Consider the following 115,343-nt stretch of genomic DNA (forward strand, 5'->3'; position numbering starts at 1 on the left):
GTTTCGAGGCTTGCTATACAGCGGTTCGTGACCAAACAACATTAAAGCTTTATTTGTGCTTTTCGCTTTTTCAAGCGCTTCGATCATTTCCGGCTCTGTTAATCCAGTGTCCTCATCGATCAGCAGCGCATCCACAATATCTTCATTATCAAATGAATAATAAATCCACGGCATGAGTCGTGGCGCCAATGCATACATTTGAAAACCCATTATTTTCCGTCGTGATATGGCTACGTCGCGAAGGATTTTAAATCCACTGGCCAGCAGCACAGAATCCACCCGATTGTTATGATCGCCGCCCGGATGCGCGTACGAGGTTGGTTTGAAGCCTGCCTTCGCCATATACGAAAGGCCGGGTGTTATTTCAATTTCTTTATATTTTTCAGGGCCTGCTGCAATCAATTCAGTTGATTTGCCATGAATCGTGCCATGAAAGCCGATTTCGTGACCATCGCTTTGCAGTAATTTCAGCTTAGCAACTTCATCATTTGTAAGGCTATCCGGACAGGTTACGAAGAAAGTGACCTTCGCATTATATTTTTGGAACATTGGCCTTAATGCAAACCATTCGTTGATAAAATGATCATCAAAAGAAATGGCTACACCCGCTTTTTCGTGCGTTTCCGCGCCATTTTGGCATTGGATCATACTCATGCCGATAAAAAGAATAATGCACTTAAACAGGCAATGACGCAAGAACGTAGCAGCTGAATATTTCAATACTTACCGGATGAAATGTTATTTTCGCTAAATTAATCACACAAAATGAAAATCCTCCACACGGCTGACTGGCACATTGGTAAAAAGCTCGATAATTACCCAAGACTGGAAGAACAACGCCAGGTGCTCGAAGAAATTTGCCAGATTGCTGAAAATGAGCAAGTCGATGCAGTAGTTGTTGCAGGTGACCTGTTTGATAATTTCAATCCTTCTTCCGAGGCCACAGAGTTATTATACAGCACATTACATCGCTTATCAGCCAATGGGAGCCGCGCCGTAATCGCCATTGCTGGAAACCACGATTCTCCTGAGCGCATTCAGGTGCCGGACGCATTAGCGAAAGTTTGCGGGATCATTTTCGTAGGTTTTCCAAATACAGAAATTTCGCAATTCTGCACGCAGGCAAAGGTCGATATTTTGCGCACGGCAAAAGGATTTATTGAAATAGGACTTCCCAATGCGAGCTTCCCGTTAAGAATTCTCCACACCCCTTATGCCAACGAGCAGCGTTTGAAGACTTTCTTAGGCGTTGAAGATTCGGAAGAAGCGCTTCGGGTTCATTTGCAGCAACATTGGCAGGAGCTGGCAGATCAATATCTGGATGACGCTGGTTTCAACTTGCTCATCACCCACTTGTTCGTCATGAAAAAAGGCGGCCCCATGCCCGAAGAGCCTGAGGAAGAACGTCCTATCTTGCACATTGGCGGCGCACAAGCCATTTACACAGAAAATTTCCCTGATAAAATACATTATATCGCGCTTGGACATTTGCACAGATATCAGGTTGTTGACAAAAATCCGGCACCGGCTATTTATTCCAGCAGCCCGCTCGCTTACAGTTTTTCAGAAGCCAATCAGACTAAGTACGTGGTTTTGATCGAAGCTGAACCCGGTAAGCTCGTCTCCTATCGCCCGATAGAACTGACAAAAGGAAAAAAATTACGCAGAAAAAGCTTCAACGACATTGATAAGGCAATTGAATGGCTAGGCGAGCACAGCGAAGATCTGATCGAGCTAACCATTATTTCCGATAATTACCTCGAAGCGTCCGACAAAAAACGCCTCAACGATGCACATTCCGGCATCATCCAGATCATCCCCCAAATCAAAAAAAGCGAGCTCTCCACCGCCAACGCAGAAATCGACCTTTCGCTAAGCATGGAAAAGCTATTTCAAGAATACTTCAAAACAAAAAACAAAGGCCAGGAACCTTCGGACGGATTAATGGAGGTTTTCAGGGAGGTTTTGGGGACTGAGGAGGAAGGGTAAACAACAAAAAAGCGACAGGCAATCCGTAGATCACTTGTCGCTCGATATGAAGGTTTTCAACCCTTAGCTAGCTCTTTTTAGCTTCGCTTCGATGGTCTGCTGTGTATGAGGGACGATTCTTAGTCTTTCTTTTGGGATTAATTTGCCGGTGTCGATGCAAATTCCGTATGTGCCGTTTTTGATGCGAACCAATGCATTTTCCAATTGAATGGAGTATTTCTGCAGTCTGGCTGCCAGCTGGCTCAGGTTTTCACGCTCGCTGGCGTCGGCTCCGTCTTCAACAAGTTTGGCCGAACCGGCTGTAATGTCGGTGCCGCTGTCGTTCTTCTTACTTAAACCTCCTTTGATGTAATTAAGCTCACTCATTGTTGCTTCCAATTTTCCGCGAATGAGTTCTTCAAATTCCCTCAGTTCTTCCTCTGAATATCTTGTGCGTTCTTCTTGCATAATCTTAATTGATTTGTAAATCGTTATTAAGGAGCGTTTCAAAGTACAAAAGTACTAGTATTCTGCCTATTTCGGAATTATTTAATAGAACAAAGCTGCCGACTAAAAAAATCTAACTTGAAGTGACATCAGGCACTTTAACTGACAAAGCCACAACCTGGAAGAGGAAATGGCTTTGTCATGTTTGTTATCTTATTACTTGTAAAGCACCGACTTTACAGCTTCCACCACTCGTTTCACGCTCGGCAGGATCTCTTCGATCAATGTCGGCGCATAAGGAAGCGGCACATCGCGGTTCGTTACGCGGATCACCGGGGCGTCCATATAATCAAACGCGTGGCGCTGAATGTGATAGGTGATTTCCGTTGAAATGGATGCAAGCGGCCAGGCCTCTTCTACAACCACACAACGATTTGTTTTCTTAACTGATTCGATGACAGCAGGATAGTCAATAGGACGAACTGTTCTCAAATCCACAACTTCTACATCAATTCCTTCTTTTTCCAATTGCAAAACGGCTGGCATAACAACCCGTGGGATCATTTTACCAAAAGAAACGATGGTAACATCTTTTCCCTGACGTTTTATGTCTGCTTTACCAAGGGGGATCAGATATTCTTCCTCAGGAACCTGCATTTTGTCTCCGTACATCACTTCTGATTCCATGAAAATAACCGGGTTATTGTCACGGATAGATGATTTCAAGAGCCCTTTTGCGTCATATGGGTTCGAAGGAACAACCACCTTCAACCCGGGGGTGTTAGCAAACCAGTTCTCGAAATTCTGAGAATGCTGTGCTCCCAATTGTCCCGCATTACCGGTTGGCCCGCGGAAAACGATAGGGCAGCCATATTGGCCGGCAGACATGGAAAGAATTTTCGCGGCACTGTTGATGATCTGATCAATTGCAACCAGAGAAAAGTTGAAAGTCATGAATTCAACAATGGGGCGAAGTCCGTTTCCGGCAGCTCCTACCGCAATCCCGGCAAAGCCAAGCTCTGCGATAGGCGTATCGATTACGCGCTCGGGACCGAATTCGTCCAACATTCCCTGACTTGCTTTATAGGCGCCGTTGTATTCTGCAACTTCCTCTCCCATTAAAAAAATACTCTTGTCAAGGCGCATCTCTTCCGACATGGCGTCGCGAATGGCATCTCTGAATGCTAATTCTTTCATTCGTAATTTTATAATTATTTAATTCTTAGAAGAAACCATTGCTAATCCATGCGATGTGTAGGATTTAATCTGCTCGGTTACATTAAAAGAGGTTTTGTATACTTATTTCAAAATGATCTGGTAAAATTAGAGAAACGAGGCCAATTCTCAAATTCTTTATATTAACTATTCTTTACACCGGAATTACATCCACTTCGACATTAAGCATGTGTTTTCCATAACTAAAAATGATCCCCTTCAAAGGCGGCACGTCGCTGTAATCCCGGCCCCACGCAGTTACAATATGCCGCTCGCCCGGAACAATGTTATTTGTCGGGTCAAAATCACACCAGCCGTAATCGGGAATGTAAACCGAGATCCACGCGTGCGACGCATCCGAGCCCTGCAATTTGGGCCTGCCGGGCGGTGGCAGCGTTTCCAGATATCCGCTTACGTAGCGCGCTGCAAACCCGTAGCTTCTTATACAGGCAATGGCCAAATGCGAAAAATCCTGACAAACGCCCTTTTTGGCAGCTAAAACATCCTTAATTGGCGTATGTACAGTTGTGAAATCAGGGACAAAATCGAATTCACTGTAAATTTTCCGGCAAAGCGCTTTTACACATTCATATAGCGGCACCCCCTCCTGGAAACAATCTTTGGCAAAATTCCTGACCTCTTGGTCCCATTTTACCATCGGACTTGGAAGCATGTATTCCAGCAAAGAAATTTTCAATGCACGGTCACCGAGCAGCCGCTGACGCGCTGTTTCACTGGATTCCTCCGAAGGCAAAAACAATGATCCGGTGGCATCCGTAATCCGCTCCACCATTGCCGTAGTGAGCACAGTGAGCGTTTTGTGCGGTGAATGCAGGGAAAAATAATGGGTTGTATTACCGTAAAAATCCTTGCGTGCAATAATGTGCGAGGGTTCCGGCGAAATATTAATTGTGAAATTCTGACATAACTGATCGGGCAATGACCGCGGCGCGAGACATACCAGACTATGATAATTATTGACCGCCTCTGCGTATTTATATTCCGTTTTATGAACCAGTTTATATTTCATCCGTATCGTATTCCTTGGGGTCGTAAAATGAATGATGCATGAGCGTATGGCTGAAATACATGTTGGTCAAATTCACAGAGACCGAACTGATCAGCCTGGAAACCTCCGAAAGCAGGTGAAACAATTCCTGCCTTTCATAACCTACATTGCTTTTGCTCAGCTCTGTAACATCCGCCAGTTTTACTAATGTTGACGCTTGCAAAACATATTTCTGGGCCTCATTCAGGCGCTCGCTCCGGGTTGTTACGGGTAACCTGCCAATGTTGTTTTTCAACTCATCGAGCATATAAACCAGCGAGTAAGGCAATGTTTTTTCCAACAAAACCATATCCAGCATCGCTTCCACACTTAAATGTGATTTATAGATCTGCCGGTAATTGACCAGCAAATGATGGTTGATCAATGTGGCCTCGATCAGTTCATTTTCCACGCCGGGTGCATTTTTAACACCAAAATTTGATTGTATCACACTCACCCGCGACAAAATCCGCTCGATCAATTTACCCGTTTCCAGCAATAAAAAGCTGTTGTCGCGCGGCATACTCTCGGCGATTACACCCAAAAAAGTGAACATATTGTTGAACAATCCATCCAATGTCTTCTGAATGTTGTTATTATGCATTGATGAAGCGTTCCGGATCTCGTGATAGCCATTATCAATCAAATCAACAATGCGCCATATTTCCTGGTCCCACTGGTTTCTTACGGCTCCTACGGCATTCAGAAATGAGCCTATATTAGCTGCAATGCTGCCTGGCCTGTTTGTATTTGAAATCAAATCAATGATCTCAGTATAAGGATCAGACATCAGATCTTCCTCTTCCAGAAAACCCGGATAAGTGGAAGAAAGATGGGTCAACGATTGCAGCAAGATCTTAATGTGCTCCTGTTTGGCCGAACCACCGAAATTCCTGTCCAGGTTAAGCACATTGATGGTAATGTTCATAAACTTGATCACAGCCATCGTCCGCTCGCAATAACGGCCGATCCAGAAAAGATTTTCCGCACTGCGGCTGGGGAGCGAGACGTGCTTGTTAACAGAAACAGGAGACGTAAAAACAATCTTTTCCTGAACTTCCTCGGTTTTATCAGATACAATCCAGGTGTCCTTCGACAATCCGCCGTATTGATTCGAAATCACAAACCGGTCCTTAACAGGCGAACTTCTCGTTAATCCGCCCTGCATAACGTGATAACCGTTTTCATCAGCAACCATGAATGCCCTCAATGCGGCATAGCGCGGCTCAATGTTGCCATTGATCAGCGACGGAGTTGTGGATAAGCTTACTTCCTGTTGGGCAATGAACTCGTGCGGCCGCTGAATGATCATCTTTTTCAGCTCTTCTTTTTCGGCATAGCTGAGCAGCCTGCCGTATCTGGACCTGAACTTAGTCTTGCGGTTTGCTTTCTTAATGATCAGTTCGTCAAAATGTTCGAGCACATAATTGAGCTCTTTCACATGGCCGCACCACCAGGTGGCAACGGAGGGCATAATGAGCTTTTCACCTAAAAAATAAGTGCAGATATTGCCCATAAATGCATGAAACGCATGATTTTCCAAAACACTTGTTCCCGGCGGGTTCAAAACCTGCACATTACCAAGCCTTATTGCCTGTAACAATCCAGGGACGCCTAATCTCGAATCTTCCCGCAGTTCCAGCGGATCGCACCAATCGTCGTCGATCCGGCGAATGATCACGTCCACTTTTTGCAGACCATCGATGGATTTAAGCCAGACACAACCGTTACGTACGAGCAGATCGTCGCCCTGCGCGAGCGTATAACCCAGGTAAGAGGCCAGATATGCGTGCTCGAAATAAGCTTCGTTATTAGGCCCTGGCGTCAGATAGACAATGTTGGGCGCATCTTTGCTTTTATCGGATAGTTTCAGAACTGTGTTTTGAAGACTATTGAAATAAGGCGATAACTTGCTCACATACATTCCCTCGGCGAGCTCAGGAAGCAGCTTACTCATTACCACGCGGTTTTCCAATGTATAGCCCGACCCCGAAGGCGCTTGCGTCCGGTTATCAACGATCCACATTTGCCCGTCCGGCCCACGTGCCATATCGGCGGCAAACATGGTCAGCTGGTTTTTAGCAGGTATTTTTATATCAATGCACGGGCGGAAAAAGCCGGTGTTATCAAAAACGAGTTCGGCGGGAATAATGCCATCTTTGACCAGATTTCTTGGGCCGTAAAGGTCTTTCAGGATCAGATCGAGCAGGATAGCGCGCTGTTGCAGGCCTTTTGCAATGCCGTTCCATTCTTTTTGTTCAATTAAAAAAGGGATCGGGTCCAGCTGCCAGGGACGGTTAAGGCCATCAGGCGTGCCGTAAACATTATAGGTTACCCCATTTTCCCTGAGCTTGCTAATGATCTCCTGATTCCTGCTTTTGAGCTCGTTTAAGCCCAGTTTTTCGAGTTTTGAGAAAAGCGCTTTCCAGTACGGCTTTATATTTCCGTTCATATCCAGCACTTCGTCGTAAGAACTAAGCCCGCTTTGATATGATTGTAAAAGATCCACGGGAGCCTCGGTAAGCATAATTCGATCAGTAGGGTTTGCCCTGAAAATCTATTTTGATTTCCAGTATTTACGTAAATCCAGTGTATTTGGATACTCCGGATTGATTAATTCTATCGGCGTATCGCTTTTCATTTCTTTTTTGGTCTCAGCAATAAACCGCGAAACACTGCCTGTACTTTTTTCCAGAATAGGCACTTCCTGTTTGGCAGACGGCGTATGTCCAAAACCCTGGAAAAGGCTGATTTTACGCGATTCTGCTTCAAAACTGTTAACGGGGTAAGTATCAAAACTGCGCCCGCCAGGATGGGAAACGAAATAGGTGCAACCGCCTAAGATACGGTTATTCCAAGTATCCACAATGTCAAAAACCAGCGGCGCATCCGCCCCGATGGTCGGATGTAATGCAGATGGCGGGTTCCACGCTTTATAGCGGATCCCGGATACAAATTCGCCCTTAATCCCCGAACTTCGAAGCGGAACGCGGCATCCATTACAAACCAGAATGTGCCTGCCTTCCACAAATCCGCTCACTTTTACCTGCAAGCGCTCCAAAGATGAATCCACAAAACGGGCTGTGCCGCTGTTCGATAATTCTTCTCCCAAAACATGCCACGGCTCAATGCCAAGGCGCAGGTCGAGCTGGATATTATCGACAGTGATTCCACCATAATGCGGGAAACGGAACTCGAAGAATGGATCAAACCACGAAATGTCGAAGTTATACCCCGCATCTTTCATATCCTTCACCACATCCACCATATCGAGATACGCAAAATGCGGGAGAAGGAAGCGGTCGTGCAGCTCGGTTCCCCAGCGTATCAGCTTGTGTTTATAAGGTTCTTTCCAAAATTTAGCGATTAACGCACGCACGAGCAGCGTCTGCACCAGGTTCATGTGCTTATGCGGCGGCATATCGAATGCACGGAATTCAAGAATCCCCAGTTGTCCCGTTGCGGAATCAGGCGAGTAAAGCTTATCCATGCAAAACTCGGAACGGTGCGTATTGCCCGTAATGTCCACCAGCAAATTCCTGAAAATTCGGTCAACCATCCAGAATGGCACTTCTTCACCTTCCGGGATTTGTTCAAATGCAATTTCAACCTCATAAAGGCGCTCGTCCCGGCCCTCATCAATGCGCGGCGCCTGGCTCGTAGGACCAATAAATGGCCCCGCAAAAAGGTAACTCAGCGCAGGATGATGTTGCCAGTAAGTCAGCAAGCTCCTAAGCAGGTCTGGACGCCGTAATATAGGGCTGTCGGCTGGTTTTGCACCGCCAATCGTCACATGGTTTCCGCCGCCGGTTCCGGTATGGCGACCATCGACCATAAACTTATCTGTGCCCAATCTCGAAAAGAAAGCCTCTTCGTAGAGCGCACTAATATTATCAACCAATTCCTGCCAGTTTTTTGCAGGATGAATGTTCACCTCGATAACCCCTGGATCGGGCGTCACAATTAGTTTCTGAACCCTGGAATCTGACGGCGCCGCATAACCTTCGATCCGTACGGGCATTTGGAGCTTTTCAGCTGTGGCCTCAATGGACGCCATCAAGTCCAGATAATGTTCCAGATAATCGGTTGGCGGTAAATAAACATAGATAATGCCGTCCCGCTCTTCCACACAAAGCGCCGTTTTGATAATCGGAATTTCAAACAGCAATTTATCCTCAGCCTCTTTTTCCGTTAATATTTTTTCATCTTCCTCATCCTCAAAAATCGCATTGACCGGCAGCTCGTAAGGCGGCGCAACCGAGCCATAGCGCGACTCCACAACCGGCTTGAAATCAATTAATGGTGGCAAATCCTCAAATGGACTGCGCTCCACCGGCTGCTCGCGATGCGCCTTGGCAACTTCCGGCAAAGATTTGAGTGGTAGCCTGAAACCAATAGCGGAGTTCCCGGGAATCAGGAAGCAATGATTACGCTTGAACTGCCATGCAGAACTCGACCAATGTTGTCCTTTTTCGTTCCACTTTATTGGTAAAACAAAGCCTGCAGGGTTATTAAGGCCTTTTTCAAGCAACTTCGCTAATGTTCTTCTTTCGATAGAATCTTTTAGATTTACCTTTAATGGATCAACATTAACCGGCAATTTCCCTTCTTCCATCGCCCAATAAATAGGGTCCTCGTAAGCAGGCGTAATGTTATTTGTATCTAAACCAAGATATTTGGTAAGCTCGGTTGTGAAAAGCTCGGCTTCACGGAATGTGTATTTTGTTTGTCCTTCCTTCGTCACCAGATCATCATTGCGCCACATCGGAACGCCATCGTTTCGCCAGTAAAGCGCATATTGCCATCTTGGAAAAGGTTCGCCGGGATACCATTTGCCTTGACCAAAATGTAGAAGTCCACCGTGCGCAAAGCGTTTTTTAAGTCTTAGCGACAAGTCGTAGGCCAATTGTCTTTTCAACGGCCCGTCCGCAGCAGTGTTCCATTCGGGCGACTCAAAATCATCGATGGAAATGAATGTTGGCTCGCCGCCCATGGTCAGACGCACGTCGCCTTCCTGCAAATCTTTTTCCACATCATGGCCAACCTGCATCACCGCAGCCCATTGTTCTTCCGTGTAAGGCTTGGTAACACGCGGATCTTCATGGATCCGGAAAACTTTGTTATCAAATTCAAATGTAACCTCGCAAATGTCCGTTGCACCCGAAACCGGCGCAGCGCTGGCATAATCAGGCGTGCAGCAAAGTGGAATATGGCCTTCGCTGGCGAATAAACCGGATGTAGGATCAAGCCCGATCCAGCCTGCGCCAGGCACATAGGCTTCCGTCCAGGCGTGCAGATCAGTAAAATCCGCTTCCGGGCCAGAGGGGCCATCAAGTGATTTAATGTCAGAAGTGAGCTGCACCAGGTAACCCGAAACAAACCGGGAAGCGATGCCCAAATGTCTCAATATCTGCACAAGCAGCCACGCGGAGTCACGGCAGGAACCGCTTTTGATATTTAATGTTTCCTCGCAAGTCTGGACGCCCACTTCCATGCGAATGTTGTAATGTATTGCATTGTAAATCTGCTGGTTAAGATGAACCAGAAAATCTACGATCTTAATGTCTTTGTCGACTTTTGCCTTTTCAACCCATTCCATAAGGGCAGGCCCGGCTTCCCTGGGTTCCAGATATGGCCCTAATTCCTTCTTTAATGTTGCTTCATAAGAGAACGGATACATTTCCGCGTATTCTTCTACAAAGAAATCAAAGGGGTTAATGACCTGCATTTTGGCAATCACCTCCACTTCCAGACTCAATTCAGTCGTTTTTTCGGGGAAGACGACCCTTGCCTGGTAGTTGCCAAAAGGGTCCTGCTGCCAGTTTATAAAATGATTTTCGGGAGTAATTTTTAATGAGTATCCTTCAATGGCCGTTCTGGAATGTGGGGCCGGGCGAAGCCGGAAAATGTGCGGTGAAAGTGAAACGCTCCGGTCAAACTGATATTTGGTTTTATGAGAAATAGCAACTTTTATAGCCATAATTGAAGTATTACAATAGTCTTAGGTTAATTCGGCACCAGGAAATTTCAGGACTTTAAAAAAATGTATTATACCAATTTTTCAAAACATTCCGCTTGATAAAAACAATTATACGAAATATTATTTTTCACCTTGCCTGAATTTCGGAATCCGCGATTTGAGCAATGCAATAACGGCATATGTTTTCTAACATGCCTCACGTCTGATTCATTCCTCCGGAAATTTTCTCAATTTGTTTTTCCAAAGCCGATAATTGTTTAAAAGTTACGTAATTCGCTCAAAACCTTACGATACAAATACATTATCCTTCAAATGAAAATTGCAATAATCGGCTGCGGAAATATGGGAATGGCCTTTGCCCGTGCCTTCCTGAAATTTGACCTGGTAAAAAAAGAAGACTTTTTACTGGTTGAAAAAAGCGAAGACCGCATGGAGAGCCTTAATGCATTCCAGCCAGGCGTTATTACGGGCGTCATAGGGCCGCAAATAAGCGAATATGATCTGATCATTTTATCGGTTAAGCCTCAGGATTTCACCTCTGTTTCAAATGCTTTGCGTGAAGTTGTGAAGCCAAATCAGGTTGTGCTGTCCATTATGGCAGGTGTAACCATTGAAATTATACAAAATTCACTGGATCATAAGGCAGTAATCCGTGCCATGCCAAATACGCCTGCCATGCTTGGAATGGGCATTACGGCTTATTCTGCGTCGCCGGAAGTGGACATTAACCAACTGCGAAAAATCGAAAACCTGATCAATGCAACCGGCCGTTCCGTGTTTTTGGAAGATGAGGACCAATTGAATGCCGTAACTGCTTTGAGTGGCAGCGGGCCGGCCTATTTTTTCTATGTCGTGAAAGCAATGATTGAAGCAGGTAAGCAAATGGGCTTTGAAGAGTCCGTGGCAGCATTATTGGTAAAACAAACCATGCTGGGCTCTTTTCATTTGATCAATACAGCGGATAAGTCTCTGGATGAGTTGATTAAGGCGGTTGCTTCAAAAGGAGGAACAACGGAGGCAGCATTGAGGCAATTTGAAGCCGGGCATTTAGATGAAACATTGAAAAATGGGATCATTGCCGCGCAGGTTAGGTCAACGGAATTATCGAAGGGATAAAGTTTGAGATATCAGCATACCTATAACCAACTGCTATGGGCCAATCAGATAAATTGAAAACGCTGGACACTGTGCTGAACGGATTGATGCGCAGATACAAAGAACGCGTCCCGGATGTGGGCATAATTCTGAATGCAATGGTCTCCAAAGACATTGTAAGTAATTCGGATAACATTGAAAATGACCACATTGCATTTCGGACAATGGGTGTCCCAAATCTTGGGGTCCAATCATTTGAGAAGATTTTCCTGCATTATGGATATGAGAAGCGGGACCATTATTATTTCGAAGGCAAAAAGCTCGACGCCTGGTGGTATAGTCCGCCCAGAGAAGCCGATCCGCGCATTTTCGTCAGCGAACTGCGGGTTAATGATCTCTCCGAAGAAAGTCAGCGCATTATCAAAAGCTACACCAATGAAGTGACGAGTGATCCGGTTGACTCACTGGACCTTGACAACGGCGAGGAAGTGGATGCATTCCTCCATCAGCCATTGTGGCGCACACCGACTGTGGCCGATTACAAATCGCTTTTGCAGGAAAGTGAATATGCCGCCTGGGTTATTTATAACAGATACTATCTTAATCACTTCACAATCAGCGTTCATAACCTGCCCGATGGCTATAATACAGTGGCAGCGTTCAATGAATTTTTGGAACAGAATGGCATCCGCTTAAACACTTCGGGCGGAAAAATAAAAATCAGCCCTGACGGCGGACTTCTCCAAAGCGCCACCGTCGCAGAAATGATCAACGCCGAATTTGCAAACGGTGAACATTTACAAATATCCGGTTCCTACGTTGAGTTTGCAGAGCGCAAGGTTTTGCCTCATTTCCTAAACATTCCCCCAGCAGAAATCCAAAGAAAACACCGCCGTGACGGCTTCGAAGCCGCGAATGCCGATAAGATTTTTGAAAGCACCTACACCACGCAGACCGGGAGGTGAGTTAGTCCGCAAGCACAGATTGTTCAAATAACACGTCCGGGCAAAAATCCAATGGTGCGGGGATAAGTTTGCCGTCGTAGTCGACCATTTCAGATACATCGTCCCAATAAATGGTTCTGCCGTCGGTTTTAGCTTCGAGAAAACGCTGTTCGTTCAGTATTTTATAATAATGACTTTGCTCCTTTTGAAAATAGTCCGAAAGGAAAGATCCAAAATCAATCTTCCTCACCTTATCATCGCTCCATAAAGCTTCAATAATGTACGGCTTAATCGATAATATTTCTTTCACTCTGGGATTCATTATTGCAAAGGTCTAATTTTTCGAAACTGCCCGTTGTCCTTTTGTGATTCCTGATAATTGATCGTAAGATCATCGCGATAAAGCTCAACCCAGGCTTGAATTAGCCGAATCTGCTTCCTCGGTAGATCTCCGACTATAATATTGCCGGTTTCAATGGAGAATTGCGCTTCATAATCGCCATATTCCGCGTGAAAATGGGGTGGAAGATGATCTTTGAAATACATGTAAATCACTATTCCGAAAAAACGGGAAATTTCAGGCATCGGTTCGTATTTAAGTGTGTGAAAATGAAAAATATGAAGCTTAACGCTCAGCCAAATTTATATAATCATTCATTCACTAAAAAATAAACGATCCGACAAGCATTTCCTGTGCTCTTTTCATTCTTGTCATTGGCGATGGTTAGGTGCAGTTTATGCTTCCCGGGGGAGAGTTCGTCGCCCAGCATGAGATACCAGGGTAAATGCAGCTGGTTGCTCCATGGGGTAAAGAGGTCAAGGGGCTGGGATTTTTTGCCGTCGATCGTGTAGGTGATTTTTCCTGCGTCTGGGCCTGAGATGATGGCTATGCCTACGCCGCGGCCTTTGAATTCAAGGTCCAGCGAGGCGTTTGGCTGCTCGCCTACCAGCATGGGAACATTGACAAACCCGGGCCTGGTGGGCGTTTTGTCCGCTGGTTTCCAATCGGGGTTGACAGAAAATCCTTTTAGATTTTTGGATTCCGTAATCTCATGATAGCTTCCTTTTTCGTAAGAAAATTTGTCCAGCGCTGCCGGAAGTGTGATCGCGTCTGTAACCGTGCCGCTATCCGTTTTGATCAATTCCTTAATGGTTTGAAAATACACTTCCTGACCATAAGGCGACGGATGCAGGTCTTTGAAATCGTATTTCCACGAAAATTCCCCTGCTGCGATACGATCGTAAACTTCTTTGGCTAAATTAATGTAAGCGGCTCCATAATGTTTTGCAACACGCTCATGCACTGCAACTTCCAGAGGCTCTTTTCCATTTTCATAATCTGTATTTTTCATTGGCTCGGCAAATGCCATTAACACAACATTGGCCTTTGGATTAGCTGCATATAGATGTCTCAAAATCCCTTCCAGGCCTCTAATCTGTGCTTTTTCGCTAAAACCATTCCCCCGGTCATTCACGGCAGCTTCCAGGAAAAGCAAATCGGGCGTGCCTTTTGCCAGCACGTCGCGGGTAAAACGAAATGCGTGCGGCGTACTTCCCAGTGACGGAATGCCTGCCGCAATAAAGGTAAAGTCGGTATCCGGAAAATGTTCTTTCAGATATTGCGCCGTTTTGTCGCGCCAGCCCGGATTATGCGTGATGGAGCCACCTAAGAATGCGACCGTGCCTTTTTTCTCTTTTTTGAATTTATCAAAAGCATTGCCCAAGCCCTTATTAACCTGAATATAAGGCTTGTGAGCCAATGGTTTTTGAACCGGAACGCTATGCTGTTCAATGAAATTGGCAAAATACTCAGGATGCTCGATGGGAAAATGATGCCCTTCCATTTCCTGCTCGCCGCGCGTCATCGGGTAAACGCTGATGGGACCGCCGAGTTGCATATAGTTTTTGACCAACAAATCACTGTTCTCCTCGGCGGGAACATGCTTGTCTTTCAGGCCGATAACATGAATGATCGGCACTTTAAATGCCGCTAACCCGGCCAGATCATTTAACGGAATGTCGGTAAACTTTGCGGCTTCTTCCTCCGATAAATTAAAGAGTTTCAGCCAGGCTGCCCAGTCTTTTTCAGATCCCGGCCCTTTTCCCTTTCCTCCCGGCCAACTTTTTGGATCGCAAACCGGGGCTTCGGCATAAATGCAGCTAACTTTGTCGGGATTACGTTTTGCCCAGCCATATACATACAATCCGCCCCGGCTTACACCTTCAAGCGCGACCTTGGGTGCGAAGTGCTTTTGATTTACCAGATAATCATAAAAAGCATCCCAAACTTGCATGGCTTTGGGGTGCGCAAACATATCATTGGTGTTGATATAGGCAATATGAAACCCTCGAGAAAGCAGAATACTGTCCATTTCTGTGTGCCAGGTTGGGAAATGTGCGCGCCACACCCAGGGGTTTCCGGCAATGGCCTTTTGCGGTTTTACAAACCAGGCATTTCTGTTTTCGAAAGTGAAATCTATCTTCTCAAATCCCTTCCAGGTTGACACTTTCTCGGCAGGCTGAGCTACGATAAATGGCCCTGAGACCATTAGAACGGCAAACCATATTCTAATTAAATTTCTCTTCATCATGCCGGATAAAGGAAAATGCAAACCGGATTTACCGGTAAAATTTCACGGTTGGTATGATATTTTAAGTGTTGGTACCAAACTATATAAGAAGACTTATGGATAAGATCGAAAAGTTTAAGACCATGGAGAAGATTCTCCGTGAAATCGAAGATTTAAAAAACAGTGAGACTGCGGTGATCAAAAAGATAGGTCAGATCGAAACGGAAAATATGAATGTGAACGTTCAGAACCTTGATAAATCGCTAAACGAGATTTATGACGGTGTTTATAAAAATCTTCAGCACGTGGAAGATCTGCAGACTTCGTTCACTGAAACAGTCGCTGACTTTAAGGAGAAGAATAATATAACTGATGAGATGTTACTTGAATTTAGTGAGAACAATTAATTGCTCACTAAATGGTGAAAAAGGCTGCATATGCAGCCTTTTTTTATGCCCCGGCGTCATCAGAAGCGCCCTGGGCCAGCGCGCTCCAGTCCAGGTTATCCCTCTTTTTTGCAAGTGCTGAAATAAACCGGTTACGAATGAGATCAGCCATAGGCATAGGAACATTGGCGTCCGACGCAGTTTGTAATGTAAGGTTAATGTCTTTGAGCCCTAGAGCAAGTTTAAACGCAACCGGTTCATAAACGTTATTAGCAACCAATTTTCCGTAATTCTGGAATATCGGCGCCGCAAACAATGTCTGGGTTAGCATTTCGTAAATGCTTTGTCTTGAAATCCCGTTCTTCTCTGCCATTGTGAATGCCTCTCCCATCATTTCCAAACTCGCCGCAATCATGAAATTTCCAGCCAGCTTTACCACATTGGCGGCGCCGGGATCTTCTCCGAAATCGTAAATTCCTTTTACAAAACCCTGTAAAATAGGCTTCACAATTTCCTTCGCGGCCGCCTTCCCTGAAATGGCAATGTTCCCTACTCCGGCGACAACCGCTTCCGGTCTTGCGAAAATTGGTGCGGCAATGTAAGTGGCTCCATACCAGTCGTGTATCTGGCTAAGTTGGCGCGAAGTTTCCGGTGAAATGGTGCTCATGGAAATGTGGATGCCGCCTTTGCCCAGCTTCTCAACCAGTTCCATGGAGAAAATTTCTTCAACAACTGCATCGTCGGCCAGCACTGAAATGACGATTCCCCCTGTCTCAATGGCATCAATAGCGTTCTCAACGACTTTTGCGCCTAATTTAGTCAAAGGTTCCGCTTTTGAAGCCGTTCTATTCCAAACGGTCAACTCGTAACCCGCATTTATCAAACTTTCTGCAATCGGTGTCCCGAGGTTACCTAAACCCAGGAATGCTATTTTTTCAGACATAATTATTAACGTTTAGTAGAATCAAACCTGCATGACCCCAACATTAAAAGGCTTCTCGATCGGAGCCTGATCTGCTGCTGCAATGCCAATAGAGATAATTTTCCGGGTTTCCACCGGATCAATGATGCCATCGACCCATAATCGTGCCGCGGCGTAATAAGGTGATAATTCCTGATTGTAACGATCTGTGATTTCGTCCAGCAATGCCTTTTCAGCTTCTGGTGTAATGGTTTCGCCTTTCGCTTTTAATGTTGCTGTTTGTACTTGCAGCAACGTTTTAGCCGCTGTTGCGCCGCTCATAACCGCCATTTGCGCTGTGGGCCACGCAAAGATCAGCCGCGGATCATATGCTTTTCCACACATGGCATAATTGCCGGCACCATAGGAATTCCCTACAATAAATGTGAATTTTGGAACAACCGAATTGGCAACCGCATTCACCATTTTGGCGCCGTCTTTAATGATCCCACCCTGCTCGGCGCGGCTTCCAACCATAAAGCCCGTCACATCGTGGAAGAAAATGAGCGGGATTTTTTTCTGGTTGCAGTTCATGATAAACCGCGCGGCCTTATCAGCCGATTCGCCATAAATGACACCGCCCATCTGCATTTCGCCTTTGCCGGATTTAACCATTTTACGCTGATTGGCCACAATTCCGACAGCCCAGCCATCCACACGCGCATAAGCGCAAATCAATGTCTTTCCATAGTCCGGCTTGTATTCATCCAGTTCCGAATCGTCCACGATGCATTCCAGAATGTGGCGCATGTCGTACGGTTTCAGTCGGTCGGTGGGTAAGAGTGTATAAATTTCTTCGGGAATGCGCTTGGGTTTTATAGGTGTTTTTTTATCAAAACCTGCGGAAGCGGGCCTTCCTATTTTATCAATGTGTCGCTTAATGGCATCCAGGCAAGATTTATCGTCTGGAAACTTGTTATCGGTCACGCCGGATATCTCACAATGCATCGAAGCACCGCCCAGCGATTCTGAATCCACATCTTCGCCAATAGAAGATTTCACCAAATAAGGCCCAGCGAGATAAACCGAACCGGTTCCTTCAACTATAAATGCTTCGTCCGACATGATAGGTAAATATGCCCCGCCGGCCACACAACTGCCCATAATAGCCGAAATCTGTACGATTCCCATGGCCGACATTTGCGCATTGTTCCTGAAAATTCTTCCAAAATGCTCCTTGTCCGCAAAAACTTCTGCTTGCATGGGCAGATAAACGCCCGCGCTATCCACCAGATAAATGACTGGTAAGCGGTTTTCCATAGCGATTTCCTGCGCACGGAGATTTTTCTTGGCGGCAATCGGAAACCAGGCACCCGCCTTCACAGTGGCGTCGTTAGCAACGATCATGCATTGTTTTCCTGACACATAACCTATTCCTGCGACCACTCCGCCAGACGGGCAGCCACCTTCCGCTTCGTACATGCGGTCGGCAGTGAAAGCGCCTATTTCAAGAAAATAAGACTCCGTATCGATCAGATAATCAATCCGTTCTCTGGCAGTAAGCTTTCCTTTTTTATGCTGCGCTTCAATTTTTTTCTGACCGCCGCCGAGTTTAACCTGCTCGTATTTTTGCTGAAGAACCTGGATCAATTGAGGAAGACTGTCTTGACTGGTCATATTGATGAAGTAATGTAATTCGTCGCTGACGGGAAGGTCAGGTTTATTTTCAAAAATAAAAAGTCGTTTACCCGTAAGCAAACGACTTCAATTTTATTTAGCAATACTTGAAACTGAAATTTCTATTTAATAACAGTGGTTGTGTCAAGCGGCGATTCTACTGGTCCTTTGTCTTTTTTACCAAAAACAGAAATGTTAATGTAACGTTTCGGATGTTCACGCAGGTTTGTCAAAAGCTTGTTAAGGCTTACCATTGTGCGGTCAATGTTGTTATAAAGCGTTTCGTCTTTAATAAGCTTTCCGGCGGTTCCTTTGCCCGATTCAACACTCGCCAGCAATGTGTGCAACTCTCCGATAGTCCTGTTTGCATTCTGGACCGTTTCCCCGAGCCGCAATGCATTCAGCGAATCTGCTAATGTGCCGGTTTTGGCGAGAAGCGGTTTCAATTCTTTCTCCGTTTCCACCAAAGAAGTGGAAAGTTTGTTCAAATTAGAGGTTAAGGCGACCAGATTCGTGCGGTTTTCATTCAGTAAACCCTGTAAATTGGTGCCTGTTTGATTATAATTTTTGAGAACCTGATTCAGAATCAGCCCTGTTTCCTTAAAGCCCATCACAACCACATCCAGATTTTTAATGAGCGAATCGGCATGATTAACCAAGGGTAAAGCCTGTTCCTGCAAAACAGCCGAAATACCCGCTTCCTTGCGAGAAATCAATGTATCACCTTCCTGCAACGCGGGCCCGGTGCCTACTGCCAGATTAATGACTTTTCCACCCAGCAAACCACCGTCGGCCAGGATAGCAGCCGTTCCGCCCGGAACGACAACTCCTTTTTGAACGTCGATGGTAACCAGTAACTGATTTTTCCGGCTCTGTAATAATTTGATTTCCTGCACGCGACCCACATTCAACCCATTCAGTAACACGGGATTGGACGCGGTAAGGCCGTCGATGTTGTCATAAACCACGTAATATTTATGGGTTCTGGAAAAAACGTCGGAGCCTTTTAGGATGTGAAAGCCGAAATATAACATGACGATAGCGACGACCGCCATGATTCCAACTTTTGTTTCTCTTGATATTTTCATGGGCTAATTAATTGAAATCGAAATTTAAGATATAACCTTACTTATCGGTCCATATCTTTTTTATAAGCCATAAATGCCTGGTGAATGGACTCGGCCACTTCCCTCTGGCCATCCTCGGATCCCAGATATCGCTCTTCATCGGGAGTGGATAAGAAGCCTGTTTCAATCAGCACGGCGGGCATAGCACATCTCCACAACACCAAAAACCCGGCTTGTTTCACGCCCCGGCTCTCGCGGTCAGACACGGATTGAAATTTTTTTTCGATCAGATCTGCCAGGCGGAGACTGCTGGAAATAAATGCACTCTGATAATTGGCAAGCATAATGTGCGCCAGCGGAGAATTGGGATCAAAGCCCTTGTATTTTTGCTTATAGTTGGTTTCCTGCAAAATAACAGAGTTTTCCCGCTTCGCAACGTCGAGGTTTCCTTGTGTTTTGTGCAAACCCATAACGAAAGTTTCAGTCCCTCTTACCGATCTGGAACTCGGCGTGGCATTGCAGTGGACAGAGATAAAAAGGTCTGCATTGTTGCGATTTGCAAAAGCGGAGCGCTCGCCTAACTCAATAAAAACGTCAGTTGACCTGGTATATAGTACTTTTACGTCAGGAGTTTCTTCTTTGATCATTCGCCCAAGTTCCAGAGCAACTGCTAACGCAACGTCTTTTTCCTTGGTAACACGCCCCCGGGTCCCAGGATCTTTTCCTCCATGGCCGGCATCAATTACGACCGTGTTAACTTTACTGGATTTTGCCGGAGCGGGATCATCTTGAATAACAAAAGCGAGACTTGCAAAAAGGGTGCTTGCGACAATTACTAATTTAAGAACTTTTAACATTATTTTTTAATTAGGGCGTTACTCGTTAGAGGTTTCTCTGCTAATTTTGAAATTCGTTATGCAAAAATACGCTATTTGTTAGAACTGAAAAGAAAGGCGATTATTATATCGTCAGTAGTTGCGGCGTTTCTTATATTCAGCACAGTGGCCTGTGTACAGCAACGCACCAAGAGGACCGGGAAAAATCAGGGCAAGCCGAACGTTACAACTTCTGCCAAACAGTCAGCGGATTCTCTTGTTGCTGCTAAAAAACAAGCTGGCATCGACACAACCGGTGCTGGGAAGAATGCTGCGTCCAAGAGTGGTTCGGTCACATTAGGCGATACTTCGCTCACTAATAAAGGATTAACAGACTCCACTGCGGTAGATTCGCTATCAAATCCCGACGATCTTCAAAACACCGTTCAATATACTGCGGAAGATTCAACGATTATGGACGCGGTGCTCAAACAGGTGCATTTGTACGGAAATGCCGAAGTTACGTATGGGACCATTAATCTGAAAGCCTCTTATATCCGCCTCAATTGGGTCACCAACGAGGTTTATGCTATCGGAACCACCGATCCTGCCGATTCCACTTCCAAAAAAACGGTGGGCGATCCGATATTTCAGGATGGGCCGGAAACTTACAACACCAAGGAAATCCGCTACAATTTCAAATCCAAAAAGGCTTTGATCCAGGGCATTGTAACGCAGGAAGGCGATGGTAACATTAGGGGTGAAAAGGTCAAGAAAGACGCTGAAGGGAATTTTTACATTCGCCATTCCATATATACAACCTGCAATCTGACGCACCCGCATTACTTCATTAATGCGCCGAAGATTAAGATGGTGAATAAAAAGCAGGTTATTTCCGGGCCTTTCAATTTGGTTATCAGTGATGTCCCGCTTCCAATTGCGCTTCCTTTCGGCTTTTTTCCTTTTCCAAAAAAGAAAGAAAATGGCACCTCGGGAATTCTCTTTCCTACATATGGAGAAGAACCTAATGGGCGTGGATTTTACCTGCGGGAAGGCGGTTATTATTTCGCGATCAGCGAATATATTAATGCATCAGTTACCGGCCAGATTTATTCAACAGGAAGCTGGGGATTGGGCGTTGCTTCCACTTATACCAGACGTTATCAATACAATGGTAATTTCGCTTTGCGCTTCAATAAAAATAAATCTAGCGATGAGGTTGACAGGGACCTGGGCCGGGGGCAAACCAATGATTTCAGCATTATCTGGTCCCACGCGCCGAGGCCGCGCGGAAACTCGCAATTTTCTGCGAATGTGAATGTTAGTAGTAACAGCTACAACCAGTTGCAGGAATTTGAAACCAACAAATATATCTCGAATGTGGCCAGTTCATCCGTGCAGTATAACCGCACTTTCGGACAATTTATGCGTGCCGCAGCGAGTTTACGGGTGAATCAGAACTTTGGACAGATTGATCCTGATCCTGCTGCTAATGGAAGAAAAAAGGACGGCAAAACGAACATATCAACGGATTTCAGCTTTGGCGTAAACCAGATCGCTCCCTTTGCGCTGAAAGGCGGACGCGGTAGATGGTATGAAAGCTTCCGTTTGGGACTTGATTTCAGTGGGAATTACGAATTGACCAACTCGCTGACCCCGATAGATACAAACTCTGCAAGTCTCGGTTTCTCAATCATTAACAATGTCGATCCTACGCGTCAGACGACAAAAATCGTCCCATTTAACCTCAACAACCTTCCTGAAATGTTGAAGGACGCGCAGTTTACAGGCCGTTACAGCTTGCCCATTTCGCTTCCCAACTTTAAGGTTCTAAGGTTTGTGAATGTTACGCCGAGCCTTTCGTTACAGGGTGAAGTTTTTACCAAACAATATGCGTATTCAGTTGAAAAAAACCAGGTCCGGATTGATACATTAAGGCAGGCCGGAACAGAATATTCTTACAATTTCGGTGCGGGCGTGAACACCCGTTTTTACGGGACATTCTTCGTCAAAGGCAAGCGGCTTGAAGCGATCCGGCATACTGTTATTCCTTCATTATCATTTACTTACACGCCGGATTTTACGGGTGATGCTTTTGGTTTTTATCAAAAAGTGAACATTAAAAACCGGGGATTGGACGAAGAATATTCGTTATCGCGGTTCAGAGGTGTAGGGACAGGCGTAAGCAACGGGCGCGCTTCGAGTGTCATTTCTTTTAGTTTGAACAACTCATTTGAAATGAAACTTAAAACCAAAAGTGACACTGCTGCACAGCAATTTGAGAAAGTGTCGTTGCTGGATAACCTGAGTTTGGGAGGAAATTATAACCTGCTGGCCGACTCGCTCAACTTGTCCAACATTACGGTGAATGCTAACGCGCGGATTGGAAAAAACCTGAATCTGAACTTCAATATGAACCTGGATCCTTATGCATATGAGGCAAATCCACGGATTTTAAGCAATCAGGTTGGGACTAAAGTTAACAAATATGCCATTACACAAGGACAAGGATTGGCAAATCTGCAAAATCTGGGCTTCACAGTTGGAACGAGCTTTGCGCCGAAAAGCTCGGATAAAACCAAACCGGTTACACCTGCAGCAAACGGAAACCCGACAGTTACCGAGGAGCAGCGCGAATTCATCGCCCAGAATCCAGAATTGTATGTGGATTTTAATATCCCCTGGAATGTTTCTTTGAACTATAACTTTGGCTTAACCAAACCCGGACTTTCGAAAGCGCAGCTTATCCAGGCTGTTCAGGTGACGGGTGACCTGAGCTTATCCAAGAATTTCAAAGTGAGTGTGAACACAGGTTTTGATTTTACCGCCTTTGAACCTACAATCACTTCCCTAACTCTTTACCGCGACCTGCATTGCTGGGACATGAGTTTCAGCTGGACGCCCTTTGCCGGAAGCGCCTCCCGGGTGAGCAATTATAACTTTACATTAAAAGTAAAATCAAGCATTCTGCAGGATTTGAAAGTGACGCGTCGCCGCTCATTCTACGACAGATCTGCTTATTAACATTGCGGTAAGGGCATAAAAAAATGGCCGCCCACTCAGGACCGCCATTTTCACCAAATACCGTCTCGGATTATTTGGAAGATTTTGCTGCTGCTTTCGGAACCACTTCACCGTTCAGGTACAAAGTAATTGAACCTCCTTCGGTGTTACTGAAAACCGTTACAGGCTTGTTAAAAGGACCTGCCGCAGCTGCATTGAATGTTGCTTTTACAGAACCCGTTTTACCTGGAAGTACCGGCTCTTTTGACCAAACTGGTGTTGTACATCCGCAAGACACAGTTACATTAGAAAGTACAACCGGATCAGATCCTGTGTTAGTAAACACGAATTCATGCGTTACAGGCGTTCCTTGTGGCACTTTACCAAATTTGTGCGTTTCTTCTTTGAATTTCAACACACCTTTTTGCGCAAAACTAACGGTGGACAAGCCTACCAATAAAACCAGCGCGGAAAAAAATACTTTCATGATACTAACTATACATTTAGTGGTGAAAAAAGTAACTAGCAAACAAGATTAAGTTATAAAAGTTAAATTTAATAATCATTAACCAATATTAACAATGCCCTCGAAAGTTATACGTGCCACTGCGGTGTTTATTATTTTCCTGCATAATTTTGGCTTGCATTCAAAAAAACGTAATTTAACTACGGATTCATTCCAAGTAAATTTTGCTTATGCTTCAAAATGATAGTTTGACCGGTTCCAGTGTGTTGAGTAAGGAGAGTATCACCAAAGATTATCGCCTTGCTTGCGAAAGTCGTCAGGTGAGTTTGCTGGGAAGGAAGGATACCATGGGCGGCCGTTCTAAATTTGGCATTTTCGGAGATGGTAAAGAGGTAGCGCAGATCGCATTGTCGAGAGCATTTAAGCTAGGAGATTTTCGCTCCGGATATTACCGGGACCAGACGATTGAAGCCGCTGTCGGTAACATTACCTGGCAACAATTTTTTGCGCAAATGTACGCCCACGCGGATCTCGAACACGAGCCAAGTACGGGCGGGAGATCCATGAACGGACATTTCTCCACCCGGTGGCTGGATGAAAACGGTCAGTGGCTGGATCAGACAAAACTTTATAATTCGGTTTGTGACATATCTTCTACGGCCGGGCAAATCCCCAGGGCTGTCGGCCTTGCCTATGCTTCAAAATTATTCCGGGAAAACCCGGATCTACACCATCTGACGAATTTTACACGGCAGGGAAATGAGATTGTTTTTGCAACGATTGGCGACGCGTCCACCTCTCAGGGCATGTTCCTGGAAGCGATGAATGCGGCCGGAGTTTTGCAAATTCCACTGCTGACGTCCGTTTGGGACGATGGTTATGGCATCTCCGTTCCTGTTGAATATCAGACTACAAAATCAAGTATTTCCAAGGCGCTGGCAGGTTTGCAACGCAATGAGGAAGAGCTTGGATTAGAAATATTTACAGTAAAAGGCTGGGACTATCCGGCTATTATTGAGACTTACCAAAGGGCTGCGAAGCTTTGCAGAGAAGAGCATGTTCCCGTTTTAATCCATGTTACTGAGCTTACGCAACCTCAGGGCCATTCCACTTCCGGGTCGCATGAGCGATACAAATCGAAGCAGCGATTGAAATGGGAAAACGATCGCGATTGCAATCTACGATTTCGCAACTGGATCCTGCAAAACGGCTACGCAACGGACGAGGAGCTCGAACAAATAGAGGTTGAGGCCAAAGAAACTGCCCATAATGCGCGTAACCTGGCTTGGCAGGCTTACCGCAAGGAACTCGATAAGGAATATCTCGAAACGATCCAACTCTTGCAGGACGCCATGCGGTCGAGTTCGCATTCCAACGAACTGAGCAATATTATCCTGGAACTCTCTAAAACTTATCTCCCGGTAAGAAGGGATATGGTTTCCAGCGTTCGAAAAGCTTTGCGACTGCTCGGAAGAGAAGATAATCCAATGAAAGATGCGCTGAAAGCATCGCTTCAAAGTAGCCTGAAAGACAACGCTCTGCGTTTTAGCACCCATCTTTACAGCGAATCTGCCGAATCTCCTTTAAATGTTGCAGAAGTAAAGCCTGTATTTACAGAAGACAGCCCAACCGTGGATGGCCGGGAAATTATTCGTTCGTATTTCAATGCACTTTTCGAAAGAGATCCTCGTGTAGTGACGTTGGGCGAAGACGTTGGTTTCATCGGTGACGTAAATCAGGGACTAGCAGGTTTGCAGGAGAAATTTGGTGAATTAAGAATTACAGACACGGGAATCCGGGAGACGACGATCGTGGGACAGGGCATCGGGATGTCCATGCGGGGATTAAGGCCGATCGTAGAAATCCAGTATTTTGATTATATCTACTATGCGCTGGCAACGCTTACGGACGATCTGGCAACATTACATTATAGAACTGCCGGTGGACAAAAAGCACCCTTAATCATTCGTACGCGCGGGCACAGGCTCGAAGGAATCTGGCATTCCGGTTCTCCGATGGGCACTATGTTGAGCAGCCTTCGCGGGATCCATGTTATTGTACCACGAAATTTTGTGCAAGCCGCCGGATTTTACAATACATTAATGAAAGGCGACGACCCCGCTTTAATCGTTGAGCCGCTTAATTCTTACCGCCAAAAAGAAATTTTACCAAACAATATCGGCGAAATCTGCGTCCCACTGGGTGAACCTGAAATAATTCGTGAAGGAAATGACATTACCATTGTGACCTATGGCTCCATGTGCCGTATAGTAATGGAAGCCGCAGCTCAATTGCAAAAATCAGGCATAGAAGCAGAGGTTATTGATGTGCAGACTTTGTTGCCTTTTGATATTAACAGCCGCATTGCCGAATCTGTTAAAAAAACCAACAGGGTTATTTTCGCTGACGAGGATTTGCCGGGAAGCGCTTCTGCTTATATGATGCAGCAGGTGGTGGAAAAGCAAAATGTTTATCGCTGGCTGGATTCTGCGCCCATAACCGTTTCGGCGAAAGATCACCGTCCTCCATACGGATCGGATGGCGATTATTTCTCTAAACCAAACGCAGATGACATTTTCGAAGCAGCCTACCGAATCATGCGAGAAGCCAACCCGGAACATTACCCGGAGCTTTTCTGACATTGTTAATGCTGTTTATTTCAAAATAGGAAAAAGAGTTTTAGATATATTTTTAGCGGCGACCGGACTAATCATCCTGTCGCCGCTTTTTGTTTTAATCTCTTTATTGATTTGGCTGGAAGCCAAAGGTAATGTGTTGTTCATTCAGTTGAGGCCTGGATTGAATGGGAAGGTTTTTGTTTTGATCAAATTCCGCACATTAACTGACGTTCAGGCTACACCAAGCACAAAGACACATGGCATGTCGCCATTCGGCAAATTCCTCCGCAGAACTTCACTGGACGAAATCCCGCAGCTTTGGAATGTTTTGAAAGGCGATATGAGCCTCGTAGGACCAAGACCGCTGCTTCCTGAGTATCTCGAACTGTACAATGCTGAACAACGCATGCGTCACGATGTTATGCCCGGCATCACAGGCTGGGCGCAGGTTAACGGACGCACCGCGATCGCTTGGGAAAAGAAATTTGAACTGGATGTCTGGTATGTAAAGAACAAATCTTTCAGACTGGATATGCAGATCTTGTATTTGACCTTCATAATGATATTCAAAAAACCAGGGAAACAAACACATGCCTCATTCGAAAAATTTAAGGGTTTATAAAAACATCATATTTCACACACATTTCAACAATTTATGCTCATATACGGTGCAGGCGGTCACGCCAAGGTTATTATTAGTTTACTGAGGAATTCAGGCACTTCTGTAAAAGCGATTTTTGATGATGATCCAGCAAAAAGGACATTTGAAGAAATCTCAGTTACAGGTTCCTACGATCCCGATTTGCATGTTCATGAAACATTGATCCTGGCAATAGGCGACAATGCTAAGCGCGCGCAGCTGGCCGCAAAAATCGTTCACCGCTTCGAAAACGTATTTCATTATTCCTCTCTGATTGACCGCGATGTTCGCTTCGGCTTGGGAAATGTGATCCTGCACTGCGCTGTTATTCAAACCGATGCGATCATTGGTAATCATTGCATTATTAACACGAGCGCAATAATCGAACATGAATGTAAAATTTCAGATTTTGTCCACATCGCTCCCGGCTCGGTGCTTTGCGGCAATGTTACGGTTGGCGAATGCACGCTGATCGGCGCAGGAAGCGTCGTCGTTCCCAATGTTGTCATTGGAAAAAATTGTCTGATCGGCGCGGGAAGCGTCGTCACGAAAAATATCCCCGACGGGGTCATTGTCCGCGGAAATCCTGCACGAATCATTACACAAACACACTATGGAAAAGAAAATCTGGCTCTCGCCACCGCATATGGGCGGCACGGAAATGACTTACATTCAGCAGGCATTTGAAACAAACTGGATCGCGCCTATTGGTGCCAATGTTGCTGCTTTCGAGAAGCAGATTGAAGAGTTTATCGGTTTTGGACATGTTGCAGCATTGTCATCGGGGACCGCGGCGTTGCATCTTGCACTGATCATGCTCGGTGTTGGGAAAGGCGACGTCGTGATTTGCCAGTCTCTCACATTTGCAGCTAGCGCCAATCCGATTATTTACCAAGGCGGCATTCCCATTTTTGTCGATAGTGAGCCAGTCACCTGGAATATTTGTCCGGATGCATTGGAACATGCCATCCGGCATTGTTTCAATAAAGGAAAAAGGCCCAAGGCCATCATTATCGTGCATCTGTACGGAATGCCCGCGCGTATGGATGAAATTCTTGCGTTATGCAATCGCTATGACATTCCACTGATAGAAGACGCTGCCGAGGCGCTTGGCTCCGAATACAATGGTCAAAAAGCCGGTTCATTTGGCGCGTTCGGTATATTCTCTTTTAATGGCAATAAGATCATCACGACATCGGGAGGCGGAGCGCTTTGGTCTGCCGATCGCAAGCTCATTGAAAAAACGAAGTTTCTGGCTGCCCAGGCAAGAGATCCCGCACCGTATTACGAGCATTCGGCAACGGGTTATAATTATGGCCTAAGCAATATTTGTGCGGGAATAGGAAGAGGGCAAATGCAGGTTTTAGAAACACGAATCGCCCAGAGAAGGGCTATCTATGATTTTTATCAAAAAGCATTACAAAATTTACCGGGACTAAGCTTTCAAAACGAGTTTGCGGAATGCTTCTCGAATCGTTGGCTAACTGCTTTATCAATCGATTTTCAACAATCAGAAATTTCGCCACAAATGCTGATTGCGGAGTTAGAAAGCAGGAACATTGAATCCAGGCACTTGTGGAAGCCAATGCACTTACAGCCTGTTTTTAAGGACGCTCTTTACTTTGGTGGCACCGTGGCTGAGCAATTGTTTCAAACGGGAATTTGTTTGCCCTCTGGTTCAAGCCTGTTACCGGGGGATCTGGAACGGGTTAGAGGCGCGATTAGTAACCTTTTTACATAAAAAATGTCCGCGAACAGGCTTCGCGGACATTCCGTAATTAACTGATATTATTATGGTTGCAGAACCTCAATTTCGAATTGCAAAGGTGTATAAGGCAAAATCGTATTGAATCCGGTTTTCCCATAGCCAAGAGCAGAAGGGAAAATGATAATCGCTTTTTCTTTAAAACGCAGTTTGCGGAGCGCCCGGTCAAATCCCGGGATTGTTCCAGCCGATCCGGTCGTGAAACTGCTCGTTCTTTCATCAAATTTTGTGTCATCGAGTAATCTGCCAACGTATTTGACACTCACCGCTCTTCCAACAGGTATCGTATCGCCGGTTACGGTATTTGTCCGGATGATCACGAGGTTATCAGAAGTTCTTTCAATGTTTGCGGGTTTATAACCTTTCGCTGCAATAAAATCATCAATTTGCTGCGACTCAGAGCGGGTTTTGATAAATTCAACTTCCAGACGGATCGGTGAATAGGCCGGGATATTTACTTTATCCACATTTCCGGAAGCCAGATAAAATGGCAAAAAGAATGTTGTTTTTTCGCCTGTTCTCATCAAAAATATGCCTCGTTCTATGCCACCCCAATATTGGTAACCCTCAACCGGAAAAGTAAATGTTGTTTTGCTGTCCACCGTGGATGACACAACCTTGGTTCCGTCGAGCAGGTAACCTGTGTATTTGATCGTTGCCGCATCGCCTCTTTTTGCTAACACGCCATTTGGATTGGCGACCCGGGTGATATAGTATAGTCCCGAGCTGTCTCTGATGGCTTTTGAACCTGAGCTGTCCGTTTTAAGATAGTTCTCGATAGCAACTTCGTTCTCTTTTACTTTCGCAGTATCATCCGTATTGTCCGAATCCATACAACCCGACAAACCGATAAGCAGGGCAAATACGATGATCAATGATAAATTAATTCGCTTCATTTCTTTTCCTTCTTCTTTAAATTAGTGGGAACTGTTGTTTTTAGACAGAGATGCTTGTAACCTTGAAATGGTTGTAATCAGGAATGAAAAAGAGGAACATTCACATTCTTTTCAAAATATCTACAACTCGGCGACAGCGGGCATTCCAGACATTTGGGATTGCGTGCAAGACAAATGTAACGGCCATGCAGAATGAGCCAGTGATGCGCTTTGTGAACGAGATTTCTGGGAATGTATTTCAAAAGTGCTTTTTCTACTGCTAATGGCGTGGTTGCAGTAAGCGGAACAAGTCCGATTCGCCTTGAAACACGAAAGACATGGGTATCAACAGCCATTGCAGGCTGATTGAAAATGACAGAAGCGATCACATTCGCCGTCTTTCTCCCTACGCCCGGCAACTTTTGTAAGTCTTCGATCGAAGCAGGAACTTCCGAATTGAACTGCCCAACAAGCATTCTTCCCATCCCAACCAAATGTTTTGCTTTGTTATTGGGGTAAGAAATGGAGCGGATGTACGTAAAAACTTCTTCAACATTAGACGCAGCCAATGCCTGCGGGTCGGGAAACCGCTCAAAAAGTGCAGGCGTGACCATATTCACGCGCTTGTCTGTGCATTGCGCAGAAAGGGCTACGGCAACGAGCAACTCGTATGGACTTCCGTAATGCAGCTCGGTCTCAGGTTCAGGAAAGTTATTGGTAAAATAATCAAGGAAGAACTTGAATCGGTCTTTTCTAAGCATACAGAAATCCTGGCCGCAAATGCATGCGGTCGGTTACAGATTGGAATAAAAAAAGACCCACCTCTTAAAATGAAAGAGCGGTGGGTCTTTTTTGTGAAAACTGTTGAGAATATTTGAAGACTTTTGAAACCGTGAGATCCGAAGGGGTCCGAACGATTTTGTCCATCTGGCTCTGAATATCGAGTGAGTCCAGATAAAAGCTCATCAAATCATTGTCAAGCGCTAGCGCCTCAACAATCAGGTCATTTTCAGTCTCTGTTGTTTCGGCATATAAATACCTTACAACGTCATCGTAGGTAAAAGTTTTTGTCATACTGTGGGGCACGTTGGTTGAATTGCTTACGCAAGTTTATCAACGCGTAACGCATCCTGCCCAATGCCGTATTAATACTCACTCCTGTCGCATCCGCAATTTCCTGAAAGCTCATGTCCTCGTAGTGGCGCATGATCAAAACTTGCTTCTGAACATCAGGTAACCGCTGGATCATCTCCCGCAGTTGCTCATGTGTTTCCTGCCGAATCTGGATTGACTCTACGGAATCTTCCGAAAAATCCAGCGTATTGAAAACACTGCTTCCATCTTCAAATACTACATTGGGGTAGCGTTTATCGCGTCTGAAATAATCAATGGCGAGGTTGTGTGCGATACGTATAATCCATGGCAGGAATTTGCCCTCATCATTATATCTACCACCTTTTATCGTGTCAACGGCCTTAATAAATGTATCCTGTAATAAATCTTCGGCTACATACTGGTCCTTAACAATTAGATAAATAGTGGTGTATATTCTTGATTTGTGGCGCTGAACAAGCTTTTCAAATGCCTTTTCATTACCGCGGATATACAATGTTACCAACTCACTGTCGCTAACTTGGACTTTCTCCATTTTTACTATTCGATTTAGTTAACGTAGAGCGGTTCGTCGATATTGTTTCTCCTTTCTGTTTAGTGAAATAATGAACTGTCTTTTCTGTATTTTGAATTATACATATCAAAGAAATGGATTTGAAAAATAATTTGCAAATCTTTAGGTTTCTTTTTTTTGTAAAATAAATTTCATTAACAACTGTTAACAACAAACCCTTCATTTGAAGAATATACGCGTGCTGACCAGGCACCGTGTTCTTATTGCAATAATTAATAGAACTTATCGAATGACTTACGTTACCGATATGGTGTTTGGATCACTTCTTATTTTTTATTTATGATTTTTACCGAATAAAAATTAAATTTCACTTTTCTAATAAAATTTGAATTTTTACCAGATATGAAATACCGGCATCTTTTCTTCGATCTGGACCATACACTTTGGGATTTTGAAAAAAATTCTTCCGAATCTCTGGAAGAAATTTTTCACACGCTTACCCTGATTCAGTACGGCGTATCGTCTCTGGACTCGTTTATCCAGTCTTTTTTGAAAATAAATACCGCATTATGGGACGCCTTTGACCGTGGGAAGGTGCACCATACCTATATACGCGAGAACAGGTTCAAGATGGTTTTTGAAGAACTTGGTGCGCAGCTGCCACCCAACCACTCGGAAATTGGCGAAGCCTACCTGCGCACACTTCCTGATAAAAAACATTTACTGGAAGGAGCACTTGATCTGCTCAACTACGCAAACTCCGCTGGCTATGCCATGCACATCATTACCAACGGTTTCAACGAAATCCAGGCGAGAAAGATAGCAAGCTCGGAAATCGGCCATTTTTTTGAAAACATCATCACTTTCGAGACCGCGAATGCGAAAAAGCCGGATCCTAAAATTTTCGCATATGCGCTTGAGACCGCGCGGGCTGTGCCTTCGGAAAGCATTATGATCGGGGACAACTGGATCGCGGACATTATGGGCGCGAAACAATTTGGAATAGACACGGCTTACTACAATCCTGCCGGACTGCGGTTTGATGAAAGCCCTACATATGATATCAGGCGCCTGGAAGAGTTGATGCTGATTCTCTAAACTTCTTCTTCGTAAAAAGTCACTTTCTTTTCACGCAAAAACTGCTTGATAACGTCCACATGCACGCATTGGCCTACATTGAGGAACGGATAATTTGAGACACGTTTCCGGTGACCTTCGGTGATCACTTCCCTGTTGACCTGATCAAAGCCCAGATGCAGGTGGCGCGTTGAGCTTTGCATGCCGTAAATAATCCCGTTTTTATCAAAAAGCGGCCCTCCGCTTTGTCCTCGTAAACCAGGCGTGCTCATTTCAATGCCAACCACACCGTTGCTTTCGCCAATGTGACGTGTAATAATGCCATCTATCGGAAAGCTGGGCGTGTTAATGCGGCCTGTGTTGAGCCACTCAATGTCACCTGTATTTTTGTTGTACTGATAATTTGTGAATTCTGGAAAAGGATAACCCAGGCGGCAAAGATATCTTCCCTGCTTTACCTGCCTGGAATCTTTCAAAAAACGCGCATAACCTTGATATTGCTTACTTTCAAATTCCCGGAAATGAATGATGGCGAGATCCTGGGTCGGGTGCAGATGGATCGCCATGCCTTTATAGGCTGTTACACAATTGATGAAATTGAAAAGTATCCTGATTGGATTGTCGCCATTGATCCTGTATTTATTTTCTAAAAAACCACGTTGCGTTTCAAAGCCGGGATCTTTTTCGAACTTCCTTAGCTCACTTTTGAATTTCAGGAAATTTTCATAAATGGAGCTTGCATATAAGATCTGCTGGGCAACGTGCCGGCAGGTGATAGCAAAGCCATTTTCATTTACAAAAAACAATGTAGCAGTGCCCGGCACGATGTCGCTGCCGGTGTAATAACGCAGTATAAAGTGAATGGGACGGGTGTACTGATCTACTTTTTCAATAGCTTCAACAAACATAGGGGCTGCAGGCGAGCGGTTTACTTAGTAATAGGGACCAATGCTTCTGTCTGGTCCCAACTCAAAATCATGTTTACACCGCCCGGTATATCTTCAAAGTAGATTGTAAATAATTCTTGCACAGTGGGCCGGATGCGAATAGGCACTTCCACATTCAGAATATCTTTGCCATCATTGTATTCGGTACCCCATTGACCGATCTCTGAATTCAAAATAATTTTCCAGGTGCTTTGTTCAGGGACTGAATAAAGGGAATAAGTGCCTGCCTTAACCGGTTTTCCGCCGATTGACAAACCTTCGCCAAGTTCGATAAGTGTGGCCTCATTAGCTCCCGTCCGCCAGACCTTTCCGTAGGGTGAAAGCGCTTTATCCTGCTCTCGTCCGAAAAGCAACCTTCCTTTTTTGCCCGGCTTACTATATGTGACTTTTACATGCACACCATTATTTGTCGTCTCGGCCACAGCTTCCGGGCTGAAAGATTTGGTATACTTTCTCATGCCAAAAAATCCGGCTAAACCAACAACAACCAAGACAGCAACAATAAGGAGAACTCTTTTCATAGGATCAGGGGCAAACGATTTTGTAAAATGTGTATGTGACAGATAGTCTCAAATAATAGTAATTGTCCTTTAAAGACGGATCGCCTTGCTGCAATTTATCCGTGTTCACCGCATCGCCCCCCAAATTATCAAGATAATCGGAATAGGTTTTTCGGGCGCCATATTCAATGCCAATGTTCCAGGGACGGCGCACCTGATACTTAATTCCTACCCCGTAAGGAAGAATAAATGTACTTGTCTTGTAATTACCAACCTGCGGACTAGGATTGAATGTGGAATAACCAATTCCGCCAAAAAGATAAGGACTCCAGTTCACGGCAAAACGGCGCTCCTGAAAATTAAGGAAATTATACTCCGCTACGGCGCTTCCCTCAAAGATGCGGGACGTAAAGGACATATTTCTCGCTCGTTGAAACGGGTCTTTACTATGCTTGTCATCAGCACCGATAATGCCCCCCATCAACTCAGCCCGGAGGGAAACTGCCTGGTTCGGGTTATAGCGAAAAAAAACGCTCCCTGCTGGTTTGAAAAACCGAAGCCTGAGCGATGGCGAAATGTCGCCTTTGTAATTTAAACCCCCTAACCCTGCTCCTATCTCGATTTTCTGCGCGCGGGCCTCATTTCCGATTGCCACAAAAAAATAAATACCTGCCGCCAGATTTAGCAGCAAGTATTTAGCATTTATAAATTTCAAAGAAGACTTCAATGGATGCCTTAGTTATTTTAATGGAGGACATTTGATCTGGGATGGCAACATATAATTGATATGGATCATACCAAATAAATAGTTGTCCGTATAGCTAGGGCTGTTTCCCCGGTCGGTTCCAGGAGCTCCGAATCCTGTGGTTGGTATCGCTGCCAAAGGATCATTTGTTTCAAGACTATAATTAACAACCAGGAACTTCTTCAATGCCTCTGTCCTGTCAGCGCCCTTTCTGGCTGCATAACGCTCGGTTGTTCTGTTGCTTAAAGCCAGCGCGGTTGGATTATCCGCGAACAGTGCCGGATCTGCATAAGCACCATGTGCATCATCCAGGTAATCGGTAAATGTCTTGCGGAAACCTAGCTCGGCGGAAATATCCAGCTTTGAATTGATCTTGTAACGAACGCCGATTCCGATGGGTATAGCGAATTGCACCAGTGAATATGGTTTAGCATAACCTTCATTTCCCTGGCCTTCTGTTCCAAGCGGTTGCAGTTTAATCCAGTCACCATTCAAGGAATCGAGCGCCTTGGGATTGTGCGCCGTAAGTGCTATCCCTGCAAATAAATAGGTGCCGAACTGCGGCCTTCTGTCGTAACTCCTGTTATCCGGGGTGAGTTTAAAAATCCCCTGCACAGAGAACTCTTTCAAATCGTTTCTGAAATGTAGGTTTCTCGCATAAAAAATGTTTGATTCGTGCTTCTCGCTGCGATTCATAATGTAGTCATCACCCGCAATCCGTGCATAAATAAAGCTTGCTCTGGCAGCCAGACGCGGGGTGAAATGGCGTGTGTAATTGCCTCCGATGCTCCACCGCATCATCTTAAAAGTGGAAGCAAGTGGCCTTCTGTAAGGTGCGAAATCTCCAAAATAGCTAGAAGTTCCGAGCCCAAATCCCGCTGTCGAATATGGAACAAAAATGCCCCTGCTTTGCGCCTGGACGTCCTCATTCATAAACAAAAGCCCAAAAGTCAAGATGAATACCAACGCTCCGGAAACTTTTTTTAATTCAGATTTTCTACGCATTTGTGAGATCAATTTTTTGCAAAAATAGAACAGTTGTTGGTTTTATTCAGGGTATATCACCATTTCAACGTATTTCCCATTGATTTATTTGTAAGAGTAATTTTTTTTAATGCTGTCGAAAACAAAACTTCCTTATCATTGCAAATGATAAATAGCCTTTGCAATGATTTCAAGCACTAATCTTCGCTTTTCCTATTCCCCCCAAAAGAAGTTCAGCTTTCCTGACATTCAGTGCAAGGATAAGGAAACGCTGCTTATTTTGGGACAATCCGGAAAGGGAAAGACCACATTGCTTCATTTGCTGGCATTGCTACTGCAACCGGAAACAGGGCAAATTTCGATTGCCGAAAGGCCTGTGACGAACCTTTCTCCGGAAGAGGTTACCAAAATCAGGGCTAAGAATATCGGCATTATCTATCAAAAACCACATTTTGTCAGCTCGCTTTCTGTCCTGGATAATATATTGTTATCCAATTACCTGGCGGATCGGAAGGAGAATATTCATAAAGCCAGGCTGCTGGCTGAAAAACTGGGATTTGCGGAACATTTGCCCAAGAAAACCAGTCAATTAAGCCAGGGCGAGCAGCAGCGTGTCAGTATTGCACGCGCTTTAATGAATGAGCCTAATGTAATCCTCGCGGACGAACCAACTTCCAGCCTGGACGACAGCAATACGCAAAATGTAATCACACTATTAAAGGAACAATCGGCTTCCATTGGCGCAAGCCTGATCGTGGTTACGCACGACCAGCGTTTGAAGGATGAATTTTCAAATCAGGTTCACCTTTAATCCGCCATTAACTAATCCCGAACGGAATGAATGTTGTTAAAATAAGCCTGGCCAATCTCAAAGAGAAAAAACTCAACAGTTTTCTGAGTGCGTTGCTCCTGACGCTCGGCATAGGCATGATCTCACTGCTTTTATTACTTAACAAACAACTAGACGAGCAATTCCGGCGAAACATCCGCGGCATTGATATGGTTGTGGGCGCTAAGGGAAGCCCGTTGCAACTGATCCTGTCAAGCATTTATCAGATTGACGCGCCTACGGGTAATGTTCTGCTGGCGGAAGTGGACGCATTGCGCAAAAACCCTTTTGTCAAAACAGTGATCCCGCTATCCATGGGCGACAGTTACCAGGGGTTTCGGATTGTAGGCACCACGCTAAAATATATCGAGCATTTTCAGGCAAAGATTTCACAGGGACAACTTTATAATGCATCTATGGAAGTAACCATAGGCAGTAAAGTGGCGGCTGTTTCACAACTTAAAATCGGCGACACATTTGCAAGCTCTCACGGTCTGGATGCTGAGGGAGAGGCGCATAAGGAAAAAAAATACAAGGTTACCGGCATTTTTGAAGCCAATGGATCTGTGGTTGATCAGCTAATCCTGACCCGGCTGTCAAGCGTTTGGGATGTTCATGCGCATGAAGATGAAGGAACTGGAAAACATGAGGAACACGACGACCATGAAGAATCCGAGGCAGGAAAACAGGTTACCAGCGCCTTGATCCAATTCAGGAACCCAATGGGCTTAATGACGATCCCACGGCAGATTAATGACAACACATCCATGCAAGCAGCGCTGCCTAGCATTGAAATAAACAGGCTTTTTTCCCTGCTCGGTGTCGGTATTGAAACGCTTCGTGCATTGGCCTTAATCATCATCAGCATTGCCGGGATCAGCGTTTTTATCTCACTCTACAATTCATTAAAAGAGAGAAAATACGAAATGGCGCTGATGCTTTCCATGGGCGCGACGCGTACGCGGCTTTTCCTGATGCTTTTGCTGGAAGGCTTAATGCTGGCGGTCATTGGTTATTTCGCCGGGATCATTCTGAGCCGCGCGGGTCTATGGTTATTTTCAAAAGCAGCTGAGCAGGATTTTCACTATTCGTTAAGGAAATTTACCATTCTGCCGGAAGAAATTTACCTGTTTTTTGTCGCCCTGTTCATCGGATTTTTAGCCTCAGCACTTCCTTCGTTAGGCATTTACAAGCTGAATATCTCCCGGACACTGGCGGAGGAATGATATTCTGTGTAAATTTGTTAACTTAGTTAAATCCTAACCAAGACAAAATCAGGCCCGATGAAATCTGTAAGAATCATAATATTGCTTTTTTGTTTCACCTCCTTATTTGCTTTTACCCCAGCTTCTAATCCGGTAAAAGTGACATGGGAAACATTGCGTGATGTGACTTTCAAGAAGAAATGGTACGCCGAAGAATCCATTTATATGCTGCACCCGACTTTCGGGCCAAGCGTTCAAAAGCTCAAAAATCAGCAGGTTACCATTACCGGATATATCCTTCCTGTGGACCTGGATGCTAATTTATATGTGCTATCAGCATTTCCTTTCAGCGCGTGTTTTTTCTGCGGAGGAGCTGGCCCTGAGACGGTTATGACATTGAATTTCAAGAAAAAAGATGGCCGCAAGTTCAAAACAGACGAGCGCCTGACTTTTGTAGGAACACTGAAATTGAATGCGGATGATATTTACCAGATGAATTATATTCTGGACGGCGCCGAAATCACTGAATAATTTTTAGATCCCTATCAACTTCCAAACGCCGGAGATAAAGAAAAGCACAAGTCCGACAGGCGTCAAAACTTTCCATCCCAGATACATTAGCTGATCTACGCGAAGGCGCGGAAGTGTCCAGCGTGCCCACATTTGGATTAATATGCCAAATATCGCTTTACCCAGCAGCCAGAAAATCCCGGTAAGATAGCCAAACCACGTTCCGGGCTCTCCGCTTGTCCAGTCTGCCAGTTTCAACGGGCCGATGTTAGGAAAAGGCGTGTTCCAACTTCCTAAGAATAAAATGGCGCCTAATAGACACACCAGCAGCATCATTCCATATTCCGAGAGCATAAAAAGCGCCCAGCGCATGCCCGAATATTCAGTGTGAAATCCCGCTACCAATTCCGATTCGCCTTCCGGCAAGTCAAATGGGGCCCGGTTACATTCAGCCAGAGATGCGATGAAGAAAACAATATATGCCAACAACAAAAAGGGATTTCGGACAATGTTCCAGGACAAAAATCCACCCACATTGGTCACATCAACCCCCAGGTCTTTTATCCCAAAAAGATAGACAGGCTCATTGGCATAAATGCCTTGCTGGAAGCTTATAATTTGAAGATCAAGCGTTTGCGTGAGCATTACCACGCACAGTATAGATAATCCCAGCGGAATTTCGTAGGAAATAATTTGCGCCACCGCACGCATGGCGCCAAACAATGCAAATTTATTATTGGAACCCCAGCCGGCCATTAAAAGCCCTATAACGTCCACAGAAACAATGGTCAGCAAGAAAAAAACGCCCACTGACGCACCCGAACCAGCCAGATCAGGAGCTAAGGGAACAACCGCAAATCCAGCAAAAACAGATACGAAAATGACGAATGGTGCAAGCAGAAAAAGGCGCTTATCTGCTGCTTTTGGAACAATATCTTCCTTTTGAAGCAATTTGAGCAAATCGGCAAAAAGCTGTAAAAGCCCCCATTTGCCCACTTCCATTGGCCCCATACGATCCTGGATAAATGCAGAAACCTTGCGTTCCAGATACACGCCGATTACCACAAAACCCGGCACAAGAAGGAGGAAAATGATGAGTGTAAACGGTATCAACGGCTTTTAGGAATCTTAGTGACAGCCGCAAAAGTAAACAAAAAACTTACTCCTCTTCGTCCGGCTCGCCGTTATATCCCGAATCCTGCAAAATCTGTGCAGCGTTCTCCATTTCCATTAATTCGGGCAGGGTTACTTGTGGATTTTCTGCGCGGAAACGGTTAACGATCCGCCAGCCCACCCAACGCGCAATGGCACCCGGCACTTTCTGCCCGATCTCCGTTGTAAAAGGCCTTTCTTCAATAAATTTTTTCTTTTTCAGATCAACGGATTCATAAAGCAGCTTTCCGGCAATGAAATAAGCCCATATATCATGCTGACTGGCATAGGTCCTACGCAAATTATCCGCAGAATAGCCAATAATGAGGCTATCCGGCGTGGTTGGCATCACTTGTTTTACAAACGCAAAACCCTTTCCATAACCCACTATGTCCGCCAGCAGCGTCTTGTCAGTTGGGTCCATTTTGTTGAACCGGTTGGATTCGAAAAAGACGATAGAGGGAACAATGTATTCTTTTCGAAAACGACGCAACTGATAATCAAACACATCCGGCCGATACATGGCTTCGGGTCCACCGAAATAATCTAATCCGATAATGATCAGCGAATCGGAAATGTATAGATCGTTGCCTGTAAATCCTGTAATCATGAATTGGATTTTGGGCGCTCTGAATGTCGGGTAATGATATTTTATTTGTTTGAATGCCTCCGCTAATGGATCCAAAATGTTCTTTTTACGGTCGCCGATCAGTTCATCAAGCTGCTTCCGAAAAGCCAGGAAATCAGGATTTTGTAGAATGTTGAATAAATGCGCTGCAAGCTGGTTGGGATTCATCTGCGAACTGGCAAAATATTCCCTGGCTAAATAAGGATGCTTATCGAGGAAAATTTGCACATCTTTAACGGATTTGCACGCAAATAATGCCTGGTCGAGATTTTCAGATTCCAGATTGACCACGGCATTGCTGGTATCCGTTTCTTGCCGGTTATCTTTTTCACATGAAACGAAGAAAATAGAAAGCAGAAAGCAAGCGAAAGCGATTCTAAAAAAGAACATAGCCTTGATATCAAATGTCGGATAAAGATTCAAAAGTAGAAAAAAAACAAATAAGCATTCTGGGATGCGGTTGGCTGGGATTCCCATTAGCTCAACGTTTGCGGAGCCGGCATAGTACATGGCAGATAAAAGGCAGCACAACATCTGTATCGAAGATTGACACATTCGTGGAAAAAGGGATTGAAGGCTATTTGCTTCCCCTTGACCCAGAATTTAATGTAGAAAATTCCTGGTTGCATTCGTTTTTCGATGTTGATACGCTGATCATTTCGCTGCCCCCACGCCTGTATAAGCATGAGCCGGGCTTTTACATAAAACAAATCGAATCGATTATTTCGGAGATTAAGACTTCGAAGATCAATGACATTATCTTCATCAGCTCCACTGGGATTTACCCTGAGCTGAACAGGACCGTTGTTGAGGATGACGTTAAAACGCCAAAGGAATCGGCTTCGCCTGAAATGGTCGCGGCAGAAAACCTTTTAACGGAATTACGTCCCGACCATAATGTTACCATCCTCAGGTTAGGCGGCTTACTGGGTTATAACCGCATTCCGGGAAAATATGTGCAGGGACAAAAAGATATGACAACCGGCTCAATCCCTGTTAATTACATTCACCGGGACGATGCGGCGGAAATTATCATAACAATTCTGGAAGCGGGTGTTTTCAATGAGACATTTAACATTGTGGCTCCCGGTCACACGACAAGACGGGAAGTTTACGAAAAATCCTGCACGCAATTTGGCTGGGAAACGCCAACATTCGCCAAAACTGACGAAAAGCCCGATTTTAAGGTTATTTCAGCTGAAAAATTCAATCAGCATTACAAATACGACTTCAAATTTGCTGATCCTTTGCAATTTTATTACAGTCTGGAAGACCATGAGGCATAAAAAATCCGCAAGACACGTCCTGCGGATTTTTGACTACATCTAATCTATTACTATTGAGCGCCCAGCAATTCGGTAAGCTTACTTTCCAAAGCTGGTCCGCGTAAGTTCTTGGCAATTATTTTCCCTTCTTTATCGATCAGGAATGTGGCTGGAATTGCATTTACACCATAAGTCTGTGCTACGCCGGAGTTCCATTTCTTCAATTCCGATCCGTGCAGCCATTTTAGTTTATCACGCTCAATGGCCGTTTTCCAGGCTTTTTCGTTGTCGTCCAGTGATACGCCGTAAATGTCAAACCCTTTGTCCTTAAACTTGTCATACATGCGCACAACATTCGGATTTTCCATCCGGCAAGGGCCGCACCAGGAAGCCCAGAAATCGATCAAAACGAATTTTCCGCGTAATGATGACAATGCAACCGGCTTACCGTCAGGACTGTTCAATGTGAAATCAGGCGCCTGCTGTCCAACCGAAACGCCCGCAATCCTTTTGATCTGACCAATAAAACCTTTTGCCAGTGTCGGCGTCGGTTCTACTTTTTCGTAGTCATCCGCCAGTTTTTTTAAGATTTCGATATCTGTATCCGGATTCAGAAAGTTATTTGCTGTAAATAACGCAACTAACGAAGTGCCCATTTCAGGGAGCAATTTCTTGATAACATCCAGCCTTTCTTTGTCCGCGCTTGCAAATGATTGCTGCACTTCCAGAATTTTCTTAGCGTCTTTTTTCTCTTCTGCCTTGGCATACTCTTCATTCCAAACGGTCACCTTGCCGGCAAAAGACCGCATTAGCTTGTCTATTTGGGCATAGTAATCCATATTTTTGGAACCTGTAATATCCGCGTTTCCGCCGTTTCCTTTGGCATCCCTTGTGGTCCCGTCCGCCAGCACATTGAATTTTTCTCCACCTTCCACAAGCAAGATCACTTTCTGACGATCCGCAATGTTCAATGAAAAGAAGCTTCCGCGGTCGTTTTCAGTGCCTTTTAATGCGAAAGAGCCGTCTGCCGAAAGTTGCGTGGAATCTAGCTTAACGGACGATCCGCCCGCAGTTGAGCGAAGCAATGTTATTTTTTCTCCTTTTGCACCATTTTTTACCTTACCATTGATGGAAAAATCTTTGGGCGGAAGCTGCTGTGCCTGAGATTGAAGGCTCAAAAAAGCAATGCTAGATATGAAAATACTTTGTCTTAATATTCCTTTCATGACCTTCATAATGGTTTTGTTAGGCGTAACGATCAGAGTTTAGCGCTCAGCAGTTGGCTTACCAGCTTTGGATCAGCAGTGTTATTTGATTTTTTCATGACTTCTCCCACAAAAAGACCGAGTAACCCTTTTTTTCCTTTTCTATAAGCCGCAACCTTGTCGGGCATTGCGCTAATAACCTCATCTACCAACGTTTCAAGCTCGTTTGTATTGCTATTTTGAATCCAGTTATTTGAAGACGCGATCTCTTTCGGGTCGCGTTGCGGCTCGGCCAAAAGCACCGGAAATATCTTTTGCGTAGCCACAGAATTGCTCACAATGTTTGACTCGCTCAGATCAATCAATGCTGCCAATCCTTCCGGGCTGATCGGAAAACGGTCAATGTTCCCTTCGTGATCATTCAGATATGATTTCACCGGGCCCATCAGCCAGTTTGAAGCGGCCTTAAATGCATTTGTTTTGGCACAAACTGCTTCAAAATAAGCTGCAATTTCTCTTGTGTCAGTCAGCACAGCCGCGTCATAAGCAGGAATTCCATACTGATTCGTAAATTTCTCGCGCAGCTCATGCGGCAATGCCGGCATATCCGCCTTAATGCTGTTCAGCCATTCATCTGACACGACAACCGGGCTTAAATCCGGATCGGGAAAATAGCGATAATCATTCATCGTTTCCTTCACCCGCATGCCGTAAGTCTGTCCGCTTTCTACGTCAAACATGCGCGTTTCCTGCTGGATCGTCTGCTCGTTCTCCAACATGGCCACTTGCCTTTTTTCTTCAAAACTAATGGCACGCATCATGTTTCGGATCGAGTTCATGTTCTTGATCTCCACTTTGGTGCCCAGTTTTTCTGCTCCTTTCTTTCTGAGCGAGACATTAACATCGCAACGCAGCGAGCCTTCTTCCATATTGCCGTCACTAATGTGCAGATAGCGCACCAAACGGCGGATCTCTGTAACAAATGCCCCTGTTTCCTCCGCAGACCGCAGATCGGGCTCTGAAACCATTTCAACCAAAGGTGTTCCGGCGCGGTTATAATCCAGCAATGTTTCGGTAACACTGCCGTCATGAACAGATTTGCCGGCGTCCTCTTCCAAATGTATATGATGGAACCGAATGATCTTTTCAATCATTTTCCCTTCCTCATTCTTTGTAGAAATAGTCACGCCACCGTTTTCGCAGATCGGTTTTTTGTCCTGCGAAATCTGGTAACCCTTTGGAAGGTCGGGATAAAAGTAATTTTTACGGTCAAAAATGGTTCTTCTGCTGATCGAGCAGCCACAAGCCAGTCCGAGCCGGATTGCATACTCAACCGCTTTTTTATTGATTTTGGGTAAAGTCCCTGGTAATGCAAGCGTAAGCGGACCAATGTTTGTATTAGGCTCAGCACCAAAAAGGTTTCTGTCCTGGGCAAAAAGTTTGGATTCCGTCAAAAGCTGACAATGTACTTCGAGCCCGATTACTGTTTCATACTGGGCCAAAAGTTCATCCGTGATATCAGCAGGTTGCAGTGCGTTTTGAGTCATATAAAATAAAAATGCTTTCGCAAAGATACGAATACGGGCCGTCCATAGCATGAACGGCCCGTATTTTCTAAAATTGACAACCTTATATTATAATGAGTTGATCCAGTTGGCGATCACCACAATGTCGGCTTTGGGAACATGCGCAAGTGGCGCCATTGGAGGATAACCTGGCCAATGTTCCGGTTTTGGATTGTGAACCAGCTCTACGATCTGATCCGCAGTATATTTTTTCTTAGCAACTTCCGAGTAAGCAGGCCCAATCACCTTATCATATGCCTGATGGCACGCAAAGCAAGCGTGTTTGTTAAGCAATGCTGAAACATCCGCAGGCACAGGCTTGCGTTTTGGTGGTGTTGCCGCAGCCGGAGCTGCCGGTGCTGCCGAAGCAACTGCCGCTGTATCACCAGAAGCCGTTTTTCCCGAATCTCCGGCCGCGGGAGCCGCAGCAGGCGCTGCCGCTTGCACAGGAGGTGTCGCAGGTTGATTTTTTCTTTCGTTTTGTAATGCTACAAGCGCCGTTTCCTCTCTTGATTTGCTTCCGGATCCATAGTAATGATCATATTTATCCTTGTCTTCCTGAGAGGAGCAGCCGATGAGTAAGAAAACCGCCAGAGCAACAAGCGCCAAAGGGGTACTTTTTTTAATAGTCATTGTTTTAAATTTAAGAATTTCCGCCAGATTATGGATTTGCAAATAAATCGCACACGAAGAAAGTAAGTTTGTGCTAGATTTCCTTCAAATTTAAGACAGAAATTGAAAGTGTGCAGATTATAACCTCAACTTATTTATTTGTCTAGCAAGATCTTAAAGTCATTGGGCTTAAATTATTTTTTTCAAAAAATACACTAAATTTAGTAGACAGCATTGTGTATAAAACTAAATGTTATTACTTTTGCAGTCCTATTTGTAAAAACGATGTAAAGCAATGGCTAAGAAAGGTAATAGAGTACAGGTTATATTGGAATGCACAGAACAAAAAGATAGTGGTGTTCCTGGAATGTCACGTTATGTGACTACAAAAAATCGGAAAAATACGCCTGGCCGTATGGAGTTGAAAAAATTCAATTCATTCCTGAGACGCTATACAGTCCACAAAGAAATTAAATAAGGTTTTACACTTTAAAAATATACAGACATGGCAAAGAAAGTAGTTGCTACCCTGAAAAAAGAAGGCGGAAAAGCATTCGCTAAGGTTATTAAGGCTGTAAAATCTCCAAAAACAGGAGCTTACACCTTCAAAGAAGAAATCGTTCCTTTAGACGGTGTTCAAGGTGCCCTGAAAAACTAGTCTTCGACCGCCGGGCGGCCCCGGACGCTCAGACTGACATTATTGATGGTTTTCTCATGAGCAAAGCCAACGGATTATATTCAGTTTTCTAAAAAGTCCCTTTTGGGACTTTTTTTGTTTTATTTTTGGGCACATATACACAGTTACAGATCTTACTACATTCACACCGTTATGAGCTTATTTGGTTTTTTTTCAAAAGAGAAAAAAGAAACATTGGATAAAGGCCTGGAAAAAACCAAAGACAGTTTCTTTGGCAAACTTTCCCGCGCCATCGTTGGTAAAACCACAATCGACGAAGATGTTCTGGATGAATTGGAAGACATTCTTGTAAGTTCAGATGTAGGCGTTGAAACCACAGTTAAGGTCATTAAACGCATTGAAGAAAGAGTCGCACGAGACAAATATGCAACCACAGCCGAACTGGATGGCATACTTCGGGAGGAAATTGCAGCATTGCTGACAGAAAATAAATCCGTTGATATCAAAGACAGCTACGAAACCGAGCATCTTCCTAAACCATTCGTAATCATGGTTGTGGGCGTGAATGGTGTCGGGAAAACGACCACGATCGGAAAGCTGGCACACCAGTTTCATCAACGCGGTCACAAAGTGGTGCTAGGCGCTGCCGACACATTCCGCGCGGCGGCAGTGGACCAGCTCAAACTCTGGGGAAAACGCGTTGACGTCCCGGTTATCGACCACGGCATGAACACCGACCCTTCCGCAGTGGCATACGATGCATTGAAAAAGGGGATGGAAACGGGCGCCGACGTGATCATTATCGACACAGCCGGACGTTTACACACGAAGGTCAATCTCATGAACGAGCTTTCAAAGATCAAACGCGTCATGCAGAAGATCATTCCCGATTCCCCGCACGAAGTATTACTGGTTCTCGATGGCAGCACAGGCCAAAATGCTGTAATTCAAGCCAGAGAATTTACCAAAGTCACGGAAATCACTGCATTAGCAATCACAAAACTGGACGGAACAGCGAAAGGCGGCGTTGTAATTGGCATATCCGATGAATTCAAAATCCCTGTAAAATATATAGGCGTCGGAGAAAAAATGGACGATCTCCAAGTTTTCGACCGGGATGAATTTGTAGATTCTTTATTTAAGAAGATTGGCTAAGCAATCAATTTTTCCGAACTTTGCACCCCGTTTCGCCGTTCATTATCAGTCACTTTCACATGAACGGCAACTGCATTTCAAAATTCACTTAAAGCTAAAAGCTTCTCGCAGATAGCTAAAACCAATGAAAACCAAAGGAATAGTTAAGAATAAAGTCAACATTGTTACGCTGGGATGTTCCAAAAACCTGGTGGATTCAGAAGTGCTTTACACGCAACTCAAAGGAAACGGATTTGCCGTTGCCCACGAATCAAAAAAGGACGATTCACAGATTGTTGTCATCAATACCTGCGGATTTATTGATAATGCAAAGGAGGAATCCATTAATACAATCTTGCGCTACGCTGATGCAAAAGCGGCGGGAATGGTTGATAAAGTTTACGTTACGGGCTGTTTATCACACAGATACAAAGACGAGCTTTCGATAGAAATTCCAACGGTTGACGCCTGGTTCGGAACCAATGAGCTGCCGCGCCTGCTCAAAACATTAAAAGCAGATTACAAGCACGAACTCGTTGGCGAACGCCTGCTAACCACACCGACGCATTACGCATATTTAAAAATCGCGGAAGGTTGCGATCGGCCTTGTAGCTTTTGCGCAATTCCCATTATGCGCGGCGGCCATGTTTCCCGCTCCATTGAAGAATTGATCAAAGAAGCTAAATCCTTGGCTAAACGTGGCACAAAAGAATTGATACTGATCGCGCAGGACCTGACTTATTATGGTCTTGATATTTATAAAAAAAGAAATCTATCCGATCTGCTGGCGCAGCTTTCCGATGTGGAAGGCATTGAGTGGATCAGGCTGCAATATGCTTATCCAGCCGGATTTCCGATGGATATATTGGATATCATGAACGATCGCAGCAACATTTGCAAATATCTGGACATGCCGCTGCAAACCGGCTCGACCGAGATTTTGAAATCCATGCGCCGCGGGATCACACGTGAGAAAACAGAGGCATTGATCGAGACTATACGCGCAAAAGTGCCTGATATTACATTAAGGACAACATTGATCGTCGGTCACCCCGGAGAAACGGAAGCGTTATTTGATGAGACCTATGATTTCGTAGAAAAAATGCGTTTCGACCGTTTGGGCGCATTTCAATATTCTCATGAAGACAACACGCATTCCTATACAATGCCGGACGACATTCCGGCAGAGATCAAACAGGAACGTGCAGATGCCATCATGGAGTTGCAACAGGGCATTTCCTATGAATTGAATCAGCAAAAAATTGGTAATACATATAAAGTCCTTTTCGACAGGAAAGAAGGCGGGCATTTTATAGGAAGGACTGAATTTGATTCACCAGAGGTTGATAATGAAGTACTTGTGCCTGCCAGCCAATATGTGCGCTTGGGTGATTTTGCCAATGTAAACATTACTTCGGCGGAGGAATTTGATCTATACGGCTCTGTTATTTCCTGATAATGCTTTCCATCTGGAAAAGTCTTTTATTAAATTCGCGGCTTCATGAAGCCAGTTCACAATATTTAGAAATATGTTACAAAGAATTCAGACCGTTTTTCTAGCCCTGACAGTCATTGGAATGGGTATTTTTCTCGCCTTCCCACTATGGACAAAAGTTGCTGTCGAAGGTGAGCAGCGTGCCGACCTTACAGCAATTAAGCTTACACATCAGGTAAATGCTGTGCAATCCAACGTTCAGCCGGTTTATTATCTGATCATTCTCGGCATTCTGGTTGCTGGAGTTGCAGCATATGCCATATTTCAATTCAAAAACAGGGTTTTACAGTCCGCACTTTGCGCCGTCAATTCCATTTTGATGACCATCATTATGGGACTCGTGATCTACTTCACTTTTTACAAAACAGCTAAGCTTTTTGATCCAAACTTACCTGGAAGCTATGAAATAGGGTTTTATGGCTTAGTAGGCGCAATGTTGGCCAATGTTTTCGCCAATCGATTTATTAGAAAAGACGAGCGGGAAGTACAGCAGTCGAAGCGGTTTAGGTAACACCCTCGTCAGCCTGAATGCATCTTGCTTGTCAGCCTGAGCGGAGTCTCTCACCTGTCAGCCTGAGCGGAGTCGAAGGCGCGCTACTCCTGGGTAACGTGCCTTCGTCTCCGCTCAGGCTGACAAGCTTGTAACGAGTCACACCAACCCTTCCCGCAAAAGATCGTGTAAATGCACGAAGCCCAGAATTTCATCCTGCTCCACAACAACAACCTGCGTAATGCTGCGGGACTGCATGAGTTCCAGGGCTTTAACAGCATATTCATCAGGCGAGACGGAGATAGGTGACTTCGTCATAATGTCGCGGGCTTTTAAGTGCAGAATTTCGCCTCCGTTATGTTGTTTGAGCATTCGCCTCAAATCTCCATCCGTGATAATGCCAGCCATTTTGCCGTCGGCATTATTGACGGCAGTGGCCCCCAGCCTTTTGGAAGTCATTTCCAAGATAATTTCCTGCAAACCAGCACTTTCAAGGACAACTGGCAATGCATTATGCGGGTAAATGTCACAGATTTTAAGATAGAGCCTTTTGCCCAAAGCGCCTCCCGGGTGGAACTTTGCAAAATCATCGTGTGTAAAACCTCTTGCTTCCAGTAAGCATATCGCTAATGCGTCACCCAATGCCATGGTCACGGAAGTGCTTGTAGTAGGCGCAAGATTGAGTGGATCAGCCTCTTCCGGCGCATAAGCATGCAGAATGTGATCCGCATTCTTGGCCAGGTACGAATCCCTATTGCTTACCATCGCGATCATTGTCACGCCGGTCCGTTTTAAGAGCGGAATAAGCACCTTAATTTCGGCAGTATCGCCGCTCCGGGAAATCACAATGGCCACATCATTGTCCTGGATCATGCCCAGGTCACCATGAATGGCGTCCGCGGCATGCATAAACAATGCGGGTGTACCGGTTGAGTTGAGCGTAGCAACTATTTTTTGCCCAACGATGGCGCTTTTACCCACACCAGACACAACTACTCGACCTCCGCAGTTAATAATGGCATATACGCAGTTTTCAAATTCTTCATCAATCAATCCGATCAGATTATGCAATGCTTCTGCCTCTTGCCGCAACACTTCTTTTGCTATTGACTGAATATTTTTTATTAATTTCAAATCTGAAACACAGTTTTATTGGGAACCAATGGGATTTTTAATTTCAAAAGCAAAGATATAGAAGTTTGGGATAACCATTTTGTTAACAGAGTATGGTAAAGAATGTTGATGCAGTCGTTTTAGACACGTTGAAAGAAAGGCTTAAAGAAATTTTTGGGTACAGTCAATTCCGGGGTGAGCAAGAAGTAATCATTCAAAACATCCTGCTTGGTAAGAATACTTTTGTGATCATGCCCACCGGTGCGGGAAAGTCACTTTGCTATCAACTGCCTGCTCTTGTCAGCGATGGTCTGACCATCGTCATCTCGCCGCTCATTGCATTGATGAAGAACCAGGTTGACCAGCTGACTGCTTTCGGTATTAATGCACAGTTCCTCAATTCAACGCTTACCAAATCTGAAATGACGCGGGTTAAAAGTGATGCGCTGGATGGCAGCTTAAAATTACTTTACATTGCTCCTGAGTCACTTACGAAAGAAGATAACCTCGATTTTCTTAAAAGAGTTAAAATATCCTTTGTTGCCATCGATGAGGCACATTGCATTTCCGAATGGGGACATGATTTCCGTCCGGAATACCGCCGCATTTACGGCATTATCGAAAATATAGGCAGGCTTCCTATTATCGCTCTTACGGCAACCGCAACGCCGAAAGTGCAACAGGACATCCGCAAAAACCTGCAAATGGAGGAAGCTGAGACCTTCAAATCTTCATTTAACAGAAAAAACCTTTACTACGAAATCCGTCCTAAAAAGGATGTTAAAAAACAACTGATCCGCTATGTCCGCAATAATAAGGGTAAGTCCGGAATTGTATATTGCCTGAGCAGAAAGACGGTTGAAGAAGTGGCTGAACTGCTTACTGTTAATGACGTTCGTGCATTACCGTATCATGCCGGATTGGACAGCAACACGCGTATGGCCAACCAGGATGCGTTCCTGAATGAAGAAGCAGATGTGATCGTTGCGACCATTGCATTCGGGATGGGAATTGACAAGCCGGATGTTCGTTTTGTGATCCATTATGACGTTCCGAAATCGTTGGAAGGTTATTATCAGGAAACGGGCAGGGCCGGACGGGATGGTTTGGAAGGAAATTGCCTGATGTTTTACAGCTATGAGGACATTCAGAAGCTGGAAAAATTCAATAAGGACAAAACGGTTACTGAACGCGATAATGCACGCCATTTGCTGAACGAAATGGTGGCCTATTCAACATTGGGCGTTTGCCGCCGCCGGCAATTGCTAAGCTATTTTGGGGAGTATCTTGAAAAGGATTGCGGGTTTTGCGACAACTGCATTAAGTCAACTGAGAAAACAAAGGTTCAGGACGGCGTTATACTCGTTCTGAGAGCTGTTCAGCTTACCGAACAACGATTCGACTGCGAACACATTGCGGACGTCCTGACGGCCACTGAAAACCAATATGTTAAAAGCTACGAGCATGATCAGCTGGATGTATATGGCAAAGGACTGGAAATCAATGAGTCACGCGACTACTGGATTTCGACCATTCGCCAGCTTGTGATCTTTAATTATCTTGAAAAAGACATTGAAAATTATGGAGTGATTAAATTGGGCGAAAAAGGTGCAAATTACCTGAACGATCCTTATCCGGTAACGCTTCATAAAGACCATAATTTCGATGAAGAAGAAGTAAAACCAGAAGATGACGACAAGGATGCAGCCACTGGCGGAAGCGCGCATGCTTATGACGAAGCACTTTTGGGAATACTTAAAGCGCTTCGTAAAAAAGTTGCAAAGGAGAAAAACCTGCCTCCTTATGTTATTTTCCAGGATCCGTCATTGGAAGAAATGGCAACGACCTACCCAACCACCCAGCAGGAAATGGCGCAGATTAATGGCGTCGGAATGGGTAAGGTTCAGAAGTTCGGTCGTCAGTTCATTGAGGTGATCACCCGATATGTTGAAGAAAACGAGATTGAGACAGCAAAGGATGTCGTTATAAAATCGACTGTCAATAAATCTAAAATCAAAATATTTATCATCCAGCAAGTCGACCGCAAGGTAAGCCTGGATGAAATCGCTGAAGTTAAAGATCTGGCCCTCGCCGACGTTATTGAGGAAGTTGAACATATCTGCTACTCGGGAACCAAGCTGAACCTCGATTACTATATCAATCAGGTAATTGACCGGGAAAGACAGCAGGATATATATGACTATTTCATGACCGCTGAAACAGATAATATAGCCGCAGCATTAGGGGAATTTGCCAATGACGAAATTAGTGAAGAAGAATTGCGGCTTATGCGAATCAAGTTTTTATCCGAACTGGCGAATTAATCGGCCGGGAAAACTTGTTATCAGTGTTTTTGTGAAACAATTAACCATTTATGAATATACTAATATTGGGATCAGGCGGAAGAGAACATGCCTTTGCCTGGAAAATAGCCCAAAGCCCTCTTTGTGACAGTTTATATGTAGCTCCCGGGAACGCGGGAACTGCGGCTGTTGCAACCAACCTCTCTATATCTTATAATGATTTTGATGCCATCGCAAATGCGGTGTTGGAAAACAGAATTGAGCTGGTGATCGTAGGTCCGGAAGAACCATTGGTCAACGGCATTGTCGATTATTTCGAATCGAGAGCAGATCTCTCAAAAGTAAAAATTATAGGCCCGAATAAAGCAGGGGCACAATTGGAAGGAAGCAAGGATTTTTCCAAACTGTTTATGCAGAAATACGGCATCCCAACTGCTTCTTCCAAAACATTTACTGTTGAAACATTAGAACAAGGACTGGAATATCTTGAAGCCCAGCCACTTCCTATTGTTTTAAAAGCTGACGGCCTGGCAGCCGGCAAAGGCGTTATCATTGCCGAGAAGCATTCGGAAGCAGAAACAGCTTTCAGAGAAATGCTTCTGGACCGGAAATTCGGGGATGCGGGTAACAAAGTTGTGGTAGAACAATTTTTGAAAGGGATAGAATTATCCGTATTTGTCCTTTCAGATGGAGAGCATTATAAAATTTTACCCGAAGCCAAAGATTACAAACGCATTGGCGAAAACGATACAGGCCTTAATACAGGCGGAATGGGCGCTGTATCGCCAGTGGCTTTTGCGGATGCCAATTTTTTGAAAAAAGTGGACGAAAAGGTGGTTAAACCCACTTTACACGGTCTGAAAAGTGAAGGGATCAAATATGTTGGCTTCATTTTTATTGGCTTAATGAACATAAAAGGCGAGCCTTTTGTGATCGAATACAATGTAAGGATGGGTGATCCGGAAACGGAGGTTGTGATCCCGCGCATACAGTCGGATTTTGCTATGCTCATGGCCTCAACGGCGAAGGGGACTTTGAACGATTTTGAACTACAAATCTCCCCGCAAGTGGCCGTGACGACCGTGGTTGTGTCAGGAGGTTACCCAGGAGATTATGAAAAAGGAAAGGTAATTTCCGGCAGCCAAAAAGTAGAAGATGTGTTTTTATACCACGCGGGCACTACTTTCAATGGAAACACCGAAGTTGTGACAAATGGAGGAAGGGTTATGGCACTTACAGGCCTGGCCAATTCCCTCGAAAATGCGGTTCATAAATCGCAGCGCGCAGCCCAGGCTGTGCAGTTCGAAGGCAAATATTTCCGGCATGACATCGGTGTGGATTTAATACGTTATAACGATTGAAGATATGAGTAATTATGGGATGTGGATCATGTTCATCCGGCGGATGCGGTTCTAGTGGATCGACTGTCTCGGGATGTGGAAGTAATGGAACCTGTGGAACAGGCGGATGCAATAAAATGAATGTCTACGATTGGCTCAGCCACATGGATGTGCCTGTTAGTCAACGTTTTGATGTTGTAGAAGTAAAGTTTAAAGGAGGAAGAAAAGAGTATTTCAGAAATATAAATCAGCTGGAATTCATCACAGGCGACTATGTGGTTTGTGAAATGGCTTCTGGCCAGCATATCGGGACTGTTTCTTTGCAAGGCGAGCTGGTGAGGCTTCAAATGAAGCGTAAAAATGTGGTTATCAACGATGATATGCACGTTCTTTACCGGATTGCGACGGAAAAAGACCTCGATAAACACACCCAGGCGATGGCGCGCGAGATGCCGACGCTTTATCGTACGCGTGAAATAATCCGTGAGATGAAGCTGAATATGAAGCTCTCAGACGTTGAATTTCAATCTGATAATACCAAAACAACATTCTATTATTCCTCCGAAGAACGCGTCGATTTCCGCGAGCTCATCAAATCATTGGCCTCGGAATTCAAGGTAAGGATTGAAATGCGCCAGATCAGCCTTCGCCAGGAAGCGAGCCGTTTAGGCGGACTTGGTTCTTGTGGGCGTGAACTATGCTGTTCAACCTGGCTTACAGATTTTAAAAATATATCAACCGCAGCAGCGCGTTACCAGAATTTATCGTTGAACCCTGCAAAACTTTCAGGACAATGCGGACGCCTGAAATGCTGTCTGAACTACGAGCTGGAAACGTACATTGATGCTTTGCGGGACATCCCGACTGTGGATGTGCCTTTGAAGACCAAAAAAGGTGTCGCTGTTTTGCAAAAGACAGATATTTTCAAGAAGATCATGTGGTTTGGTTTTGATAAAGACACAAACTGGTATCCGGTGGCAATCAGTAAAGTGCTCGAAATCATGGAACTGAACAAAAAGGATATCATTCCGGAATCATTGGAAATCCTGACGCCGCAAGCCGAAAAAACGGCGGTGGACAGAGCACCGGGAAAGATCAATAGTGATCTGGAAAACCTGGACAAAAAATACAGCGAAGAGCAGAAAAAGAAGAAAAAGAAGAAGAACAGGTCTGGTAAGAATAAGAACAATGCCAACAAACCACAGGCTTCTTCTCCTCAAAATGGCTTATGAAAAAGCATATTGAGAAACTCTGTCAACTTTCCGGCAAACCATCCCGCAGAATTATCGGACTAATGTCCGGTACTTCTTTGGATGGGCTGGATGTGGCTGTTTGCAATATTGAAGGAAGCGGTACGGAAACGGTTTTGGACCTGGAATTTTTCACAACAGTGCCATATTCCGACGAGTTCCGCAATGAAATCCTACAAATTTTCGCAAAAAGACAGATTGATTTTCAACAGCTTTGCCTCCTGAATCCTTTCATAGGCTCTACGCATGCAAAAATGATCCTGGATTGTCTGAAAAGCTGGGACATTGATATTGAACACATTGACCTTATTGCCAGTCACGGCCAGACCGTTTTTCACGCTCCTAAAAAACAGCATAAGCTTCCCGGATTCCCTAATGCAACATTGCAAATCGGTGACGGAGATCACATTGCAGCCAAAACTGGCGTTATTACATTGAGTGATTTTCGTCAAAAACACATAGCGGCAGGTGGAGAAGGTGCTCCGCTGGCGGTTTATGGGGATCATTTTCTGTTTTCCAAAGCAGGTGAAAACCGAATCCTGCTCAACATGGGCGGCATTGCTAACTTTACATTCCTGCCGGGAACCCTTGACACCACGAAGATATTTACCACCGACACGGGCCCGGGAAACACGCTTTTGGACGCCTATACCAAGCGATTTTATCATAAACCTTTTGACGAAAACGGCGCAATAGCAGCAAGCGGGAAAGTGAATGAGACATTACTGGCAGCATTAAAGTCTTTTCCATTCTTCAAAGCGCCTTTTCCGAAGACAACCGGCCCCGAAGTTTTCAACTTCGATTATGTGGAAACAGCCATTCAGCAGTCTAAACTGATCTCCGTTTCAAGGCAGGATATCATTGCAACATTGACACAGCTTAGCGCTGAGACCATTGCTGATGCGATTAAGAGCGTGATGAACGAAGATGACGCCTACACCATTTACGCAAGCGGCGGCGGCGCACATAACCCGGTGTTAATGTCCGGGATTTCACATGCATTGAATCGTCCGGTTTTGAAAATTGATAAGCTCGGCATTTCCGGCGATGCCAAGGAGGCGGTTTTGTTTGCCGTTTTGGCGAACGAAGCGGTGGCCGGTGAGCAAATGCATTTTGGGGAAAAAGAGGGAGTACCCGGCGTTTCAATGGGGAAAATCTCGTTTCCTGGCTGACTGGCACTTTGAATTTAGTAATTAAAAATCCATGTACGACATTACCATCATTGGCGGAGGCATTGTAGGTCTTGCCACAGCATTGCGACTAAAAGAGCAAAGGTCTTCACTGAAAATTTTGCTGCTGGAAAAGGAAAACGAAGTTGCCAAACACCAAACAGGCCATAACAGCGGCGTAATCCACTCCGGGTTATATTACAAGCCAGGCAGCCTCAAAGCCACAAACTGCATCCGCGGTTATCAAATGCTGATCGATTTTTGCAATCGGGAAGGCGTACATTATGATTTGTGCGGCAAGATAGTAGTCGCAACCAGCGAGGATCAGCGGCCGTTGCTACGGAATCTGTTCGAAAGAGGAAATCAGAACGGTCTTACTGACAACCGAATGATCTCGCAAGGAGAAATCCGCGAAATTGAGCCGCATGTAGTTGGTTTAGAAGGGATTTGGGTTCCTTATACCGGCATTATCGATTACAAAACAGTTTCAGAAAAATACGCAGAATGCTTTCAGAAGTTGGGCGGAGAGATCCGTTTTGGAGAAAAAGCAATTGATATAAAAGACCGCAATTCCTATTCAGAAGTCGTTTCGGCGACAGGAAAAGTATTTGAAACGAAACTAATCGTCAACTGTGCCGGGCTTTATTCTGACAAAGTGGCTCAATTAACTCAGGCTGAAAACATTAAGGTCAGGGTAATTCCTTTTCGAGGTGAATACTATAAGATCAGACCCGAAAGACATCATTTGGTCAAAAACCTGATTTACCCTGTTCCAGATCCTAACTTCCCTTTCCTGGGCGTACATTTCACGCGCATGATTGAGGGAGGAATTGAGGCGGGCCCTAATGCTGTGTTTGCATTTCGTCGCGAAGGTTACGATAAGCTGGACTTCAATTTTCCTGAATTGATGGAGTCATTGGCCTGGCCGGGTTTCAGAAAAGTGGCGATGAAATACTGGAAAACGGGCATGGGAGAATATTACCGCTCATTTTCCAAAGCTGCCTTCACAAAAGCATTACAAGGTTTAATTCCAGAGATCCAGAGCGATGATCTTGTGCCCGGTGGGGCGGGCGTGCGCGCGCAGGCTTGTGATTACGACGGCGGATTGCTTGATGATTTTTCTATTATCGAAAACAAAAACGCTATTAATGTTTGCAACGCCCCGTCCCCTGCTGCAACATCGTCCCTTTCAATAGGCCAGACAGTTTCGGAGCGGGTTTTAGCGAGAATCTGATAGGCCACATATAACTAAAAAGCCTCTGTTCTCAATTGAGAGCAGAGGCTTTTTTAGTTATATAAATAAACTATTCTTTTCCCAGCTTACTATGTTTCTTGCCATAACCGAAATAAACTGCAAGTCCGATCGCCAGCCAGATCGCGAGGCGATACCAGCTTTCAACAGGCAGAGAATACATCAGGTAAAGACAAACGACGATGCCCATAATTGGCACAAATGGAACCAAGGGTGTACGGAATGAGCGTTCCAGATCTGGTCTCTTCACACGTAGCATCCACACGCCCACGCATACCAGGCAGAATGCGAAAAGAGTCCCGATACTAACCATATGGCCCAAATCACTCACAGGAACCAGCCCCGCAAAGATGCTTACAAAGCCCATGAAGAAAATATTGGTTTTCCATGGCGTTGAGAATTTAGGATGCACATCGCTGAAAAACTTAGGCAAAAGTCCGTCCCTGCTCATAGAATAGAACACACGGCTCTGGCCTAAAAGCATCACTAACATTACAGACGTGTAACCAGCTAGAATTGCAATGATCAGGGCAGTTTGCAATGAGTCATAACCCGTTTTGGCAAAGGCAGTTGCAGCAGGCTTTGCATCGTTTGCGAATTCAGTATACTTTACCAAACCAGTCATTACGTGCGCAAAAAGCACATACAGAATCGTACATACAACCAATGATCCAAGGATCCCGATTGGCATTCCTTTTTGCGGGTTTTTCGCTTCCTGAGCGGCTGTTGAAACCGCATCGAAGCCAATAAACGCAAAGAATACAACCGCGGCTCCGGTTGCGATACCCGACCAGCCAAAGTTTTCGTATTTTCCCGTATTTTCAGGAATGTACGGCACATAATTTTGTGGATCGATATAGCTCCAACCCAGGGCAATGAAAATCAAAACGACTGCTACTTTCACCACAACCAGAACATTATTCAAAAAAGCTGATCCTTGCGTTCCTCTGATGAGTAACAACGAAAGCAGGCATACAATAATGATTGCAGGCAAATTGACAAGGCCATTGTCGATAACTGTCCCATCGCTCAATTTAACCACTTCAAACGGCGAACAAACAAGTTGTGCAGGAAGATGAATGCCAAATTTGTTTAAAAATTCAAGCAAATAACGCGACCAGCTTACAGAAACGGTTGCCGCTCCCAGAGCATATTCCAATACCAGGTCCCAGCCAATAATCCAGGCAACAAACTCTCCCATAGTGGCGTAGGAGTAAGTATATGCACTTCCAGCAATGGGTATCATGGAAGCAAATTCAGCGTAGCAAAGGCCGGCAAAGCCGCAACCCACAGCTGCAAGTATGAATGAGATTGTAACTGCTGGTCCTGAGTGTTCAGCAGCGGCAATTCCTGTTAAAGAAAAAAGCCCGGCTCCTATGATCGCGCCGATACCCAGTGCAACCAAACTGGTTGAGCTAAGTGACCGCTTTAATTGGTTTCCTTCCCCTGTTGATTCTAGTAATAATTTGTCAATAGGCTTTTTTACCCAAAGTTGATTTGCCATATAATGCGTTTGTTGTAGTTATATTAACATCTGTTAAAACTAAAAAGAAAATTTGCCATTTGCGTATATAGACAAAATAAAAAGGGGAAAGTATAAAACTTAACCCCTTTTTATTCTAAAATATCTTTATGCTTTAATCTTTTTGCCTCCGACCGGTGCGACAGGTTCCGCCACCGTTAACGCAGGCTCTTTTCTTTTTTCGCGTTGCAGCAAGTCAACTACGATTGGCGCCGCCACAAATAGAGATGAGTATGTTCCCACGATTACTCCAAGAAGCATACAGAACGTAAATCCGCGAATTACGGCTCCTCCAAAGATCATCAAAACGATCAGAACAAGGATTACCGAAATACCAGTTACGGCCGTGCGGCTCAATGTACTGTTCAATGCATTGTTAATAACTGTTGGCAGGCTTTGGTTACGCGCTTTGTCGTCTTTCAGATAGTCGCGGATACGGTCATAAATTACAACCGTGTCATTCATCGAATAACCGATCATAGTCAGGATTGCACCGATAAACGCCTGATCGATATCCAGTGACCATGGCAACCAGCCGTTGAATAACGAGAAGATGGCCAGGATGATGATCACGTCATGCCCAAGTGACACAACCGCTCCGTAACTGAAAGCAACTCTTTTGAAACGAATAAAGATGTAAACGAAGTTGGCAGCAAGTGCAAGCAAGATCGCGTAAACAGCTGACCAAAGCGTATCGCTTGCCATTGTAGGCCCTACTTTGTTAGAGCTTACGATCTTCGCCGGATTGTTAGGAATTTTCTTAACAGCTTCCATAACCTTAGTCTCAGCTTTTTGATCGGCGTCTGTTGAGGTTTCTTCAATCAGATAAGCAGTTGTGATTTTTACCTGATCCTGTCCACCGAATGTTTTCACCTCAGTAGTCGAGCCAAGTGTTTGGTCCATAATGCTTCTCAGCTTATCCGCATCAACGGATTCTTCAAAACGAACTACGTAAGAACGTCCGCCTTTGAAGTCGATTCCCAATCCAAATCCTTTGAAAATGAATGAACCAACTCCAATGACAATGATGATTGCAGAAATAATGTAAAAGCGACGACGCTGGGAGACAAAATCAAAATGGTTGTCTTTGAACCAGTTTTTGGTCAAACCAGAATAAAAATTGAAGACTTTGCCTTTTTTAATCTGCTGCTCAAGGAACAAACGTGTAATAAATATCGCGCAGAACAAAGAGGTTAGCAAACCAAGAACCAGAGTCGTTGCAAAACCAAGAACAAGCCCTGTTCCGAATGTATAAAGGATGATACCCGTAAGCAGCGTCGTAACGTTGGAGTCAATGATGGCTGTAAGCGAATGTTTGAAACCATCCCGAACAGCTTGTGCGAAAGGTTTGCCTTCTTCCAGCTCAACCTTTATACCCTCGTAAATAAGCACGTTCGCATCCACCGCCATACCAATGGAGAGTACGATACCAGCGATACCCGAAAGCGTCAGAACTGCTCCAAGAGAAGCCATAACCCCTAACAGGAAGAATAAATTGATCAGCAATGCGATATCGGCAATCCAACCGGCGCGGCTGTAATAAGCCACCATGAAGACCAAAACGATAAGCAAACCAACCGCGGATGAAATAAGTCCGTCATTGATCGCCTCAGCACCCAGCGAAGAACCCACAACGGCTTCTTCAACAATGTGCGTAGGAGCAGGCAATTTACCCGCTTTCAAGACGTTGGACATATCTTTTGTCTCTTCAACGGTAAAGCTTCCCGTAATGCTTGAGTTACCGTTTGGAATTTCGCCCTGTACGGTTGGAGCGGTATAAACAAGATTATCAATGATGATAGCAACCGGACGGCCTACGCTGCGGGCAGTTAATGTCCGCCATTTACGCGCCCCTTCACCATTCATACGCATGGTTACTTCCGGGCGGCCACGCTCATCGTAGTCGTGGGTTGCGTCCACGATCACGTCACCTTCCATAGCAGCCTCGCCATTTGATTTTTTGATGAAATACAATGGCAGGATCAATTGGTTGTTTACGCCTTCTGTTCCTTTACGGTCCCACATAAACACAAGGTCAGCAGGGAACAACGATTTCACTTCCGGGCGACTCAGGATCTCGCTTGCACGTGCTGTATCTTTCAGGAAAACGCCCAGGCCTTGTGGCATCGGAACAAATAAGTTGGTCAAAGCAGCGCTTTGGGCGGCCAGTGCGGATGAGTCAGTTGCAGTAGAATCAGCCGATTTTTGAGCTAACTGTGCAGCCAGACCTCCGTCTGTTTTCTTGGTAGTATCCGTTATAGCAGTGGTGGAAGCCGTTGGTTTTGCAGTTGCTTTTTTCAATTCTTCCTGCTTAGCAAGATATTTTCCCAAACCGTCCAATCCTGAAGCCAGTTCGTTGGTTAGATAAACCTCAGAAAATTCAAGTTTCGCAGCACCTGAAAGCAAACGACGCACACGTTCAGGGTTATCAACACCAGGAAGCTCAACCAAAATACGGTTCTGACCTGGCAGACGCTGAATGTTTGGGTTGGTTACACCAAATTTGTCAATACGAGCCTGTGTGATCTGGAATGCGCGGTCGATAGAACCATTCACTTCAGTATTCAGCATTTTGATCACATCGCCGTCAGACGAGCTGCTGCTGATCTTGCCTCTGTTGGAACTTGTTGCAAAAATGCTGGCCAGACTTGAATTAGGCGCAGCTTCTTTATAAGCGGCTGCAAAGCGATTAATAAATGCGCTGTTGCTTGCCGTTTTGTCCTCGCCTGCTTTTTTCAATGCAGCCTGGAAAGCCGAGCTGCGTGCATTTCCGCCAGCCATTCCTTTCAAAATGTCAGCAGGAGCCACTTCCATTACCACGTGCATACCACCTTGCAAATCAAGACCAAGGTTCAGTTCACGTTCCATTACTTCCTGCAAGGTATGACCGATATACACGTCCTCGCGCCATAGCGAATCAATGTAACGTTGTTTTTTTGCCAGGTCCACTTCTCCTTTTGCATCCGTCGCAAAAGCCACAGATTTGGCTTTAATGTTGCGTGAAACGAATGTAAATGAGAGATAATAGACGCTAATCAGGGCGATCACGATGGTTAGCCCGATAATTCCGTTCTTATTAGTCATTATTATGTATTGAAAAAATTGAAATTATATTCCTGAAAGATTAAAAGAAGTAGTTCCGAATATTCCTGCGGCAAATTGGTCGACATTAAGAATACAACAGGCACTCAGCCCTTTAGTGAGATCCAATATCAGTGAAAAGAATAATGTCTGCCCGGAGAAAACGGCATTAAGGGGCGTTGGTGACTATAAACCGCCCGAAGATCCTGTGAAAGTAGGAAAAGAGAAAGACCGATTCCTTAACAACAACCGGGACAACCGATTCACTGGCTACGAAATGCCAGATAGGCTGGGGTAAAAAGTAGAAATAATGGGAAAAGTCGAATGATAATGCTGGCGTAATAACCGCATCCAGGGACAATGCACTAACTTTTGCCTGGCTTTGCTCCGTCGATTGGGAAGCATTTTTTGCAAGATCCTTGCCAATCTCTTTGGCGTGCGCAAAGTGCTTTTGTACCGAATCCGATTGATCAGACCATGAACGCATTCCTGCAACCATCAAAAGCATGATGGCAAGCATGAAGCTCATTGTCTGATTAATAACTCTTTGCGCTTTCACTTCGAATTCGGGTCTCTTATTAAACCGCAAATTTTAATCTAAAAAATTACAAACGCAAACTATTTTTTCAAACGCCGCCACCTGGCTGATCGGCGCGACATTATTTTAATCTACCATACTTCTTCATAATTTCAAGAAGCTGCTCTTTGGGAAGTTCTTCTACCTTATGCCCTTGCGTCCCTTCACTGGTTTGCGCCATCAGCAGTGAATTGATGATCGCTTCTTCCGTAGATTCTATCGCGGCCAAAAAAAGAGGGCTGATGGCATCATTATGCAGGTAAGTTCCACCATATGTCCGTTCCGGCATTTCGTGAAGCATGCGATTGGCCGTTGAAAAAGCAATAACATAGTCTCCACTGCCATTCGATGCAATCCCTCCGGTTTGCGCCAGCCCCATAATTGCTCTTTTTGCAAGCCTTTTCAAATTTCTTGCATCAAGCGGCGCGTCGGTAGCCAGCACCATCATGCACGAGCCGTCGGAAGTTTTGTCGAGCGATTCTTTAAATGCAAATTTTCCGAGCTCCTCTCCCACCGGAACGCCATTCACTTTTAGAACCCCTCCAAAATTGGTCTGCACCAGAACGCCAACTGTATAGCCGCCGAGATTGGCAGGAAGTTTTCTGGATGCGGTTCCGATACCGCCTTTGAAATTAAAACAAACTGTCCCCGTTCCTGCCCCTACATTGCCTTCCGCAACCGGGCCGTTCTGAGCTTGCGCCAATGCATTGAGCACATGCTCCTTACGTACGTGACGACCGCGAATGTCGTTCAAAAAACCATCATTGGTTTCGCCTACAACCGGGTTCAGCGATCTGACATTTTCGTTGCCCTGCTGCCCCAATGTCCAATCAATGATCGCATCGGCGACGGTGGGGACGCTTAATGTATTGGTGAGCAGAATGGGCGTTTCAATAGTGCCCAGCTCCTCGACCTGAGAATAACCCGTAAGTTTGCCAAAGCCGTTGCCTATATAAATAGCTGCCGGCACCTTCTGCTGAAACAAATTTCCGTCGTGCGGAATGATGGCCGTAACGCCTGTGCGCACGTCTGCGCCCTCCCGCAATGTTACCTGCCCTACTTTCACGCCCGCCACATCCGTAATCGCATTCAGCGAGCCGGCAGGCAGCACACCAATCTTGATGCCCAGTTCGCGCGCCCGTTTCTGAGCAAAGGAAGGCATTGCAAAAAGCACGAGGAGGATCAGCAAATTCCGTTTCATCATGATATTTTATAAAAATGAAATATAACAAAAAATCCACTGGCAAAACGGGGTTACCAGTGGATCAGCTATGTTCTTCGAGATTAATCCTCGTCCGGACGCGCCTTTTCAGGATCGATCACGGTTTCTTTGCGGCTTACAGCCGAAGTGCCGAATAAACCAAGCGCCTTGGGACCATTCGGGTCTGCATTAACAACATTGGACTTAATGTTCGAGATCGGGACGGCGAAAAGCCCGCCGTTAGCTGCCTGTTCACGAATTTGTTTTAGATATTCAAAGGTTTCGTTTGTGATGCTGTGTAATTCGACACCAACAGATGCCCCGGCAGAGTAAAGTGAATCCGTTGTGAGCGATTCGCGAATGGGCAGGATGAAAATCAGCCCGTCGGAAGGAGCGCCGGACCCGAATGCTGCGTCATATGCGATGGAAATGTTGACTGCTTTTTCAACCTTCGGTTTTCCATTGATAACAGGCTTGATCCAGTAAGTATCGCCTTCGCCAACAAAATCTCTCGCATAAAACTGCACAACATATCCTTCTTTTGGCCCCTTATCCGGCTCAAACGGCAGCTTTTCTTTACGGTAAACAATGGAATCCACTTGTGGAACGCGTTTTAATTCGCTGGACGCTGTGTAAGTGGCTGCCTCATTAACAATTTTCAAATTATAGGCCCTTCCGATGCGGGCCAATGTATCCGTGTTGGTTTTTCCCCAAACATACTGGCCGTTTCCAGCCAGATCTTTAAATTCATAAACCTTACCCTTGTCATCAGTAACAGTTACCACTGCGCCTAAAACCGGTTTTGCAGGGCCATTGTTGAAATAGCTCGCCGACCAGGAAAGTTTGATCGTCTGCGGGCCAGCCTCATTCGTGATCCAACCGTCCACAACGAGCTGATCCGGCCCTGTTTTCGTTTCCAGATCAATTACATCTTCACAGCTCGTAAGCACTACGAACATCATGAAAAACAGCGATAGCAACCCTAAGTGCTTGATATTTGGAATATTATTGGATCTTCTCATGGCAATTATTTTCATCAATCTGATGGATTTGATCTCTTTAAAACTTGAAATTGTAAGTAATAGCGGGAATAAAATTGCCGATCACCGAGTAGCGAACCGCCTCCGTTTTGAGCGGCGTATCCTCATTAGCGCGGGTGTAAACCGAGAATGGGTTACGGCGATTATATACATTATATACCGAGAACACATATTCCCCCTGGCCAACTTTAAACAACTTCTTCTTGGATTTTAATGTGGCTGCCAAATCCAGGCGATGGTATGCCGGAATGCGGTTGTTGTTTCTTGCGCCATCATAATTGTTGCCAATCGGCCAACCGCCCCACTCGTAGCGGTTCGTCGGGAACGTTGCTGGTGTTCCGGATGTGATGGTGAAGTTGGCAGAAAGTGACAATCGCTTGTTCATCTCGTAGATCGCAACGGATGTGAAATTATGGGGTTTGTCAAACCTTGCAGGGAACCAATCGCTGTTGTTGATGGTTTCAACCAGCCTTTCGGTCCTTGATAATGTATAACTTATCCAGCCTGTAAGCTTTCCTTTGTTCTTTTTTAAATAAAATTCAGCACCATATGCACGGCCTTTTCCGAAAAGCAGGTCGCCGGCCACGAATTCATTCAAAAGCAATTCCGAACCTGGAACGTAATCGATCTGGTTGTAGAGTTTTTTGTAATAAACCTCAACGGATGCTTCATACATGTTATTCTTGAAATTCTGGAACCAGCCTAATGCAACCTGATCGGCTTTTTCAGGAGCAATGTTGATAGAGCTTAGCGTCCATACATCCAATGGTGAGCTGGCAGCTGTGTTGGATAACAAATGCAGATATTGGGCCGTGCGGTTGTAGCTGGCTTTAATAGAAGCATCAGCAGTGATACCAATGTTCAATGATGCCCTCGGCTCCCAGTTTCCGTAACTTGTGATTACGTCGCCTTTCTTGTACGTTTTTCCCGGAAAGGCAGGGATTTTCCGCTGTCCTTTTTCAATTTCCAGATAATCGTATTCAGTTCCTGGCCCCAAGCTCCTGAAATAGGAATAACGCACACCGTATTGCAGCGAAATCCTATCCCCAAACTTCTGTTCGTTACCAATATATAATGCGGATTCGTCGGCATAGCGCGGTTCCAAACTGATATCCGTGTTTTCACCTTCCGAAACAGCGATGGCTTTTCCCGGACGCGTATCATAATAAATATACTGTCCGCCAAATGTAAGCTGATTGCTTGGTGTGATATAAAATGTAAAATCAGGCTTGATGCTGGTGCTGATAATTTTCGATTTCCAGTCAAACTTATCTTTCGCGTCCGGCTTGTTTTGGTTTTGCCCCAAATTGTAATCGTAATTGCTGTAATAACCAGTCAGGTTCATAAACAATTTATTGGAAAAAACGTGGTTCCAGCGCGCTGTGGCAGTTGCATTGCCCCATCCGAAACCAAAATCGCCCCCGCCAAAAACATCTTTCCCGAAATAACCCGATGCAAAGAATGTATCCTTCTCCCCGATTTTATAATTCACTTTGGCCGTGAGGTCATAGAAAAAGAACTTTGAATCTTTCAGGTCCGAATTTAAAAACGGTTTGGCTAAAACGTCAATGTAAGACCGGCGACCGGCAACAATGAATGAGCCTTTCCCTTTTGCAAATGGCTGTTCATAAGTCAATCTTGAAAAAATAGTCCCGATCCCACCATTAATCTCCCGTTTTTTGGCATTCCCTTCTTTCATCCTGACATCCAGAATAGAAGAAATACGACCGCCATAAAGCGAGGGAATTCCGCCTTTTATCAACTTCACATCTTTAACCGCATCCGGATTGAATACGGAGAAGAATCCGAATAAATGGGACGAGTTGTAAACCGGCGCTTCATCCAGGAGCACGAGATTTTGAGAAATATCTCCCCCACGCACATTAAAACCGGAGGCTCCTTCACCAACAGAAGTTACTCCGGGCAATAATTGGATGCTGCGGATAAGGTCCACCTCGCCCAACAGTGCGGGCATCTTACGGATCGTTTTCATTTCTACCTTATTCACAGACATTTCAATGCTCTTCACATTCTCATCTTCTTTTTGTGTAGAGATTGTAACTTCCTGCAAATCGGTGCTTTCGTCAGACATTTCAATGCTAACGGTTTTGTCTGCATCCAGATTTACCTGCTTTTCGACTTTCTGGTAACCTATATACGAGAACACAAGCGTATAATTCCCTTCTGGCAATGTTAGGGAATAAAAACCGTAAGGATTGGTCACGACGCCGGTTTCTGCTTCGCGAACGTAGACGGAAACCCCGATGAGGCCCTCCCCGTTTGACTGGTCTTTTACATAACCGCTAACAGTGTGCCGGTTTTGCGCAAACGCGCTGATACAGAAGAAGAGCGAAAGAATAAATGGAGCGAGTACTTTGTTTTTCATGGGCTTTAATTTCATTATTGAACTTTTCCTATTCTGATGACAACCTTAGAGACGTATACCCTTTGTAAATACTTCAAAAGTTTTTTTGAACTCAATTCTAGGAGTCGGCAAAGCACGTGTTAATCAACTTAATATGATAGAAAAAAGTGATGAACTTGCCAAAAAAGGGAATAAGTGGCTAGGAGTCAAAAACAGAGCGCGAAAAAAGAAATGGTATTTTTTTATGAAACTTTTGACACAACCCCATTGTCCGTGCAAGATTCCAGTAATTCCAATGATGTTTTTTTCAGAGAGGGATGAACGAAAGCCGGTGCTATTTCAGCAAGCGGGATTAGGTTAAAAAGGCGGTCTTGGAGGCGGGGATGCGGTAATGTAAGCCTGGCGCTATCAAGCACCAATGCATTGTAATACAGCAGATCGATATCAATAACACGGGCTCCCCAGCGCTCGTAACGGACACGGCCGAGTTCGTGCTCAATGTCCAGGATGATTCTCAAAACTTCTTCGGGAGCAAGTTCGGTTTCGACACGGATAACCTGGTTCAGGAATGCGGGCTGATCGGGCAGGCCCCAGGGTTCTGTTTCGTAAACGGAAGATTTGCTGGATATCAGACCAACTCTTTTCGCAATTTGTTCTCTTGCGGATTCCAGCACAACTTTCCTGTCGCCCAAGTTAGAGCCTAGCGAAAGGAAAATACTTTCAGAATTAGCCATGACCCTGCAATCGTTTTGAATGGTAAGCACGATGCATGAAAAAAGGACTTCCCGGATAGGAGAAGTCCTTTTTAAAACTCGTAAATATTTTTAGAACGTAAGCGTTCCTTTATCGTATGCTTTTTGAATCGTTGCTTCGATACCATTCTTGTTGATAGTACGAAGAGCAGATGTAGCTACTTTCAACGTAACCCACTCTCCTGTCGAAGGAAGGAAGAAACGTTTCTTTTGCAAATTCGGGAAGAATTTACGCTTTGTTTTATTGTTAGCGTGAGAAACGTTATTTCCAACGCGAGTTCTTTTACCTGTAATTTGACAAACCTTAGCCATAACCTTACTTTTTTTCCAAATGAGGGTGCAAAGATGCGTAATTAATTTTTTTTGAGCAAACTTCTGTAAAACAAATTTTGAAAAAAAACCGGCTTACCACCTCATTCTAAACCCTACGCCGTGAATATTGTCAATCTTAATGTCCGGATCTGCCGACAAATACTTTCTTAACCTCGAAATAAACACATCCAGGCTGCGGCCCATGAAATAATCGTCGTCACCCCAGATCGCTTTCAACAACTCATCCCGCCTAATCACCTGGTCGGGCCTTTCTGCCAAATATTTCAGCACTTCCGCTTCTCTGAATGTTAAGTTTTGGCTGCTGCCGTTAATGGCTAATGTCAGCTTCTGAAAGTCGAAAATATATGTTCCCACCTTGCTGGAATCTGCTTTTGTTACCAACGGCTGCTCGGATTTGCTACGCCTTAGGAAGACGTCGATGCGCAATTTGAGCTCTTCAATGCTGAATGGTTTTGTAATGTAATCATCGGCACCGAGTTTGAGGCCTTTGATCTTGTCCTCCTGTAAAGCCCGGGCAGTGAGAAAAAGGATAGGAACCTGGCTGTCGGAATTGCGGATCTTTTCGGCCAATGTAAAACCGTCCATTTTGGGCAGCATAATGTCCAGCACGCAGATATCGAAATGGTCTTTTCCGAAATATTCCAATGCTTTTACGCCATCCGATGCATGAACTACCTCATAATCATATTCTTCCAGATTATCCTTTGTCGCAAATGCCAGGTTCGGGTCGTCTTCGACGTACAATATTCGTTTTTTCATTTAGCCTTGTTTCTGAGGAATTGATATCTTAAATGTACTTCCTTTTCCCAGCTCGCTTTCAAGGTCCAGCTTCCAGTGATGCGCGCGGACGATCTGTTTGACATAGCTGAGGCCAATACCAAATCCTTTTGCATTGTGCACATCGCCATACGGAATGCGGAAAAACTGGTTGAAAATTTTCTTGCGATATTCCGGCGCTATGCCTATGCCATGATCCTGAACCGCGATAACCAAGCATTTACCTTTATTATACGTCTCGATTCTTACATCGGGGGTTTCATTGGAATATTTTAAGGCATTGTCTATCAGGTTATTGATCATGCATCGAAAATGAAACGGATCTGCGTCGATCAATGTATTTTCTGCATGGTTCAGGAAAGTAAGTTTATTTTCAAATGGCAGCAAAACCGATTCGATAATGTCCTCTGCGCGCATTACTTCTTTCTGTAATGTTAATGCATTGCGCTCTGCTTTTGCCATGGACAGCACCATTTCCACTTGTCCCTGTAACCTCAAAATCTCATCCTGCACAATCTGGACGTATCTTTTATGTCGCTTCGGCTGATTTACAATGTTATCGGAATTAAGAACATCCGCCGCAATGCGAATGGTTGAAATGGGCGTTTGCAGCTCGTGGGTCATGTTATTCACAAAATCCCGCTGCACCTCCGACAATTGTTTTTGTCTCAAAATCACAAAAAGCGCATAAGCAAAAAAGGAGACCGCCACTAAAACCAGAATAGACGACCAGATCGCACCATTAATCGTGCCCGCAAAATACGTGTCCTGCTCAGGAAAGCGCACGCCGAAATAGTAGGGATACTTATCTGTTTTGATCCAATTGGAAGTGGGTGTCGGGATTTTATCATTGTTTTTCGTGCTCAGCGACATCCCGTAGCGCATCCGGTTGGTGGTGCAATCGTAAATTCCAACTTCAAAATCAGTAATCAGGTTATTTTTTTGGAAACTGTCTTTGATGAAATTTTCGAGCAGATCCGGCTGTGTGGTTGCATTGGTGTTCACCAAAAAATATTGAGGCGAAAGTTGCTCCACCGGATTTACACTTTGCATTACGCCGTTCACTTTCGCCAGTTTAGTGGCCACATCTTGTAAAGCAACGTGTGCATTCTGGTTGAACTCCCTGTGCCTGAGATCCAACGCCTGCTTCACCCAATAGATCTGCGTGATTACCACACCAATGATGAGCAGGGCAGAAAAAACGGTGAGTGACTGAATGGTACGTCTTGACATTGCGCAGGATTAACGTTCGTTGCTTTTATTATTGTGAACAGATCAGGAATAATACTGCAAAAGTCCTTCCAGCGGCGAGCGCAGAATGCGTCCGGGTCGTAATCCTTTCTTTTCTAAAACCGTTTTTAAAATATCCTGATAATAAAAAGCGATAGAACCCGTAAAATGAACAGGAACCGTTTCTGCCTCCTTATGCTTGCAAATATATTTTTCTACAAAAAGCGTGAATGCATTTTCGATCAGGTTTTTCAAAAACGGATGTTCCCTATGCGCGGCAATAAATGTTGAAAAAGACGCGAAAAAGCGGTTAGGATAAGGTTTTTTGTAAGCGTTGTCCAAAACAGACAGGCGGTTCAGATGCGGATATTGGTTGGCAAAACTTTCGTGTAAATCTGCTGGCAGCTCATTTTGTAGAAAATGAACAACCAATGTCTTCCCCAGATAAGAACCACTTCCCTCATCGCCAAGCCAGAAACCCAGCGAGCCTATCGAGCGCACGATGTTTGCGCCGTCATAATAAGCATTATTCGCCCCCGTTCCCAAAATACAAGCCAAACCCGGCTCATGGCCACACAACCCACGCGCCGCGCCCAGCATATCCGATGCAACCTCGATAATGCTCGCGGAGGAAACACATTTGGTCAATGCATCAAAAACAGGCTTACTGGTCTTCTCATCCGCACAACCGGCTCCAAAAAAGTATATTTTGTCAACTTCTCCGATCAAATTAGGAACAACTTCTTTTTCCAAAACCGGAATGATTTCCTCAGCGGTTTGGTAAAAGGGATTAATGCCCGCCGATTGAAAAGAACATTCCCCGTTTGCGTTCGTTAAAACCCAATCTGTTTTTGTTGATCCGCTATCGGCTATTAAAAATGATTTTTGCATGGACTATTTTTCCTGTGACTGCAATTTTCCAATGGCGCTGAAACGCTCGAAAACCTTTTCCGTATGCGGCGCGTCGCCCAATTCCTTGGTAAGGTCCTGCCCTGCCCAGTGTTCGTAATGATGCCCGTTTCGCCAGAGTCTGGATGAACCTACATCATATATAATGCCTTTGTATGCGCACCAGATCTCTTCCCGGTCCTGCCCGTTTCTGAGCGCGAGCTGCGCTTTTGTATATTCTTTCATTACTGCTATTTAAGCCGCAATTTAGTGATTACGGTTTTTCGGTTCGAAATTAAAAATGATCTTGGATGAATATTTTGATAATAAGACTAAAATGTAAGAACTTGGCGTTCTGTTTAGGAAATTCAAGAAAACGAAATATGAAAAAAAGTTACTCTTTAATTTGGTGTACAATATTGGCACTTACCCTGATTGCAACCGGATGTAAGAAAAAAGTTAAACCCGTTTCAGAACGTATTGCGAAGGCCTGGACGGCAGAATCTGTAAAGCACGGGCCAACGGTTGTTTACACCAGAGGAGGATCTACCAACGCTGTTCCCGCATACTCGGCTTTCAGGCTAACATTAAATGATGCATCCGGCACCAAAACGGTTTCCTATACTGAGTTTGATGGCAGCACATTCAGTGGAACCTGGGAACTGGACGGAGACTCTAAGCTGATCCTTAAAGAGTTAACACCTCCACCAACCGGAAGCGGCGGAACAGTCGAATTTACAATCACATCTTTGGATGATGCCAGATTGGTCCTTACCAGATTGAAAACCAGCCCAAAAACAGGTGGAACAATTAACGAATACACATTAAGCAATCCATAATTTTCTCAATTAGCATGTTTACAATGCTTTGAGATAACCCAAACATATAGCGAAGCCATTTCTCACAAGAAGTGGCTTCGCTTTTTTTAGCTAATTTTGCACCATGGAAACAAGAACTGAAATAAGCAGCCTGGGCGAGTTCGGGCTCATAAAAAGAATAAACAGCGGAATAAAAACAGCGTTACCAGATACAATAAGGGGAATTGGTGACGACGCGGCGGTGATTGACACAGGTGAGGAGTATGGTCTGCTTTCATCCGACCTGCTGCTGGAAGGCGTGCATTTTGACCTTACTTTTTTTCCTTTGAAACATTTGGGTTACAAGGCCATTTCCGTCAATGTTTCAGACATTGCTGCCATGAACGGAATTCCACGCCAAGTCACTGTGAATCTGGCATTAAGCAATCGGTTTTCCTTGGAAGCGATAGATGAGTTGTATGAAGGAATGAAAGTGGCTTGCGCAGATTTTAATGTAGACCTGGTTGGCGGCGACACTTCTTCCTCGAGATCTGGCCTGCTGATCTCAGTAAGCGTTTTTGGGAAGGTTAATAAGGATAAAATCACTTATAGAAATACGGCGAAACCGAATGATCTGCTTTGTGTTACAGGCGATCTTGGCGGCGCTTACCTTGGTTTGCAGTTGCTGGAAAGAGAAAAGCAGGTTTTCCTGGCTAATCCAGATATGCAGCCCGAACTGGAAGGAAAGGATTACGTCATCCAACGCCAGCTTCGTCCGGAAGCACGTATGGACGTCGTATACGAGCTGGCAGAAGCAGGCGTGCTGCCCACTTCCATGATCGATGTTTCGGATGGACTTGCTTCCGATCTGCTTCATATATGTGCGCAATCAGGCGTAGGCGCAGTAGTTTTTGAAGAAAGAATTCCGATTGACGAGCAAACATACCTTGCGGCTTCGGAACTGAACATTGGCCCGATAACTGCGGCGATGAACGGCGGTGAAGATTATGAATTGCTTTTTACCGTTCCACAAGCTTCTTACGATCTGATCAAAAACAATCCTAAAATCAGCTTCATTGGCTACATTACGGCCAATAAAGAAGAAATAATGCTGCATACCAAAGGCGATAGCCGCGTGCCGATCACGGCGCAGGGTTGGAGCTGAAAACAATAATTGCGTGACGAAAAGCATAGCCATTGGTTATGCTTTTTTTGTTGCGCAACCATCGGAAGGCTTTGCTCGTATTCACGACAAACCAATTCATCTCTAACAATAAAAATTTGAATCCGATGAAAATCTTCAACCTTTCCCGCACGGTCTTTGTCCTGGGATTCGTCATGTCCGTCGTCATAGCTTGTTCGGACGACGATGACGCCGATCCCGATCCAACTCCTGTTGCTAATGATGTCCAGCTCAAAGACAACTCCACTCTGGGAAAAATCTTGACCGATAAGGACGGAAAAACATTGTATTTCTTTTCAAAAGATGCCAACGGAAATTCGGCGTGCTCCGGGAATTGCGAAGTGAACTGGCCGGTTTTTGCTGTTACTGACCTTTCTAAGCTTAAAATCGACGGCGACCTTACAGCCAGCGATTTTGCGAACATTACCCGTGCTGACGGCAAACCACAAACCACTTATAAAGGATGGCCCTTGTATTATTTCGCAAATGATGCAGCTGCCGGTGAGGTGAAAGGTGAGAATGTTGGTGGAATATGGTTTGTCGCCAAAACGGATTACACGGTGATGCTGGCCAATACCCAGCTTGTCGGGAATGATGGCAAATCCTACAAACCCGATCTGACCGAGGGAACCGGAGAAACGCAGTTTTTTGTGGATGGCATGGGAAGAACATTATATGCCTTTGCACGCGATTCGTCGGGAATCAACAACTGGACAACCAATGATCCGGTTAAGGATGCGACCTGGCCGATCTATGTTGCAGACGAGGTTAAGGGCATTCCAACAGGCGTAGACAAAGCATTGTTCTCGACTATTGACGTGTTTGGAAAAAAACAACTCACCTATAAAGGATGGCCCCTTTACTATTTCGGACCTGATGAAATGAAGCGAGGCATGACCAAGGGCGTCAGCGTTCCGAGACCGGGCGTTTGGCCGATCGTTAACAAAGATTCACCTAATGCGCCTAAATAAATTAGCTTATTACGAGAGTTAGAAAGTGGCGGCCATTGGCTTGCCACTTTTTTATTTACCCCAATCGGCAACCAGTTTCTCAAATAATTGCTGTAAAAAGAGCGTTCGCTTTCCAGCTTCTCCGTTTCCGACTGGCAAATCGCCAATTTGAACCACCGGCATAACCCACTTCGTTGTGCTGGTTGTAAAAACTTCGTCCGCCATAATCACTTCTTTATACATTACCGGCCTGATCTCTACTTCAAAATGAGGCTTGGCAAGCTCCATAACCACCTTTCTTGTTATGCCTTTGAGAATGTTACGATCAGAAGTAATGAGCTTATCACCCTGAAAAATGAAAATGTTGCTACGCGTCAGCTCACTGATTTCGCCTTCTTTGTGAAAAAGTAAGTCCGAAGCTTGCTGGCGGCGCAGTTCATCGGCCATTAAAACCATATGTACGTAATTCGTTGTTTTAACTTCCGGCAAGTCGCGTACATAGTCGTAAGGCAGGACTTTAATCCCTTTTAAACGGCCGGCAGGATTGTCCTGGGGTAATGCTTCTGTACGGATCAGAAAATTAGGCTGCACAACATTCACGCTGTCCGGCGCATAACCGCCGGTTAATACAAAGCGAAAAGCGACTTCCTGCTCGCCTGACAATGCATGCAGATCGGCCAGCACTTTTTCTGTTTCCTGTTGCGAAACGGGCAATATCAGTTTCAACAACCGAGCCGAATTTTCAAACCGCTGCCAGTAATCGTCCCACCGGAAAGGCACGCCGTTATACGTCCTGAAATAGTCAAAAAGCCCGAAACCGCGGAGCAATCCAAGATCATTGGTTTTGAAAACCGGACTGTCAATAGGTAGGATTTCTCCGTTGAAATATTGGTAAAAGGGCATGCCGAATGAATTAATATATGATGGGCGGAATCTCAAAGTTATTAATTTTCCCTACTTTGCATACATATCTGATCAAATCAAAACGTTACTAATTAACTCGTCGGATCTGTCTGAACGGATCTTTTTTACTCTGCGAATGATTAAACCCGAACAATTACTGCAGGCGCTGCAAATTGAATTTGAAAAACAATCTTACGGCGAACATCCCATTGAGCTTTATGAGCCTATCCGCTATATCATGTCGCTTGGCGGGAAGCGTTTTCGTCCGTTACTAACATTACTTGCCGCTTCTATATATTCCGATGATTGGGAAAATGCCATTAAACCAGCCATGGCGGTGGAGGTTTTCCACAATTTCACATTGATGCACGACGACATTATGGACCAGGCCCCGCTGCGAAGAGGTAAGCCCACCGTTCATGAAAAATGGAATGCGAATACGGCTATTTTGTCGGGGGACGTGATGCTAATAAAGGCCTACGATCTGCTGCTGGACATTCCGGCTGAGAAGTTCCGTCGAGTTTTGGAAAGATTTAATAAGACAGCCGCCGAAGTTTGTGAAGGGCAGCAGCTGGATATGAATTTTGAAACCCGCTGGGACGTTACCGAAGAAGAATATCTTGGAATGATCCGACTGAAAACGTCCGTTTTGCTGGGTTTTGCATTGGAACTGGGCGGAATTATCGGAGGAGCTGACGAAGAATCCATTCAGCTTCTGTATTCAGCCGGCGAAAATATGGGAATCGGTTTTCAATTAAAAGACGATCTTCTGGACGTCTACGGTGATCCCGACAAGTTTGGAAAGCAGGTTGGCGGTGACATTATTTCCAATAAAAAGACATTCTTACTAATTGAAGCATTGTCCAAGGCTGATAGCAATTCCAAAACCGAACTGGATAAATGGATCGGTCTGGAAAATTTTGATAAGCAGGAAAAAGTAGCAGGCGTAACGGCTATTTATGAAGAACTGGGCATCCGAGCGTTTACCGAGCAAAAAATTCAGGAATATTTTACCAAGGGACTTTCAAGCCTACACGCACTAAAAATAGATGAAAGAAGAAAAAAACCATTGCTGCAATTTGCTGAGCAATTGGTAGAGCGTGAAAAATAATAGCTATCCAAACATTTAAAATCGACCATGTCAATAACCCTCATACTCGTCATTATCACATCCGGCATCAGTTATTACGCGTTAAACAATTATAGTTTAATGGAAAAACTGATCCTTAACCCTTATAAAGTCACCCAGCGCAACGAATATTACCGCTTTGTAACATCCGGTTTTGTTCACGCAGACTTTGGGCATTTGATCTTCAATATGCTCAGTTTATGGTTTGTAGGAGAAGGAATTGAAAGGCTTTTCGCGATGCTTTTCGGGCCGAGCGGGACATTCTATTTCCTGTTCCTTTACATTGTCGGGATTATTGTTTCCGATATTCCAACATTTTTGAAACACCGGAATAACTCTAAATACAACTCCCTGGGTGCTTCCGGGGGCGTTTCAGCTGTACTATTCGCCGCAATCCTTTATTCTCCGCTAATGCAGGTTTGCCTGTATTTCTTTATCTGTATGCCCGGATTTATCTTCGGCTTGCTCTTTTTGGGATATTCGTTTTATGAATCCAAGCGCGGAACGAGTTATGTGAACCACAGCGCGCACATGGTTGGGGCGATTTTCGGCTTTGTATTTATGGCCGTGGTTTATCCAAGCGCGGTTCCCGGATTTATACAGCAAATTCTAAGCTGGCGTATTTTTTAATTCCGCAAGGACAGTTACGCTGCCCACGGTCTTATCCTGCAAATTCACCTTTATTTCTGCGTCCAGCGGTAAATAAATATCCACACGCGACCCAAACTTAATAAAGCCCATTTCCGTGCTTTGCTCAACCTGGTCGCCTTCTTTCACATACCAGCGTATGCGGCGGGCGGCTGCGCCTGCGATTTGACGAAAGAGAATTTCAATGCCTTCAATCGTCTTGATAACGACCGTTGTGCGCTCATTTGCCGTGCTGGACTTGGGATGCCAGGCCACCAGATAAAGTCCTGGATGGTATTTAAAATACTGGATCACCCCGCTGATCGGATTCCAGTTGATGTGCACATTAAGCGGCGACATAAAAATACTTATCTGTCTCCTTGGCCCTTGAAAATATTCAGTTTCAACAACTTCTTCGATTACAACCACTTTCCCGTCGCAAGGCGCAACGATCTGGCGATCGCTTTTATGAACGACGCGCTTTGGAACGCGAAAAAACTGTACTACGAGAAAGAAAACGATTACACTGCCAATCAACACCAGTCTCGGGATCCAATAACCGTCAGGCAGCAGGTAATGTATGCCTAAGTTTATCAGTATCAATATAATGGCTGTAATGGCCATAATGGTGTAACCTTCTTTGTGCAGTCTCATGCAGGGTAATGTTTCGTTAATGACAAGCTGTAAAATACAAATATCGTATAAATACTGATTTCCTTTCAATCAAAAGCCCTGCCAATCCATTCAGACGGGCAGGGCTTTACAATTTATTAATGTTTTGCAACTGGTTACTCGATCACAACGCAGTCGCCGTTTTTCACTTCCTGCTCCACTTTTTTGAATTTTACATCCCGTAAAATCCGGCCGTCGCGATATTGAACAGACACTTTCTGGTTTCTATCAGCGATTTTAATGGTGCGGACAGGCTGCGCTTTTGTGGTTGATTCCATATTACGGGCATACTCGTTAGGCCCACCGTCCAATTCAGCATCGAAGTCTTCCTCACGGTTGGTATGCAATGCCGGGGCCGGTGCCGGGCGACGAACGGTTTGTTGCACCGCAGTGGCCGGAACTGCCTCTTCCTGAGGAATGTCCGCCTTCATCAGGAAGGAGATCATATCAAAATTCACTTTGCTCAGGAAGCGTTTGAAAAGCTCAACCGATTCGAATTTATAGATCAACAACGGATCCTTTTGTTCAAATACCGCATTCTGAACAGATTGTTTCAAATCATCCATCTCGCGCAAATGCTCTTTCCACTCCTGGTCGATCAGCGAAAGCACGATGGCTTTTTCCATCTCATTTGTGATTTCCTTACCGCCGCTCTCAATCGCCTTTTTCAAGCCGACCACAACGCCAGTCTGACGGATCCCGTCACTGAAAGGAATCATGATCTCGGAAATCGTTGCGCCGCGCTCTGCATTAATTGAACTCAAAACCGGCAGTGCTTTTTCTGCTATGCCTGAATTTTTATCCTGATATTGCTTTTCAGCCGCATCGTAAAGTTTTTGCGAACGGTCTGCAGGTTTCAATGATCCGTATTCTGACTCGCTATAAGGAACTTCCATTCCCAGAGTCGTGATCACCGCCAGTTCAAGCTCTGCGTAAGAGTTAGCCGAACCAACAAGCTCATCGCACACATCATATAATGTATTCGCAATGTCAACAGCCAAACGTTCACCAAACAGTGCATTCCGACGACGTGTATAAATGGCGTCACGCTGATAATTCATGACATCATCATATTCCAGAAGACGCTTACGCATGCCAAAGTTGTTCTCTTCCACTTTCTTCTGCGCGCGTTCAATGGATTTGGTGATCATTCCGCTCTGAATCACTTCGCCTTCTTCCAGTCCCATTCTGTCCATCACCTTCGCCATACGGTCGGAACCGAACAGACGCATGAGGTTATCTTCCAGGGAAACAAAGAATTGCGATGAACCCGGGTCACCCTGACGACCGGAACGACCGCGCAACTGCCTGTCGACCCGACGGCTTTCGTGGCGTTCTGTACCGATGATCGCAAGTCCGCCTGCTTGTTTTGCTTCCGGCGTCAGCTTAATATCCGTACCACGACCAGCCATGTTGGTTGCAATGGTCACAGTCCCCGGCTTACCCGCTTCTGTAACAACTTCCGCTTCACGCTGATGTTGCTTGGCATTCAAAACCTGGTGCTGTATTTTTCTTAATGTAAGCATCCGGCTGATGATCTCGGAGTTTTCAACCGAAGTTGTACCCACCAAAACAGGACGTCCGGCTTCAACAAGCTCTACGATTTCATCCGTTACCGCATTATATTTTTCCCGAACAGAACGATACACTTTATCTTCATGATCCTTCCGGACCGCATTGACATTGGTAGGGATCGAAACAACATCCAGTTTATAGATTTCCCAGAACTCGCCCGCTTCCGTTTCCGCCGTTCCGGTCATACCGGCCAGCTTGTGATACATACGGAAGTAATTCTGCAAAGTAACCGTCGCGTAAGTTTGTGTTGCATCTTCGACGCGCACATTTTCTTTCGCTTCAATTGCCTGGTGCAGACCGTCAGAGTAACGACGGCCGTCCATGATACGACCGGTTTGCTCATCAACGATCTTAACCTTTCCGTCCATGATCACGTATTCCACGTCTTTTTCGAAAAGCGTAAAAGCTTTCAAAAGCTGGTTAACTGTGTGGATACGGGCTGTTTTGACAGAATAGTCGCGGATTAATGCTTCTTTTCTGATAATGCGTTCCTGTTCGTTCAGCGAAGCATCTTTTTCGATCGCGTCCAGATCGACCGCAATGTCAGGAAGAATAAAGAAATTGGTCTCTTCCGATTCGCCGGTCAGAAAGTCAATTCCTTTTTCTGTTAGTTCAATGCTGTTATGACGCTCGTCAATTGTGAAATAAAGCGGCTCATCAGCAACCGGCATGAGTTTCTGGTTTTCAGCCAAATAAATCGACTCTGATTCCTGCATAAGCGCCTTGATCCCCGATTCGCTCAGATATTTGATCAACGGCTTATACTTAGGCATCCCGCGGTGCGCCCGGAACAAGGATAATGCGCCTTCTTTTTTATCGCCGGCTGCAATTTTCTTTCTGGCATCATTCAGGAAATCCATGGCCAGTTTTTTCTGTGCCTCAACAATCCTCGAAACGCGTGGCTTTAATTCCAGATATTCCTGCTCATCTCCGCGTGGGACCGGTCCGCTGATAATCAATGGCGTACGCGCATCATCAATCAAAACGGAGTCAACCTCATCGACCATTGCGAAATGGTGCTTGCGCTGAACCAGTTCTTCCGGCGTACGTGACATGTTGTCACGGAGATAGTCGAAACCAAACTCGTTGTTGGTTCCGTATGTTAGTGAAGCCTTATATGCATTTCTGCGGGCAATGGTGTTAGGCTGATGCCGGTCAATACAATCGACGCTCATGCCGTGGAATTCGAAAAGAGGCGCATTCCATTCCGCATCACGCTTGGCCAGATAATCGTTCACAGTTACAATGTGAACGCCGTTTCCTGCCAATGCATTAAGAAATGCGGGAAGCGTTGCAACAAGCGTTTTACCTTCCCCGGTCGCCATTTCGGAAATTTTACCCTGGTGCAAAACCACACCACCGATCAACTGCACATCATAGTGCAGCATATTCCATTTGATAGGCTGGCCAATTACGTCCCAGGTTGTGTTCCAGTAAGCTTTGTCACCTTCAATGACAACATGCGATTTCTTGGAAGCCACTTCCCTGTCGAAAAACGAAGCGGTAACTTCCAGCTTGTCATTCTCTTTAAAACGGCGGGCTGTTTCTTTAACAATAGCAAAAGCTTTTGGCAAAATATCCAAAAGGATTCGCTCCAGTTCTTTATTACGATCCAGATCCAGCGCATCAATTTTCTTGAAAATCGCTTCTTTGCTATCCACATTCGGCTCATCAGCAGCCTGTTGTCTTAAAACAGCGATCTGATCATCAATGGATTTCAAATTGTCGGCAATATGTTGTTTCAGACCTTCGGATTTCGCCCGCAGATCGTCATTGGTTAAGGAAGCCAGGAGCGCATACTCGGCATTGACCTTATCAACGTACGGAGTTAACTCTTTTAAGTCCCGTTCTGATTTTGTGCCGAACAGCTTTGAAAATATTTTAAACATGATTTTAGTATATGTTTTTAACCGATCATTTACAGAAAAATATTGAGCCTGCCCGTTTAACCGTGTCAGATTGTCAGCAAAGCTATCATTTTCAATCTCAAAGGTAATTCATTGCAAATAGTATTGTATATCAATCATAAGAATCCTAATGTAACTCTAATGTTTTTTTACCGTTTGCTCAACCGAATTAAGCACCCATACTCACGTCAGAGAACCGCTTATACCAAATATTTTCAACTACTGGGTAATGCATAGTACCTTTAAATCATCAAACGAAAATAAATAGCCATAGCCATGAACAACAACAGATTATTCCGCAATACAAATAGCAAAGTTTTAGGCGGTGTAGCATCCGGGATCGCTGATTATCTGGACATAGATGTAACGATTGTCAGAGTGCTTTTCGTCCTCGGCGTCTTCATCCCAGTCACTTTCCCGATCATCCTTTTTTACATTGTCCTTTGGATTGTGATGCCTGACGGCGCCAGAAGGCCTAAACCATTGGAAGAAAACAGGTATTAAGCCTAAAACAGTAAAGATTCCATCAGCAAAGACTTGGTAGTTGCAAACCACCGGAAAACAAATTCCGGTGGTTTGTTGTTTTATGATTAATTGCTATTTTTACCAATGGTATGCAGGCATACTATTCCTTAATGCTTGTTATCTATATCAAATTAAACATCAGACATATGAATGCATACATAGTTGCCGGTTATCGTACTGCGGTTGGAAAAGCTTCCCGCGGAGGTTTCCGTTTTACCCGTCCTGATGACCTTGGAGCAACTGTTATTAAATATCTTCTGGAAAAAACCCCCGGCTTGGATCCGGCACGCGTGGACGACGTCATTGTTGGAAATGCCGTTCCTGAGGCGGAACAAGGCATGCAGATGGGTCGTTATGTGGCTTTGCTCGCGTTGCCAAAAAATGTTTCGGGAATTACGATTAACCGTTATTGCGGCAGTGGCGTGGAAGCAATTGCAATGGCTTCGGCAAAAATTCACGCCGGAATGGCCGATTGCATCATTGCAGGTGGCACCGAATCTATGTCGCTCGTTCCGACAATGGGCTGGAAAACAGCATTAAACTATGACATTGCACACACAAACCCAGATTATTATTTAAGTATGGGGCTCACGGCAGAACAAGTCGCCAAAGACTTCAATATCAGTCGAGAAAAGCAGGATGAATTTGCTTTCAGCTCACACCAGAAAGCACTAAGAGCGCAAAAAGAGGGATGGTTTGCGGATGGAATTGTGCCAGTAACTGTGAAAGAAACCTATTTCGACGCGGCTTCCGGGAAAAAGAAAACGAAGGAAACCGTGATTAGCCAGGACGAAGGCCCGCGCGCTGACACGACATTGGAAGCGCTCAATAAATTAAAACCCGTTTTTGCGGCCGGAGGAACGGTAACCGCAGGAAATTCGTCGCAAACTTCCGATGGAGCTGCATTTGTGATAGTGATGTCGGAAAAAATGGTGGAGGAGCTGAATTTGAAACCGATCGCCAAAATGCTATCCTATGCAACCGCTGGCGTTGACCCGCGTATTATGGGCATCGGACCCGTTGCTGCTATCCCCATTGCATTGAAACAAGCAGGGTTAAAATTGAACGATATTGAGCAAATAGAACTGAATGAGGCATTTGCGGCTCAATCGCTGGCCGTAATGCAGGAGCTGGACATTAACCCTGAAATTGTAAATCCGAATGGAGGCGCCATTGCACTGGGCCATGCACTCGGCTCAACCGGAGCCAGACTTTCTGTTCAATTATTCAACGAAATGGAGCGCAGGAACCAGAAATATGGCATGGTAACAGCTTGCGTTGGCGGCGGGCAGGGCGTTGCCGGAATTTTTGAGAGATTGAATTAAAGCCGTTCGGTCGACACAGAAGTTATTTTACGGTCTCCGTTGAAGAATTAACCATCTTCGGCGGAGATTCTTTATTTTTGCCCCAAAACATACACACCCCTTCATGGATGTATCCATTATCATTATCAATTACCGGACACCTCAACTCATAATCAATTGCTTAGACTCTATTTACAAGTTTACTTCGGGCATTTCTTTTGAGGTTGTCGTCGTTGATAATGATCCGGAAAACGGTGGCGGAGAACTCGTCAGAAAGTCCTATCCGGAAATTACATGGATTGATTCCCCGTCCAACGACGGTTTTGGCATTGCCAATAACCGGGGAATGGCAGTGGCGAAAGGAAAATATTTCCTGCTCCTCAATGCCGATACATTAATTACAGACAATGTCATTTACCGCTGCTTCGAACGCATGAATGTGCGAACGGATATTATTGCCTGCGGTGCGCTCCAATATTATGCTGATGGCTCGCCGATGCCGTTTTATCAAAGCTTCAATGATTTCAGGAGAACGTTTTTCATCTTACCGATTAGTAATGTCGTGGATAAGATTGTCAAAAAATTCTATCCCGAGCCTGAATATGCCGATCCGGACCAGCACGACTGGCTTGTAGGCGCTTTTATTTTTCTGCGCAGGGAAGGATTTGAGAAAACCGGCGGTTTCAGCGACGATTTCTTTATGTATGGCGAAGATGTGGAATGGTCCGGGCGACTGGGGAAGCTGGGCAAGCTTTGCTATTTCAAAGACTGCACATTCATTCACCTCGAGAACAACAATCCTTTTCGACGGACCAATATTTCCTGGATCAACCGTTTCAGCACACAAATGCAGATTTCCAACTTCCTGTGGGTCAGGAAACAATACGGAATATTTCAGTATTTACTGCTTATTGTTCATTACATTATGATGATCCCGGTTATTTATGGCTGGAAAATGGCTTTTAATCTGAAAAAAGACGGAAACCCCTTTACAGAACTCCGCACGCAACATATATATGTGCGCAAAACCCGGGTGATCCTGAAATATTTTTGGAAAACACTCCTGTTGAAAAAAGGGCTATATAAAATAAAGCCCGAAGAAAATATTGATCTGCTAACAGCTGTACATGAACAACGTTAAGAAAAAGATCCTCTTTTTTACTCCATATGCCACCCGGACGGGATCAGAAATGATGCTCCTCTACATCGTAAAAAAAATCGACAGGAGCCGGTTCGACATTGGAATAGTAAGCTTTGCAAATGGTGAATTATTGAAAGAATTTCCTGCGGATATTCCTGTTTTTATAGCGCCCAAAACTTTCAATATGGTAGAAAAGATTTCTTTTCACCTCGGGATCCATCCAACATTAAAATATTTAAGAAAGCTGGCAAAAGATTTCAAGGCGGATTTTTGGTACGTTAACACCACCATGATGCCTGAAACGATCGTCGTTGCAAAAGAATTTTCCATTCCGGTGATCACGCATTTTCATGAAATGCCATTGACCTACACCTATTTAAGTTCGCCCGACTTTAAAAGCATTATCGACTATTCAAGCTTGCTTATCGGTTGCTCGCAAACAACTTGTGAGCCCATCAAAGATGCGGGTGGAAAGAATGTGGAGCTGCTTTATTCTTTTATTGATCACACCCTCGTAAAAAAAGACGAAAAGCGAACAGCCGAGTTGAAACGTGCGCTGGGCATTCCTGCAGATGATTTTGTGTGGATTTTGTCGGGAATGACGTCAGAAAGAAAAGGTTTTGACATGTTACCTGATCTTGCACAAGAACTGAATGATCCGCACGTTCATCTGATATGGGTCGGCGCCAGCATTGACGACGGGCTGGTTTATTACACCGAACAGCGCTGCAAGAATTCGAAATCGGCAACGAAAATTCACCTCGTAGGGAAGCAAAAAGAAGATTATTATAATTACCTTAACATGGGAAATGGGTTTTTACTGACATCGCGCCAAGACCCTTTTCCATTGGTGATGATTGAAGCTGCGTTGCTCGGTAAACCGATTGTTTCCTTTCCCTCGGGCGGTGTTTCTGAATTTGTAAAAGAAGGAATGGGGATTGTAACCCAGGATATTAGTATAAAACAAATGGTAAAAGCGATCCGCTCCATCATGCGCGGCGAAACGGTTACCAGCAGTGAAAAAAGCATTGAGGTTGCGAGCCGGTTCAATATCGATAATGGCTACAATCATTGGATCACATTAATTGATAAAAATTATTAGCATGCACAATTCTACGTACGGGTCTAAACTGCTCACGAAGGTTTTCTTTGTGGTTTTGGCTTGGACTATCTCTTTTCAATCGCTTCACGCTCAGACCAGTCCGGCGCCTACTGAGGCGGACAACCAGCGTTATCTTGCATTAATGTTGCTCAATGTGCTGGACAAAGATGAGCAGGGACCCGAGCTCGATCTGATCAGATCAGCACATGCGTATGGAATGAATGCAGTTTATCTGACCATTCCCTGGGATAAAATTTATTACAACTCGCCCACCGACAAGCCACTTTGGGACAAATTCGACCAGCAGGTTAAAACGGCCACGGATCTTGGTATGAAAGTGGCACTCCGCATTCACCTCGGCAGGCATAGCACAAGAATTAAAGGATTTTGGGAGCCGTCGGACAGCCATCAGAGCTCTACCGGCAAGCCGGTTTTGAGCGGATATCAGGATACTTCATTCGGATTTGATAATCAGCCTGTTATAGCAAAAGCGCAGGCATTTGTAAAAGAAACGGTTACCCGTTACAAGCATCTTCAAACCAATAAACAACTACTTTTTGTCTCGATCACCACAACCGGCACGCAAGAAGGTGAATATCCCGCCGGATTGATTGAAAATGGCAAAGAAGGGCCTGCGGTCTATGATTATTCCAGATCCATGATTACCGGGTTCCGTGAATTTTTGAAAACACATTATAAAAAACTGCAACGGCTTAACTATCTCTGGGGCGTAGAACATAAGAGTTATGAAGACGTGCTGCCGCCCGCAACACCCTGGGAGCCAGGCGAAACGTTCCGCCAGCGCGCCGGAAAGGATTGGTACATTTACCGTCACCTGGTGCTGAAACGCTTTACGGAACAAATGATCACAACAGTTAAATCTGTCGATCCGAATGTGAAGTTCGTATCAGATTATGGCTCTGTTTTTGACAAGCCTTCGAATGTGCGCGGGACATTGGGTTTCAGAAGTCTGAACGAAAAAGCGGATGGAATTAAAATCAATGATGACCTCGCCAGCCATGATCACAGATGGTCCGTTGACATTATTAAAAGTGCGGCTCCGGCCAATTTTATCGCTGCAAATGAACTGTTTATCAACACTGCATTTGATAACAATGCTCATTTAAAACAAATCAACGAAAATTTCGAACACGGCGCGAATGTCGTTGCGGTTGTGGCTTCGCAGCAAGGAACGATGAACAGGGCTGAGCCATTTTTGCGGCAAGCAGCCCAAACGTGGGTAACCCAGGCGATGAAACCAATCGTTTACAGGGATTCTGTAAGTTACAGGCTCTCAGCTGCCGTGGAAAAAGGCGGGCCGATCAATGTTATTTTCGACGAATGGAGAAAACGCGCATATGCCGATCCCGCGAATCCAAAACCGGTCTACATTAGCATGAACGAGGACATTCTGGCACCCGAATATTGGAATGATGCCTCTAATTATCCTCCTTATGTGTTCCGCCCGGTGCCGATGCAGATCATTGCCGTTAACAAAGATTTCACTTTCAGACTGCCGACTGATACATTTTCAGATGTCGACGGAACAATCGTCAAAATGGAAGTTGGGGCATTGCCGGGCTGGTTGAGTTTTGAAAATGGCCAGCTAAGAGGCAGACCAACAACATTAGGCGATTACCGGATCCAGGTAAAAGGGATTGACGATGAAGGTGGCACAACGGAAGCATTTTTGACCATTCGTGTGGATACGCGCGAAAACGCCAACAAACCGCCGACAGTTGACGCTAATTTCTCAAACCAAACGATCGCGCTCAACAAGCCATTTTCCTTGCCCATTGCCGACGGTGCTTTTGAGGATGCGGATGGCGAGGTAACCAAAATTGAAGCGAGCGAACTTCCAAGCTGGCTTAAATTTGCGAATGGCGTTTTAACCGGAACACCTACAAAGCTGGGTGAATACAGGATCAGTTTCAAAGCTTATGACGACTTGAATGCGTTTGTGGAAACCTACTTTACGATTAAAGTCGTGGAGCCACAATTCCTGAATGCGCCACCATATGCAAGCAGCTCGCTTCCAGTGAAATATGCGCAGCTAAACATGCCATTTAATTACATCTTACCGACTGAAATTTTTGGTGATCCGGATGGCTATATTTCGTCCATTTCATTACAAAACCGGCCTTCATGGCTCAATTTTCAGCTGAATGTATTTTCCGGGACACCTACGGAAGAAGGTGAATACAGACTCATCATCAGGGCTTATGACAATGCTGGTGCGTATGTTGAAGTGCCTTTTATCTTAAAAGTCGAGATCCCGGAAGTGCGTTTCGAGCTTGTTCAAGGCGGTAACAAAGTCGATCAACGCGTGATCAGGAAGCTCTCGGGCGACGACGTTATTCCTTACAGCGAACTGCCGTCCTTACTGAACATTTTCGCCTACGGAAATTTTGAATATGACAAAGTTGATTTTGATCTATCCGGTCCATATAACAAGAAATCGCAAACCAAAACATTTCCATTTGCCCTTTACGAAAATGCAAGCGGGTTTGCGCCTTACATAGGCCGTTACACATTAACCGTTACTGCCACGAAAGAGGATTCCGTGATCGTTACTAATTCGATACAGTTCAGTATTTCGTTTGGCGACTCCATTAACATTACCAAAGACCTGGAAGACTGGCGCTTTTTCCCAAATCCGGTGGAAAGTGTTTTCAATGTAAAACTCCCGGCAGACCTCATCGCCAATGATATTTCTTACGAGCTGATCACGGTTTCTGGCAAGAGAATCGATTTCCCAAAGGAGTTTGTCACCGTCTCCGACGACCTGGCGAACATTGATTTATCCAAGTTGCACATTTCGTCAGGCATTTACTTTGTCCGCTTGCATGCCAACGGCGCGCTTTTAAAACAGTTTAAGATCTTCAAAAAATAAGTTTCAAAATCAGGAAACCTCCTCATTCGATTTTTGCGAAAGGTATGCTTGCATAATAATGCGAATGATTTATATTTGCAATACACAAAGTAGTATGCAAGCATACCTTAATTCAAACCTTAGTCATCAATAAAGATTAACGAACATGGCCGTTGCAGAAGCGAACAAGACGTCTATTAAGGGAGGGGAATTTTTGATTAAAGAAACCTCGTCTTCACAAATTTTTATTCCTGAGGAGTTTACAGAAGAACAGCGTATGATTGCAGACACTTGCCGGGAGTTTCTCGGCAAGGAAATCTGGCCCATCCTGGATGAAATCGATCATGCAAAAAGTCCTGCTCTGATCTCCGGTTTAATGGATAAGGCGGGTGAATTGGGTTTGCTGGGAACTGCGGTTCCGGAGGAATATGGCGGTTTTGGTATGAATTTCAACACTTCCATGCTGGTTGCAGAAGCCACTGGCGCAGGAAACTCTTTTTCCGTCGCACTTTCGGCACACACGGGCATTGGCACATTGCCTATCTTATATTACGGCAACGACGAACAAAAAAGCAAATATCTTCCCAAGCTCGCGACGGGCGAATGGAAAGCAGCATATTGCCTGACTGAGCCAGATTCTGGCTCGGATGCCAACTCCGGAAAAACCAAAGCGATCCTTACTTCCGACGGCCAGCATTATTCTATCACAGGCCAGAAAATGTGGATTACAAACGGCGGTTTCGCGGATATTTTTATTGTTTTTGCCAAAATTGAAGAAAATGGGCAGGCTGATAAAAACCTCAGCGCTTTCATCATTGAGAAATCCTTTGGCGGGATCACCATGAATGCGCCGGAGCATAAAATGGGCATTAAGGGCTCCGATACGCGCCAGATTTTCTTTAACGATTGCCTGGTTCCAATTGAAAATATGCTTTCGGAGCGTGGAAACGGGTTCAAGATTGCTGTGAACATTTTGAATATTGGCCGGATAAAACTGGCTGCTGCGGCGTTGGGCGGTGCCAAAAAGGTAACCCAACAAGCCATAGGATATGCCAACGAAAGAAAACAATTCGGAACGGCGATAGCGCAATTTGGTGCGATCAAGCACAAGCTGGCCGAAATGGCTACGCAAATGTTCGCAACGGAATCGGCGGCTTACCGGGTTGGACAAAATATCGATGACCTAATCTCTACTTTCCAGGAAAAAGGAATGTCGGATGCCGAATCCAAGCTGAAAGCCCTCGAAGAACTGGCCATTGAATGTGCCATTATGAAAGTGCATGGCTCGGAAGTGCTTGATTATGTGGTGGATGAGGGTGTGCAAATTTACGGCGGAATGGGCTTTTCAGCCGATGCACCCATGGACCGCGCTTACCGTGACAGCCGCATTAACCGGATTTTTGAGGGAACCAATGAAATTAACAGACTGCTTGTCGTGGATATGCTTTTGAAACGCGCGATGAAAGGCCAGATCGATCTGATGGGACCTGCGATGGCGGTTGGAAAAGAAATTATGTCCATTCCCGATTTTAGTATTAGTGAAGATGAAACGCTCTTTGCCCCCGAGAAAAAGGTGATCCAGAATCTCAAAAAAGCTGCATTAATGGTTGCCGGAGCGGCGGTGCAGAAGTTTATGATGAAGCTTTCGGAAGAACAGGAAATTATCATGAACCTGGCCGATATGGTCATTGAAATCTATGCAGCAGAATCAATTTTGTTGCGTGTTGAAAAGCGGATTGACTTGCTGGGAACGGAGGCCAATAAGCTGCATGAGGATATGGCCATCATTTATCTGCATCGGGCTGTTGAGAAAGTAAATAGTGCCGGCAGAGCCGCTATAACGAGTTTTGCAGAAAGCGAAGAGTTGCGTGTCATGCTCATGGGATTGAAACGATTCACGAAAATTGAACCGGTTAACCTCAAAGACGCCCGCCGCAGGGTCGCTGACGAATTGATTGCCAAAAACGACTATGTTTTTTAAATAGAAGATATCTCAGGCGGATAGTTCAGACGAAAAGTCATGTTCTTGAAGCCTGCGCAACTGAAAACCAAATGAATTAATGAAAGCCGTATCTGTATCAGGTCCGGCTTTTTTGTTGTGATGAACGGTTTTTTATTCTACCCCAAAATGCGCAATTTTGGGAAACCAAAGTCCTCCGTTTTCACGTTAGGATATCAGTTTGTTTGAATAAAATATCGCTAAATAATTTACGTTGGATTCTCTACTAGTTACTGAAAAACCACCTTTCATGACCCTGCATTCCCTGGATCTTCGTACAACGGGCCAATTTCCTGCATTACTCCTTGATTATCTCGATCAAAAACCTGCATTGAAACCGTTTTACAGTATTTATCCTACATTGGAAAACGCAAAAGAGGCGATCATCAGCAAACAGAATTTTGATACTGAAAAGCGCAAAACGCTTGTCGATGTTTTAGAAAAACAATATACGGGACTTCCCTATCTTCCTGATTTCTCCATCCTTTTAAAGGAAAATACATTCACCGTTACGACGGGCCACCAGCTTAATATTTTCACAGGGCCGCTTTACATTATTTACAAAATTGTAACGACGGTGAAGCTCGCACGAGCACTGAAAGAGGCCTATCCGGAGTACAACTTCGTGCCCATTTACTGGATGGCTTCGGAAGATCACGATTTTGAGGAGATTGCCGCTTTTCATCTGTTTGGACAAACGCATAAATGGACCGGCGAACATAAAGGAGCCGTTGGCCGCTTGAATCCGAAAGAACTGGAAAGCATTATCAAGCAAATGCCCGATAAGCCGCTTCTGTTTGCGAAGGCTTACCTGGAAAATACCACGCTTGCCAATGCCGTTCGATGTTATATGCACGAATTATTCGGGAAACAAGGCTTAATTACGCTTGATGCAGACAATGCAGATTTAAAACGCCACTTCCTTCCGGTAATTCAGGAAGAATTGACCGACTCTGTTTCGGAAAAACTGGTTACAGAAACCACCGGCAAACTCAATGCACTGGGTTACCACACACCGCTTCACGCAAGAGAAATCAACCTTTTTTACCTGGCCGACGGACTTCGCGAGCGCATTACGCGTGACGGCGATGCATTCCAGGTTTTAAATACGGATATCAAATTTACAAAATCCGAAATACTGGACCTGGCTTCAAAAAATCCTGAACTTTTCAGTCCTAATGTCGTTCTCAGACCATTATACGAAGAAGTTATTTTGCCAAATCTTGCGTATATAGGCGGACCGTCGGAAGTGCCGTATTGGATGCAGTTGAAAGGTGTTTTTGAGCATTTCAATGTTCCTTTCCCTATGTTGATGCCCCGTAACTTTGCATTGTATCTTAATAATTTACAAGGCAGAAAGGTGCAGAAATTAAGGATTGACTATAAGGACCTTTTTCTGGATGAGGTTGCCTTGAAAAAAACTTTCGTTGAGCGAAATACGGAGCATATACTAAGCCTCGAAGATCAGAAAAATGCCTTTGATAATATTTTTGAAGCAATTTTAGATAAAGCAACGGCCGTGGACCAAACCATGTATGGTGCCGTTAAAGCAGAGCAAACGCGATTGCTAAATTCCTTAAAACATCTGGAAAAGCGCATTATCAAAGCCGAAGAGCGCAATCACGAGTCTGAAATTGTGCAACTGATAAGCCTCAAAAACAAGCTGTTCCCGAACGGAATCGCCCAGGAACGCTATGATAATCTGCTGAATTTCTACATTAATGATCCGGAGTTTATCGAAAAGTTATTTGATGTTTTCGATCCGCTCGATTTCAGATACAATGTGTTAGTTGAAGATAAATAGCTTATTAAAAGCTGCTTAATCTTTCAACTTAACATCTCCAAACCGCGATACAACGGTAATTCTGGTTCCAGATCCGGTGCCGACTTTTCCCTGATATTGCTTCTGTTTGTAGGCCTTATCATCCTTAGATGGCTGCATGGAAAAATTGACGTTTGAAGAAGGATAACTGAAATTCCCGTAAGTAACCGTCACATTGAACTGGTTAGCATCTGCCGGCAAGATAATCGAGGAGTAAGATGCCTGAATATCAATGTTTTCCGCAGAATTGGTGAGCTGGTCGATCTTGAAATTGCCTGAGTAATTCAGCTTAATCTTTCCCGAACCGCGCATCGTGCCGATTTTTGCGCCGGAATAATCAATGTCCGCATCCAGATTGGTAACATCGCCAATGTTCAGTTCACCGAATTTATTGGTAATAAACACCTTTTTAGCCATATCCAGCTTCAAGTTCGAATACTGGCATTCCAGCTTTCCGCCATCCATTTTACCGATTTTAGCACTTCCATAGCGCACATCTATGATATTTTCGGCGTTGTCCAGCAAATTGGCAACAAAATTTCCATAGCGGGAATCAACAGTCAGCGGCGCGTGGAATGAAGGAATATCCGTGTCGCCAAACTTATTACGCACGATCAGCGCGTTTTCTTTTGGCATATAAACCGTATAATCGATCTGAATGAAATTCTTTTCGCCTTTTCTGTTATTCCAGCCATTATTCCCGAACTGGCTTCTGTCAATATGAGTGGTCAGATTGATCTGGTTTTTAATCCGCTTTTCGTCGATTTTAACGGCACCCAGATATTCAGAAGCCCGACCGTCCGTGGGCGCATTGGCTGTTACAATGATCTCAACCTTAATCTCTTCCTTATTCCACAGATTGATTTTTACCTGACCGAACTGGTTATCGACGACCAGCTGATCATCGTTTTTAACATCAAAAACCTTTACAATATTCCTTCTCTTTTCCACGAGCCCGTTTTGTTCCGGATCCGGGTTTACTGCCAGCAACATCTGTGGCAGCATGATCATCATGCTAAATAACAGGTGCGCTGTCGACTTGTTTATCGTCTTCATTTTTTACTTTGTTAATGCGTTGCAAAATTTCTAATTGTTGGTTGAGCAGGTCAACCTGCCATTGTAAGTTCTGGACCATCGCTTCCAGCAATGCTTCCTGGTTAGGAGCATTTGATAAGTTGGAACGCAGGTTTTGGTAACTCACCTCCAGACTCGCCAGATCAGCAGAAAAATCTTTGTACAACTCCGGATTATTCCTGGCGAGCTTAATGATCTCCTCTCTTTTCTGGTCTATTGCAACATTGTACGTATTGAATTCACGGGCATAGGTGGGGACTTTGAGAGCCACACGCGGATCGCGGGTTATGCCGTATTCATTATTGAGGTAAACTAAAAACCCAATTCCCAGGGCCAGAAACACACCGGCCGCTATGCGCCAGTCAAAATAAGGGCTGCTTAATCGCCTAATTTTTTTTTTGGACTGCTCTGGCACGATCGGAATTTCGCTATGTAATTTGCTATCGATCTGGCTCCATAAAGAATCCTGCGGTAAGAAAGTATCAAATCCATCCCTGTTATCTCGCACAAACCGCTCCAATCGATCTTTTTTATCAGAAGAATTTTTCATAGATTCATTAACTTGTCATGTGTAAATAATGTTCTCAAATCCGTAATCATTTAGATGAAAATGAACCAACTAAGTTTAACCAGCTTGCTATAACTATTTCGAAAGCATTTCCGTAAGCTTTCTTTTAGCCCTCATATATTGGGTCCGTGACGTGGTTTCGCTGATCCCCAACACCTCTCCTATTTCCTCATGATCGTAGCCTTCAAATAAGTAAAGGCTTAGCACCACTCTATAACCATCCGGCAGTTTCTGAACCGTGTTGCGCACCCGCTCCACTTCCAGATTTGTCTCATGCTCATCCATTCCGAAATAATTGTCATTCCGGTCGCTGTCTTCCATCGTTTCCTGCCATTCTTCAATCTCCACCCACTTCACTTTCCGGCTCCGCATGTGGTTAATCGCCTTGTTTACGACGATTTGTTTCAACCAAGCACCAAATGTCGACTGCTGCCTGAATTGGTGGAGGTTCGTAAAAGCATCCACAAATGCCTCCTGCAAAGCGTCCTCTGCTTCCCCCAAATGATTCAATATCCGCATGCAAATGTTGAACATGGCTTTGGAATACGACTTGTACAGCTCGTATTGCGCTTTGCGCTCACCGAGTTTACAACGTTCCACCAGTTCGACGTGCCGGTCAGGGTAAAATTGTGTTTTCAAGCAGCAGGCTAATATATATTTGAACGTTCTGTATAAAGGACAGTAGATGAGACTACATGTTGCATCAACAGGAAAAAAATTTTCCGGAAACGTCGTCCGAACAATGTTGGGTCAACCGTTGTTCTTAAAAAAGGCGCGTATATTTTTGATTATTGGTCATAATATAGCCTAATTTGTTAACTGCAATCTACCAATTTAGTCAATGAAAACGTTCAACATTCCTGATTTTTACCGGAGCAGGATTATTACGCCGATCAAGGAATTTCGTCGTAAAAATGATAAGCTGAAACGTGACTATGCGCCTACATTGCTGGATTTTGGCCCGGTGCAGTTCCTGATTGCACGCCATTTTGGGTTTTGTTATGGGGTAGAAAATGCGATTGACATTGCCTACAAAGCGATTGCCGAAAATCCGGATAAAAGGATTTTCCTGCTCAGTGAAATGATCCATAATCCGGACGTGAACCGTGACCTGGTGGATCGGGGCGTGCGTTTTATTATGGATACCAAAGGAAATCCACTCATTCCGTGGGAAGCGCTTACACCTGAGGACATTGTGATCGTTCCAGCGTTTGGCACAACGGTTGAAAACCAACGAAAACTAACGGAACTGGGCATTAACGCCTATGTTTATGATACAACTTGCCCTTTCGTAGAAAAAGTATGGAACCGCGCGGCACAGATCGGGGAGAAAAATTACACGATCATTGTCCACGGCAAACCCAATCACGAAGAAACACGCGCAACATTTTCGCACAGTAAAGAAAATGCCCCGACAGTCGTGGTCGAAAATATGACGCAGGCTGAACGTCTGGCTGACTATATGAAGGGAACGTTGCCAGCAGCGCAATTTTTTCAAGATTTTAAAGGTCAGTATTCCAGTGGCTTTGATCCCGAAAAAGATTTGCAGCGCATCGGCGTGGTGAACCAAACAACCATGCTGGCCTCTGATACACAAGGCATTGCCGATTTTTTGAAAAATGTGATGATCAAACATTACAGTCTTCGCCCGGAGCAGGTCGAAGATCGTTTCGCGAACACGCGCGACACATTATGTTACGCGACTAATGATAACCAGGATGCCACTTATGCCTTGCTTACGCATGAGGCAGATCTGGTGATCGTTGCAGGCGGTTATAACAGCTCCAATACCACGCATTTAGTAGAGCTTTGCGAACAAAAATTCCCGACCTATTTTATCGAATCTGTGAATAAAATCCTGGATAAACAGCTTATCCGGCATTTCAATATGCACTCCAAAGAGGAAATAGTCACAGAAAACTATCTTCCGCAACACACACCGGCCCGCATTATGCTCACATGCGGCGCTTCCTGCCCCGACGCGGTTGTAGAAGGCATTTTGACCCGGTTACTCTCCTTTTATGAGGGAGCAAAAGACATTAACGAGGTTATGAAGCAGTTCTGAATGTAAACCGAAAAAACATTTAACCTACCGTTTGCTCAATTAAATGGGCTTGCGGGTTTTACTAAAATTATATTCGTAGGATGGCTCAGAACGGCCGTCCTTTTTTCGTTTCTTACGTGTGTTCTCACCTACGTTTACTCCCTTCGTGATTATGAAAAAGACCTCTGCTATTGCAATCTTTTTGTGCCTTTTTACTTCAATAATCTTAAACAGTTGCTCCTCTCTTAACGAAATCCGCGTTGCCGGGACCAACTTTACAGATGAAATCAGTCAGTCCCAAAACCTCGTTTTTACATTCAATAAGGACATTGTCCCTGAAAGCGAACTAAATGATTGGGATTCAACACAATATGTGCAGTTCGAGCCCGCAGTCCGCGGAAAATTCAAATGGTCAGCACCGAACGAACTCGTTTTCTCACCCGTCTCCGGATTTGGTGCCGCTACTAAATATACAGCCAAACTAACCGATCAGCTGATTGAAAAGGTTGATAAAGAGACGAAATTATCGGTTTCAAAAGATCCGTTGGATTTCCATACGCCTTATCTTCAAATGGTTGAGACAGAAAGCTGGTGGGCACTCTCCCAGGAAAGCGGCAAGCAGGAAGCGCGATTAAGAATGATCTTCAATTATCCGGTAAACGGCCAGAATGTTGCTGAAAAACTGAAAGTAACGCTTGATAATAAGTCACTTGATTACAAAGTATTACCAACACCAAATGAGCATACTGTAACACTTGCCATCAGCAATCCCGGAAAGGTCGATAACAATCCGCTCCCCGTCAATATTACCATTGAAAAAGGCCTGAAAGTTCAAAACACCTCTTATATAAGCCAGGAAGCTATTACCAAAAGTGCCAGTTTGCCCTCGCCGCTTCACCTAGAAATCGTTGATATTAAAACAGGTTTTGAAAATAACTCAGGTTTTGCGCGTATTGTTACAACCCAGGAACTGGACAAGGAAAGCATTGCAAACGGCTTCAAGTTAAATCCTGAAATTACAGTTCAGACCGAGCCGACCGAAAATGGCTTCATTATCCGCGGTGAATTCAATGAGACAGAAACCTATAATTTGCTCATTAATAAAACATTGAAAGGTGTTCTGGGCTCATTGCTGGAAGATGAGACTTCCAAGGATCTGTTTTTTGGAAAAATGCCCGCTTCGATTGCATTTGCTAATAAAAAAGCACTTTACATGACGCCAAAAGGCTCTAAGAATCTCGGCGTTCAGATTGTGAACATTCCTAAAGTGCAGGTTAAAATTTCAAAATTATATGCCAATAACATTCTGAGCTACGTCCGCAACAATCGCTGGAACGAATACGGCTATTCGGGCGATGATTGGGTGGAAACCGGCGCATTTAATTACAGCGACGACCGGGAGAATGAGCTGAGCGACGTGATTGTGGATAAAACGGTGGAAACTGAAAACCTGCCTAAAAACAAAGGAATTGCCGCATTAAATGTTGCATTACCCGAAGATAATCAGCGGAAAGGTGTTTATCTCGTTTCCGTAAATTCAAAAGAAGAGGCTTATCTCGGCGCAACCAAACTCGTCTCCATCTCAGACATTGGCCTGATCGCGAAACAAGGCAAAGACGAAATGTGGATTTTTGCCAATTCGATTAAAACCAATGAACCGCTTGGCGATCTGGAAATCACGCTCATCAGCTACAACAATCAGACTGTTCACACGGCAAATACGAACGGCGAAGGCATTGCGCACATTGAAAAGCTCAGCGAAATAGCGCCCGGGTTTAAAATCGCAATGCTCACTGCCAGCATTAAGGAAGACTTCAATTATCTGATTTTAGAAGACACGCAAGTTGAAACTTCACGCTTCGAAGTGGAAGGTTTGAGGGATAACGTGTCCGGTTTGCAGGCTTTTATCTACGGACAAAGAGATATTTATCGTCCGGGTGAAACCATGCATTTCAACACCGTTATCCGCACAAAGAAATGGGATAGCGCCAAAGAAATTCCCCTTAAACTGCGCATAGTAACGCCAAATGGTCGGGAATATCGCACCTGGCGGAAAAATACGAACGAGCAAGGTGCAGTTGAAATTGAAGTTCCTCTTGACGCGGCCGGACTCACCGGAACATATGTGCTGGAAGTTTACAATGGTAATGATATTCTGCTTGCTTCGCATGCGGTAAGCGTCGAAGAATTTATGCCGGACCGGATAAAAGTCGATTTGAGCGGCGCTGGGAAGGAATATGTTTCAGGAAGCAATGTGTCGTTAACCGCAACGGCAACCAACTTGTTCGGCCCGCCAGCCAGCAGCCGCACTTACCAAATGGATGCCCAATTTAAAAGAAAAGGTTTTTCCGTAGCTGCTTTCCCCGAATTTGTGTTTGATATTCCAGGTGAAACGGCATTTGAAAAACAAAGCCGCCAGGGCGTTACCAACGAGAAAGGACAAGCAACAGAAAGTTTCCCTATTGCCGCTGGCTTGAAAGACATCGGCGTGCTGGAAGGGAAAATATTTGTGACCGTTTTTGATGAAAATGGCCGTCCGGTCAACCGTTTGCAGCGATTTGATGTTTTCACACAGCCAACATTCTACGGAATTCGCCTTCCTGATGCCTATGTAGGAACCAATGCACCGGTTCCGGTTGAAATTATTGGTGTAAATAGCAAAGGCACTTTGCAGAAAAGCAACGCCAAAATAGAAGTCGTACGGCTTGAATATCAAACAGTTGTCGAGAAACGATATGACGTATTGCAATACACTTCCAGAAAAAGTGAAAAGATCGTTTATTCCGCAACATTAGAACTGAAAACAGGTAAAGGAAGCATTCAATACGTGCCCACGGTTTCGGGAGAGTACGAGGTTCGCGTGCGCAGGCCGGGGGCGGAACATTACACGCTCGCACACTTCTATGCATATGGCTACGGTTACACGCAATATTCTTCATTTGAGGTGAGTAATGAGGGGCGGGTTTTGATGGAAACCGATAAGAGTAGTTATAAAGTCGGGGAAAAGGCTAAAATTTTGTTCAAGACACCATTTGATGGAAAACTTCTGGTCACGGTTGAGCGAAACAATGTGCTGGAACAACATATTTTGAAAACAGAAAAAAAGGCTGCGGAACTGCCATTAAATTTAAAGGAAGAGCATTTGCCGAATGTCTTTATCACCGCTACATTGATCCGGCCTTTCGACACGACGGACATGCCGCTTACAGTAGCGCATGGTTTCATTCCAATTCTTGTAGAAGACCCTGATCGGAAATTGCCAATGGCTATAACGGCAATTGAAAAATCCAGATCTAAAACGAAACAACAAATCAAAATTAAAACTGCTCCTAATGCACAAGTTACGCTTGCGGTTGTGGATGAAGGAATTTTACAAATCAAAAACTCGAAAACGCCCGATATCCACGGCCATTTTTACCAAAAATGTGCTCTGGAAGTAACCACGCATGATTTATATGCACAATTATTTCCTGAACTGACCATCAGCGGTTCATCCAGCTTCGGCGGTGATGGTTACGATCTGGAAAGAAGGATCAATCCTTTGAGCAATGGCCGGACGGAACTCGTATCGTTTTGGAGCGGCTTGTTGACGGCCAATGGCAGCGGCGAAGTTACATTCGATGTCAATTTGCCGCAGTTCAGCGGAGATCTCAGAATCATGGCTGTTGCTTATAAGGACAATGCTTTCGGTTCTGCAACAAAAAATATGAAAGTGGCAGATCCTGTGGTGATCAGCACGGGCTTACCGAGATTTTTGAGTCCTGGTGACGAGCTGACGCTTCCTGTTAACATTAGCAACACAGAAAGCAAATCGGCAAATGCAACTGTTTCTGTGCAGCTTAGCGGCCCGCTCTCATCCGGAGCGGCTCCATTAACTCAAAAAATGACCATCCTGCCCGGGAAAGAGGCACGTGCCATTTTCTCCGTGAAAGCCTTGCAATCCATCGGGCCTGCGAACATTACGGTTAAGGTTTCAGCATTTGGAGAAACCTTCACAAATCAAACCAACATTACGGTCCGGCCTGCATCACCTCTTTTGAAATCCAGCAGTTCTGGTCAAATTGCGGCTGGGAAACAGGGGTTGATTAACCTTGCCTCAACGTTTATTCCGTCAACCAGCAGAAGTCAGCTTGTTTTGAGCCGGTCGCCATTGGTACAAGGCGGCGGGAAGGCGCTTTCTACATTGCTTGGCTATCCGTATGGTTGTCTGGAACAGACTGTTTCCAAGGCATTCCCACAAATTTATTTCGCGGATCTTGCCAAAGCGATGGCTGCACCGGTTTACACTGTGAAAAGTGGCGCCAGCGATTTCAATCCTATGACGAATGTGCAACAAGCAATCAGGAAAGTGGAATCGCTGCAATTGTTTAATGGCGGCCTGGCGATGTGGCCCGGTTCAACGCAGGAAGACTGGTGGGCAACTGCCTATGCAGCACACTTCCTCGAGGAAGCAAGAAGAGCAGGCTTTGAAATCAATGCAAAAACGCTCAGCCGTGCACTGGATTATCTGAAAACACAAACCGGAAACACTGCTAACAAAGAAATTGTAACTGCAAGCACGGCTAACGGACTTAATTATAGAAATGAGCCTTCGTCAGGCTCTCAATCCCGCAAAACAGTGGCAAGGAGAGAAGCGATATACTCGCTTTACGTGCTGGCGTTAAACAGCCAGCCAAACCGGGCTTCTATGAATTACTATAAGCAGAATCCGCATTTGCTCACATTGGATTCGAAATATTTGCTTGCTGCGGCGTTTCAGCTGGCAGGTGACACGAGGAACTTCAATGGTTTATTGCCAAAAAAATATGTTCCGGAAAGCGGCACACAAGTTTTCGACAACAGCTATTCATCTCCGTTACGGAATATGTCATTGGTTTTGAATACACTTATAGAATCAGATCCTGACAATGCACAAATACCCGTTTTAGCTCGCCAATTGTCTAAAACGGTTCAATCAGCCGCTTCCCTGAATACGCAGGAAGCTGCGTTTTCGGTTTTGGCATTAGGGAAATTGGCTAAAAAAACAGCAGGATCAACGGTTACCGCAACGGTTTCGGCCAATGGAAAAAATCTGGCGACATTCAATGGAAAAGAGCTGAAAGTTTCCAAAGGAATTGACAATCAGAAAGTCACAATCCAGACACAAGGCTCGGGTGACCTGTATTGGTTCTCACAGTCGGAGGGAATGTCTGCAACCGGGGCTTATGCGGAAGAAGATCAGGGATTAAGCATTCGCAGACAATTTCTCACCCGCGACGGTGCACCAGCGCAAACTTTCAAACAAAACGATCTGATTGTTGTGAAGCTGACATTGACGAGCACAAATGGCTTGCCGATTGAGAACATTGTGGTAACCGATATGCTTCCATCGGGTTTTGAAATTGAAAACCCAAGAATTACTGAGCCACGCGATATGCCGTGGATAAAAAATGCTTCAAGCCCTGAATATCTGGACATTCGCGATGACCGGATTCATTTCTTTACCACTGCTAATAATGTGGCCAAGACCTTCTATTATCAAGTCCGTATTGTTTCCAAAGGAGAATTCACGGTAGGCCCGGCCGCTGCGGACGCGATGTATCAAGGCGAATATCGCAGTTATTCAGGTGGCGGAAAAATAACAGTGGAGTAATTAAAAGTAGAAAAACCGTAAAATCAAACCACCGGCGATGGCTCCTAAAACGGGGCCCGCAACCGGAATCCAGCCATAGGACCAGTCCGAGCTGCCTTTATCAGGAATAGGCAAAATAGCGTGCGCAATCCGCGGCCCTAAATCCCGAACCGGATTAATGGCGTAACCCGTGGTGCCTCCCAACGACAATCCAATACTCCAAACAAGCATTCCGACCAGGTAAGGAGCCACGCCAGAAGGAATTCCGCCCCGGTCGGGATCAGAAGTTCCCGCATAACCTATGGCAACGACGCCCACAATAAGTATAATGGTGGCAATAAATTCACTGACAAAGTTGGAACCGGACGATCTGATCGCAGGGCCTGTTGCGAAACAAGCCAGTTTTGAACCTTGGTCCTCGGTTGCTTTCCAATGAGGCAAATATTGGAGCCAGACCAACACGGCACCCAGAAATGCTCCAATTAACTGGGCCGGAAGATAACTCGCCAGCAAACTATAATCCTGACGGAGGAATGCAAACGCAATCGTTACAGCAGGGTTCAAATGTGCGGCAGCGCTTCCAAAAGCGTTAGCCGTAAAAATCCCGATCATAACCGCAAATCCCCAGCCCGCTGTAATGACGATCCAGCCGGCACTTTCACCCTTGGTTTGTTTGAGAACGACATTGGCGACGACGCCGTTGCCTAATAAAATGAGGACCATCGTTCCGACTAATTCTCCAAGAAAGGGTGAAGGTTGCATAAGTTACAAGTAAGGTTGGATCAGCGAATATGCGAATAGTTTCATAATTTCTGACATCAATACCAAAAAGAATATTTCCTGAATTTTTTACCAATTTTCGACGCCGATTTCTACTAACTTTGCCTGATAATCAATTTGTGTATTGAAAATCATGTCATTAAACCAACTTACGGCTATCTCTCCCGTTGACGGCCGTTACTACAAGCAAGTATCCGAGCTTTCTGCTTATTTCTCCGAATATGCCCTAATTTATTACAGAGTTTATGTAGAGATCGAATACTTTATTGCTCTTTGTGAAATTCCATTGCCTCAATTAGCGGAATTTGACAAGAAACATTATGCTTCCCTGCGCAAAATTTATGAGGATTTTAGTGAGGATGACGCGCTGCACATCAAGGACATTGAAAAAGTTACCAACCACGACGTTAAGGCCGTTGAATATTTTATAAAGGAACAATTCGAGAAATTAGGCATCGAGTCCTGCCAGGAATTTATCCATTTTGGCCTTACATCGCAGGATATCAACAATACAGCTATCCCGCTTTCTCTCAAAGACGCGCTCGAACGTCAGATCAAACCATTGTTCCGCCAGGTTCTTTTTGTATTGAAAAGAATGTCGATCGAATGGAAAAATGTACCGATGTTGGCTTTCACGCACGGGCAACCGGCATCCCCTACACGTGTCGGAAAGGAGTTCCTTGTTTTTGTGGAAAGGCTTGAACGTCAGCTGGAAATGCTGGATAAAATTCCAAACTCCGCAAAATTTGGCGGCGCAACCGGAAACTTCAACGCGCACCACGTGGCTTACCCGAAACACGACTGGATGGCATTTGCCAATCATTTTGTGGAAGGTTTAGGCTTGAAAAGAAGCCGTCACACAACGCAGATCGAACATTACGACAATCTGGCTGCAACTTTTGATTGCCTGAAAAGACTAAACACAATTCTGACCGACTTGAACCGGGATATGTGGACGTACATTTCAATGGGTTATTTCAAGCAAAAGATAAAAGCAGGTGAAGTGGGTTCGTCCGCAATGCCGCATAAGGTCAACCCGATTGATTTTGAAAATTCAGAAGGAAACCTTGGCCTGGCAACTGCATTATTCGAACATTTTGCTGCCAAACTTCCCGTGTCCCGTTTGCAGCGTGACTTGACGGATTCGACCGTTTTAAGGAACATTGGTGTGCCACTTGCACATTTGGCAATCGCACTGAACTCGTTGCTGAAAGGCCTGGGTAAAGTAGAACTCAACGGAGAAATCCTGAAAGCCGAACTGGAAGAAAACTGGGCCGTAGTTTCAGAAGCAATCCAAACAATCCTGCGCCGCGAAAGTTACCCAAAACCCTACGAGGCTTTGAAGGAACTGACAAGAACCAACGAAAAGATAACCCACGACTCGATTTCCCGGTTTATTGAAACACTGGATGTTTCTGAGAAAATCAGGGAAGAGTTACGTGAACTGTCACCTTTCAATTATCTGGGCGTCGTAGAAGATACGCATTGATATTATATCAAGGCTATTACTTTGTTAGTCAAGAGGATAAATGCCCTTGTTGTCTAGCAAGGCTAAGGCCTTGTCAGCCTGAGCGGAGTCGAAGGCGCGCTACTCCTTGGTAACGTGCCTTCGACTCCGCTCAGGCTGACAAGTTGCTCTTAAATTAACATCACCCACACTTCGAAGAACCGCAATCCTTGCACGTCAGGCAGCCTTCCTGATATAGCAAGTTCGTAGAATTGCAATTCTGGCATTTTTGCTTTTTGGCTTCTGTTCCATCTGGAATGTATTGTTTCAATGCGCGCGCAACGCCATTTTTCCAGGTGTTGATTGACTCGTCCAATTGTAGGCTGCCGATTAGATCCACCACTTTTTCGATAGGCATTCCGTGACGCAATGTGCTGGAAATCAGCTTGGCGTAGTTCCAATATTCGGGATTGAATTTGTATGAAAGTCCTTCAATCGTTGTTTTATAACCTCTTGTATTCTTGTATTGGAAGTCATAACGTGAACTTCCGTCGGCTTCACGATTTTTAATGATCACTCCCTCGTTAACCCATCTTGGCAGCAAAATACCGTCTTCGTCATCAGCCAAACCTGTAAAGATTTCATAAGGCAGGTTGTCTACAAGTCCAACAAAGGCAATCCATTTATCTTTTTTGTTTTGAAAACGAACAACATCCGCTTCAAGCACTTGCGGACGGGTTGTCGGAAAAGGTGCATTCAATGTGGTGCTTTCCTCTTTTTTCTCCGTGTTTGCAATCAAGACACCGGATCTCGAACCGTCACGATAAACTGTAACTCCCTTACAACCAGCTTTCCAAGCCTCCATGTAACATTCGCCAACCAATTCCTCTGTTACGTCATTAGGCATATTAATGGTCACGCTGATCGAATGATCAACCCACTTCTGGATCGCGCCCTGCATTTTCACCTTTTTCAGATAATCCACATCATTAGAAGTGGCCTTGTAGTAAGGCGATTTCTTTACGAGGTCATCGAGCTCTTTCTGTGCGTAGTTCTTGCTGATATCAAAGCCGTTAACCTCCATCCATTCCTTAAAACGGTGGTGAAAAACAACATATTCTTCCCAGGAATCACCAACTTCATCCACAAAATCCACGCGGACGTCTTTGTCTCCCGGATTCACCTTTCTCCTTCTTTTATACACAGGCAGGAAAACCGGCTCAATACCCGACGTTGTTTGCGACATCAAGCTCGTTGTTCCCGTTGGCGCAATCGTAAGCATGGCAATGTTACGACGGCCGTATTCCAGCATTTCATAGTAGAGCTGCGCATCTGCCTCTTTAAGCCTCAGAATGAATGGGTTATTCTTCTCCCTTTCCAAATCAAATATAGAAAAAGCACCTCGTTCTTTGGCTGTATTAACTGAACCACGGTAAGCTTCGAGCGCGACGGTTTTGTGTATTTCAACGGCAAATTCAGTTCCCTCATCACTTCCGTAACGCAGGCCCAGCGCTGCAAGCATATCTCCCTCGGCGGTAATACCAATGCCCGTTCTTCTGCCCTCTCTTGCTTTGGTTTGAATGTTCAGCCACAAGTTGCGTTCCACTCTTTTAACCTCTTCGTCCTCCGGATCTTCGTCTATTTTTTGGAGTATTGCATCCACTTTTTCGAGTTCGAGGTCAATAATGTCGTCCATCATGCGCTGTGCAGCAGCGACGTGTTTTTTGAATAAACCCCAATTGAATGATGCCTCGCCGGTAAAAGGTTTATCGACATATGAAAATAAATTGATGGCCAGCAAGCGGCAGGAATCATACGGACACAACGGTATCTCGCCGCAAGGATTGGTAGAAACCGTTTCATAACCCAGATCGGCATAGCAATCGGGCACTGACTCGCGAATGATCGTGTCCCAAAACAAAATGCCAGGCTCAGCCGACTGCCACGCATTATGCACGATTTTCTTCCACAAAGCTGTCGCGTCGATGTCCTTAATGTGCGTTGGCGTTGTGCTTTTGATCGGATATTGCTGTTTATACGTTTCCCCGGATTCAACTGCACGCATGAATTCATCGTCGATACGGACAGAAACATTGGCGCCGGTCACTTTGCCTTGTTCTAGCTTCGCATTGATAAAATCCTCCGAATCCGGGTGCCTGATGGCAACAGAAAGCATTAATGCGCCTCTCCGGCCATCCTGAGCCACTTCACGGGTCGAGTTGGAAAATCTTTCCATAAAGGGCACAATGCCGGTGGAAGTAAGCGCGGAATTCTTAACAGGCGATCCTTTTGGACGGATATGCGACAGATCGTGACCTACTCCGCCGCGTCTCTTCATCAGCTGCACCTGCTCCTGATCAATTTTCATAATGCCGCCGTATGAGTCGGAAGCACCATTGTTGCCGATCACGAAACAGTTGGATAGCGACGCAATCTGATACGGGTTACCAATGCCGGTCATCGGACTTCCCTGTGGAATAATGTATTTGAAATCCTTGATCAGATCAAACACTTCGTCTTCGCTTAGTGGATTAGGATAAAGCTGTTCAATCCGGGCAATTTCCTTCGCAATGCGTCTGTGCATATCATTCGGCGTAGCCTCAAATATTGCGCCATACGAATCTTTAAGTGCATACTTATTTACCCAAACTCGCGCGGCCAGATCGTCGCCCTTAAAGTATTGAAGAGAAGCCTGATACGCCTCGTCGCTTGTGTAGGTTTGCGCAGTTTGCGAAGGTTTTGTTGTTTCCATGGATATTTTATATGAAGAACATTGGAGAAAAATCGAATGATAAATTTAACTCTTTTAAAACTTTGTTACTCATTAATATTTTAAATGTTTCCAGAAATAATCTGTATATAGTTGTTAATCAATATAATAAAATTTTATAATGGTGAGAATGTTTACAAATTTTTTCTTTTTGAAAATTTGTAATAAAATATCTGGCACAAAAAAAACCGGCTCAATTGAAACCGGAAATTTTTTAATTACTATGGCGAAATTTTATCTTAACTCAATTTTTTATGAATTCGATTCGAATCGTTATAACCGGCTAACCGATTTCTCAATCAGCGCTGGCCATTCGGGAAGCTCAGGAATTCCGGGCTTTCTTTTTCCAAAAAACTGATTGAACATTGTTCCTTCTTTGTCAATTAGCTCAATGCCTGTCACGACACCATCTTCCGTCGGTTTTCTCACAACCCATGCCTCATCAATGGCATCCTGCCGCAGGTGCAGGTTGAATTCGGGATCCATAATGTTCAACCAGGGCCCCATAACAAAGATTTTGTTGATCGGGCCTGTATGGATTTGAATGCAGTTTGGGTTGGAAACAAAAACCATTATCGGCAATTGTTCTTCCGAAGCGGCTTCGAAAACAGTCTTCATACTTTCCGGCGTGATCCTGTAAGCATAACCTTCCGGAGCATTGCGCAATGCTTGTTTGCGCGTCAGGTTGTATTTCCGAAGCAGCGTGAAAAAATCATGGGTGTCTTTCAAAGCCAGCCATTCTGCTTGAAATGCTGCCCTGTCAATCTCAGTAACCGTATCTGATTCAGCCGGTTTCGGCGTTTTCTCCGCGATTAGCAAGCTCATGCCCTGATCTGGCGCGCTATATTTGGCTACTAATGTCTCGTATGCCTCTTTATTGCTTTTCTCAGTAAGATAGATTTTGTGGGTTGCGTCTCCAAAACTGTTGAAAAATTGCAAGCTGTGGCGGTCGTTTTCAGAAACAGCGAAGCCAAATTTCCAGTCGCCCAGGAAAAGCCTGAGGTCAATGTCTTCTCCTAAAACCAGGCCCACATGGTTATTAAAGGATATTTTCTCATAAACACCTTTCCGCTCGTGCACAACGTGATCATTGCGTGTGAGCGCCATTACATGCCCGAGCGAGCCTATTTCCTTCATTAATTCGCGGAAATCTCCGGCCAGCAATGTCACATATTCACCAATCCCGGTGGCCACGAGCTCTGCTTCTGTGGTGTTCAGTTCCTTCGCAGCATCCCGGATCCGGGTTTTTGGGTTGATAACCTTGAATTCGGACCAGCGTTCTTTCAGCTCAGTTCTTTCTGGTGACAGGGTAGATTTCATTTTGATATTTTGTTATAATGATCTTTAATAATCCATGGAAACCATCGGCACATCAGGCACAATGACTGGATAACTCAAATTTTCGGACTGCACAATTTTCACCGGCAGCCCAAACACATCCTTTATAATACGCTCATTTAAAACCTCTTCCGGAGTTCCAATCGCATAACTTCGTCCGTTCTTCAACATTAAAACCTGGTCTGCATATTGCAACGCCTGATTGAGATCATGAACAACAGCCACAATCGAGAAACCCTTGGCCGCGAGTTCTTTGGCTAAGTGAAATGTTTCAAACTGGTGCAAAAGATCCATCCCCGTTGTAGGCTCATCCAATAGCAAAACCCCGTTTTTAATTTCCCAAATCTGCGCCAATGCCCTCGCCAGCTGCACCCGCTGCTGCTCTCCGCCTGACAGTGTTGGGTAAGACTGGTTTTTTAAAGCGCCGATCCCCACTTTTTTAAGGCATACTTCTACAATTTCCAGGTCTTTTTGCGTAGGCTCGACTTCATAAAACGGATACCGGCCCATTAACACAATTTCCTGCACCGTAAATGACAAGCTGATCACATTTTGCTGAGATAAAACTGCGCGCATTTTTGCCAGATCTCTCAATTTATGCTTTTTCAAATCTTTCCCATCAAGCAAAACAGAACCGGATGTTGGAGAAAGTTCGGCTGAAAGTATTTTTATTAATGTAGATTTTCCCGCACCATTAGCGCCAACAACCGCCCAAAACTGGCCAGGCTGGACATTAAAACTTATATCCTTTAAAAGGGATTTGTTACGCATCTCAAAACCGACATGACGAACCTCTATCATAACCTTTTCCGTTTTTGCTCCCAAAGAATGTAGAGGAAGAATGGCGTCCCCAATAATGCTGTGAGAATTCCAATGGGAAGTTCCGACGGCGCTACGATTGTTCTGGAAAGCGTGTCTGCCAATGTGAGCACAATCGAACCGGCTAATGCCGAGCCAATCAGTAGTGTTTTATGGTTTGGACCAAATGCCGTGCGTATAATGTGCGGGACAACAAGTCCCACGAAACCAATTGTGCCGGCAACCGCAACGGACGCACCAACGCCCAAAGTTGCCAGAATAATCACTTTTCGCTTCAAAACCTTCAAATTCACACCCAGACTTCCCGCCTGGCTTTCGCCTAGCACGAGCAAGTTCAACGCTTTGGAAAGGTAAGGCATGAAAAATACAGAAATGCCTACAAATGGTAAAACGGCCAGCACGGACGTCCAGTTGGCCCCGCCTAAACTTCCCAGGTTCCAGAATGTAATGGAACGGAGCTGCGCGTCATCGGCCAGATAGGTCATCAGCCCGGTCATAGCGCCTACGAAAGCATTGATAGCAATTCCGCAAAGAAGCAACGTTGTAACCCCGCCGTCGCCGGTGATTTTTGAAAGTTGGTAAACCAATAATGTGGTTAAAGCCGCGCCCACAAATGCCACAAATGAAATGCCGTACACGCCGACCCATTCATTTAATGCACTGAAATATTTGACATTAAGCATGATGACGAACACAGCAAATAGCGAGGCACCCGACGTCACACCGATTAATGTTGAATCCGCGATAGGATTGCGGAAAAGCCCCTGCAATGATGCCCCAGCAATGCCTAAGCCCGCTCCTATCAGCACTGCCAGGCAAACCCGCGGCAAACGGATCACCCAAAACACGATGGACTTCTGCTCCTCAACCCGCGTTTCCTGAATAAAGCCTAGTTTCAGCGCAATGATTTCCCAAAGTTCCGCCAGCGAAATGGACAATGCTCCGGTGCAGGCCGAAAAAACCACGCATGCAAACAAAAGCGAACCGAGGATCCACGACATCTTACCCGTCGAAGACGGAAGTTGCAGTCGTTTTACTGATGCTGCATTCGTTAATTGATCTGGTTCCTTTGCGATTTCAGCCAACATTCAATTCTATTTTACTTTTTGCGAAAGTTCCAACGCCGCTTTGCCAAGTCGCGGCCCGAAGCCGGTTAGCAACTGACCATCCATAGAAATCACTTTTCTGTTTTTACCTGCGTTCGTGTTCGCAACGCCCGGCACTTTCAGCAATCCGTCCATACCCTGCAAGCTTTCCAATCCACTTGAAAACAGCACCAGCACGTCAGGATTGGCGGTTATCAGTGACTCGGCGGTCAATGGTTTGTATTCTGTAAATTCGCTCACCGCATTTTTATGGCCTGCAAGCGAAATCATTTTATCAATCGATGTGTCTGTCCCCGAAACCATTAATGTGCCCGTCCCCCTTGCATATATAAAGAGCAATTTTTTGGGTGATGCAGAGGTTTTAACCTTCGTAAAATCAGCCTGAAGCGATTTCACAAGTTTTTCCGCTTGTGCTGTCGCATTGAAATAAGCGCCTACATCCCGGATCAGTTTAATAGCGCCTTCTCTGGAATATTCATGTTTAAACTCGACCACTTTTTTACCACTGCTTTTGAGCTGCCTTACCACTGCCGGCAACAATAAACTTTGGTCTGTATAAATGATAACATCCGGGTTTAATGTTAATATGCCTTCCGCCGCAATGGTCCTGTTATGGCCTATTTTAGGGATTTTTTCCAAAGAAGCGGGATAAGTGCTTGTTACATCCACGCCTATTAATTGTTTTTCCAAACCCAACCCACACAAAATCTCGCTCAGCGTCCCGTTTGCCGAAACAATGCGCTGTCCCGGACCCGCCACCGCATGGACCATTGCCGTGCAAAACAGCAAAAGGAAGGTCAGGGCCGGGCATAAACTATTCGATTGCATGGAGGTGTTCTCGTCTTTTAAGTATTTCGGTTGTGTGAGGCAAATATAAAATTATAATTTAGACCAAATATAAATAATTAAGAAAAATTTACTTTTCCATTCGGGAAACAATTCCTCCGACTTTTATTATCGTAACTTCAAAACTTACGCGAACCGCCCTGGCCTTAGACCCATAACGTATTGAAAAAGTTAGTCACGAATCTCACCTTCTGGGTTCTTACCGCCATCACGGCCGGTGCTTTAATGGGACATTATTTCCCAGAGCAGGCCGTAAAAATGGAAATCCTGGGAAAGGGTTTTATTTCAATTGTCAAAATCTTCATCAATCCCATCATTTTCCTGACCATTACATTGGGAATAATCGGGATGGGCGATTTGAAAAAAGTTGGGAAAGTCGGGGCCAAGGCGCTCATTTATTTTGAAATTGTGACAACATTGGCATTGATTGTGGGGATTTTGGTTGCTAATGTCATCCAGCCCGGCGACGGGGTCGTAACGAGCAATTTGCAAAAAGGCGACGCCTCGGTATATGCTAATAAGGTGCAGGATTTCAGCTGGTTGCAATTTTTCCTGGATAACATTACGCTGCAAGTGCTGCTGTTTTCATTGGTGTTAGGAACTGTTTTAAGCAAATATTCAGGCAAAGAAAAAGTCACGGAATGGCTGAATTTCGCTTCTAAATACGTTTTCCGTGCTTTGCACCTGGTTATGATCTTCGCGCCTATCGGAGCGTTCGGTGGGATGGCTTATACCATTGGGAAATATGGCATCGATACATTATTACCGCTTGCCAAGCTCATGGGAACGGTTTATGCCACGATGGCGATCTTCATTTTCGGCGTTTTGGGGCTTGTTTTGAGAACATATAAGATCAGCTTGTGGTCCTATTTGAAATACATCCGCGAGGAATTGCTGATTGTGTTGGGCACATCTTCCTCGGAGGCCGGTTTGCCTTCCTTAATGGTCAAACTGGAACGGATGGGCTGTTCCAAACCGGTTGTGGGACTTGTGGTCCCTGCTGGTTATTCCTTTAATCTGGACGGAACGACGATCTATCTTTCCATGGCCACCATTTTTCTTGCGCAGGTTTTCAATGTGCATCTTACATTCGGGCAGATCCTGTCGCTGATCGGCATCCTGATGGTGACTTCCAAAGGTGCGGCGGGTGTGACCGGAAGCGGATTTGTAGTGCTTGCATCCACATTAACGGCTATAAAAGTGATCCCTGTGGAAGGATTGGCCCTCCTTCTGGGCGTCGACCGATTCATGTCCGAAGCCCGTGCCATCACAAATTTCATAGGAAACGGCGTGGCTACGATCTGGCTGGCCAACAATGAAAAAGAATTCGACCGAAGCAAAATGGAATACGCCTTCGCAAACGTTCATCAGACGGAAAATGTTATCACCGATAATCTGACGGACACAACCCAACGGGCGGATTCGGTTTAGAAATTTAAACACATACACATGCCAAAAAACACTAAACTAATCGTTCAAAACATTGAAATTGGCCTATTAAGCATCAATTCCGAAGACTACATATGCTTAACGGACATGGTAAAGGCAAAGGATGGAGATTTCTTTGTGAGCGACTGGCTCAGAAATGTCAATACATTGGAATATCTGCATGCCTGGGAAGGAATGTACAATCCGGATTTTAATTATGGCGAATTCGCCGCAATTAGAAACCAGTCGGGCATTAATTCTTTTAAAGTCAGTGTTAAAGAGTGGGTTGCAAAAACAAATGCAATTGGGATAGTTGCTAAGGCAGGGCGATATGGAGGAACATATGCGCACAAGGATATCGCATTCAATTTTGGCATGTGGATTAGTCCGGTATTTCAATTATATATTGTTAAGGAACACCAGCGATTAAAAGAAGTTGAGTCTAATGAGTACAATTTAGAATGGAATGTGAAAAGAGTTCTTTGTAAGGCAAATTATAAAATCCATACGGATGCGATCAAAAACTATATTATCCCACACACAGGTTACACAAAAGCAAAGGAATGGTTGCTTTATGCCGATGAAGCTGATTTGTTAAACATTGCTATGTGGGGATGTACTGCACGCGACTGGAAACAAGCCAATCCCCAGCGGGTTTTACAAGGTGAGAACATTAGGGATATGGCAAGCATTAATGACTTGGCCATTTTATCGAATATAGAAAGCCTGAACTCGATTTTGATCAGCCAAAGGCTTTCAAAGGCCGAGAGACTCCGATTTCTTGCCAATACTGTGAAGCAGCAGCGTAAATCTCTAGAAGGAATTGATCTCATAAAAGGGATCAAAAAATTAAGTTATAGCACATTCCTGGATGCTAAAAAATTAACTTTAAAAAAAACAGTAATAAGCTTCTTAAAAATGACAACCGATAACATTGACGTTCTAACCCGGGGAAAACGGGCTTTTATAGGAGAGGAATTTGATTTGAAAAAATGGGAAGATGTAGAGCCGTTTTTTGAAAATCTGAAAACAAGGGAGATTAATTCTGCTGAGGATTTGCAGCAATGGTTTTTGGACCGCAGTGAAATTGAATCTTATTTGTCGGAAAACTTCGCCTGGCGATACATTCGGCAGACTTGCGACACGGCTAACACGAGCCTGATCAATGCATTGCAGTTTTTCATAACAGAAATCCAGCCGAAACTGGCTGAATATGGCAATGCTTTGGATAAAAAAGTGGTGGACAGCCCATATCTGAGCGAATTGACGGAGCCTGGCTTTGCCATCACATTGCGCGGTATGAAGAAAGCCATCGAGATCTTCCGCGACGAAAACATTCCACTCATTACCGAAATGCAGACCGAAGAGCGTCGTTACGGAGCCATCGCCGGTGCCATGACAGTGACATTGGACGGTGAGGAAATGACGTTGCAAAAAGCCGCAGACCGCCTTCAATCCACAGACAGAAACATTCGCGAAGAAGCCTGGCGCGCGATCAGTGGCAGACGCTATGACGACCACGAACAACTGGACGAATTGCTGGGCAAGCTGGTAACATTGCGCGATCAGGTTGGTAAAAATGCCGGTTTTGCTAATTACCGGGATTATATGTTTGCGGCCATGGGCCGCTTCGATTACACGCCTCAGGATTGTTTCAATTTCCACGGCTCGGTGAAAAAAGCGGTTGTGCCTATGCTGGACGAAATGGCTGCGAGCAGGAAGGCGGCTTTGAATGTGGATGAACTACGTCCGTGGGACACAAAAGTGGATCCGCAGGGCCTGGCGCCGTTAAAGCCGTTTTCAACGGGAGAAGAATTGCTGAATAAAACAATCCGCTGCTTTTCAAGGCTGGATCCGTTCCTGGGCGATTGCCTGACCACGATGAAAACCATGAAACATCTCGACCTGGAATCCAGGAAGGGAAAAGCGCCGGGCGGCTACAACTATCCGCTTGACGAAATTGGTGTGCCGTTTATTTTTATGAACGCAACGTCCAATCTGCGTGATATGGTCACATTGCTGCACGAGGGCGGCCATGCTGTTCATTCATTAGTTACGCGGAATTTGAAACTTAATTCTTTCAAACATACCCCGTCCGAAGTCGCAGAACTTGCATCTATGTCGATGGAATTGATCACAATGGATTATTGGGATGAGTTCTTTGAAAACGAGAATGACCTGAAAAGAGCTAAAATCCAGCATTTGGAATCTATTCTGGAAACGCTTCCCTGGGTTGCAACGGTGGACAAATTCCAGCATTGGATGTACGAAAATCCGCAACATTCGGCTGCTGAGCGCACAGAGGCGTGGGTTCGTATTTATGAAGAATTCACCGACAAAGTGATGGATTGGTCGGGGCTGGAGATTTATAAAAAATATCTGTGGCAGCGGCAGCTACACATTTATGAGGTTCCTTTCTATTATATTGAATACGGTATCGCACAGTTGGGAGCAATCGGCGTTTGGAAAAATTATCGCCAGGACCCTGCAAAAGGCCTTAAAGGATTTTTAGATGCATTGAAACTCGGCTATACAGCTACGATTGGTGAGATTTATCAGGCTGCCAACATTCCGTTCGACTTCTCGGAGCAGCATATCACTGATCTGATGCAATTTGTCCGGAACGAGCTGGCCCAGCTAAAAAAGTAATATTTCAGCCGGGTCGATTTGGTGGTTATGAAAATGACGGTTATTTTTGCCCATATTACTATGAACGATCAAAGAAATGAAATTCTATAAAATTGTTGCATTTGTTGCTTGTCTTGCGTTGCTTTCATCATGTGACTATCAGAAATACAATCATATAGAGCAAAAAGACCTGAATACTGGCAACGAACTTGTTTACGGCGTTAGCCCGGATTCATTGCCTCGTCAAATGTCTTTAAAATACGAAGCAAAACCGGAATTGGAAACGCGTGTTGCCGATATCCGCGCAAAATTGTACAGTGGCACAACGAGTGCAGTTGTAAAACAATAATATAATTCTGCCAACATATTGAAGATATCCTCACCGAAATGGGGATATCTTTTTTTTGAAACAGTGTTTATATCGTATTGAACAATTTTAATATTGATCTCAGCGTATAATCCTTTTGGCAAGCTCCTTTGAATCATTGACGTTGTGACAATTGAACAATTTTAATTTACTTTACGTATTCGAGGCAGGATACATTTGTATTTAATAAGCAAGAACAGGCAATTAAAAGTACACAAAAACATGAATATAGCTTTGGTAACCGGCTCAGCCGGACTAATAGGAAGTGAATCGGTTGCTTTTTTAGCGGATAAATTTGATCTGGTAATTGGTGTTGATAATAATCTTAGAGAATACTTTTTCGGCGCTGACGGAAATACGGAATGGAACCGGAACAGGATCCAGGACCAATTCAACAATTACAAGCATTACTCGGCTGATATTCGTGAAGTAAGTCAGCTGGAACCCATATTTAAAGAATACGGAACAGATATTAAGCTGATCATTCACGCAGCCGCACAGCCAAGCCACGACTGGGCAGCGAAAGAGCCGTTTACGGACTTTGGTGTGAATGCTGTCGGAACACTTAATATGCTGGAAATGACGCGCTTGCATACACCGGAAGCTGTATTCATCTTCACTTCTACCAACAAGGTTTATGGTGATAATCCAAATTATCTGCCATTAATCGAGCTGGAAACACGTTGGGAAATCGATCAGAACCATCCTTATTTCGAGAACGGGATCGATGAGCAACACAGCATTGATCATACGAAACATTCTGTTTTTGGCGCTTCCAAAGTGGCTGCGGACATTATGGTGCAGGAATATGGCCGTTATTTCGGTATGAAAACGGCGGTTTTCCGGGGCGGATGTCTTACCGGCCCAAACCATTCCGGCGCTCAGTTGCACGGATTTCTCGCTTACTTGATGAAATGCGCCATTACAGGCAACCATTACACGATTTTTGGTTACAAAGGAAAGCAGGTTCGTGACAACATTCACAGTCACGACCTTGTGAATATGTTCTGGCATTTTTATCAAAATCCACGTCCGGGCGAAGTCTATAATGCCGGCGGCGGACGTTTCGCAAACTGCTCAATGCTGGAAGCGATTGCGCTTTGCGAGCAAATTACTGGAAACAAGTTATCTTACTCATACTCAGAAACAAACAGGATCGGCGACCACATCTGGTATGTGAGCGACTTATCTAAATTCAAATCACATTACCCAGGCTGGAACTGGGAATATGGCCTGACTGAGACATTGACCCAAATTCACGACGGTATTTCTTCAAGATTAGGAGTAAAAACCGTTTAAATTCTTTCAGAAGCCTCCGAATGTTAACATTCGGAGGCTTTCAAATTCCTCCCCCATGCCAGAAAATTTTGTCATTATAATTCCTCAATTCAACGACTGGGAGGCGCTGAACCTGCTTATACAAAAAATTAACGCGGATCTGAATGCCCCGATCTTAAAAAATACAACGCTATTTATTGTAGATGACTGTTCGTCACGGGAAAGATCGCAGCCATTCGCAAATTTCGGAGGAAAAGAAATAAAAGTCCTTCGGTTGTATCGCAATCTCGGGCACCAAAAAGCCATAGCGATTGGCTTATCTTACGTAGCAGAACACATGGCGGCCGATAAAGTAATCGTAATGGACGCTGACGGCGAAGATGCACCGGCCGACATTAACCTGCTGGCAGCAAGATCATTACAGGAACCCGGCAAGATCATTTTTGCAGAA

96 protein-coding genes and 1 pseudogene (2 of these 97 running past the window's edge) are annotated in these 115,343 nt (G+C 44.8%); 45 read left to right on the forward strand and 52 right to left on the reverse strand.

What is annotated here, in order from left to right:
- Nucleotides 1-648, reverse strand: the 5' portion of a protein-coding gene (locus B5X68_RS20760) for a polysaccharide deacetylase family protein (RefSeq protein ID WP_229208506.1). The gene continues 105 nt to the left of window position 1, outside the view; the window shows 648 of its 753 coding nt (coding positions 1-648); its start codon is at nucleotides 646-648; the stop codon falls past the left edge of the window.
- A gap of 117 nt (nucleotides 649-765) precedes the next feature.
- Between B5X68_RS20760 and B5X68_RS20765 the strand changes: the two genes are divergently transcribed.
- Nucleotides 766-1,989 carry a metallophosphoesterase family protein gene (locus B5X68_RS20765; RefSeq protein WP_082216693.1) on the forward strand — a complete coding sequence of 408 codons (1,224 nt, stop codon included), beginning with the start codon at nucleotides 766-768 and terminating at the stop codon, nucleotides 1,987-1,989.
- 63 nt (nucleotides 1,990-2,052) lie between these two features.
- Here B5X68_RS20765 and B5X68_RS20770 read toward each other — a convergent pair whose 3' ends face one another.
- The 5 genes from B5X68_RS20770 to B5X68_RS20790 all read right to left on the reverse strand — a co-directional run bounded on the left by B5X68_RS20770 (nucleotide 2,053) and on the right by B5X68_RS20790 (nucleotide 10,658).
- Nucleotides 2,053-2,439: a TraR/DksA family transcriptional regulator gene (locus B5X68_RS20770; protein WP_082216884.1), complete on the reverse strand. Its 387-nt coding sequence runs from the start codon at nucleotides 2,437-2,439 to the stop codon at nucleotides 2,053-2,055.
- Nucleotides 2,440-2,631: 192 nt separating this feature from the next.
- Nucleotides 2,632-3,612: a pyruvate dehydrogenase complex E1 component subunit beta gene (locus tag B5X68_RS20775; RefSeq protein ID WP_082216694.1), complete on the reverse strand. Its 981-nt coding sequence runs from the start codon at nucleotides 3,610-3,612 to the stop codon at nucleotides 2,632-2,634.
- A 172-nt stretch (nucleotides 3,613-3,784) separates the two neighbouring features.
- On the reverse strand, nucleotides 3,785-4,660 hold the full coding sequence (locus tag B5X68_RS20780) for a transglutaminase family protein (RefSeq protein WP_082216695.1): 876 nt from the start codon (nucleotides 4,658-4,660) through the stop codon (nucleotides 3,785-3,787).
- Nucleotides 4,650-7,205: a circularly permuted type 2 ATP-grasp protein gene (locus tag B5X68_RS20785; protein WP_082216696.1), complete on the reverse strand. Its 2,556-nt coding sequence runs from the start codon at nucleotides 7,203-7,205 to the stop codon at nucleotides 4,650-4,652. The genes B5X68_RS20780 and B5X68_RS20785 overlap by 11 nt, the downstream gene beginning before the upstream one ends.
- A gap of 30 nt (nucleotides 7,206-7,235) precedes the next feature.
- Nucleotides 7,236-10,658 carry a transglutaminase family protein gene (locus B5X68_RS20790; RefSeq protein WP_082216697.1) on the reverse strand — a complete coding sequence of 1,141 codons (3,423 nt, stop codon included), beginning with the start codon at nucleotides 10,656-10,658 and terminating at the stop codon, nucleotides 7,236-7,238.
- Nucleotides 10,659-10,970: 312 nt separating this feature from the next.
- Between B5X68_RS20790 and proC the strand changes: the two genes are divergently transcribed.
- Nucleotides 10,971-11,774, forward strand: coding sequence for a pyrroline-5-carboxylate reductase (gene proC, locus B5X68_RS20795; RefSeq protein WP_082216698.1), 804 nt, complete (start codon nucleotides 10,971-10,973; stop codon nucleotides 11,772-11,774).
- Between the two features lie 35 nt (nucleotides 11,775-11,809).
- The gene (locus B5X68_RS20800; RefSeq protein WP_082216699.1) at nucleotides 11,810-12,718 is read left to right on the forward strand and encodes a DUF1338 domain-containing protein; all 909 of its coding nucleotides are present in this window, start codon (nucleotides 11,810-11,812) and stop codon (nucleotides 12,716-12,718) included.
- Between the two features lies 1 nt (nucleotide 12,719).
- Here the strand turns inward: B5X68_RS20800 and B5X68_RS20805 are convergent, their stop codons facing one another.
- From B5X68_RS20805 to B5X68_RS20815, 3 genes are all read right to left on the reverse strand, one after another.
- Nucleotides 12,720-13,019 (reverse strand): hypothetical protein, encoded by a 300-nt coding sequence (locus B5X68_RS20805; protein WP_082216700.1) that lies wholly within the window; start codon nucleotides 13,017-13,019, stop codon nucleotides 12,720-12,722.
- Entirely contained in the window at nucleotides 13,019-13,282 is a 264-nt protein-coding gene (locus B5X68_RS20810; RefSeq protein WP_082216701.1) for a DUF4160 domain-containing protein, read from the reverse strand. The genes B5X68_RS20805 and B5X68_RS20810 overlap by 1 nt, the downstream gene beginning before the upstream one ends.
- Nucleotides 13,283-13,347: 65 nt before the next feature.
- The gene (locus tag B5X68_RS20815; protein ID WP_082216702.1) at nucleotides 13,348-15,288 is read right to left on the reverse strand and encodes an SGNH/GDSL hydrolase family protein; all 1,941 of its coding nucleotides are present in this window, start codon (nucleotides 15,286-15,288) and stop codon (nucleotides 13,348-13,350) included.
- 122 nt (nucleotides 15,289-15,410) lie between these two features.
- On the opposite strand from B5X68_RS20815, the gene B5X68_RS20820 reads away from it, so the two are divergent.
- Nucleotides 15,411-15,674, forward strand: coding sequence for a hypothetical protein (locus B5X68_RS20820; protein ID WP_229208507.1), 264 nt, complete (start codon nucleotides 15,411-15,413; stop codon nucleotides 15,672-15,674).
- Between the two features lie 43 nt (nucleotides 15,675-15,717).
- Here B5X68_RS20820 and B5X68_RS20825 read toward each other — a convergent pair whose 3' ends face one another.
- The 4 genes from B5X68_RS20825 to B5X68_RS20840 all read right to left on the reverse strand — a co-directional run bounded on the left by B5X68_RS20825 (nucleotide 15,718) and on the right by B5X68_RS20840 (nucleotide 20,155).
- Nucleotides 15,718-16,596: an NAD(P)-dependent oxidoreductase gene (locus B5X68_RS20825; RefSeq protein WP_082216704.1), complete on the reverse strand. Its 879-nt coding sequence runs from the start codon at nucleotides 16,594-16,596 to the stop codon at nucleotides 15,718-15,720.
- Nucleotides 16,597-16,617: 21 nt separating this feature from the next.
- Nucleotides 16,618-18,231 (reverse strand): acyl-CoA carboxylase subunit beta, encoded by a 1,614-nt coding sequence (locus tag B5X68_RS20830; RefSeq protein WP_082216885.1) that lies wholly within the window; start codon nucleotides 18,229-18,231, stop codon nucleotides 16,618-16,620.
- Between the two features lie 122 nt (nucleotides 18,232-18,353).
- Nucleotides 18,354-19,319 carry an MlaD family protein gene (locus tag B5X68_RS20835; RefSeq protein ID WP_082216705.1) on the reverse strand — a complete coding sequence of 322 codons (966 nt, stop codon included), beginning with the start codon at nucleotides 19,317-19,319 and terminating at the stop codon, nucleotides 18,354-18,356.
- A 41-nt stretch (nucleotides 19,320-19,360) separates the two neighbouring features.
- Nucleotides 19,361-20,155 carry an N-acetylmuramoyl-L-alanine amidase family protein gene (locus B5X68_RS20840; RefSeq protein WP_082216706.1) on the reverse strand — a complete coding sequence of 265 codons (795 nt, stop codon included), beginning with the start codon at nucleotides 20,153-20,155 and terminating at the stop codon, nucleotides 19,361-19,363.
- A 75-nt stretch (nucleotides 20,156-20,230) separates the two neighbouring features.
- On the opposite strand from B5X68_RS20840, the gene B5X68_RS20845 reads away from it, so the two are divergent.
- Complete coding sequence (locus B5X68_RS20845; protein WP_082216707.1) at nucleotides 20,231-23,137, forward strand: putative LPS assembly protein LptD; 2,907 nt, start codon at nucleotides 20,231-20,233, stop codon at nucleotides 23,135-23,137.
- Between the two features lie 70 nt (nucleotides 23,138-23,207).
- On the opposite strand, the gene B5X68_RS20850 is transcribed toward B5X68_RS20845, so the two are convergent.
- Nucleotides 23,208-23,603 carry a DUF1573 domain-containing protein gene (locus B5X68_RS20850; RefSeq protein ID WP_082216708.1) on the reverse strand — a complete coding sequence of 132 codons (396 nt, stop codon included), beginning with the start codon at nucleotides 23,601-23,603 and terminating at the stop codon, nucleotides 23,208-23,210.
- 209 nt (nucleotides 23,604-23,812) lie between these two features.
- Here B5X68_RS20850 and B5X68_RS20855 point away from each other — a divergent pair, with 209 nt between their 5' ends.
- From B5X68_RS20855 to B5X68_RS20870, 4 genes are read left to right on the forward strand one after another with little or no spacing between them, the layout of a single operon-like run.
- The gene (locus B5X68_RS20855; protein WP_082216709.1) at nucleotides 23,813-26,221 is read left to right on the forward strand and encodes an alpha-ketoacid dehydrogenase subunit alpha/beta; all 2,409 of its coding nucleotides are present in this window, start codon (nucleotides 23,813-23,815) and stop codon (nucleotides 26,219-26,221) included.
- Nucleotides 26,151-26,822: a sugar transferase gene (locus tag B5X68_RS20860; protein ID WP_082216710.1), complete on the forward strand. Its 672-nt coding sequence runs from the start codon at nucleotides 26,151-26,153 to the stop codon at nucleotides 26,820-26,822. Before B5X68_RS20855 ends, B5X68_RS20860 begins: the two co-directional genes overlap by 71 nt.
- A 33-nt stretch (nucleotides 26,823-26,855) precedes the next feature.
- Nucleotides 26,856-27,527, forward strand: coding sequence for an acetyltransferase (locus tag B5X68_RS20865; RefSeq protein ID WP_082216886.1), 672 nt, complete (start codon nucleotides 26,856-26,858; stop codon nucleotides 27,525-27,527).
- Nucleotides 27,454-28,581, forward strand: coding sequence for a DegT/DnrJ/EryC1/StrS family aminotransferase (locus B5X68_RS20870; protein WP_082216711.1), 1,128 nt, complete (start codon nucleotides 27,454-27,456; stop codon nucleotides 28,579-28,581). The genes B5X68_RS20865 and B5X68_RS20870 overlap by 74 nt, the downstream gene beginning before the upstream one ends.
- A gap of 50 nt (nucleotides 28,582-28,631) precedes the next feature.
- Here B5X68_RS20870 and B5X68_RS20875 read toward each other — a convergent pair whose 3' ends face one another.
- The 4 genes from B5X68_RS20875 to B5X68_RS20890 all read right to left on the reverse strand — a co-directional run bounded on the left by B5X68_RS20875 (nucleotide 28,632) and on the right by B5X68_RS20890 (nucleotide 31,128).
- Nucleotides 28,632-29,501: an FKBP-type peptidyl-prolyl cis-trans isomerase gene (locus B5X68_RS20875; protein WP_082216712.1), complete on the reverse strand. Its 870-nt coding sequence runs from the start codon at nucleotides 29,499-29,501 to the stop codon at nucleotides 28,632-28,634.
- Nucleotides 29,502-29,578: 77 nt separating this feature from the next.
- Entirely contained in the window at nucleotides 29,579-30,241 is a 663-nt protein-coding gene (nth, locus tag B5X68_RS20880) for an endonuclease III (RefSeq protein WP_082216713.1), read from the reverse strand.
- 64 nt (nucleotides 30,242-30,305) lie between these two features.
- On the reverse strand, nucleotides 30,306-30,554 hold the full coding sequence (locus tag B5X68_RS20885) for a hypothetical protein (RefSeq protein ID WP_082216714.1): 249 nt from the start codon (nucleotides 30,552-30,554) through the stop codon (nucleotides 30,306-30,308).
- Nucleotides 30,529-31,128, reverse strand: a complete 600-nt coding sequence (locus B5X68_RS20890; protein ID WP_026632052.1) for an RNA polymerase sigma factor — start codon at nucleotides 31,126-31,128, stop codon at nucleotides 30,529-30,531. The genes B5X68_RS20885 and B5X68_RS20890 overlap by 26 nt, the downstream gene beginning before the upstream one ends.
- A gap of 381 nt (nucleotides 31,129-31,509) precedes the next feature.
- Between B5X68_RS20890 and B5X68_RS20895 the strand changes: the two genes are divergently transcribed.
- Nucleotides 31,510-32,205, forward strand: a complete 696-nt coding sequence (locus B5X68_RS20895; RefSeq protein WP_082216715.1) for a YjjG family noncanonical pyrimidine nucleotidase — start codon at nucleotides 31,510-31,512, stop codon at nucleotides 32,203-32,205.
- On the opposite strand, the gene B5X68_RS20900 is transcribed toward B5X68_RS20895, so the two are convergent.
- The 4 genes from B5X68_RS20900 to B5X68_RS20915 are packed head-to-tail and all read right to left on the reverse strand — an operon-like array spanning nucleotide 32,202 to nucleotide 35,381.
- A complete protein-coding gene (locus B5X68_RS20900) occupies nucleotides 32,202-33,092 on the reverse strand; it encodes a trypsin-like peptidase domain-containing protein (protein WP_082216716.1) in 891 nt (296 codons plus the stop codon). The two genes, B5X68_RS20895 and B5X68_RS20900, sit on opposite strands and share 4 nt — an antisense overlap.
- A gap of 20 nt (nucleotides 33,093-33,112) precedes the next feature.
- Entirely contained in the window at nucleotides 33,113-33,652 is a 540-nt protein-coding gene (locus tag B5X68_RS20905) for a DUF2911 domain-containing protein (RefSeq protein WP_082216717.1), read from the reverse strand.
- 4 nt (nucleotides 33,653-33,656) lie between these two features.
- Nucleotides 33,657-34,322 carry a type IX secretion system protein PorG gene (gene porG, locus B5X68_RS20910; RefSeq protein ID WP_229208508.1) on the reverse strand — a complete coding sequence of 222 codons (666 nt, stop codon included), beginning with the start codon at nucleotides 34,320-34,322 and terminating at the stop codon, nucleotides 33,657-33,659.
- A gap of 48 nt (nucleotides 34,323-34,370) precedes the next feature.
- Nucleotides 34,371-35,381: a hypothetical protein gene (locus B5X68_RS20915; protein ID WP_082216718.1), complete on the reverse strand. Its 1,011-nt coding sequence runs from the start codon at nucleotides 35,379-35,381 to the stop codon at nucleotides 34,371-34,373.
- 163 nt (nucleotides 35,382-35,544) lie between these two features.
- On the opposite strand from B5X68_RS20915, the gene B5X68_RS20920 reads away from it, so the two are divergent.
- The 3 genes from B5X68_RS20920 to B5X68_RS20930 are packed head-to-tail and all read left to right on the forward strand — an operon-like array spanning nucleotide 35,545 to nucleotide 37,925.
- A complete protein-coding gene (locus B5X68_RS20920; protein ID WP_082216719.1) occupies nucleotides 35,545-36,171 on the forward strand; it encodes an ABC transporter ATP-binding protein in 627 nt (208 codons plus the stop codon).
- A gap of 26 nt (nucleotides 36,172-36,197) precedes the next feature.
- The gene (locus tag B5X68_RS20925) at nucleotides 36,198-37,415 is read left to right on the forward strand and encodes an ABC transporter permease (RefSeq protein WP_082216720.1); all 1,218 of its coding nucleotides are present in this window, start codon (nucleotides 36,198-36,200) and stop codon (nucleotides 37,413-37,415) included.
- Nucleotides 37,416-37,472: 57 nt separating this feature from the next.
- The gene (locus tag B5X68_RS20930) at nucleotides 37,473-37,925 is read left to right on the forward strand and encodes a DUF3299 domain-containing protein (RefSeq protein ID WP_082216721.1); all 453 of its coding nucleotides are present in this window, start codon (nucleotides 37,473-37,475) and stop codon (nucleotides 37,923-37,925) included.
- Between the two features lie 3 nt (nucleotides 37,926-37,928).
- On the opposite strand, the gene B5X68_RS20935 is transcribed toward B5X68_RS20930, so the two are convergent.
- Together B5X68_RS20935 and B5X68_RS20940 are read right to left on the reverse strand one after the other, a co-directional pair.
- Nucleotides 37,929-39,014, reverse strand: coding sequence for a complex I subunit 1/NuoH family protein (locus tag B5X68_RS20935; RefSeq protein ID WP_082216888.1), 1,086 nt, complete (start codon nucleotides 39,012-39,014; stop codon nucleotides 37,929-37,931).
- A gap of 49 nt (nucleotides 39,015-39,063) precedes the next feature.
- Entirely contained in the window at nucleotides 39,064-40,074 is a 1,011-nt protein-coding gene (locus B5X68_RS20940) for a gliding motility protein GldB-related protein (RefSeq protein WP_082216722.1), read from the reverse strand.
- Nucleotides 40,075-40,088: 14 nt separating this feature from the next.
- Between B5X68_RS20940 and B5X68_RS20945 the strand changes: the two genes are divergently transcribed.
- Entirely contained in the window at nucleotides 40,089-40,970 is an 882-nt protein-coding gene (locus B5X68_RS20945; RefSeq protein WP_082216723.1) for a Rossmann-fold NAD(P)-binding domain-containing protein, read from the forward strand.
- A 50-nt stretch (nucleotides 40,971-41,020) separates the two neighbouring features.
- On the opposite strand, the gene B5X68_RS20950 is transcribed toward B5X68_RS20945, so the two are convergent.
- From B5X68_RS20950 to B5X68_RS20960, 3 genes are all read right to left on the reverse strand, one after another.
- Complete coding sequence (locus tag B5X68_RS20950; protein WP_082216724.1) at nucleotides 41,021-42,175, reverse strand: TlpA disulfide reductase family protein; 1,155 nt, start codon at nucleotides 42,173-42,175, stop codon at nucleotides 41,021-41,023.
- A gap of 32 nt (nucleotides 42,176-42,207) precedes the next feature.
- Nucleotides 42,208-43,701 carry an Asp-tRNA(Asn)/Glu-tRNA(Gln) amidotransferase subunit GatB gene (gatB, locus tag B5X68_RS20955; protein ID WP_082216889.1) on the reverse strand — a complete coding sequence of 498 codons (1,494 nt, stop codon included), beginning with the start codon at nucleotides 43,699-43,701 and terminating at the stop codon, nucleotides 42,208-42,210.
- Between the two features lie 87 nt (nucleotides 43,702-43,788).
- A complete protein-coding gene (locus B5X68_RS20960) occupies nucleotides 43,789-44,352 on the reverse strand; it encodes a c-type cytochrome (protein ID WP_082216890.1) in 564 nt (187 codons plus the stop codon).
- A gap of 274 nt (nucleotides 44,353-44,626) precedes the next feature.
- Between B5X68_RS20960 and rpmG the strand changes: the two genes are divergently transcribed.
- The 5 genes from rpmG to B5X68_RS20985 all read left to right on the forward strand — a co-directional run bounded on the left by rpmG (nucleotide 44,627) and on the right by B5X68_RS20985 (nucleotide 48,108).
- A complete protein-coding gene (gene rpmG / locus B5X68_RS20965; RefSeq protein WP_026632037.1) occupies nucleotides 44,627-44,809 on the forward strand; it encodes a 50S ribosomal protein L33 in 183 nt (60 codons plus the stop codon).
- A gap of 27 nt (nucleotides 44,810-44,836) precedes the next feature.
- Nucleotides 44,837-44,989 (forward strand): DUF4295 domain-containing protein, encoded by a 153-nt coding sequence (locus B5X68_RS20970; RefSeq protein WP_015813059.1) that lies wholly within the window; start codon nucleotides 44,837-44,839, stop codon nucleotides 44,987-44,989.
- Nucleotides 44,990-45,160: 171 nt separating this feature from the next.
- Nucleotides 45,161-46,123, forward strand: coding sequence for a signal recognition particle-docking protein FtsY (gene ftsY, locus B5X68_RS20975; RefSeq protein ID WP_082216725.1), 963 nt, complete (start codon nucleotides 45,161-45,163; stop codon nucleotides 46,121-46,123).
- Nucleotides 46,124-46,247: 124 nt separating this feature from the next.
- Nucleotides 46,248-47,558: a 30S ribosomal protein S12 methylthiotransferase RimO gene (gene rimO, locus B5X68_RS20980; RefSeq protein WP_082216726.1), complete on the forward strand. Its 1,311-nt coding sequence runs from the start codon at nucleotides 46,248-46,250 to the stop codon at nucleotides 47,556-47,558.
- Between the two features lie 73 nt (nucleotides 47,559-47,631).
- Complete coding sequence (locus B5X68_RS20985; protein WP_082216727.1) at nucleotides 47,632-48,108, forward strand: DUF4293 domain-containing protein; 477 nt, start codon at nucleotides 47,632-47,634, stop codon at nucleotides 48,106-48,108.
- 138 nt (nucleotides 48,109-48,246) lie between these two features.
- Here B5X68_RS20985 and B5X68_RS20990 read toward each other — a convergent pair whose 3' ends face one another.
- Nucleotides 48,247-49,221 (reverse strand): KpsF/GutQ family sugar-phosphate isomerase, encoded by a 975-nt coding sequence (locus B5X68_RS20990; RefSeq protein WP_082216728.1) that lies wholly within the window; start codon nucleotides 49,219-49,221, stop codon nucleotides 48,247-48,249.
- 92 nt (nucleotides 49,222-49,313) lie between these two features.
- Between B5X68_RS20990 and recQ the strand changes: the two genes are divergently transcribed.
- From recQ to lhgD, 5 genes are all read left to right on the forward strand, one after another.
- Entirely contained in the window at nucleotides 49,314-51,524 is a 2,211-nt protein-coding gene (gene recQ / locus B5X68_RS20995; protein ID WP_082216729.1) for a DNA helicase RecQ, read from the forward strand.
- Nucleotides 51,525-51,574: 50 nt separating this feature from the next.
- Nucleotides 51,575-52,864, forward strand: a complete 1,290-nt coding sequence (gene purD, locus B5X68_RS21000; protein WP_082216730.1) for a phosphoribosylamine--glycine ligase — start codon at nucleotides 51,575-51,577, stop codon at nucleotides 52,862-52,864.
- 116 nt (nucleotides 52,865-52,980) lie between these two features.
- Nucleotides 52,981-54,075: a PSP1 domain-containing protein gene (locus tag B5X68_RS21005; RefSeq protein WP_374754824.1), complete on the forward strand. Its 1,095-nt coding sequence runs from the start codon at nucleotides 52,981-52,983 to the stop codon at nucleotides 54,073-54,075.
- Entirely contained in the window at nucleotides 54,072-55,265 is a 1,194-nt protein-coding gene (locus tag B5X68_RS21010; RefSeq protein WP_082216732.1) for an anhydro-N-acetylmuramic acid kinase, read from the forward strand. The genes B5X68_RS21005 and B5X68_RS21010 overlap by 4 nt, the downstream gene beginning before the upstream one ends.
- A gap of 31 nt (nucleotides 55,266-55,296) precedes the next feature.
- Complete coding sequence (lhgD, locus tag B5X68_RS21015) at nucleotides 55,297-56,496, forward strand: L-2-hydroxyglutarate dehydrogenase (RefSeq protein ID WP_082216733.1); 1,200 nt, start codon at nucleotides 55,297-55,299, stop codon at nucleotides 56,494-56,496.
- A gap of 70 nt (nucleotides 56,497-56,566) precedes the next feature.
- On the opposite strand, the gene B5X68_RS21020 is transcribed toward lhgD, so the two are convergent.
- The 12 genes from B5X68_RS21020 to B5X68_RS21075 form a co-directional block, all read right to left on the reverse strand.
- Nucleotides 56,567-58,018 (reverse strand): amino acid permease, encoded by a 1,452-nt coding sequence (locus B5X68_RS21020; RefSeq protein WP_082216734.1) that lies wholly within the window; start codon nucleotides 58,016-58,018, stop codon nucleotides 56,567-56,569.
- A 126-nt stretch (nucleotides 58,019-58,144) separates the two neighbouring features.
- Nucleotides 58,145-61,120 (reverse strand): protein translocase subunit SecDF, encoded by a 2,976-nt coding sequence (gene secDF, locus B5X68_RS21025; RefSeq protein WP_082216735.1) that lies wholly within the window; start codon nucleotides 61,118-61,120, stop codon nucleotides 58,145-58,147.
- 166 nt (nucleotides 61,121-61,286) lie between these two features.
- Nucleotides 61,287-61,646, reverse strand: coding sequence for a hypothetical protein (locus tag B5X68_RS21030; protein WP_229208509.1), 360 nt, complete (start codon nucleotides 61,644-61,646; stop codon nucleotides 61,287-61,289).
- Nucleotides 61,647-61,776: 130 nt separating this feature from the next.
- The gene (locus tag B5X68_RS21035; RefSeq protein WP_141110372.1) at nucleotides 61,777-62,898 is read right to left on the reverse strand and encodes a DmpA family aminopeptidase; all 1,122 of its coding nucleotides are present in this window, start codon (nucleotides 62,896-62,898) and stop codon (nucleotides 61,777-61,779) included.
- A gap of 80 nt (nucleotides 62,899-62,978) precedes the next feature.
- Nucleotides 62,979-63,917 carry a DUF4249 domain-containing protein gene (locus tag B5X68_RS21040; RefSeq protein WP_082216893.1) on the reverse strand — a complete coding sequence of 313 codons (939 nt, stop codon included), beginning with the start codon at nucleotides 63,915-63,917 and terminating at the stop codon, nucleotides 62,979-62,981.
- Nucleotides 63,918-63,954: 37 nt separating this feature from the next.
- A complete protein-coding gene (locus B5X68_RS21045; protein ID WP_082216736.1) occupies nucleotides 63,955-66,321 on the reverse strand; it encodes a TonB-dependent receptor in 2,367 nt (788 codons plus the stop codon).
- A 221-nt stretch (nucleotides 66,322-66,542) separates the two neighbouring features.
- The gene (gene folK, locus B5X68_RS21050; protein ID WP_082216737.1) at nucleotides 66,543-67,034 is read right to left on the reverse strand and encodes a 2-amino-4-hydroxy-6-hydroxymethyldihydropteridine diphosphokinase; all 492 of its coding nucleotides are present in this window, start codon (nucleotides 67,032-67,034) and stop codon (nucleotides 66,543-66,545) included.
- A gap of 90 nt (nucleotides 67,035-67,124) precedes the next feature.
- Nucleotides 67,125-67,364: a 50S ribosomal protein L28 gene (rpmB, locus tag B5X68_RS21055; RefSeq protein ID WP_026632020.1), complete on the reverse strand. Its 240-nt coding sequence runs from the start codon at nucleotides 67,362-67,364 to the stop codon at nucleotides 67,125-67,127.
- A gap of 93 nt (nucleotides 67,365-67,457) precedes the next feature.
- Nucleotides 67,458-68,144, reverse strand: coding sequence for a response regulator transcription factor (locus B5X68_RS21060; RefSeq protein WP_082216738.1), 687 nt, complete (start codon nucleotides 68,142-68,144; stop codon nucleotides 67,458-67,460).
- The gene (locus B5X68_RS21065) at nucleotides 68,145-69,395 is read right to left on the reverse strand and encodes a sensor histidine kinase (RefSeq protein WP_082216739.1); all 1,251 of its coding nucleotides are present in this window, start codon (nucleotides 69,393-69,395) and stop codon (nucleotides 68,145-68,147) included.
- A gap of 42 nt (nucleotides 69,396-69,437) precedes the next feature.
- On the reverse strand, nucleotides 69,438-70,283 hold the full coding sequence (locus B5X68_RS21070; RefSeq protein ID WP_082216740.1) for an N-acetylglucosamine kinase: 846 nt from the start codon (nucleotides 70,281-70,283) through the stop codon (nucleotides 69,438-69,440).
- A 3-nt stretch (nucleotides 70,284-70,286) separates the two neighbouring features.
- On the reverse strand, nucleotides 70,287-70,526 hold the full coding sequence (locus tag B5X68_RS21075; protein ID WP_082216741.1) for a cytochrome b5 domain-containing protein: 240 nt from the start codon (nucleotides 70,524-70,526) through the stop codon (nucleotides 70,287-70,289).
- Nucleotides 70,527-70,663: 137 nt separating this feature from the next.
- Between B5X68_RS21075 and B5X68_RS21080 the strand changes: the two genes are divergently transcribed.
- From B5X68_RS21080 to B5X68_RS21090, 3 genes are all read left to right on the forward strand, one after another.
- Nucleotides 70,664-71,119 carry a lipocalin family protein gene (locus B5X68_RS21080; RefSeq protein WP_082216742.1) on the forward strand — a complete coding sequence of 152 codons (456 nt, stop codon included), beginning with the start codon at nucleotides 70,664-70,666 and terminating at the stop codon, nucleotides 71,117-71,119.
- Between the two features lie 103 nt (nucleotides 71,120-71,222).
- The gene (gene thiL, locus B5X68_RS21085; protein ID WP_082216743.1) at nucleotides 71,223-72,242 is read left to right on the forward strand and encodes a thiamine-phosphate kinase; all 1,020 of its coding nucleotides are present in this window, start codon (nucleotides 71,223-71,225) and stop codon (nucleotides 72,240-72,242) included.
- Nucleotides 72,243-72,367: 125 nt separating this feature from the next.
- The gene (locus B5X68_RS21090) at nucleotides 72,368-73,231 is read left to right on the forward strand and encodes a hypothetical protein (protein ID WP_229208510.1); all 864 of its coding nucleotides are present in this window, start codon (nucleotides 72,368-72,370) and stop codon (nucleotides 73,229-73,231) included.
- 51 nt (nucleotides 73,232-73,282) lie between these two features.
- Here the strand turns inward: B5X68_RS21090 and B5X68_RS21095 are convergent, their stop codons facing one another.
- Nucleotides 73,283-74,113 carry an aminotransferase class IV gene (locus tag B5X68_RS21095; protein WP_082216744.1) on the reverse strand — a complete coding sequence of 277 codons (831 nt, stop codon included), beginning with the start codon at nucleotides 74,111-74,113 and terminating at the stop codon, nucleotides 73,283-73,285.
- Nucleotides 74,114-74,252: 139 nt separating this feature from the next.
- Between B5X68_RS21095 and B5X68_RS21100 the strand changes: the two genes are divergently transcribed.
- Complete coding sequence (locus B5X68_RS21100) at nucleotides 74,253-75,224, forward strand: polyprenyl synthetase family protein (RefSeq protein WP_374754825.1); 972 nt, start codon at nucleotides 74,253-74,255, stop codon at nucleotides 75,222-75,224.
- Between the two features lie 27 nt (nucleotides 75,225-75,251).
- Nucleotides 75,252-75,872, forward strand: coding sequence for a rhomboid family intramembrane serine protease (locus tag B5X68_RS21105; protein ID WP_082216745.1), 621 nt, complete (start codon nucleotides 75,252-75,254; stop codon nucleotides 75,870-75,872).
- On the opposite strand, the gene B5X68_RS21110 is transcribed toward B5X68_RS21105, so the two are convergent.
- Both B5X68_RS21110 and secA read right to left on the reverse strand, forming a co-directional pair.
- A complete protein-coding gene (locus tag B5X68_RS21110) occupies nucleotides 75,852-76,523 on the reverse strand; it encodes a phosphatidylserine decarboxylase family protein (protein ID WP_082216746.1) in 672 nt (223 codons plus the stop codon). The two genes, B5X68_RS21105 and B5X68_RS21110, sit on opposite strands and share 21 nt — an antisense overlap.
- Before the next feature lie 134 nt (nucleotides 76,524-76,657).
- Nucleotides 76,658-80,005 (reverse strand): preprotein translocase subunit SecA, encoded by a 3,348-nt coding sequence (gene secA / locus B5X68_RS21115; RefSeq protein WP_082216747.1) that lies wholly within the window; start codon nucleotides 80,003-80,005, stop codon nucleotides 76,658-76,660.
- A gap of 294 nt (nucleotides 80,006-80,299) precedes the next feature.
- Here secA and B5X68_RS21120 point away from each other — a divergent pair, with 294 nt between their 5' ends.
- From B5X68_RS21120 to bshC, 7 genes are all read left to right on the forward strand, one after another.
- Nucleotides 80,300-80,527 carry a PspC domain-containing protein gene (locus B5X68_RS21120; RefSeq protein ID WP_082216748.1) on the forward strand — a complete coding sequence of 76 codons (228 nt, stop codon included), beginning with the start codon at nucleotides 80,300-80,302 and terminating at the stop codon, nucleotides 80,525-80,527.
- Between the two features lie 167 nt (nucleotides 80,528-80,694).
- Complete coding sequence (locus B5X68_RS21125; RefSeq protein WP_082216896.1) at nucleotides 80,695-81,873, forward strand: acetyl-CoA C-acyltransferase; 1,179 nt, start codon at nucleotides 80,695-80,697, stop codon at nucleotides 81,871-81,873.
- A 103-nt stretch (nucleotides 81,874-81,976) separates the two neighbouring features.
- Entirely contained in the window at nucleotides 81,977-82,993 is a 1,017-nt protein-coding gene (locus tag B5X68_RS21130; protein ID WP_082216749.1) for a glycosyltransferase family 2 protein, read from the forward strand.
- Nucleotides 82,980-84,095, forward strand: a complete 1,116-nt coding sequence (locus tag B5X68_RS21135; RefSeq protein WP_082216750.1) for a glycosyltransferase — start codon at nucleotides 82,980-82,982, stop codon at nucleotides 84,093-84,095. The genes B5X68_RS21130 and B5X68_RS21135 overlap by 14 nt, the downstream gene beginning before the upstream one ends.
- Before the next feature lies 1 nt (nucleotide 84,096).
- Nucleotides 84,097-86,988 carry a putative Ig domain-containing protein gene (locus B5X68_RS21140; RefSeq protein ID WP_082216751.1) on the forward strand — a complete coding sequence of 964 codons (2,892 nt, stop codon included), beginning with the start codon at nucleotides 84,097-84,099 and terminating at the stop codon, nucleotides 86,986-86,988.
- A gap of 145 nt (nucleotides 86,989-87,133) precedes the next feature.
- Complete coding sequence (locus B5X68_RS21145) at nucleotides 87,134-88,948, forward strand: acyl-CoA dehydrogenase FadE (RefSeq protein ID WP_082216752.1); 1,815 nt, start codon at nucleotides 87,134-87,136, stop codon at nucleotides 88,946-88,948.
- Between the two features lie 268 nt (nucleotides 88,949-89,216).
- Nucleotides 89,217-90,770 (forward strand): bacillithiol biosynthesis cysteine-adding enzyme BshC, encoded by a 1,554-nt coding sequence (bshC, locus tag B5X68_RS21150; RefSeq protein WP_082216753.1) that lies wholly within the window; start codon nucleotides 89,217-89,219, stop codon nucleotides 90,768-90,770.
- Between the two features lie 15 nt (nucleotides 90,771-90,785).
- Here bshC and B5X68_RS21155 read toward each other — a convergent pair whose 3' ends face one another.
- The 3 genes from B5X68_RS21155 to B5X68_RS21165 all read right to left on the reverse strand — a co-directional run bounded on the left by B5X68_RS21155 (nucleotide 90,786) and on the right by B5X68_RS21165 (nucleotide 93,069).
- A complete protein-coding gene (locus tag B5X68_RS21155; protein ID WP_229208511.1) occupies nucleotides 90,786-91,844 on the reverse strand; it encodes a hypothetical protein in 1,059 nt (352 codons plus the stop codon).
- Nucleotides 91,804-92,412: a hypothetical protein gene (locus B5X68_RS21160; protein WP_082216755.1), complete on the reverse strand. Its 609-nt coding sequence runs from the start codon at nucleotides 92,410-92,412 to the stop codon at nucleotides 91,804-91,806. Before B5X68_RS21160 ends, B5X68_RS21155 begins: the two co-directional genes overlap by 41 nt.
- 93 nt (nucleotides 92,413-92,505) lie before the next feature.
- Nucleotides 92,506-93,069, reverse strand: a complete 564-nt coding sequence (locus B5X68_RS21165; RefSeq protein WP_082216756.1) for an RNA polymerase sigma factor — start codon at nucleotides 93,067-93,069, stop codon at nucleotides 92,506-92,508.
- 202 nt (nucleotides 93,070-93,271) lie between these two features.
- Between B5X68_RS21165 and B5X68_RS21170 the strand changes: the two genes are divergently transcribed.
- Together B5X68_RS21170 and B5X68_RS21175 are read left to right on the forward strand one after the other, a co-directional pair.
- Nucleotides 93,272-94,495, forward strand: coding sequence for a 4-hydroxy-3-methylbut-2-enyl diphosphate reductase (locus B5X68_RS21170; protein ID WP_082216757.1), 1,224 nt, complete (start codon nucleotides 93,272-93,274; stop codon nucleotides 94,493-94,495).
- Between the two features lie 151 nt (nucleotides 94,496-94,646).
- Nucleotides 94,647-100,106 (forward strand): alpha-2-macroglobulin family protein, encoded by a 5,460-nt coding sequence (locus tag B5X68_RS21175; RefSeq protein WP_082216758.1) that lies wholly within the window; start codon nucleotides 94,647-94,649, stop codon nucleotides 100,104-100,106.
- On the opposite strand, the gene B5X68_RS21180 is transcribed toward B5X68_RS21175, so the two are convergent.
- On the reverse strand, nucleotides 100,107-100,847 hold the full coding sequence (locus tag B5X68_RS21180) for an MIP/aquaporin family protein (protein WP_082216759.1): 741 nt from the start codon (nucleotides 100,845-100,847) through the stop codon (nucleotides 100,107-100,109). It abuts the gene before it with no gap.
- 151 nt (nucleotides 100,848-100,998) lie between these two features.
- Between B5X68_RS21180 and purB the strand changes: the two genes are divergently transcribed.
- Complete coding sequence (gene purB, locus B5X68_RS21185; RefSeq protein ID WP_082216760.1) at nucleotides 100,999-102,354, forward strand: adenylosuccinate lyase; 1,356 nt, start codon at nucleotides 100,999-101,001, stop codon at nucleotides 102,352-102,354.
- Between the two features lie 160 nt (nucleotides 102,355-102,514).
- Here the strand turns inward: purB and B5X68_RS21190 are convergent, their stop codons facing one another.
- From B5X68_RS21190 to B5X68_RS21210, 5 genes are all read right to left on the reverse strand, one after another.
- Nucleotides 102,515-105,064, reverse strand: a complete 2,550-nt coding sequence (locus B5X68_RS21190) for an adenosylcobalamin-dependent ribonucleoside-diphosphate reductase (protein ID WP_082216761.1) — start codon at nucleotides 105,062-105,064, stop codon at nucleotides 102,515-102,517.
- 291 nt (nucleotides 105,065-105,355) lie between these two features.
- Nucleotides 105,356-106,402, reverse strand: a complete 1,047-nt coding sequence (locus B5X68_RS21195; RefSeq protein ID WP_082216762.1) for a hemin-degrading factor — start codon at nucleotides 106,400-106,402, stop codon at nucleotides 105,356-105,358.
- A gap of 24 nt (nucleotides 106,403-106,426) precedes the next feature.
- Nucleotides 106,427-107,221, reverse strand: a complete 795-nt coding sequence (locus B5X68_RS21200; protein ID WP_082216763.1) for a heme ABC transporter ATP-binding protein — start codon at nucleotides 107,219-107,221, stop codon at nucleotides 106,427-106,429.
- Nucleotides 107,218-108,327: a FecCD family ABC transporter permease gene (locus B5X68_RS21205; RefSeq protein WP_082216764.1), complete on the reverse strand. Its 1,110-nt coding sequence runs from the start codon at nucleotides 108,325-108,327 to the stop codon at nucleotides 107,218-107,220. Before B5X68_RS21205 ends, B5X68_RS21200 begins: the two co-directional genes overlap by 4 nt.
- A 6-nt stretch (nucleotides 108,328-108,333) precedes the next feature.
- Nucleotides 108,334-109,173, reverse strand: coding sequence for a heme/hemin ABC transporter substrate-binding protein (locus tag B5X68_RS21210; protein WP_082216765.1), 840 nt, complete (start codon nucleotides 109,171-109,173; stop codon nucleotides 108,334-108,336).
- 180 nt (nucleotides 109,174-109,353) lie between these two features.
- Here B5X68_RS21210 and B5X68_RS21215 point away from each other — a divergent pair, with 180 nt between their 5' ends.
- The 6 genes and pseudogenes from B5X68_RS21215 to B5X68_RS21235 all read left to right on the forward strand — a co-directional run.
- Nucleotides 109,354-110,622, forward strand: a complete 1,269-nt coding sequence (locus B5X68_RS21215) for a cation:dicarboxylate symporter family transporter (protein ID WP_082216766.1) — start codon at nucleotides 109,354-109,356, stop codon at nucleotides 110,620-110,622.
- An 18-nt stretch (nucleotides 110,623-110,640) separates the two neighbouring features.
- Nucleotides 110,641-111,039 (forward strand): annotated as a pseudogene (locus B5X68_RS29270) (KilA-N domain-containing protein); the annotation flags it as partial.
- Between the two features lie 498 nt (nucleotides 111,040-111,537).
- A complete protein-coding gene (locus B5X68_RS21220; RefSeq protein WP_170916703.1) occupies nucleotides 111,538-113,268 on the forward strand; it encodes a M3 family oligoendopeptidase in 1,731 nt (576 codons plus the stop codon).
- A gap of 76 nt (nucleotides 113,269-113,344) precedes the next feature.
- Nucleotides 113,345-113,596, forward strand: a complete 252-nt coding sequence (locus tag B5X68_RS21225) for a hypothetical protein (RefSeq protein WP_082216768.1) — start codon at nucleotides 113,345-113,347, stop codon at nucleotides 113,594-113,596.
- 240 nt (nucleotides 113,597-113,836) lie between these two features.
- Complete coding sequence (locus B5X68_RS21230) at nucleotides 113,837-114,913, forward strand: NAD-dependent epimerase/dehydratase family protein (protein ID WP_082216769.1); 1,077 nt, start codon at nucleotides 113,837-113,839, stop codon at nucleotides 114,911-114,913.
- Nucleotides 114,914-114,968: 55 nt separating this feature from the next.
- Nucleotides 114,969-115,343, forward strand: partial view of a glycosyltransferase gene (locus tag B5X68_RS21235; protein ID WP_082216770.1) — the 5' portion only. The gene runs 573 nt beyond the window's last position; only the first 375 of its 948 coding nucleotides appear in the window; it begins with the start codon at nucleotides 114,969-114,971; its stop codon lies off the right edge, out of view.

Source organism: Dyadobacter psychrophilus (genome assembly GCF_900167945.1).
Lineage (GTDB): Bacteria > Bacteroidota > Bacteroidia > Cytophagales > Spirosomataceae > Dyadobacter > Dyadobacter psychrophilus.

Coding starts and splice junctions, on each gene's coding strand:
- B5X68_RS21190 (WP_082216761.1), bottom strand. CDS start 105,064: ATGGAAACAACAAAACCTTCGCAAACTGCGCAAACCTACACAAGCGAC.
- B5X68_RS20900 (WP_082216716.1), bottom strand. CDS start 33,092: ATGTTTGTTGAAGCTATTGAAAAAGTAGATCAGTACACCCGTCCCATT.
- B5X68_RS20785 (WP_082216696.1), bottom strand. CDS start 7,205: ATGCTTACCGAGGCTCCCGTGGATCTTTTACAATCATATCAAAGCGGG.
- B5X68_RS20820 (WP_229208507.1), top strand. CDS start 15,411: ATGGAGAAGATTCTCCGTGAAATCGAAGATTTAAAAAACAGTGAGACT.
- nth (WP_082216713.1), bottom strand. CDS start 30,241: ATGCTTAGAAAAGACCGATTCAAGTTCTTCCTTGATTATTTTACCAAT.
- B5X68_RS21160 (WP_082216755.1), bottom strand. CDS start 92,412: ATGAAAAATTCTTCTGATAAAAAAGATCGATTGGAGCGGTTTGTGCGA.
- purD (WP_082216730.1), top strand. CDS start 51,575: ATGAATATACTAATATTGGGATCAGGCGGAAGAGAACATGCCTTTGCC.
- B5X68_RS21170 (WP_082216757.1), top strand. CDS start 93,272: ATGAAAACGTTCAACATTCCTGATTTTTACCGGAGCAGGATTATTACG.
- B5X68_RS21175 (WP_082216758.1), top strand. CDS start 94,647: ATGAAAAAGACCTCTGCTATTGCAATCTTTTTGTGCCTTTTTACTTCA.
- B5X68_RS21110 (WP_082216746.1), bottom strand. CDS start 76,523: ATGAGACTGCACAAAGAAGGTTACACCATTATGGCCATTACAGCCATT.
- B5X68_RS21090 (WP_229208510.1), top strand. CDS start 72,368: ATGAAAATCTTCAACCTTTCCCGCACGGTCTTTGTCCTGGGATTCGTC.
- B5X68_RS21005 (WP_374754824.1), top strand. CDS start 52,981: ATGAATGTCTACGATTGGCTCAGCCACATGGATGTGCCTGTTAGTCAA.
- B5X68_RS21060 (WP_082216738.1), bottom strand. CDS start 68,144: ATGAAAAAACGAATATTGTACGTCGAAGACGACCCGAACCTGGCATTT.
- B5X68_RS21135 (WP_082216750.1), top strand. CDS start 82,980: ATGAACAACGTTAAGAAAAAGATCCTCTTTTTTACTCCATATGCCACC.
- rpmG (WP_026632037.1), top strand. CDS start 44,627: ATGGCTAAGAAAGGTAATAGAGTACAGGTTATATTGGAATGCACAGAA.
- B5X68_RS21180 (WP_082216759.1), bottom strand. CDS start 100,847: ATGCAACCTTCACCCTTTCTTGGAGAATTAGTCGGAACGATGGTCCTC.
- B5X68_RS20945 (WP_082216723.1), top strand. CDS start 40,089: ATGTCGGATAAAGATTCAAAAGTAGAAAAAAAACAAATAAGCATTCTG.
- recQ (WP_082216729.1), top strand. CDS start 49,314: ATGGTAAAGAATGTTGATGCAGTCGTTTTAGACACGTTGAAAGAAAGG.
- B5X68_RS21155 (WP_229208511.1), bottom strand. CDS start 91,844: ATGAAGACGATAAACAAGTCGACAGCGCACCTGTTATTTAGCATGATG.
- B5X68_RS20790 (WP_082216697.1), bottom strand. CDS start 10,658: ATGGCTATAAAAGTTGCTATTTCTCATAAAACCAAATATCAGTTTGAC.
- lhgD (WP_082216733.1), top strand. CDS start 55,297: ATGTACGACATTACCATCATTGGCGGAGGCATTGTAGGTCTTGCCACA.
- proC (WP_082216698.1), top strand. CDS start 10,971: ATGAAAATTGCAATAATCGGCTGCGGAAATATGGGAATGGCCTTTGCC.
- B5X68_RS20815 (WP_082216702.1), bottom strand. CDS start 15,288: ATGATGAAGAGAAATTTAATTAGAATATGGTTTGCCGTTCTAATGGTC.
- B5X68_RS20860 (WP_082216710.1), top strand. CDS start 26,151: ATGACATTTTCGAAGCAGCCTACCGAATCATGCGAGAAGCCAACCCGG.
- B5X68_RS20800 (WP_082216699.1), top strand. CDS start 11,810: ATGGGCCAATCAGATAAATTGAAAACGCTGGACACTGTGCTGAACGGA.
- B5X68_RS20885 (WP_082216714.1), bottom strand. CDS start 30,554: ATGACAAAAACTTTTACCTACGATGACGTTGTAAGGTATTTATATGCC.
- B5X68_RS21205 (WP_082216764.1), bottom strand. CDS start 108,327: ATGTTGGCTGAAATCGCAAAGGAACCAGATCAATTAACGAATGCAGCA.
- B5X68_RS21095 (WP_082216744.1), bottom strand. CDS start 74,113: ATGCCCTTTTACCAATATTTCAACGGAGAAATCCTACCTATTGACAGT.
- B5X68_RS20780 (WP_082216695.1), bottom strand. CDS start 4,660: ATGAAATATAAACTGGTTCATAAAACGGAATATAAATACGCAGAGGCG.
- B5X68_RS20940 (WP_082216722.1), bottom strand. CDS start 40,074: ATGTTCTTTTTTAGAATCGCTTTCGCTTGCTTTCTGCTTTCTATTTTC.
- B5X68_RS20775 (WP_082216694.1), bottom strand. CDS start 3,612: ATGAAAGAATTAGCATTCAGAGATGCCATTCGCGACGCCATGTCGGAA.
- B5X68_RS21140 (WP_082216751.1), top strand. CDS start 84,097: ATGCACAATTCTACGTACGGGTCTAAACTGCTCACGAAGGTTTTCTTT.
- B5X68_RS21120 (WP_082216748.1), top strand. CDS start 80,300: ATGAACAACAACAGATTATTCCGCAATACAAATAGCAAAGTTTTAGGC.
- B5X68_RS21130 (WP_082216749.1), top strand. CDS start 81,977: ATGGATGTATCCATTATCATTATCAATTACCGGACACCTCAACTCATA.
- B5X68_RS21075 (WP_082216741.1), bottom strand. CDS start 70,526: ATGAAAGAATATACAAAAGCGCAGCTCGCGCTCAGAAACGGGCAGGAC.
- B5X68_RS20765 (WP_082216693.1), top strand. CDS start 766: ATGAAAATCCTCCACACGGCTGACTGGCACATTGGTAAAAAGCTCGAT.
- B5X68_RS20925 (WP_082216720.1), top strand. CDS start 36,198: ATGAATGTTGTTAAAATAAGCCTGGCCAATCTCAAAGAGAAAAAACTC.
- B5X68_RS20895 (WP_082216715.1), top strand. CDS start 31,510: ATGAAATACCGGCATCTTTTCTTCGATCTGGACCATACACTTTGGGAT.
- B5X68_RS20825 (WP_082216704.1), bottom strand. CDS start 16,596: ATGTCTGAAAAAATAGCATTCCTGGGTTTAGGTAACCTCGGGACACCG.
- B5X68_RS21125 (WP_082216896.1), top strand. CDS start 80,695: ATGAATGCATACATAGTTGCCGGTTATCGTACTGCGGTTGGAAAAGCT.
- B5X68_RS21045 (WP_082216736.1), bottom strand. CDS start 66,321: ATGAAAAACAAAGTACTCGCTCCATTTATTCTTTCGCTCTTCTTCTGT.
- B5X68_RS21020 (WP_082216734.1), bottom strand. CDS start 58,018: ATGGCAAATCAACTTTGGGTAAAAAAGCCTATTGACAAATTATTACTA.
- B5X68_RS20930 (WP_082216721.1), top strand. CDS start 37,473: ATGAAATCTGTAAGAATCATAATATTGCTTTTTTGTTTCACCTCCTTA.
- B5X68_RS20875 (WP_082216712.1), bottom strand. CDS start 29,501: ATGAAGCGAATTAATTTATCATTGATCATCGTATTTGCCCTGCTTATC.
- B5X68_RS20870 (WP_082216711.1), top strand. CDS start 27,454: ATGGAAAAGAAAATCTGGCTCTCGCCACCGCATATGGGCGGCACGGAA.
- B5X68_RS20835 (WP_082216705.1), bottom strand. CDS start 19,319: ATGAAAATATCAAGAGAAACAAAAGTTGGAATCATGGCGGTCGTCGCT.
- B5X68_RS21040 (WP_082216893.1), bottom strand. CDS start 63,917: ATGAGAAGATCCAATAATATTCCAAATATCAAGCACTTAGGGTTGCTA.
- B5X68_RS20810 (WP_082216701.1), bottom strand. CDS start 13,282: ATGCCTGAAATTTCCCGTTTTTTCGGAATAGTGATTTACATGTATTTC.
- B5X68_RS20950 (WP_082216724.1), bottom strand. CDS start 42,175: ATGAAAGGAATATTAAGACAAAGTATTTTCATATCTAGCATTGCTTTT.
- B5X68_RS20850 (WP_082216708.1), bottom strand. CDS start 23,603: ATGAAAGTATTTTTTTCCGCGCTGGTTTTATTGGTAGGCTTGTCCACC.
- B5X68_RS21145 (WP_082216752.1), top strand. CDS start 87,134: ATGGCCGTTGCAGAAGCGAACAAGACGTCTATTAAGGGAGGGGAATTT.
- B5X68_RS20920 (WP_082216719.1), top strand. CDS start 35,545: ATGATTTCAAGCACTAATCTTCGCTTTTCCTATTCCCCCCAAAAGAAG.
- B5X68_RS21105 (WP_082216745.1), top strand. CDS start 75,252: ATGTCAATAACCCTCATACTCGTCATTATCACATCCGGCATCAGTTAT.
- B5X68_RS20890 (WP_026632052.1), bottom strand. CDS start 31,128: ATGGAGAAAGTCCAAGTTAGCGACAGTGAGTTGGTAACATTGTATATC.
- B5X68_RS20805 (WP_082216700.1), bottom strand. CDS start 13,019: ATGAATCCCAGAGTGAAAGAAATATTATCGATTAAGCCGTACATTATT.
- B5X68_RS21065 (WP_082216739.1), bottom strand. CDS start 69,395: ATGTCAAGACGTACCATTCAGTCACTCACCGTTTTTTCTGCCCTGCTC.
- gatB (WP_082216889.1), bottom strand. CDS start 43,701: ATGACTCAAAACGCACTGCAACCTGCTGATATCACGGATGAACTTTTG.
- B5X68_RS21195 (WP_082216762.1), bottom strand. CDS start 106,402: ATGAAATCTACCCTGTCACCAGAAAGAACTGAGCTGAAAGAACGCTGG.
- B5X68_RS21225 (WP_082216768.1), top strand. CDS start 113,345: ATGAAATTCTATAAAATTGTTGCATTTGTTGCTTGTCTTGCGTTGCTT.
- rimO (WP_082216726.1), top strand. CDS start 46,248: ATGAAAACCAAAGGAATAGTTAAGAATAAAGTCAACATTGTTACGCTG.
- ftsY (WP_082216725.1), top strand. CDS start 45,161: ATGAGCTTATTTGGTTTTTTTTCAAAAGAGAAAAAAGAAACATTGGAT.
- B5X68_RS21080 (WP_082216742.1), top strand. CDS start 70,664: ATGAAAAAAAGTTACTCTTTAATTTGGTGTACAATATTGGCACTTACC.
- purB (WP_082216760.1), top strand. CDS start 100,999: ATGTCATTAAACCAACTTACGGCTATCTCTCCCGTTGACGGCCGTTAC.
- secDF (WP_082216735.1), bottom strand. CDS start 61,120: ATGACTAATAAGAACGGAATTATCGGGCTAACCATCGTGATCGCCCTG.
- B5X68_RS21200 (WP_082216763.1), bottom strand. CDS start 107,221: ATGATAGAGGTTCGTCATGTCGGTTTTGAGATGCGTAACAAATCCCTT.
- B5X68_RS20970 (WP_015813059.1), top strand. CDS start 44,837: ATGGCAAAGAAAGTAGTTGCTACCCTGAAAAAAGAAGGCGGAAAAGCA.
- folK (WP_082216737.1), bottom strand. CDS start 67,034: ATGGCTAATTCTGAAAGTATTTTCCTTTCGCTAGGCTCTAACTTGGGC.
- B5X68_RS20915 (WP_082216718.1), bottom strand. CDS start 35,381: ATGCGTAGAAAATCTGAATTAAAAAAAGTTTCCGGAGCGTTGGTATTC.
- B5X68_RS21035 (WP_141110372.1), bottom strand. CDS start 62,898: ATGATGAAACGGAATTTGCTGATCCTCCTCGTGCTTTTTGCAATGCCT.
- B5X68_RS21030 (WP_229208509.1), bottom strand. CDS start 61,646: ATGAGCTTCATGCTTGCCATCATGCTTTTGATGGTTGCAGGAATGCGT.
- bshC (WP_082216753.1), top strand. CDS start 89,217: ATGACCCTGCATTCCCTGGATCTTCGTACAACGGGCCAATTTCCTGCA.
- B5X68_RS21220 (WP_170916703.1), top strand. CDS start 111,538: ATGACAACCGATAACATTGACGTTCTAACCCGGGGAAAACGGGCTTTT.
- thiL (WP_082216743.1), top strand. CDS start 71,223: ATGGAAACAAGAACTGAAATAAGCAGCCTGGGCGAGTTCGGGCTCATA.
- B5X68_RS20905 (WP_082216717.1), bottom strand. CDS start 33,652: ATGAAAAGAGTTCTCCTTATTGTTGCTGTCTTGGTTGTTGTTGGTTTA.
- rpmB (WP_026632020.1), bottom strand. CDS start 67,364: ATGGCTAAGGTTTGTCAAATTACAGGTAAAAGAACTCGCGTTGGAAAT.
- B5X68_RS20865 (WP_082216886.1), top strand. CDS start 26,856: ATGCTCATATACGGTGCAGGCGGTCACGCCAAGGTTATTATTAGTTTA.
- secA (WP_082216747.1), bottom strand. CDS start 80,005: ATGTTTAAAATATTTTCAAAGCTGTTCGGCACAAAATCAGAACGGGAC.
- B5X68_RS21070 (WP_082216740.1), bottom strand. CDS start 70,283: ATGCAAAAATCATTTTTAATAGCCGATAGCGGATCAACAAAAACAGAT.
- B5X68_RS21010 (WP_082216732.1), top strand. CDS start 54,072: ATGAAAAAGCATATTGAGAAACTCTGTCAACTTTCCGGCAAACCATCC.
- B5X68_RS21230 (WP_082216769.1), top strand. CDS start 113,837: ATGAATATAGCTTTGGTAACCGGCTCAGCCGGACTAATAGGAAGTGAA.
- B5X68_RS20985 (WP_082216727.1), top strand. CDS start 47,632: ATGTTACAAAGAATTCAGACCGTTTTTCTAGCCCTGACAGTCATTGGA.
- B5X68_RS20960 (WP_082216890.1), bottom strand. CDS start 44,352: ATGACTATTAAAAAAAGTACCCCTTTGGCGCTTGTTGCTCTGGCGGTT.
- B5X68_RS20855 (WP_082216709.1), top strand. CDS start 23,813: ATGCTTCAAAATGATAGTTTGACCGGTTCCAGTGTGTTGAGTAAGGAG.
- B5X68_RS21210 (WP_082216765.1), bottom strand. CDS start 109,173: ATGCAATCGAATAGTTTATGCCCGGCCCTGACCTTCCTTTTGCTGTTT.
- B5X68_RS20840 (WP_082216706.1), bottom strand. CDS start 20,155: ATGTTAAAAGTTCTTAAATTAGTAATTGTCGCAAGCACCCTTTTTGCA.
- B5X68_RS20830 (WP_082216885.1), bottom strand. CDS start 18,231: ATGACCAGTCAAGACAGTCTTCCTCAATTGATCCAGGTTCTTCAGCAA.